Source organism: Leptospira hartskeerlii (genome assembly GCF_002811475.1).
GTDB classification, from domain to species: domain Bacteria; phylum Spirochaetota; class Leptospiria; order Leptospirales; family Leptospiraceae; genus Leptospira_B; species Leptospira_B hartskeerlii.
The window spans coordinates 1-115,343 of sequence record NZ_NPDL01000004.1; the positions used below are offsets into that span (position 1 = coordinate 1).

Genomic DNA, 115,343 nt, shown 5'->3' on the forward strand with positions numbered 1-115,343 from the left:
GTAACCTTCAAGTTTGTTCAAGCAACTCCGCAACAATAATCTGTAGGGTTTCGATCCGAATTAAAAAGGCAGTGTTTTCACACTGCCTTTTTTTATACCTAATTAGGTTTTAGATCTTTCAGATTGGATCAATCCACACTCGGAGAGATCATTTTTTCAGGAAGAACCCATTGGTCGAATTGTTCGGACGTCAATAAACCAAGTTCAATGCCGGATTCTTTCAGACTAGTTCCTTTCTTGTGCGCATTCTTTGCGATCTTAGCCGCGTTATCATAACCGATATGCGGGTTTAACGCAGTCACAAGCATCAAACTATTCTTCAAATGTTCTTTGATATTTTCCTTATTAGGCTCGATCCCTCGCGCACAATGTTCTTCGAAAGAAACTGCAGAGTCCGCTAATAAACGAATAGAGTTCAGAACATTATGAATGATCAGCGGTTTGAAAACGTTCAACTCGAAGTTTCCAGAAGCACCACCAATATTCACTGCAACATCATTCGCGATCACTTGAGAAGCAACCATGGTCATTTGTTCTGACTGAGTAGGATTTACTTTTCCAGGCATGATAGAAGAGCCCGGCTCATTCTCCGGAATAGAGATCTCACCAATTCCGCATCTAGGTCCGGAAGATAACCATCTCACGTCATTTGCGATCTTCATAAAAGAAGCAGCGATTGTTTTCAGAACTCCGTGAGTCTCAACCAAAGAATCGTGAGCAGCCAATGCTTCGAATTTATTCTCCGCAGAAGTAAATGGAAGTCCTGTTTCTTTAGAGATCTGAGCCGCAGCTTTTATAGCAAACTCTGGATGAGTGTTTAATCCAGTTCCTACTGCAGTTCCACCTAACGCTAATCTGTATACGGAAGGAAGAACGGACTTCACTCTTTCAATATTGTATTCTAGCTGTTTTACATAACCGGAGAATTCTTGGCCAAGAGTTAAAGGAGTCGCATCCTGTAAGTGAGTTCTTCCGATCTTGATGATATCTTTAAACTCATCAGACTTCTTCTTTAGAGTATTCTTCAGTTGTTCTAACGCAGGTAGAAGTTTATTCACTAATTGTTCCGCAGCGGCGATATGCATAGCTGTTGGAAAAGTATCATTAGAGGATTGGGCCTTATTCACATCGTCATTCGGATGGATCGGCTTTTTAGAACCTTTTACTCCGCCTGCAATCTCAATCGCACGATTGGAGATCACTTCGTTGGAGTTCATATTGGTTTGGGTTCCGGAACCTGTTTGCCAAACGCTTAGAGGAAAATGTTCGTCCAATTTTCCGGAGATCACTTCGTCTGCCGCTTGAACGATCAGATTTTTTTTCTCATCTGTCAAAAGACCAAGCTGAGCGTTTACGATTGCTGCTGATTTTTTAAGAACTCCAAGAGCACGGATCATTTCCCTTGGGAAACGATCGTTCCCGATATGAAAGTGATGAAGAGATCTTTCGGTTTGAGCACCCCAATATTTGGAATCGTCTACCTGGATTTCTCCCATGGAGTCGGTTTCGATTCTAGTTTTCATGAATCCTCCGTTCAATAGTAATGAATTGATCGGGTTGGATTTTCCGGGATCGGAACGAATGTCCTAATCAGAACTTGGGGTCGATCACTCGTCTCGGAATTTGCGAAGAGTATCCGCTAAGGCTGCAAACTCCGGTTTTTTGGCGGTGACATTCTCCAAATATTCCAAGGTAGAATCCAACCAGGCGGAATCGGATTCCAACTCTTTCCGGATAAATACATGCCGGATAGAATTCATGGAGCGAATCTCGATATATCTCCGCTTCTGGTCATAATACATAAGGTCGGCTACTTTGTCTTTTCCGAATTCCGGAGAAGAAGTAGCATTCACTACTTCATCCAGCCAGATAATTCCGTTATTTTTACGGTCCACGTAATCTATCGCTTTCTGGACCTTTGCAGGGATCAAAGTGGATTTTTCCTTAGGACCAACTAATACTCCCAAAGACTTTTTCTTTTTAGGAGCTTCCTTTTCAGGCTCTGCAGAAGGTCCGTTGCTTGCAGACTTCTTACTTTGTTTGGAAGGCTGGAACTCGTCAGCAGGCTCTATGTCTTTTTTAGGAGAAGGAGAAAGATTTACTCCAAACAAACCAAGTATCCATTCCAAAAGTTTTACCAAGATAGATTTGGAGTCTTGGATCGCTTTCAGTCTTTGTTTTTCGGTCTCTTTTTCCCAGTCTGCTATGGCCTTAGAAAGACGGATCTGCTCGTCTATCACGAGATCGGAGTCCACACCTTCCACAACATCCTTTAGAAAAGCATAAATTCCTTTTAGTTGTCCGTTCTTACGGATCAAAGCATGAATAGAGGTCCTTCTTTCCTTATTATTTAAAAAAGAAGAAACCACATTTTCAAGAGCAAGTGCTACGATCCCTGGACCTGCGCCTGTCACTTTTTCTCTGGTGAGAATATCATTTCTTGTTTTGAATCTCTCTAGCACCTGATCCAAAACTTCAGTTTTAGTAAGACCTGCAGCTTGGATAGATGAGTCTTTGATCTTTAAAGCACCTAAGTCCACAACAAGAGGCTCTTTGGATTCTCTAATCCGAATAACTATATCACTAAAGGCTAAATTGATCAGGGACTCTTTTCTCAAACTAGAAAGAGAATCCATGGAACTTAAGAGCACTTCAAAAGCTTGTAAGAATATATCCGAACCTTCCCAGGTTTTTCCGGAAGTAAATGCAGGGTGTTTGGATAATTCTCTTAGATAATCCGGACCTTGCTCCATGCCGGAAGCTTTGATCCATCCAGATTGTTCACCAGGAAGAAGTGACATTAAGATCTTCCTAGATAAACCGATGAATAGTTCGAAAATGATCTCTAACTCGGTCTCTTCATTTGCATTCGGTTTTTTAGTATCTAAAGATGTTTCACCCACAAGTTCTTCCAAAGAAGGTTGGATGACATGAAATTCTAAATGTAATCTTAATAAAGGAGGACGATTTCCTCTTTTCTCTAAAGCAAGTAACGCGTCCGGGACCGCTTTGATCTGCGATAAGAAGGCAATAATCTCATTCGGCTTTTTACTCAAAAGAGAAATTAAAGAAGTCAGTATATCTTCTCTGATCTTGAAATTCCTTTGTAGAAAAGATTCCACCGAAAGAGTTTTAACATTTCTCATTGAGTAAGGAAGATTTCTAGGATCTTGGAAATCCAAAAGATTTCCTTTTTCATCAGTGTTCAGGTATTGTCGTATAACCCAGTCTCTTAACTCTCCAGCAGACCTTCTATCCGCAAGATTTATATCTCTTCGGATAATGAATTGTAAAAACGCGCTCGTCGATTGAGCCAAACAAGCGGACTTGATCTTTTGGATCTGGTCAGCCTTTCTGGAAGCGGGACGGATGGCAACATTAGCCAATCCTAATTCTTTTGTATCTTCTGAAACGAATAGATATTGGTATAGAACGAATCCGTTTTTATCTTCGAAGTATTTTAGATCTGAAGGTTTTAAAAATTGTAACTGTTCGAATTTTGCGAGAGCAAAGGGAGAATAATTGAATAGAAAGAAGTTCTCCACTCCCTTCTCGATCATATCCAAATCCCTCATCGCTTTAGGAGTTGTTTGGAGAAGAAGGTTACGAAGTTCCTCTTCCGGGATCAGATCGATACGATCTACCGGAATGACGCCATCTTCCGAGAGCGAATTCGAAGCCGGGGGCGTGGAATTACTTTCCATTTCGGGCATAAATTCTTCCCTTTTGCTCCGATCTTGATTTGGCTTTTTGTTAGAGCCGAGCTAGTATTAATATTTTCGGAAACAAATACATGCTTTCTTGAGCAAGTTCTAAGGGTTTAGACGCCAAATTCCAAAGTTTCCGGAAAGAGGTGTTAGGACCTCATCAAACCTTCTAGGAAAGAAATGTAATTTTCTCGCCCAGGATATGGTCTTCTCGCAGTTCCACTTTGGACTGCTGCTTCCGCAACTGCCGGAGCTACATGATACAATACCCTTTGATCAAAAGGTTTCGGGATCAGATAATCAGGACCGAATACGAATTTTTCTCCACCATAAGCAAGGCTGACCGCATCCGGAACTTCCATCCTAGCGAGTTCCGACAAAGCTCTAGCAGCGGCCAATTTCATTTCTAAGGTGATATGTTTTGCTCTTACGTCTAAGGCCCCTCTGAAAATGAATGGGAAACCTAATACGTTATTCACCTGGTTCGGCATATCGCTTCTTCCGGTTCCCATAATGATATCAGGACGAACCTTTTTAGCGACTGAGTATGGAATTTCAGGATCCGGATTTGCCAAAGCAAAGATGACTGCGTTCGGAGACATGGATTTTACCATGTCTTCTGTCACCATATTTGCTGCCGAAACTCCCACAAAAATATCCGCATCCTGCATAACGTCCGCGAGAGTTCGGGCGCTTGTCTTCTGAGCGTATTTTTGTTTGGTAGAATTTAGATCGGTTCTTTCAGTGTGGATCACACCTTTTGTATCCACCAAGAAGATATGTTCTTTTCGAATACCGATATGTTGGACTAATTCAGTGATCGCAATGCCGGCAGCCCCCGCACCACAAACAACCATCTTCACATCGCTCGGACGTTTTTTGTTAATCTCGAACGCATTCAATAATCCGGCAACAGTAATGATCGCAGTTCCATGTTGGTCGTCATGGAAAACAGGGATATTCATTGCTTTGATGAGTTCTTCTTCTATATAAAAACTTTCGGGAGCCTTGATATCTTCTAGGTTGATCCCACCGAAAGTAGGCTCGAGCATTTTGACTGCTTTGATAAAATCATCCGGATTTTTGGCGTCTACTTCTATGTCAAAAACGTCTATCCCTGCGAATTTTTTGAAAAGTACAGCCTTACCTTCCATCACAGGTTTTCCTGCGGAAGGTCCGATATCTCCCAAACCTAAGATTGCGGTTCCGTTAGTGATAATTCCAACCAGATTCCCTTTGTTGGTGTATTCGTACACCAGATCCGGATTTTCTTTAATTTCCAGACAAGGATAAGCAACTCCCGGTGAGTATGCTAAGGATAAGTCGAATGAATCTCTAGTCGGCTTTGTTGGAACAACTTGTATTTTACCCTTTGGATGAAGGGAATGATATTCGAGGGATTTTTCTCTCATAACGATAAAACCAATTTTTCGACAATCGGGCCTAGGTTCTATTATATTTCTGAAAGAGCTTATTTCCCAACGCAGAATTTACTAAAAATTCTTCCTAAAATTTCTTCCGTGTCCACTCTTCCATTTACTTCTCCGATTTGTTCCAATGCGGAATCTATTTCTTTGATGTAAATCTCAGCCGGGGCCCCTTCTTCCATTAAAGTCAGACAGTTTTCCAGGCTTCGAGTGATAGAAGAAAAATGAAATCTGTTCCTTTCTTCCAAAAGGACATAATCTTCTGAACTTTCTAAACCTTGTAGTTTAACAGAAACTTCGGAGACCAGAGTATCCAGACCTTGTCTAGATTTGCAGGAAACTTCGACTAAGACTGTTCCAGGGTAATTTTTCTTTAAGATATATTGAGGATCCCAGCTTGGGTCCCTTATATCCGATTTATTTGCCGCTACTATTGCGCCTTCCAGCTTAGATCTGTTCTCTTCTGCAAATTTGTTCCAATCGTTCTTTTGAGAGACATCTATCACGAAAAGTCTTACGTCTGCTTGGGAGAATTCTTTCTCACTTCTTTCAATTCCCATCTTCTCGATCTTATCTCTAGTTTCTCTGACACCTGCGGTATCTATAAGTCGAATAGGAACTCCAGAAAGTAAAAAGTCCTCACTAATATAATCTCGAGTTGTTCCGGGAATTTCCGAGATAATAGAACGATCTCTTCCTAAGATCAGGTTCATCAAACTAGACTTACCTGTATTCGGTTCTCCATACAATACGACTCTACTTCTTTCCAAAAGAGTTTCAGTCTCGCTGGATCTCTTTAGAAGGTTGGAACAAATATCCGAAATAGAACGAATTCTTTTTTTTCTTTCTTCTAAGGATTCGAAAGTAAGATCTTCTGTAGAGAAATCGATCTCCGCTTCGCATTCCGCTTTGAGTGAGATCAGCTGGCTTCTTAAATTCGAAGCGAGTCTGGAAATTTCTCCGAATGCGTTTTTTTGGGCCAGCTCCAATTCAAATCTGGAACGGGCGCCTATAATTCTTCCGATAGCTTCCGCTTCGTTTAAATCTATTTTACCGTTTATGAATGCTCTTTTAGTAAACTCGCCTTGTTTAGCCGGTCTTGCTCCGGAACGAAACAAACACTCTAAGGCTTCCCTAAGTAAGATCGGATTTCCGTGAGTATGTATCTCACATAGATCTTCTCCAGTAAAAGAATTCGGTCCTGCGAAATAGATAAAAACTACTTGGTCTAATTTTTTCTCCCCATCTACAAAACGACATGTATATGCGTTACGAGGTTTGATAGAAGAAAGAGGAAAGGCTCCCTCAAAAAAAGATAAATGCCTATAGGCGATAGGAAGTGCTTCCGGTCCGGATAACCGAAGAATGCCAATGGCACCCGCCCCGGAAGCTGTGGAGATAGCCGCTATCGTATCAGCCACGACTGATCAGTAGTCGTTTACTTCCTCGAGTAAGTCCCCGTTTGGACTTTTTTCGACGACGTCTTTGTACTTGTGTTTGTCCTTCATCGGAATGATGCGAACTTTTTTATAAGTTCCATTTCCTTCCGATCTGGTGAAAACTTTTTCGTTCTCTTGCAGAGCCATGTGAACAATCCTTCTTTCGAAAGGATTCATTGGCTCAAGTAATTTGGACTTACCAGATTTTGCTACAGAAGAAGCTACTGACTTGCTCAATCTGATCAAGGACAACTCTCTTTTGTCTCTGTAAGATTCGGTATCCAGAACGATCTTACGACCGTGACGGATCTTAGAATCCACCATCAAGTTTACCAAAAATTGAAGAGCATCCAAAGTAGCTCCTCTCTTTCCGATAATCAGTCCGGATTCGCGGCTGGTAAGTTCTATATAGATCTTTCCATCCACGTCTCCCATTCCGACTACTTCCGCTTCTACTCCCATCTTGCGGAGAAGTGTAAGCACTACTCCATGGATGATCTTTTCAGCCGGAATATCAAAGTTCGAAACGAATGCTCGAACTACTGCCGGTTTTTTTTGTGTTAAACCTAAAAATCCAGACTTACCGGATTCGACAGTTTCGAAACGAATGTCTCCGGGTTCTAATCTTAAGGTTTCTAACGCGATCTCTTCAGCCTCGGCTTTTGTTTTTCCTTCGGCTTCGAAAATATAGTTTTCCATATCGTATCCTCGATATATGAATTCACACTTTTACAGGGGTTTCGTCTTTCTTACGAATATTGGTTACCCACTGTTGAGCAATGGAAAGGATGTTAGTCACAGTCCAATACAATGTCAGTCCGGATGGCATACTCCAAAGGAAGAACACCATCATAACAGGCATTAAATACATCATCATTTTTTGGTTCGGGTCGGTCTGCACTGAAGTCAGCTTCATAGAAAGGAACTGAGTTCCGACCATCAATAATACCAATAAGTTAATAGAAAGTCCGGTTGCGGAAAGATAAGGAATTGCCGGAGAAGTCCAGATAAAATCCGGCTCACTCAAATCGGAGATCCAAAGGAATGGAGATTTCCAAAGATCGATCGTATCCGCAAACGCAACATACAATGCGAAGAAGATAGGAAGTTGGATCAGCATCGGAAGACATCCACCCAATTGAGAGAGTGGATTCATGTTATGCTTTTTGTATAACTCCAGCATCTTCTCTTGTTTTTTTGCAGGATCGTTAGCATACTTCTCGTTTAACTTTTTAAGTTCAGGAGAAAGTGCGCTCATCTTCTTCATCGCCTCTGCCTGTTTTTGGTTCAGAGGATAGAAAACTAATTTGAATACCAATGCAAAGAGTAGAATACCGAAACCGTAGCTTGGGATCGTGTATTTATAAGATTGTTGCAAGAACCAAACGATACCGTTTCGGATCGGAGTGAACACACCTTGGTTGAAAGATTTGTTCAGGTCGGCGCTTATTCCTGCGAAAGTAGACTTAGGATTTTTAAACGGATCCAATTTAGGATCTCTAAATAACATCCCATCCCATTCTCTAATTCCAACATAGTTTGCGAAGTCTAGAGTTTCTTCTTTTCCGGGCTCTAAAGAAATATTAGAATATGCTAAGATAGTTCCTGTTTCGTTTTTCTTTCTGTTATCTAAAAGAATTCCTTCTGCAGGATAATTTAAAGTGTCCGTTGCGGCTAAGAAGTAACGGCTACCGGAACCGATATAGTCCACACCTTCTCCGCTGCTCCAAACTTCTTTATAAAATTCGTTTCCGTTCGGATGCCCAAAGATGAAGTTACGAATTCCTTCCCAGAATCCCCAAGCGTCTCCGCCGTCGGCAAAGTCTTTCTCGCTTCCATCCATTCTATACACACGGAAGAATTTGGAAAGTTCCTGAGGATTTGCCTCTCTGTTTAAAGGAATAGGACCCAAACTTCCGAAAGTTCTCAGGTATGCAGGCTTTTCACGATTTCCAAAATAGAGTTTTTCTTTTCCGATGTTGGTGATAGAAATCTCTGTTTTGAAATAATTTTCGTGAGGGAAAAATCTAAATACTTTCTTAAGAAGAACACCTTTCTCTGCAGCAGTGAATGTAATACTTTGATCTTCTTTGTTTTCTTCCGCTTTAAAATTCAGATGATTCCATTCTGAAGTGGCTACATCTTCTTTTTTATGCGAGAAGTTGAAGTCGAAACCTTTTCCTCTGGAAAGTTCGATCGCCTTGATCTTCTCGCCTTCCACTTCAATATCTTCGAAGTCCGCTCTGGTGATATTGATCTCGGTTCCTTCTATATCCTTGTAGTTTCGGATGTAGAATTTTTCGATCCTTCCCCCTAAGCTGGAAAGAACGACTACGTGTGCTTCCGTTTTGAATGTAAAAGTTTTTACATCCTTAGGATTCGTAGCAGTTGCGACAGGTTTAGGTTCGGCCTTAGTTTCCTGTTTTACGTTTTCCTTATTTTCAGAAACAGGAGTTTGTTCTGTCTTCTGTTGCAGTTTCGGTTTTCCTGATTCTGGGTTGAAGTAATAGGTTACTAAAAACCAAACTCCCATGGATAAAATTAACGCGAGAAAAAGTCTGTTTTGTCTATCTTCCATTCCTAATTCCTTCTAGGGTTGGGTGGTAAAGGGTCTTCGCCTGCGGCGAAAAGTGGATTACATTTTAAAATTCGTTTTGTGCTTAAATAAGTCGCCGACAAGAAATCGTATTCTTGGAAAGCCTGCATTGCATATTCGGAACAGCTAGGATGAAATCTGCAGGAAGGCGGAAGAATAGGTGAGATCCAACGTTTATAAATTCGGATCAAAAAGATGGCTAGTCGGTTCATTTTAATCTACGAGCTAATAGACCCAAACAAGCCAGAAGTTCGGTATAATCTTTTTCGAATAGGCTCGGTTTCGCAAGTATCGCGATATCGAAACCCTTTGGAAAAAAGCCTGCCGTTTCGGCCACGGCGGCTCTTAATCTTCTCCGTATCCGGTTTCTACGAACAGCCTTTCCGACCGAACGTTCGGGGCAGTATAAAAACCTGTTTTGTTCCAGGCCATTTCCCCGATAAATCACCGTGAGAGGAGGATTGGTTACCCGTTTTCCGGAAGCAAAAAGTTCCCGGATATCCTTCTTAGATGTAAGTGTCTCTTCTATATGGGTTCGTTAGAATTTTTTACCAGTTCTTTCGTCAGAAACGGTTAACTTGTAACGGCCTTTAGCTCTTCTGCGGGAAAGGGTTTTTCTTCCGCCGGCGGTCGCCATTCTGGCGCGGAATCCGTGGGTACGGGCACGTTTAATCCGGCTGGGTTGGTATGTTCTTCTCATATGGTTCCCTGTATTCTCTAAGATTGCGTTTTAAGACCCTAGCTCGGTCTTACCGGTTTACATTTTTTCCGGAGAACCAAGGGTCAATCCGTTTCTTTTAACGGATTATTACTATTAAATATAATGGAATAAATAATGGCAACCCGGCAACGTCCTACTCTCCCACACAGCGAACCATGCAGTACCATCAGCGATGAGAGGCTTAACTTCCGTGTTCGGGATGGGAACGGGTGTGGCCCTCTCTCTATAATCACCGAGAATCTAAGGACAGTCTGAAAAATTTGCTTGTACTGTCAAGCGCGATTTATTTTAGGTTCAGAGGGTTTTGTTCCAATCTATGAACTGTTCTCCGGGCACTCTCTGGCAATTGGGACAGAAGAAGGAATCGTGACCCAAAACATTCGCTCTGCGGATCGTGGTTCCACAACGTGGACATGGTTCATTCTTCCGATTCCTGACTTTCACATGCTCTCGAACCTTAAAATCCAGAGGAGCCTGTTTTTTGCGGATATAATCTATAGAGTCGTTTAAGACGGATTTGATGCTATGATAGAGTTGGATCTTCTCTTCTTCCGAAAGTTTGTTACAAGGAGTTTTGGGATGGATCTTAGAATTGAAAAGAATCTCGTCTGCGTATGCATTTCCGATAGCACTGAGTTTAGTCTGGTCCATAAGAAAAACACGGGTTTGCTGTCGATTCTTCTCCATTCTTTTTAAAAATTCTTCTTGGGTAAAGTTTTCGGAAAGAAGATCAACTCCTTGATCAGAAAACTTTGGGATTTGGGAGAAGTATTCAGGTTCCGTAAAATATACCTTTCCCATATGAACGTCGTCTGCATAGTTCAGGATCTTATTTTGGAATTTGATCCGAACTGCGAGATCCTTCTTTTTATATTTTGGATCTAAGGAGAAACGACCGGCAAGCATCGGATGGATGATAATATTTCTGGGACCGAATTTAAAATTCAGAAAAGGTCCGGTTCTCTCCAATGTTTCGAAAGTAGAACCAATAAACGAAGTTTCCGATTTTCCGCCGCTTAGGTTACGAACAACAAGAGGATCTAAGATCTCTATCTCTTGGATTATTTCACCTGGAAGTTCTTTTAAAAGACGTTCTCGAATGACTACCAGATCCGGAAGTTCGGGCATAGGATTTTCCTATTTCTTTTTACGGCTAGGAAGATATTTATAATATTCTACTTCTATCGTATTAATTAAGAAAGTATAATATTTAACGAGTTTTTTATCGTATTTTTTCTTTTGGGCTTCGTTCCTTAAGAACTCAGAAATTTGATCTCTGATTAAAGGAGCTTTTAAGTCGGTATGGCTTAGAATGATTGTGCTTGGCATTCCGACCGGAACAATTTCATCCGGTATCGCGATTGTAGCTGAGTTTTGAAGAAGTGCGTATTCAACTGTGGATGCTACTTTATCATCGTCTGATTCAGTTCTAAGATGAGCTACTGATTGGCGGATATTATCTATATTGTCCCAGATCTTTTTGCGCATTGATTTAGAATCGTGGATCTTATCCTGGATCTTAGTGAATCTATTCGGGAATACAAAACGTTCTGCGCCTTTTGCTATCAAACTTACTTTCTTTTCTTTAGGGCTTTCTGCCTTTCCAAAATGTTCGTCTGCATCGTCGTCGTCACTGCTAGGATAATAATCGCTAACCGTTGAAATTCCGGAATAACTCGCAGCAAATCCCCCGCCGCCGGAAGACTTAGGAACTCCACCTGGACCAATATCGGATTTTTCTTTATCTCTAAAGAATACTGCAAGTAGTCCACCGATCACAAGAGCGACAGGAAGTCCGACCAAGATCACGCCTGCTGCATTAAAATGAACACTCGCGATTAGGAAGAAGAGCATTGTCCCTACAAAACCCAATAGCCCCATGGAAAGATTTACCTTCTTAGCGAGTGCCTCGCTCTTCTGGCGATCTTCTACTTCTCTTTCCATGAGAGCGGCGTCTTGTTGCAGTTTTACTATGTAATCCGCTTTGAGCATAGAATTCAAAGCAGGATTCTTGGAACTAACTAAGGATGCATGGATCTCTTTCGCTATCGTAAGTTCTTTTTCGGCAGCTGGGCTTACTTTGGCGTCAGCAGTTAACTTATGCAAAACCGCCGCCATGTATCCTGGGTCGACCACATATACTTCGGTAGTCCCATCTTCTCTTTTGGTTTCTTTCAAACCGAATTTGGTTTTTAGATCTGCAACGATCTCATTCGTATATTTGGAAACAAGTTCAGGATCAGTGATGCCCACTGCATCCAGACGTTTTTCAGGTATGAATCTATAAAGAGTAAGATTGTTTTGAGAATGTTCCTTTGCCTGTATATCCAGACGGTTCTTCAAACTTTTGAATGCGCCTTCAATCTTTCGCTCACTCAATAGAGCTTTTTCTTGAATCAGTTTTCGGATAACTCGAACGGATTGTTGGCAGGTCTCAGCGACTCTTTTTCCTAGATCATCTTTTTCTTTATCGAAAGGAAAATCTTCTACAAGTTGAATGAGTGCTTCTATCTTTTCGCTGTTTTGTTTTTTACCAGGCTCAGCATTTCCATGAAAAGTCTCAAAGTCCTGGATCCGAGCTTTGAACAAATTATATCCTGCTCTTTCTGCAAGTTGCTTGAGATAAGTAAGAGCGAATACCTCTAGAGCATCACTTTGAGCTCTATAATGCGCGATCACTTCCGGTTGGTTTACATAAGTCCCATCCGGATTGAGTTGAAGATCATCCAAGATCAAATGATAATCCGGAAGGATCTCTACTACCGCACCTTTGTTCTTTGCGTAATTTGCAAAGTCGGCAAGGAAATCATTCATCGGAATATAACTATAAGGTTGGAAGCCTCTTCTGAGAAGACTTGCCATCTCCGATTGTAAGGAAGCAAGTTTAGGATATAACCAAATCTGTCCGCTTTTGTTTTTATGAAGAAGCATTGCACCCGGACGATCTTCTTCCAAAGCTCTCGGCTTCTTTGCTCTATTATTTAAGATAAGATCTATCGTTTCTTCCGAAAAAGAAAAACATGCCTTTCTAAAAGGAGTAACGTCGGTCTTAGCTTCTTTTTGTGGAGAAGCGATTGAGATCCGAGCTATAACCTTGTTCCCGTTTCGGACCAAGAATGGGTAGATCAAAGCGGATTTGTTTCTTCCTTTCTTTTCGATATCCATCAATTGGCGAAGAGCCATATCGACGGAAGGTGGGGACTTTGCTTGCTCGCTTAGGTTCCTGTATTTGTTTAGAAGTTCCCCTAGCTTGTCCAGGGTGAGAAGGTACGAAGGATGAACACTTTTAGAGCCGTGTTTTTCGGTCTTTTTATGCCAGTCGCGAAGCTCGTCCAGAATGCAACGAGCGGTAGCAGAAAGTCCAACGGCTCCATCGTTTAAGAAGATGTAATCCGGTGCCAGGGCCTCCAGATCGGGGGCCTTGTTTTGACTGGAAGCTAGCTCCTCAAAGGATATTTCCTGCTCCAAGGTTTCCATGTTTTGCACCGTATCGGAACAACAATCCGAGTAAGGAAATTTTCTATCGTTTCCTTCCAACCAAGATCTATAAAAGAAAGGGAGAATGAAACAATTTTATTCCGCTCAGTATTGGCTGAAATTAGATCGAATTAATCCGTATTAGTACTTAGAATTTCGCCTATTTTTCGTATTCCTTCTTGGATTTCCGAATCTTCTCTGGCAAAACTAATACGGACAGAATCCTCACCGTAATTATCTCCACTTTTAGTAACCGGAAAGAAATATTTACCTGGGACTATAATGACCCCTTTTTCTTTCATTAGGGGATATATTTCAGAAATTTTTTTGCGAAGTCCCGTAAATTTGACCCAAAGAAAGAAGGCTCCTTCGCTTTCATGGATCTTATAATTCAACTTGCCGTTCCATTCTTTACGGATGGATGAAATAGCAAGTTCCCTTTTTTTGAGATAGTAAGGTTTTACTATGTCTCGAGAAAGTTTAAGCCATTCTCCCGATCTTACGAATTCCAAAGCAATGTATTGGCCTAAATTTCCTCCGGCCAAGTTCAGAACTGCATTCGCTTTATTTAATGCTTTTATAATTTCAGGATCTCCTAAAACAAAACCTGTTCTGACACCAGGCAAACCTATTTTAGAAAAACTGAAACTTTGGATCATTCCTTCCGAATGAAATAATTTTTCATCCGAAAAAACGATCCCTGGAAAAGGAAATCCATATGCGTTATCTAATAAGAATGGAATATTTCTACTTCTCGCAAACTTAAGTATCTGTTCTAATTCTTCTTTCTTCGCAACTCTTCCGGTTGGATTTGTAGGTCGGGACAAAACCACACATCCTAGATCTTCTTTTACACTATCAAAAGAAGAAGGATCCAACTCGTAACGAAATCCATCTTCTGAAGTAGCAACTTCTTTGCCTAAAGAATAAGAAAATGAATCCGGATCAATCGGTTGATCCAAGTAGCCAATGTATTCCGGTAAAATCGGTAAGAATATTTTTTTGAAACTTCCGTCTTCAAATCTTCCGGAATAGAAATTTAGTAAAAGATAAAATGCGTTTTGGGAACCGTTAGTGATCGCAATCTGATCTTTGGAAATAGAGTTTCCGGTTTCGGAACTTAATAAAGAAGCAAGTGTTTCTAAAGTTTCCTCTTTGCCTGTGGGAGTTTCATACTTTCCCAATATGGAATCCCATGCACCTGACTCAGAGAATTTGCTTAAGATCTTTCTCCAAACTTCTTCCACTTCCGGGATTAAAGAAGGGCTTCCACCACCCAACATGGAGACCCCGGGAGCAAGATTGCCAAGGTCCTCCATCAATTGGCCGATCCCTGTTTGGTTACGAAATTTGGCTCCGAATTTGGAAAAAATGAAATCTTTACCCATAAGGTTATTCCACTTTTCTTTTTGCAAAACTGCCGAAAAGATAATCTAAGAGAGGTGGGAATTTTTTTCTATTATCCCATCAACCTCTCTGGAGAAGCCGATGCAAACGATTGATCCCATCGATTATACTGACATGTTGGATCCGAATACCTTGGACCTTCAGACCTATTTAGAAAAATTTCCATGGGAGGAAAAATGGACCTCTTTAGGAGAGCCAATTGAAAAACTTTGGAAATTCGATCTAGATGTCTCTCCCCAAGAAGTATGGCCTTGGCTCATAGACACTTCTTCTTTTAATAAAAGGATAGATATTCCTGAGATGAAATTTCAGGAGATCAACGGACGCCTTTTCGGAAAGTCCAAAAATGCAGGCATCCCTTCCGAATGGGAAGAAGTTCCCTGGGAGTGGGAATACTGCAAACAACTCAATAATGCACGTATCTATTCCAAAGGGTTCGCTCACTATGTAAGAGTTAGATATCTTGTTTATCCATTAGGAGAAGATTCCACAAGACTATTCGTTTACTTCGGTTGGATCCCTAAAGGTTGGCTCGGAAAAACTCTCTTAAAGATCGGAATGGTCCAACTTGAAAAAGCATATATTAAAGGCCTAAAAGGCGTAGTAGAAGATGTAATCAAAACGAGATCTTATAGTTGGTTGGGACCAAGCGCGTTAAGCATAATCAAAGAAACAAGATCAGAAAAAAATCCTGTCTTTCCTGCGAGAATGCAACAGATTAGAGTTGGATATATCAGAGAAGGCCAACCCAGAGAACTAGTTGATAAAGTTTTAAATTATATTTTGGACGCAGATGAATCCGATCTTTATCGGATACGTATCAAAGCATTATCCAAGGCTTGGAAAATTTCCGAAAAAGAATTGCTGCTCGTATTTTTACACGGATGCAGATTGGGATTATTCACAATGAGCTGGGATGTGGTATGCCCACATTGTAGAGGAGTCAGAACTGAAGCACAACATTTAGGAGATCTTCCTACAAAAGATACCTGCGAAGTCTGCGAGATACAATTCGAAGCAAATCAGTTAAATTCGATCGAGATCACTTTCCACGTACATCCTTCTATTCGAGAAGTGCAAAAGAGAATGTTCTGCGCTGCAGAGCCTGCAACCAAAAGCCATATCAGATTCCAAAAATATTTGGATTCGGGAGAAACATATAATTCTAAACTTCTACTTTCTCCAGGCGTTTATAGACTCAGAGTAAATGGTGAAAAAAATTATTCTCTATTAGAAATTAAAGAAGAAGTCCCAAATGAGACCTTAGTTTGGAAAACAGGCGAGACCCCGGAGCAGATAGAGATCGCGGATCATCCTAATCTAATTTTAGAAAATCTTTCTTCGTCCAGAAAAGGTTTTGTGATCGAAGAAAGAAAAGAAGACCAAGATTGCCTTAGGCCTACTGACTTATTCAATTTCCAAGACTTCAGGGATCTATTCTCCCAAGAAGCCCTTTCTACAGACCTGCAATTAGATATTGGAATGCAGACGATCTTGTTCACGGACATTGTGGGATCTACAAAATTCTATTACAACAAAGGAGACTCCGGCGCATTCTCGGAAGTCCGATATCATTTCGTTGAAGTTTATAAAGTAGTGAGAGAATTCCAAGGAGCCGTTGTCAAAACGATTGGAGACGCAGTGATGGCTGCCTTCCCTTCTCCAACTGCGGCGGTAGAAGCTTCCGTTAGGCTCCAAGAATTTTTTTCGGAAGAAAATACTGAGACTCCGATCCGAATTCGTATCAGTCTACATACAGGGCCTTGTTTAGCAGTGAACCTGAATAGCAATATAGACTATTTTGGGAATACGGTCAACTTCGCGGCAAAGTTACAAGCAATCGCAGATGGCGGAGAAGTAGTATTCTCGGAAGCAGTCTTTAGAGACAAACAACTCCGTCACTTGATGACAGAAAAAGGTTGGAAAGTAAAAAGAGTAAAATTCAACCAAAGCTGGATCAATGAAGAAACCCTGGCTTATAAATTGGTGTTCAACGGTGCAAAATTATGATCTTCAAAATAATTTCTCTTCTTTTAGCCGCTTATTTCATTTTCGCGGGTGCAGTTCAGTACAACGATCCTGATCCACTTCATTGGATGCTTTTATATTTTACTTCTTCTTTGGCATGTATACTTGCCGCGTTCGATAAGGATAAACTTCCTTTGTTGTATATTATCATCGGTATGGCGGGAATTGAGATCGCAGCTACAGTTGATGGATTTTTTGATTGGTTAAGATCAGGGAACGAAAATCTGATCACTGCAAAGATGACTGACGAAAAACCATATATCGAACTCGGAAGAGAGTTTTTAGGAGCCTTGATCAGTCTCGTAGTGATTGTCTGGCTTTGGTACAGAAAACGTCCTAATAATTCTAAATAACCCAAATGTCATTTTTACCTAAGTTTACAAAAAAGAAAAAAGGAAAAGCGCTCATTATAGAAGGCGGAGGAATGAGAGGTTCCTTCGCAGGCGGAGTACTTTCTTCCATGGCTCCTACTTATCCTCCGAGTAAATTCGATCTGATTGTTGCAGTTTCTTCCGGTTCTTGTTCTTCTGCGTATTATGTTACTGAACCAAATCCTTCTGCTGAAGATATTGAAAGGGCGCTGGATATTTGGAGAAAAGAATTAGCAGGAAATCATCTCATCTCTTTTTGGAATCTGTTTAGAGGAAAAAGAATATTAGATCAAGATTATCTAATAGATCATATATTCCAAGAGAAGGTTCCGATTAAGGCTGAAGTTCTGAAACAAAAGAAGACAGTGCCGTTCTATATTGTTGTTAGTAATTTCAGAACATTGCAACCGGAATATATAAGAGCTACTTATCAAAATCTTTTTCCACTTTTAAAAGCTGCAACCTCTTTGCCGATTGCAACCAAAGGATACGGTTTATTGGAAAATTCAAAGTATACAGACGGCGGAGTTTTAGATCCTATCCCGGTCGAAGCAGTATTATCCGCAGGTTATAAGGATATTACAGTTATTCTCACAAAACCAATGGATTTTAGACTTGCTCCTACAAGTCCGCTGCTGGGAAGTTTGGCGTTTCCTAAATTCCCGGAAATGGGAAAAGCTTTTATAGAACAAAGATACCATCGTTATAACCGAGCCATGGAAATACTGAATGATCCACCTAAAGGGATCCGCTTTGAAATTATAGCCCCTGAAAAAACTCTTCCTGCAGGAAGAATGACCACAAATGCAAATCTACTCCAGGAAAACGTTCGATTAGGGATAGAGCTGGGAAAAAAGGTTTTTCCTAAGTAAAAATCCCAACCCTTTGTCCAATTTCCAAAACCTCGTTTGATATATAAGTAGCAAAAGAGGTTTTATGAAACGTATCTTATTATGGTCTATCTCGATCATTCTTCTACTTGTTCCGATATTTGTGAGTTTTGGGATTTGGTCCGCAAGCAATCAGTTATTATTTCCTGTTTGGAGAGATAATCAGGACTTCTCCGCATGTAATTCGGAAACGGAAAAACATTGGGGACCATTTTGTGGAAATTTAAGAAATTCTAATGAGTTCAAATTCGAAGAACTCAAGATACCTTCTTCAAATGGATTTGATCTTCCAGCTTGGAAAGTAAGCACACTCGAAAATGGAAAAGGAAAATCTAAAGGTGTGATTTTTTTAGTTCACGGCGGAGGAAGTGATAAAAGAGAAATGACAAAACATATCCGATTCTTTCTGAAAAGCGGATTAGATGTTTTTAGTTTCGATTTCGGTTGCCATGGAGAAGCAAGCTGCACAATACCTGGACTGAGTTACGGTTATAGAGAATCCAAAGATGTACTGTCTGTATATCGTTATCTTTCAGAAAGATATGATAAGATCTACGCGTTAGGAAGCTCCGTTGGAGCTTCTTCCATTCTGATCTCTTTGCCCGAGATGCCTAAACTTTCCGGGGTGATTGCAGAGAATCCAATGTATAATTTCGAAAGATTAATTATGGAATTTCCCGGTACAACGAAAGACATTCCTGCTTTGTTTTCTTATATTCTGATTAAACTCACTCAATTCAGAGGAAAGTTCGAAACGATTCCAAGTCCAGCGAGTTCTTTAGCAAACGTTAACTATGTGCCAATCCTATTCATTCATAGTAAAGAAGATCAGGTTGTTTCTTTTCAACAAAGCCAGGACTTAGCGAATCTTTATAAAGGACCAAAGGAAATTTGGTTTCCGGAAAAAGGAGAACATGGTACTGCTCGGGATGTAAACCCAAATGAGTATGAGAAAAGAGTAAGTGCCTTTTTGGATGGATTAAAATAGAGAAGTGGGAGGGGGTTCGGCGTTACGCTTCGAACCCCTTAGATTTTATTTGAAAAATTTCAATGGAGACGCCGGGGTTCGAACCCGGGTCCTATTGTGCCTCAATGGGGCCTCTACATGTTTGTCTTATGTTTTAAATCTCGAAAGGCCTTAGCCCATAAGCAGGCGTGTCCTTCCTATCCGATCCAAATACTCTCTAAATCGTGAACCGAAAACCGATCTAAAAAGTCTCCCGTTTAAGGCAGAAGAAAAACCACCGGGAGAGTAAGCTTTTCTTCCGTAGTAGCGATTAAGCTGCTAGTGCTAATTCGTTGTTAGCGTTTAATGTTTTGAAGGTTTTTAAGAGGCCCCTCACCCCTACATGCCACCACATCTTAACTACAACAGTCGAAACCTAATTCGTCCCCGTAGATTTAATAGTTAGACTAAAAATCCGTTGAGCTAGTCAGGAAATCAAGAAAAAGTAGATCAGTTGGTGCTTCTATTTTGAAAATTTTTATTCTACTTGTCTCCGTTTTATCGGTCTATTGCGGAATATCTTCTTCCCCAAAAATCAAAAATCCAAGTCCCCAAATTTCAGGTTCGGTGTCTCCTACTGAATTGCAGAATGGACTGTATGCGATCCTACTTGGGAAATCATTCTACCCGAATCGACTCACAAATTCAGACAAAGAGGAAGGGGAATCCGAGATCGCATTTTTATTCTATTTGATAAAATTAGAAAAACGTTATATTTTAATCGATACCGGAACTTCTTCAATATCTACTCCCGAGATCACAGTCCATAATTGGATCTCTCCGGATAAAATTTTAGGGTCTGCAGGGATCAAACCTGGAATGATTGGAGAGATAATTCTCACTCATTTTCATTTGGATCATTCTGGGGGAATTGGTCTTTTTCCAAATGCAAAAATTTATGTTACGCCGGAAGATTGGAATTCACTTAAAAAGACAAATCAATACGCAAGTTTAAGGCTATTAGCCAAAGAAAGATCAGGAAAAGTCCAATTTGTAAATTCCAGTCTGGAAGTTTTCCAAAACTTTCGGATCTTATTAACTAGAGGACATACTCAAGGCTCGATTGCCATAGAATGGTTGGCCTCTCCCGGGAAAAAATTTCTAATCACCGGAGATGAATGTTATTGGGTAGAATTTTGCAAACAAGGCCAGGGACTTTCTTCGGAGGGGACCTTCTCCCTTTCCAATAATAAGGAATTTTTAGACTATGTTTCCGTTGTGTCTTCAAGCGGAACTAAAATTTTAACGATGCATGATCCCGCGGTTTTATCTTTAGGTGAAGAGATATTTCCGAGGATTTATAAGTTAGATTAAAAAAAATCCCCCGGAAACAAACCCGAGGGATTTTTTAATACATCGATTAGAATCTAAGTTTTTATTTATAAACTTTATCGATTCTCTTTTGGTACTTTTCAGTAATCACGTGCCTTTTCATTTTGAGTAGGTTTGTTAATTCGTCGCCTATCTCAAAAGGTTTTTGAGCGATCACTATATGTTGGATCAATTCAAAAGATTTGAATCCGTGTTTAGTACTATTGTATTCTCTGATTTCTTTCTTAAAGAAATCGATCACTTTAGGATTGTCGATCAGATCCTTGATGTCCTTAGCTTGGATGCCGTTCTGAGCTAACCAAGGTTGTAGAACTTCCAGATCCGGAACAATAATTGCTCCTAAAACTTTTTGGTCCTGACCGAATACCATGGATTGTTTGATATAAGGAGACTCGTCCATACGGTTTTCTATCGGAACCGGCTCAACGTTTTCCCCACCTAACAATACAACGGTTTCTTTCGCTCTTCCTGTAAGTGTTAGAGTATGTTTGTAGTTAATGAACCCGATATCTCCGGTGTTCAACCATCCATCTACAATGGTCTTTTTAGTAACTTCAGGATTTTTGTAATATCCTTTCATCACTTGAGGCCCTTTGATATGAACGATCCCTTTTACTCCTAACTTACCAGCAAGAAGTTGTCTTTGATCGTTGATATGAGTTAGGACGTTTCCGTGATCGTCTCTCAACTGAAGTTCCGTTTTAGGAACGATATATCCTACGGAACCGATGATCGGATGATCGTAATGACGAACCGAGATCACAGGAGCACTTTCAGTCATTCCGTAACCTTCCAATACTAGGAGCCCAATATCGTTGAAGAAATTATCCACGTGGCGTTGTAAAGCTCCACCTCCGGATAATGTTCCTCTCAAACGTCCACCGGTAGCTTGGCGGATCTTGGAAAGAACGATCGTGTCCAGAGTCTTGAAGTTAAAGATAAGCCCTAAAATCGCGATAGTAAGCAAGACCGGCGCCAAGAACGCTAACTCAGGCTTGTACATCTTGATATAAGAATATCCCACTGCACTGATCAAAGAAACAGTGAATGGCCCAAACAGGATCACTTGACCGATAGCTTTGATCGCAAGCGCAAGAGATTGGAAGATATTTCGGTTTTCGTAATCCACTTCTTTTCCGGTTAAGAAACGGATCCCTGCGTTAAAGTTCTTAGAGAACAGATACGCGGTATTGAAGAGGAATTTACGAACTGGAGGAGTCTGTTTAGGATCGTTGATCTTATTGTAAATCCCGGTATAGATACTTTCCCAAACCCTTGGAGCTGAAGCCATGAAAGAAGGTCTGGCTTTTGCCAGGTCATTTCTTAGATCGGCAACCTTAGTATAGAAAGTGGAAATCCCGAGAGAGATCGCAGAATATTCCACCACTCTTTCGAAGATATGCCATACAGGTAGAATTGACAACATACTATCGTCTTCACGAAGAAGGGATTTTTTCAGAATTAAAGGAACAACATATTCCATTTGGTGGACCATGTTGGAGTGCATGAGCATAACTCCTTTTGGCATTCCTGTTGTTCCAGAAGTATAGATCAGAGTGAATAGATCATCAGGCTTGATACCTTCGATCCTCTTTTCAGTCTTGTGTCCGCCTTTAGCTCTTAACTCTTTTCCAGTTGCGATCAGATCGTAAAGATGCAAAACGCCTTTAGCTTTTGTTTTGCTATCCTTATCCATGATGATGACGGTTTCCACGCCTTTCAGTTTGGATTTATTCTTAATGAACTTCTCATACATCTTATCGTTTTCTAAGAAAACAACAGAAGCTTCGGAGTGAGTTAAGATATATTCCATCTCAGAATCGGTTACGTCAGTTCCTCGAGGAACGTTAGCACAACCTGAGAGTAGAACTCCTGCATCTACGATGATCCATTCCAAACGGTTATCCGCTAACACTCCGATATGCTCGCGGGCCTTCACACCTAAATCTATTAAAGCCTCGGACAAAGAGAGACCTAGATCTACTAATTGTTTAAAGCTGGTCGATTGATATTCTTTATTTTCATCCTTCGACCAAAACGCCGGTCTGTCCCCAAAAGACTCGGCGGCCTTAAGGTACATGTCTGCTAAATTCTTGTACATTGGAGTTATTCCTTTGAAGAAAGGGTATATTACGCTTATAGCAATAAAGCGCGTTTACGTTAATGTGAGAAGACGACCCGTCAACTAAATTTTAGAAGAACTCAAGGCGTAGGTGCAGTGCAAAATCGAAGAGGAAGAGAGTAAAAAGAGAAAACTCCGCTCGATTGAACCTCGAACGGAGTTTGAAAGGAAAAAATATTACTGTTGTTCTTCGCCAGCGCCTTCTTCAGCAGGAGCAGGAGTAGAGTCAGACTTGGTTCCTTCTTCTTTTCCTTTTTTGGCATCCTTCTTATGGTGCTTGTGATGTTTTTTCTTAGCTTTTTTCTTCTTAGCTTTCTTCTCTTTTTTCTCAGCTTTAGGAGCACCAGCATCTTCAGTCTTTGCAGGAGCATCGCCGGTAGTCTCTTGTGCGCTTACTCCGGTGAAACCGAAAAGAGCGATTGCAGACACAAGAAGGGTAACAAGAATTTTTTTGAATAGGTTCATTAGATCTTCCTATAGAAACTTTGATTTGTGTCGTAATTTTATTATTATGCGAGGCAAATCAAATCCATTTTACATAAAAATCAGATTTCATCCACGGGAGGGACCCATTTGTTCGGGATTGCTACAGCGAGTGACAGACGGTCCAAAAATTTATATTTCGGGATCTCATACGCTCCCAGGTTCAAAGTAACCGGATTCATCTGTTGGGTATCGAATAATGTGAAGCCGTCCTTCTTCAACGCTTCAAATAGAAAGTAGAGCCCGATCTTCCCGAAATCAGGTAAAAAGGAGAACATGGACTCTCCGGCAAAAAATTTACCGATGGCCACACCATACACTCCCCCACCTAACCGTCCATTTTCGTCCCAGACTTCGACACTATGAGCATAACCTTCCTTATGAAAGTTGGTAAAACCTTGTAGAAAGTTCTCCGTTATCCAAGTTTGCTCTTCCGTTCTGAATGCACAGCAACGCATAACTTGTTCAAATGCACGGTTAAATGTGACTGTGAATTTTTTTTGGCGAATTCTTCTGTGAACCCTGGAACTAATATGAAGAACATTGAGGTCAAAGATAGCCCTCGGATCCAAAGAAAACCAAAGTAAAGGTTTATCGGCCCAGGGAAAGATCCCTCGGGTATAAGCATATAGAAGGCGATCCGGTTTTAAATCACCGCCGATACCTACTACCTCTTCCGCAGAATGTCTAGGATCCGCAAAAAAATCGGAAAAGTCCCTGATAGGAGAATACTGATTTTGTCTGGGGTTTTCCATTTATTCCAAGAGAAGAGGATATGATTCTTCGACCGAGTATATCTGACCGTTCGCTCCGCTGCGACTAGAAAATAGATGGAATTCCGACACAGGAACTATGTCAGTTTGGAATTGGGAGAATTCATTCAAATAAAGATCCATACGTTTTTCAGGAGTTCTTTTGAATCTTCCTATCGTTATATGAGGTCTATAGTCCCTTTTATCGATGGAAAACCCTTCCCTTCTGAGGGTAGATTCTAAAACTTTTTGAAGTTTTTTGAGTTCTTCCGAAAGTGTAATTCCTACATATAGAATTTCCGGAAATTTATTCCCAAAGAAGCCTACACCCTTAATCTCCAAAGAAAAACTTTTTTCATAAACTTGGCTGCAGATCTCAGAAACCTTTTCTAACTCTTCAGGCTTCAACTCGCCAAGGAATACCAAGGTAGTATGAAAATTTTCGGGAGAAACCCAACGGATCTCCTCCAATCCAAAACAGATTTTTTCCAGATCCGATTTTATAGAATCCGGAAGAGCCAGTCCTAAAAAACTTCTCATTCGAAATCTACCCCGGAAACTTTTCTAACTCCTCTGAGAGAATTTACCAAGATGATCTTAGAAGCAAGGTTCAGATCTTGTTTAGAAATTTTCTTTTCTTTTGCTTTTAGTTTTCGGAGCCATTGTTTACGAGCCACTCCGGGTAAAATTCCTTCTTCTAGAGGAGGTGTGATCCATTCTTTATCTAAAAGAAGAAAGATAGAATGAATGGCTCCTTCTGTCAGATAACCATCCGTGTTTGTATAGATCCTGTCCAAATAACCTTTAGAAACCGCAGATTCATATTCTTCTGAAAAAATTTCTCTGATATTAGTCTTATGATAAAAGAACCGATTTTTTTTATTGGTAGAAGTTCCGCTGAACAGAACCTTCCCTTCTTTAGGGCCCGAATGAAATTCGGAAACTTCCGATTGAAAATCTCCGCTGCGAAGAAGAATAATTTTCACTCTATACTTTTTGTCGGAAGTAATTTTGCCTGCAACTTCACCGACAACGGATTCCCAACCATCTTCTTTCCAAACGAATCCTAGTTCTTTTGCGGATGTTTTCATTCTAGCTTTATGATCTTTCAAAAAATAGATCTTTTTTCTTTTGCAGATCGTAGTTGTGAACAAGTGAAAGTTCTCTTTTATATCATTCAAAAACTTTGCTTTGGACCAACATTCTTCCCATTCTGCATTCGGATCGGAACCGATCGTAATTCCGGAACCGACTCCCATTCTTCCTTTATTTTTGCCGGAAGGATCTTGTGAAAATTCAAGAGTTCGGATCGCGATGGAAGAAATTTCCTTTTGAGGAGACAGATAGAATATTCCCCCCGTATAAACTCCTCTTTTTTTTTCTAAACTATGTATGATCTCTGAGGATCTTTTTTTAGGAGCTCCGGTAATAGAACCTCCAGGGAACAACGCATCTAAAATATCGGTCCATTTTATATCTGAAGAAAGTTCGGAATGCACTTCGCTAGTCATTTGGAAAACTGTTGGATATTCTTCGATGGAGAAAAGTTTAGAAACCCCTACGGAACCAGGCAAAGAGATCCTTCCTAAATCGTTGCGGAGAAGATCGGTAATCATCAAATTTTCTGCTCTATCTTTCTCTGAACCGGAAAGTTCCGATTTATATTTTTGATCTTCTGCAGGATCTTTTCCTCTGGGTCTAGTTCCTTTCATCGGAACAGTTCTGATCTGACTGGATTTTCTTTCCCAAAATAGTTCAGGAGAAAATGAAAGAATGTCTCTTTGTTTCGGGACGGAATTTCCAGTGTGTATCCAGGCTTCGTACGGTACCGGTTGTTTTTTTCTGAGTTCGAAAAACAGCCTCCCAAGAGAACCTTCTAACTCGATTTCCAGTGGGAATGTAAAATTCACCTGGTAAATATCTCCCATGTAGAGAAAATTCCGGATCTTACGAAAGTTCTCTTCATATTCTTTGAGATCCATCCCAGGTCTGATTTCCGCAGAATAACCTTTGTCCTTAAATTTAAATTCCCATTCCGAAATTTCAGTGGGGCTCAACGTCTTTGGCTCAGAAAAAATTCCGAACCAAAAGAGAGGATCTTCCGAAACTTCTTCCATATTGTCAGGGTTTAAAAATAAATCGCCGGCTTCGTAGGAGATCCAACCGGCGGCGTGAAATCCTTGGGAGACCTTGTTCTGAATTTCTAAGAGGAATTTCCTTGCTTCACTTCGTCGGTTAGTAGTAAGAATCTCATTCGGCTCCGTTAAAACTAGGTGCCCCTCAGCAGAAAAACCTTCTCCTAAATAAATAAAGGGTTTTCTGGAGTTTTGAAATAGGTCGGAAATCATCGGAAAAGGTCTTAAAACCTTATTCTCAGCTGCTTCCGAATCCTAAAAGCGAAATGAATAAGATTCTAAGATTAATGTTATCTCAATCCTTAAAATTTCTGCAAACCGCCGCCAAATTTCTTCTGGTAACTTCCGTTTATTTTCTTTTGGGAAAATTCGGAGAATCCTTCGGGTCTTTTTCGGATTATGCCTCTCCTATTTGGCCTGCATCCGGTTGGGGTCTGGTCACTCCTTTATTATTCGGAAGAGTTTCCTATTTCGGAATATTCGCGGGTTCCTTTTTATATAACTGCCAAATCCGACATGAAGATCTTCCAGGACAAGATCTAAGCATTTATTTTGGGGCTGCAATGCTCATCGCTTGCGGAAGTACTTTGCAATCCTTCACAGGAGCTTATTTATACAAAAAGTTTGTCCCTAAATTAGATCTTACCAAAAACACTTCCTTCGTTCTCAGATTTCTTTGGATAGAGACATTAGTTTGTATCATCGCAGCAACGATCGCTTGTTTCGGACTTCTATTCTTAGGGATCTTGGATTTGCGCGCGCTTTTTCCTACTTGGATCATTTGGTGGATGGGAGATTCTTTAGGAGTATTCGTATACTTTCCATTTTTCTTAAGTTGGTTAGGGCCGGGAGTTGCAAGATTCCAAGTTCATTCCTGGAAAGAAAGTGTCGGACTCGTCTCCTTCTTAATTTTATTAGGAGGAGGGATCTTTTACTTCTTTAGCATCAACGAAGTACCCGCATATTTTCCGCTTTCTTATTTACTGATCGCAGTCATTTCACTTGTATCACTCAGATTCGGAGGAAGAGAGTCTTCGTTAGTACTCATCATCGTTTCTATTATTTCAATCTTAGGGGCTGCACAAGGACATGCATATAATTTCCCGGCTTCCAAAGAAGTTTCCCTCCTTCTTTTACAAAGTTTCCTTTCTGCGATCTCGATAGCTTCTCTTCTCGCTTTATCCGTAGTGAAAGAAAGAATGGATGCGGAAGACGAGATCTATCACTCGCATAAAAGATTGGAAAATCTGGTAGCAGAAAGAACTCAAGAACTGGACCGTTCTTATCGTTTTTTAGGAGCAAGTGAAGCGATCTATAAGGGTTTATTCGAGAATGTTCCGATCGCAATTTTAGAATGTGATTACTCGGAAGTAAGAAGAATGTTGGAAGAATTACCTAAGATGTCCAGAAAGGAATTCGCTAAATTCCTGAGGACTAATCCTAAATTCGTTTCCGAATGTTATGAAACAGTAAGTGTAATAGATGCAAACAAAGAATCCGTTCGATTATTCGAAGCAAGTTCAAAGGAAGAAGTCTTATTGCTCGCCAGAAATTTTTTCAGAAAAGGAAACGGCCATTATTTCAAAAAACTTCTGACCCGAATTTATTTTGGCGCAAGAATACTTCATACTGAAGTTACATTATCCACCTGCAACGGAAAACAATTTGAAGCATCCATTCGCTGGTCATTAGCACCGGAATTCGAAGAAACATTTTCTTCTGCAATCGTCACTGTTACGGAGATCACCGATAAAAAACAAGCGGAGAGGCAATTAAAATCTTCCTTAAAAGAAAAGGAAGTAATGCTAAAAGAGATCCATCACAGAGTAAAAAACAATCTACAGGTGATCTCCAGTTTATTCAATCTTCAGTCCGAATACGAAAGCGATCCTAAGATCCATGAGGCATTTACGGAAAGCCAAAACAGGATCCAAACCATGGCTTTGATCCATGACGAGCTGTATCAATCGAACGATTTGGGAAATGTAGAATTTTCAGGTTACTCCAAAAGACTTGCGGAGAAAATCAGGTCCGCTTATAAAATCGGAGCGGAGACAAGAGTGGATGTGATATCAAGTCCTATTCATTTAGAGATCAGTATTGCAATTCCACTCGGACTTGCATTGAACGAACTACTCACAAATTCTTTCAAATACGCATTCCCCCATAATTATTCTCCTTCCGACGAAAGACCAAAGATCCAAGTCAGAATGCAAAAAAAGGAGAAGGTAGTGATTTTAGAAGTTTCAGACAATGGGATCGGCTTGCCTAATGAGTTGAATCCGATAGCAACTCACTCTTTCGGCTTAACCTTGGTCCAAGTACTGACCAAACAGTTGAAAGGAAAATTGGATTTCTCCAGCGTCAAAGATCAAGGGGCCAGTTTCCAAATCCGTTTTGAACTTCCAAATTAGGAAAATTCCTTGCGAACCAGTTCTCCAAATCGGAGTAAGTAGAACATGAGAACTAAGCCTCCTAGTCCGATCGCAAACAGGGCAGAAGCAAGAAGGGAACAAATCCTAGAAGCCGCATTGGATGTATTCTCCGAGAAAGGATACCACGAGGCAGGGATCGCCGACATAGCTGGAAAATTAAATATAGGTCACGGGACCTGTTATCGTTATTTTAAAAATAAATTAGATATTCTACATGCGCTAGTGGACCGCATCCTTCTAGAACTGTTAGAAGTAGTCCGCAAAGAAAGTCCCGAAAAATCAAACACGATAGAAGAATACAGAAACCAGATCAAAAATATAGGCTGGGAACTATTTCAACTTTTCAGCAAAGACCCAAGACAAGCGAAGATCGTTTTTTTTGAAGCAATGGCATTGGATGAAACTGTAAAAAGAAAAGTGCAGTTAGGAATAGATAAAAGCGCCAGGCTCACAGAGTTGTATCTGAAGAATGGTGTGAAAAAAGGATTTTTAAGAAAGGAATTGGATACACGTATCGCATCCCAAGCAGTAAATGCAATGATGTTCGAAGGAATTCGCATCAACCTTTCTTCAAAAGTGGATTCCAAATTTGCAAAACGTTGGCTGGAAGAAATGCCCACCCTTATGTTAGAAGGAATGGGCAAACGTTAATTACACTTTATAAAGTAAGAAACTGCACCAGATCTTTTGCAGTGATATCCGGAATTTCTTCCATCGGAATATGACCCGCTCCTTCGTAAGTGATGAACTTAGAATTCTGAAGATCCTTACTCCAATTCTGAGCGTATTCCAATTTCAACCAATGATCTTCTTTTCCCCACATGACCAATGTAGGAGTTTTTACCAACTTGATCCCTTCTGAAACTTTAGGATCAGTAAACTTTTCCCTGGCTGTCCTGAAAAAATAATTATAAGCCTGTCTGTTTCCTTCTCTTCTAGAAAGATCCACGTATCTTGTTTTGATCTCAGGCGTGACCTTAGAAGGATCTCCATAAACCTCATCTACACTTTTTTCCACCATAAAGCTTGGAAGCATATAACGTGCAAATGGACTTACGATCGGATTACTTCCTAAGGCGATCATAGGAGGCATAGGTTGTGCATACCCCAGCCGCATCTATCAATACCAACTTTTGAACTTTATTTGGATACTTTAATACATAATTCCAAGAGATATAACCGCCCATAGAATTTCCGACCAGATAAAAAGAATCTACTTTTAGATATTCCAGGAATCTATTTAGTACTTCTACACCTTCTTCCAGATTTAACTTCTCTAGATCCTCGGGAGGACCCGTTAAACCGTGACCGGGAAGATCGATACGAATAACTCTATAACGAGATTTTAATAGTTCTGCCCAAGCATCCCAAGTGTGCAAAGAAGAACATACCCCATGCAAAAGTATAATTACAGGTCCTTGGCCCTCGTCTCTGTAATGGATATTAATATCCCCAATCGGAGCAAACTTAGACTCTGAGTTTGCATACTTCGATTTCAAATCTTCTAAGGAATCAGAACCGATCCCTAAAAATCTACAATCAAGTAGAATGATGAGAAGTAACATTAAGCTTATTGTTGTTCTTTTCATAATTTCCCTGTTTAATGAAAATTCCCAACCCAATCGAAATGACATTTATGTCATTTTGATCTTAAAGTAAAACACGTTTTTCTCTGAAATTTTTAGATTCCCCTATTGACAAAAACTGAATGACATGTCATTCTTATACTCAATTAAGGTGAGGAGTTAAAATCCAATGGTTCAAGTGGATGTTTTTTGGGCCTACGGCCTGGGAGCCGGTTACGCAATGGCCGCAGCTCGCCAAATCAAAAAATTGCAGGCAGGAGAGACAACACCTGGTTCTCTTCCTTCCGTCAAAAAAGAAGAGAAGAAGGTCGCATTTTGGAAGAATACCTACTTCATTTCTAACCTTCTTTATTTAGGTTTATTATTCGCTCCATCCGGTCTGTATCTTGTATGGCAGTTTACAAGCTGGGAGACGATGCACGCCGGAGATAAAACTATGCCTGGTTGGCTTGTAGCCTTATTCGGTTTAACGAATATTTCTCAAGGGATCTTGGGCTTCTGGGTTGTGTGGAAATTGATCGAAGCAGGAAAAAATTTCTTAGCGTACCTACAAGTTCCTGCGGGTTATTTCGGAATGTTTTTCATCCTAGTTCATGGATGGGATGGGACCGGTTATAAAAGATTTTTCTCCGAATCTGTGGAGCAATTCCATACATGGACCTGGGGAACTGCAATTAACTGGTTAACCTCTGATGTTGCGATCACGTTGTATGCAATGGGTGTGATCTTAATTCCAGTTCTGATCGTTTCACTTCTAAAGATCGAAAAAGAAGGTTGGGAATTAGGTGGCTCCGGAGAATTTTCCGTCAGAAAATCCCCTTCCGGTTTTGTTTCTACAATTGCATTCTTAGCGACTGTTTTTGTGGGTGCGTTGGGATTTGCAATTATCTCCAGTGTGATCATTCATCAACTGGGTTGGATATTTGGAACGATCGCTTCTGCTTTGGTAATTTATACTTTAGGAATTTCTAAATTTGGATTATTCCGACTATTCTATAAAAGTGTTTTACAATCTGAAACTGAAACTGCCGGCAAGCTGCAAAGCGTTCGTTCTGCAGCTTAAGGCTCGCCTTCTTTAGAACCGTTCAAATTTTTTGCTCTGGTGGGTTAATCTCCCAGAGCTTTTTTGTATTCAGCAATTAGAAGATCCGGATTTTCTCGGCCGATAGAAATTCGGATCAGGCTTGGATCCAATCCTACTTCTTTCAAAAATCCTTTTCCAGCTTCTGTGGATACTAACTCATAGTGAGCCAGATACATATATAACATGTTCAAGGTGAATTCAGTTCCGAAACTCGGGCCCTTTAATAATCTTAAAGAATTATAAAATGGTTCCAAAGGAACTCCAGGCTCGATCGTGATCACTCCACAATGTAGATCCTTATCTCTCGCAATCTTGGAAAAGTTTCCATGATTTTCTTCGGAGCCGCTCCAATAAACTGCTTTGATCTTAGGATGATTTGAGAAAAAGTTTGCTAGTATAGCTGCATTCCTTCCGATCTCTTTGACTCTTTCAGTATAACCTTCTAATTCGAAGGACATACGCTCACAATCTCTGATATAAGGAGTTTCTATAAATTCTAGACAGTCTTTTTTCAACTTCTCAAAGTATGTAGAAGATGGATTCAAAAATAAGGCACCCATCATCACATCTGCATTTCCGGATGCAAACTTGGTCAGACTTTCTACGATCACATCCGCGTAAGAAGAAAGGTCCACCACCGCAGAACCAGCCACTGAAATATCTGCCACCAAAGGAATTCCATATTTTTCCAAAAGTTTTTTGAGTTCAGGATAATCAGGAACTTGGATAAGAGGATTTGTAGGAGATTCTGTTAGAATTGCAGCAACCCTATGACCTTCTTTAGAAAGGAATTCTTCCAGTTCTTTCAGATCGACTACGTCGTGGAATATATGAGAACCTCTAGAATATTTTTCTAATATTCTAATATTATCTACGTAAAGCCATCCTAGTCTGAGCCAGATATCTTTTCCTTCTTCTGCGCGGATTCGATCTAATGCTCTGAAAGCAGCATAGACTGCATTCATTCCAGAAGTAGCCAGATACACTTGTAGATTTTTGCCCGGATATAGAGCGGATAATGCTCCTTCTACCGTTTCATAAGGTTTTTCTTTTCTGGATTCTTCTTTGTATATGGAATCTATAAGTCCTTTTTTGAATAGGTAATCTTCTGCTTTACGAGAAGATAATAAACATCCTGTATGTTGGATGAAGGACAATATTTTGGATTCATTCTCTTTATGAGATGGAATGGTTAGGGTGATGATCCCTTCGTCTTCTATAATTCTTGCGCCTTCTATCTGGAAAAAGGAAACGATATGATCGGCAGCTTTGCGGGAGTTTACGATAAACTGAGGACCATTTACTCCCTTGGTTTCTCTATTATAATCTAAAATTTTTTCTATATAAGCATGAGCTACAAAGCGGGGATACCCTGCTTTTAGTCTGGAAAGAGTTTCCGTTCTTTTCTCTTCATATCCGATTACGTCGGCGACTTCCGGAAGGCTCATGGAAACCGCATGTATATTTTCGAATGGTATTCTTTCCCCGCAAATCCTACGATGCGGTTCTTCTATCTCTAGTATCATACTTTGATTACCATCGCAAAATTTTAGGCAGAAACATCAACTTTATTCGGTTGGACGAACGGAAGTCTAAAACGGTTCTAATTTGCCTGTGAATTTGCGAGGCGTTTGACTCTGTCTTCTTCCGTTAAGGCGTTGATCAGGTCATCCAGATCTCCTTCCATTATAGCAGAAAGATTATGACTAGTAAATCCGATCCTATGATCCGTACATCTTCCTTGTGGAAAATTATAAGTTCGTATTCTCTCGGACCTATCGCCGGAGCCCACCATCTGTTTTTTAAGAGCGTCAGCTGCAGCTTTCTTTTCTTCCGCCTGCTTTTCTAAGATCCTAGCACTTAAGATCCTCATGGCTTTTGCTTTGTTCTTATGTTGGGACTTTTCATCTTGGCAAGCAACTGCGATCCCGGTTGGAATGTGAGTGATACGAACTGCAGAGTCTGTGGTGTTAACGTGCTGACCACCGGATCCGGAAGAACGATACACATCTACTCTCAGATCGTTTTCATTTATATTGATCTCTGATTCTTCTGCTTCCGGTAAAACTGCAACAGTCACGGCACTTGTATGGATCCTTCCTCCGGATTCGGTTGCAGGAATTCTTTGCACTCTATGAGTTCCCGCTTCGAATTTAAAAAGATCGTAAGCTTTATCGTTTTCCATCGCGAAGATAATCTCTTTTAATCCGCCTATCCCGGTGGGAGAAGAATCTATGATCTCATGACGGATGCCCTGCTTGTCCGCATACTTGGTGTACATTCTAAACAGATCGGAAACGAATAGTCCTGCTTCTTCCCCGCCGGTCCCTGCTCTTATCTCGAGTAGTATATTTTTGCCGGAATTAGGATCTGGAGGAAGAAGTAGGATTTCCAACTCCTTCTCCAAACTTTCTATCCTTTCTTCCGCTTCTTTGCGCTCTTCTTCGTACATGGAGCGCATATCCCCGTCTTTTTCGGTTTTTAAAAGTTCTTCGGCGTCTTTTTTGTTCTGAATTAATTTTTGATATTCGGTAATTTTATCGAATAAGGGCGTGAGTCGGGAACGTTCCTTATAAAGTCGTTTTAAATCATCCGGATTGGACGCGGTTGTGAGTTCGTCCGATATTTTGAGGTATTTTTGTTGTATTTTTTCTAGTCTGTCTAACATAGAAACCGTATCCCATTGCCTTGGTACCTTACTCCTCTACATGGAAAACTACAATTCGATTCTCTCCGCAGTTTCCGATCAGATACTGAATCTTTTATCCGGTCTGCATTCCTACCGTAGCCCCTATGCTAAGACCATAGGATCGCCAGATGAGCTCATCCAAGAACTGGCCCAAAAGTCTTCTCTCCAAACCGGAGCGGCAAGTGCAGCTCTTGCCCTTCCCCAAGGACGTTTGGGACTTGTTACATTGGCTCCCGAAATTATTTTAGTCTTAAGGCTCCAAGGTAAATTGGTAAAAGACATCGCCGCTTTATATGGAAAAGAGCAACAGGTGACTTCGGAACTTATGGCTTATTGTTTATTCAATGACAAGACCTCATTCTTCAGGAATGTTCTAAAAGATGCCGGCGCTCGGGTTTTGATCCGACCCATGGCTTGGAACCTTCTGCAAGAAGCGACCTATCAGATCGCAAAAAGTTTGGTCAAAGGAAAGAAGTTCTCAAAACCTAAAAATGGATTTTGGCTCCCGATTTTCGGATCCTTACTTTCCGGAGGATATTCCTTTTTGGAAACTCGTAACGTAGCTTCCAGAGCCCAGAAATTATTTTCCAAAGATATTATCAGCGTCCAATCGGACGAGCCTTGGGCTGAGGAAACTGCCTGAACTCAAAATCTAAGTTCTATCGAATGATCAGAATCTTATCTTTCTTATTACTATTTTTTCTTTCCTGGAATTGTAAAAGTAAACAGGAAAGTTTAATAGAAGAGATCCAAGAATTATTGGAAGAGCAGAATTACGAAAAAGCTTCCGGTATGTTAAAGGATTATCTTGTAAAACCCAAATCCGACGACGAAGTTCTTGCTTCTGAAAAACCGGAAACTCCTAGAATAGTCGAACTTTCTTATGACAGAAAAAGATTAATCTATTTAGAAGATAGCAAACTAATTTGGAGAGATGCAAGCGATGGATCCAATGGTTCCAAAAGTCTGGACGAGGTCCCAGCTTCTCTTGCTGTTTCCTTAAATGCAAACTTTGCTTTGGCTGAATATCCGATGACAAACGGTTGTCGCTTATTTGCTATTTCATTAAAAAATAATGATCTTCTATATGAATCAGGCGCACAGATCTCTTGTAGAAATAGAGGTGGGATCTCAGACGATGGTTCTAAAATTTACTACTTCGTAGACAACCAGCTCTATGAAGAAAAAACAGTAGAGCCTAGAACTCCTAAACTGATCGTCTCAAAAGAAAAGATCACTCCACCTTTTGCAGGACTCAAAGCCAGATTCTTTTTATATCCGATTGGAAAAGATTTTTTACTCTTCTCCGGAAACGCAGGCTCTTACTATTTATACTATTTCCAACCTGAAAAAAAATCAGTAGAAAGAATAGACCAAGAAGTGATTAGTCCATTGATCTATTATGGTACCGGAGATTCCGCATATTATTTAGGCGGCTCCATAGGTAGACTTCATTTAAGAAGGTTACAATTCGGAAAAGGTAAACCTTCCAGCAGTAAACTATTTACGATCAGCAGAAAAGAGATCAATCCTTGGAAACTACCGGGCAAAAACGAATTCGTTTCTAATTATTCAGGCAAAGTACATCTTTGGGGGCCTTCTCGCAAAAGCCAGGTTCTACCATTGCTTTGTGAAAGGATCTGGCTTGTGGATCAAAACAAGGTTCTATGCGAGAATGAAAAAGGTGGATTATATCTTACCAATTTGGATTTTCCGGAAGAAGATTGGAGAATCCTTAAATTGTACGAAGAAGCCAGAGACAAATAATTCTTTAGAAAAAGATATTAATGATCAGGCTTCCCTTTTGACTTTCAATAGGTTCTGGTGAACCATAACGTGTCTTTGCAAAACTTTTCGCCGGAAATTCTTGGCTCCAAACGTTACCGGAAAACTGAACTTGTCCGCTGGATTCAAAAGAAGAATTTTTGATCCATTCTCTGAACTTACCTTCGTCTTCTTGAGAACCTAATCCGATCAATTTACTTGCATAAGTTTTCTTAACGATTTCTTCCATTTGAGAAGATTTTAGATCTTCTGTGAATAAGATCCCCAATCTGCCTGAAGGTAAATTTGCCACCCATACTTCCGGAAGGATTTCTTTTTCGGAACCTGCAACCTGTGTGCCTTCTGATTTTTGAGAAGAAGTCCTGAGCAAAGAACCTTCTACAAATTTTCCGGAAGGATCTAATATATACGCTCTTTCTTGCCATTCACCTGGTTTGATAGAAAGTTTTCCTTCTTTCACTTCAGGAGAGGGTAAACAAATCGATCCTGCTAAAATAGAAACTCCGTATATCTTTGCAAGATCTCCGAAAATCCTTTCGTATCTTTCTTTAGAATCTTGAGCGATCTCGAAAGACACAGCTTCTCCATCAAATATATGGGAGAAGTTTTTAATGGAGATCCTTTGAAAGAATAGAGCCCAGTTCCAGGCAGAGTCAATATTCTCCGAATCCAAAAGTTCCTTTCTGGAATTCATTAAGAAAAAGTAATTTCCTATCTCAGGAGGAAATGCAACGACCGTTGCATTTTGGAGCCAGCCTTTTTCTTTTGCAAGAGCAAGAGGTTCTTCTAACCAGGCTCTGAATCTATCTTCTCTAGTAAAATATTCAGGTTTGAATTCCAACTGAACGATAAGTAAATTTCCGGACCTTCTATCCCAACCTAATGAAACGGATTTGATTTCTTTTTTAGAGATCCTTTTTTGGAATTCTTCTTCGCTTAAAGGAACTCCAGAAAGGAGCCATCCAATACATGCAAAGATGGGAACCAGGAACAAAGATACGATTGCATTTCGTACGAATGGGCTCATACCAACCAACCTTTAGCGTCCAATTTACCGTCCGGAATAAGAGGAACGTACTCTTTTTGGTACAATTGCAGAGCATCTAACATGTATTCGAAAAATAAAGGTTTAGGATCGTAAGTGGCTGCATCCACCCAAGCAATATAATCATGCTCGTCGGAAAGTGCGATCTCTCCTGATACAAATTCCCCATGATAAGCTACAATGACACATGGATGATTTCCATCACTAACTCTATGTTTATGGATTAGGATTGGTCTAGGATGGATCTTGATCTCGCAAGCTTCTCCCATTTCTTCCTTTAACTCTCTGGATAGACTTTCCAGCCAGTCTCCGTAAAATTCGTCTTCGTTCATCCTTCCGCCAGGAAGGTCCCCGAATCCGGATTTGCGGTCTCTAAGAATGAGAAGTTCTTTTCCTTTTCTCAAAAAAACCTTTTGTGTAATTTGAAAAAAACCGTGTTTGCTCAAAGTTTTTGTTCCTTCCGCAGCGACCCATAGAACGAGTCAGTAAATACTCGCTCAGGAAGCTTTATGCCTGACAACCACTTTTATATTCTCCGGTTTTCTTGCGTCTGTATACGCTTCCGGGATAGATCTGGAATCAAATTCTTTACTGATCAAGTTTTCAGAAACTGATTTTAAAAATCCAGGTTCGGATAGTAGAAGTTCACGAGTATGAGCAAAGTCCCCACATCTACTCGTGCTCAAAATGCCACCGCCTACAATCCAATCTAAAAACAAATTGGATTCTTGTTCGGCTGACTTAGGGATCAGAATAAAACCTCTTGGTCGAACCAATGATTTTTCTTCCTTAACATCTGGGCGAATCACTAAGTCCAGTTCGGAAGAAGAATCCACAATTGCAAAATCGAATCTAGGAAGAGTTCCTCCGAATTCTTTAGATCCTAAAAATCTAGTTCCTTCTTCGATTGAACCTGTAAAGATCCGGATTTTATCTTTCTTTTCTAGATCTTCTAATAATTCCCTTTCTTCTTTGTTTAAGGAAACAGAAGAAGAAACGAAAACCCAAGCAGGAGAAGTCACTTCAATTCCCCAAACCAGATCTAGAAAATCAGATCTGAGGTTTGTAACAGAAATCTCATCTACTACTAACTCGGTTAAATGTGCAATTCCAAGAGATGCCTGACCATTTGTAGTCTTTCTATGAATTTCTTTTTGGGTAAGATAAATGCTAGTTCCTAATCCTGAAACAGAACCTGTAGTATCGAATACTAAATCGAAAGAATGTTTGTAATCTAACCAAGACGCGGCTGTTGGAGTTCCTACATTCTTTTGAAACAAAAGGCCTTCACCAACTTTCTCTTCTCCAAGATCCGAAAAATATAAAACCTGGTCTGCACCCATTCTTAAGGATAGATCCGCTAAATTTTGATGCCGGATGAAAGAAACAATTTCGTAGTTCAGATTGTTTCTCTTTCTGTATAGATCCAAGGCTGCGATCACGAGAGAGCCCAAACGTCTAGGGCCGAGAACTGCGATCCTTTTAAGATTTGCTCCGGCACGGCCAAGAGAAACTTCTACACCATGTAAAGAAGCAGCAAATGGTTCTAATAGAACAGCTTCCATATCTTCTAGTTGTTTAGTCTCCACCAAGTTTCCTTTGGGTGCGAGAATATACGGTCCGAATCCTCCAGGCAAACGATCAATTCCCAAGACCATCCTAGTCGGGCTATGTGTTGGAATTCCAACCTTACAAAAAGGATCCGCTTCTTCTCCCTTAGAAACTACTGTATCATTAATTTCTAACACGTATTTTTTGCCGGTGAGATAATCGGATGCAACCACTTCATGCCCTATTATCTGCGGAAGTGCAAAAGGTAAAAACCTCCGATCTAAATCAGTAGAACAGATCCCGCAAAGCTCCGTTTTGAGAAGTCTATAACCTTTTCCCAGCTCTAAATAAGGAGAAGAATTTCGTAATATTTGCCAGCCAGATTCTTCCGAGCCTTTCATTTCATAGACTGAATTAGAGAAAGAATCGTTAGAGTTGTATTCGTAAGCAGTAAAACGAACTTCTATCAATTATCTTGCCCCGACAAAAAATCCCAATATCAAGAGCAAGACCACGAATACTAAATTTAATGCAAATCCTGTATGTAGCTCTCGTTTGATCTTATTATTCAAAAAATATGCAGTGAATACCACAGAAATAAATCCGCCTAAGTGAGCCCAATGTGCCACCTGATCTCTGGAAAATAAATTGGTAATATCGGAATATACCATAAGCCAGGCCACTGCGAAAACAGGAAAAGGGTAACTTCTCTTTCTGACTCGAATGGAAAAAGGAGAAAGTAATGCGGCAACCGCGGATAAACCGGACACTGCGCCGGAAGCTCCGATAGCAGGCTGACTTTCTCCTAAGATCATTCCTCTTACAAAAGAATCCAACCCTCCGGAGACAAGTGCTCCCATAAAAAAGAAGAGCAGCCATTTTGCTTGGCCCACTTTATATTCTACGATCCTTCCTAAAAAAAATAGAAAGATCATATTCCAAAACAAGTGAGTGAAGTCCGCATGTAAGAAGACCATTCCGATCCATTTCCAAGGATAGAATTCTCCAGGACGACTAATGAAGAATGTATTTATAATTTCTTCCGGAACAAATATCGTAAGAAAGATTTGAGAAATACTGATTAACGCCACGAAAAAAGCAGTTAGAGGAAATTCGAATACAAAGGCCTTCATTTAGATCCTCTTTGAATATAATAATTCATATAAGCTTTAAGCATTGTTTTCAGTTCTTGTAAGATCCCATCCGCAAGCGCACTATCTTGTCTCTCTCTGAGCCAACGACTTAGAACGGAATCTGATACTTCTACCATGATCCTGGACATGACCATCATTTCCTCTTTTTTCTTCATCCAAGGAATGACCCCAAAAAATAACTCCGCGATAAAATTTGCGATGGCCCTGTTATTTTCTCTATCTATACTCACAAGCTCAGGATCTAAGTTTTTATTCGACCACATAGGTATAAACCCAGGCTCGGATTTATAAAGTTGTGCAAATGCATCTATGAGTTTATCTACCAGATTTTCCCAATCTGTTTTGCCAGGATGAGTCTCCAGAAAATTCAAGATCATTGAATTCACTCTTTCCAAATGTCGTTGCCCAACAGCTTTTAAGATAGCATGTTTGTTTGGAAAATATTGATATAAGGAACCGATCGGTATCTCGGCTCTTTGAGCGATCAAATTTGTAGTGAGTCCTTCTGTTCCAACCTCGTCCAAAAGATCAGCTACTATATCCAAGATATACTGAACCCTCTCTATAGCTCTTTTTTGAGAAGGTGATTTTCTCAAATTTAACTTAGAGTTTTTCTCTTTTTGTTTAAAGGAGGTTTGCGTTTTCTTTTTCGCGATTTTGGGCAAAGACATTCCCCGGATCTAAGTGGATTCTTACTATAGAACAGAAAACTTGGATTCTATCAAGAAAACTATTTCACGCCATAATAGCGAAGAATGTGCCGAAGGCTAGTCAAGTAGGAAGCACCGAAAAGATTGATATGCACAAGGATTGGATAGAGCTGCCAAAATTGGATCCTATCTTTCAAATTGCCCGGATCATCCAAACCTACTGTAGCCAAGATGTCCTGCATCTCTTCCAGATTTAAGGGACTTCCGAATAATTGCAACATCGCAAGGTCTTGTTCCGGATGAGAATAAGCAACAGATGGATCAATTAAATACGCAAATCCGTTCTTACCTTGTAAAACATTTCCGGACCAAAGATCTCCATGTACCATTCTAGGTTTTACATGATCCAATCCCCAATCTTCTGAAAACTTATCAAAGATACCGCGGATCACTAAAGAATCTTTATCTGTCAGAAGTTTTCGAGCTTGTGCAAGTTCTATCTGAGGTCTTAATCTTCTTTCCCAATAAAACTCTCTGAATGTGGAGAACCAACCGTTGGCTTGGTTAAGAGTCCCTATAAAGTTATCTCTTTTCCAACCCCAGGAACTGAATTCGTTTTTGTATAAATTTTTTAAACTAGCTATCAAATCTTCTCTGAATCCGGCTGAAGAGCCTGTTTGCACAAATTCCATAGCGAGAAGGGAAACTTTTCCTAAATGAACTGTTCCTAGATATTCAGGAACTCGGACCCCAAGTCTGCAAAGTTGTTCCAGACCTTCTGCCTCAGTTTCAGCCATTTCTTTCTTAGGAATGATCTTAATTGCAAGCTGAGAACCGTCAGGCAACCTTGCCTTATATAGCTCGAATAGGCTGGTAGAATGATGGGTGATCTCCGCCTTTTTGGAGGAGGATAAAATACCAAGACGATCTAATCCGTCTCGGATCAAGTCACCCATTCCTGTATTCGTGATTGCCATCATTCGCATCCTACCTAATTCTTCGACCCTGGCTGTGTATTTAAAATCGGAGATCAAACCTTCAGGATTGAAGAAAAATCAAGGATCGGTTTCCTTAATATTACAGGACGGATAAATGAAGATCTTTTCAAGGCTCAGATCCGTATTTACCTGCGTCATTTGTGTTTCCCTATGTCCCTTATCGGCTCAAGAGAACGTTTGGAAGTATACTATAAGCCAGGATCTAAGCTCCAAGCCCTTGGCTTATTGGGAGAAAGTATTCAAACCCGGGACCAGCATTTGTTTTACAGGGACATATATCGGAGCTAATGGAGAAATTTCCGGGACCTCGGTACCTTCTGCCCTTCAAACAATTGGAAAGAAGAATGAGATCCGATGGTTTCCACTCATTACTTTTAAGTCGCAAGCTTCAGGGAAGAAGGTCCTAACTTCTCCAGAACTCAGAAATACGCTTATTCGAAATTTAGAACTCTATTTGGATAATCATTCTTTCTATTCAGGAATTCATTTGGATTTTGAAGGTTTAGGTCCGGAATATTCTATTCATTATAAAGAGCTCTTGTTGGAACTCCAACCAGTCCTAAAGAAGAAAGGTAAACTTCTTACATTGGCGGTTTTTCCAACAGAAGGATTCGATCCTAAACTTTCCGGTTTTCATTCTGCAGTTTATAAAGAGAATCTTGCGGATGAGATCGTGCTAATGGCTTACGATTTGCATTCTCCTAAAACTTCGCCTGGGTCAGTCACCGAAATTCGTTGGGCAAAACGAAATACAGAACATCTTCTTAAAACATATAAACCAGAGCAGATTTGGTTAGGACTTCCTTTATTCGGTTATTATTGGAAGAAGGACCTAAAACGACCTAAGCTCCTAACTCAAAGTTCCGATAAGAATTTTGCAATTCAATATGGAAAAGAAAAAGAAGGGATTTATTTAATCCATACGGAAAAAGGAGAAGGTAGCCTGATCCTGGATCTAAAACTCTGGGAAGAATATGCAAAAAATATAAAGTTAAAGGGTCTAGCATTTTGGAGGCTAGGGTTTTAATACATGATCCGATACTCCAAGCGTTTATCCCAAGAGGAATAAAATACCTTTCCTTTTAGAATTTCTAAAATTTCTGCAAAAATATAAATCTCAGTTTGTTAATTATAATTGGAAATATATTTTATCCGTTCTAAATCTAAATAGATCGGAACTATTTTATTTCAAGGCGGAATAAACAAATGAATCGAAAACTCTTTCTTCTGTTCCTAATTGTAACATTCATCGGATCTTCAAACTTCTGTTCCAAAATTTTTAGCCCTAAATCCAAGCCAGGTTTAGTGGTCATATTCTTAACCGGAAAAGTAGAAGTAGAAAGAAACGGAAAGCTTATCCCTCTTTCTTTAGGAAGTGTCTTACAAAAAGACGACACCATCAAAACAAACAGTGGAAGTTTAGACTTACAAACTGGACTGGGCCATGTAATCCGTTTAAAACCTTATACAAATCTAAGCATTGATTCTCTTCACGGAGATCATTCGGAAGAAACTTCCCTTGCAGTGAAAACGGGACTACTTCTGGTAAAAACAAATAAGTTGAGCCGAAAGGAACAGTTCAAAATTTCCACACCAACTGCAATCGCAGGTGTTCGAGGAACTGCATTCTCCTTCGAAGTAGTACAAGGCACACTTCCGAAGATTAAGGTTTATGAGGGAATGGTTGCCATGACCTTAAAGGCTCCAGTCAGCCAGGAAATCCTCGCAGATAAAATTGCAGAAAATCCAAACTATCAAAAGTTCCAGAAGTTGTTGGAAGAAAACGAGATTGTGATCTCTGAAGAAGAAGAGGCGGAAGTTAAACCTGAATTCGACCAACTCGCACAAACAATCTTGAATCGAATGGATGATGCGGCAATCGCTCAGAGTATCGAAAGTTTTAGAAGCGATTTAATGCGCTCCGTTCAAAAAGGAAAATTCGAAAGAGATCCTAGAGAAAGTGCGGATCTGGAAACCTTAGTAAAAGTAGATGAGGATTTGATCTCCGGCAGTTTAAACAATAAGTCCTTAACGAAAGAAATAGAAAAGGACCAGGGTGAAAAACTGAATATCGCTTTGGACAAAGTGGAATCGGATGCTAGTTCTCGAAAACTAGACTCCGAAGAAGAGATCAAAAAATATTACAGCGTTTTAGAATCCATTCATAAATTGGACAAAACAATTCTATATGGAGCAGTAGTGACTCAAGTAGGAAATACCATGTTGGTACATTCTACCAAAGGTATCTTCCGTTTGAATGTTTCCGAAGTAGAATATATCCAATACAAAAACTTTGACGTGGTCACTAAAAAGAAAAAGTAAACAGCTTAAGGTCCGTTTGTATTCGTTGCAAATGGGCCAAGTATTCATTTTTTCCTTTCCATTCTGCTTCCCATTCTGAAATTCTCTTAGAATAACCTATGAGAAAGAAAATACTTCTGCTTGGCTCAGGTGAGCTTGGAAAAGAATTCGTAATCGCAGCCCAAAGATTAGGCCAATATATAATTACAGTCGATAGTTACGACGGAGCTCCCGCAATGCAGGTCGCTCATGAAAAAGAAGTCATTGATATGTTGGATGGGGACGCATTAGATCGAGTCGTTGCCAAACACAAACCGGATTTGATCGTTCCGGAAATTGAAGCGATCCGAACCGAAAGATTCTACGAGTATGAAAAACAAGGGTACCAAGTAGTTCCCAGCGCAAAGGCTGCTAACTTTACGATGAACCGTAAGGCAATCAGAGATCTTGCTTCCCAAACCTTAGATTTAAAAACTGCAAAGTATAAATACGCTTCGACCTTGGAAGGATTGAAAGAAGCAATTGCAACCATAGGAATCCCTTGTGTCGTAAAACCTTTGATGTCTTCTTCCGGAAAAGGGCAGTCCGTAATCAAAACCGAATCCGATATTGAACCGGCTTGGGTCGCTTCTCAAACCAAAGGAAGAACTGGCGCTTCGGAAATAATAGTAGAAGAATTTATCTCTTTCGAATCTGAGATCACATTGCTAACTGTAACCCAAAAATCAGGAAGAACTCTGTTCTGTCCTCCTATCGGTCATAGACAAGAAAGAGGAGATTATCAAGAAAGTTGGCAACCTGCAGAGATCAGCGATTCTCAGCTTAAATCAGCTCAAGAAATGGCGGAGAAGGTCACGAAAGAACTTGGTGGCGCAGGTATCTGGGGAGTAGAATTTTTCTTAACTAAAGACGATGTTTATTTTTCGGAACTTTCCCCCAGACCTCACGATACTGGAATGGTTACCTTGGCAGGCACACAAAGTTTTAATGAATTCGAATTACATGTTAGAACTGTTTTAGGTCTTCCAATTCCTGAAATTCTTTTGGTAAGAAGAGGAGCAAGCGCCGTCATTCTCGCTCAAACGGAAGGTCAGGTCCCAAATATCCAAGGATTGGATAAGGCCTGTGAAATGCCTGAATCTGATCTTAGAATTTTTGGAAAACCGATCACAAAAAAATATAGAAGAATGGGAGTGGCGCTCACATATTCAGATAAGGATGAATCCATTTCTATGCTTCGTAAAAGAGCGGTATTGATCACATCTAAGATTAAAGTAGATTAAAACAAAATCGGCCCGACTATGTCGGGTCCGGTACCATATTTCCATAATATTGTAGAAGTTCAGGTTCTAATGCCTTGATCTGGCCGTTCTCTTTTTTAATAAACTTTCTAGAATTTAGAACCTTAAGTCCTCGGTCCAAAATTTCCGAAACATCCTTTGTCAGATAATTTCCTTTTCTAGTTAGGATCATTTCTTCTATCATCTTACTAAGATCGGAGATGCTGATCTCTCCACCTGCTTCCATCAAAAGTTTTGCAACTATATGGTTTGGAAGAATTTTATGATGAGCTTGCCAAGACCTGGAGATTTCCATAGAAATAGAAAGAGTAGGATCGTCTTCTTGGATATATCTAGAGACCGGAATTGGTTCGCAGAGATCCATATAGACTTCTGTTCTTTTAAATAAGAAATCTCTAAAGGAAAGATGAGCGTCTTTTCCCGCAAACTCTACGTCTTCCGGAACATTCTCGTAAGAAAGAACGATAGGAACTACGATCACTTCGCTCCCTGTATGTTTAAATGCTTCCACAGATGTAGAAAGAATTCCTGTCTTGATCGGAATGATACCGCCGGTTCTGGATCTTGTTCCTTCCGGATACACCAATGTTGGAATTCCAGCTTCTAACATCATTGTTGAATATTGAGTCAAACATTCTAAATAAAGAAGGTTTCGATTCCTTTTTCGATCCACCATATATGCACCCAAGGATTTTAAAACCCTGGCAAGTCCGGGAGTTCCCATTACTTTTTTATCAGCAGCATATCTCGGAACAGGAAGACCTAACCATCTCAAACCAAAGGCGACTTCGATAGAGTCCAAATGAGATCTATGAGTTGGAGTATATAAGATATCATATCTGGAAGCGAGAGCCTTGATCTCTTTTATATTACCACCGATCTTAGGAAGTCCTCCTCCGGGCTTAAAACCACCTATTGCAAAACGTGCAGGAGCTACTAAATGAATAAGAGATTCTCTGAAAAGCGGGCTGTATTCATCCGCAATCTCGGAAACATAAAACTCCACAAGACGATCCAAGTTCCTACTCTTTCCGTTCTCATACGCGACTTCCGCTTCTTTCCACAGTTCAATCTCTCTTGGAAGAAGCATCAGATCTGTTCCTGCTTCAGTTTCCACTGCCTCAGAATATCTTTTTTCCAAAGATTTGATCTGCAATCCAGACTGCTTGAGGATCCGATCCGACAATCCAGGTTGAGAATGAACATGTCGAAGCACCCTTCTTCTTAGCGCTTGTTGGAATTCCTTCCCGGACGCAAGAGACAATCCGAATCTTTTACGAGCGGTTCTAGAAATATTTCTGATATCGTCGCTAGTAGATTTAGAAACGAATCGGATCATTTCCGTAGGAGAAACTTTTCTTGTAAGAACTTCAAAGAGAGTAGTGAAAAGTGGGAGTTCCACTTTTTTCTCTTCCGCCAGATCCAAAATTGTGGAAAGTGCATAGGCTCCCTCTACATGTGTTTCACTCTGGCTCATTTCTTTTTGGATGAATTCTTTTGGATTTAAGAAGAGTTCTATTCTTTCGAGTAGGTTCGGAGAATCTTCTCCTGAGATCAACTTGCGGATAAATCTTTGTCCATAAGCTCTGTTCCGGCTAGCTCTGGAAGTTGCCGTGGTAATCAGATCTGCAAGCCCGAATTCCATCGCAGGTTTTATGGGAAGTTCCAAAGCATTTAGTAGAGTTATTATTTCGGAAAAACCTAAACTGATCAGTTCACCTTCAAAATTGGATCCACATTCTGGAATTCCGTTTACAAGACCGCAAGCAATCGCGATCGGATTTTTCATCACCCCGAATAACTCTAGGGTTCGAATATCCTCAAAAGTTTTAATATGATTTCTGGGTCCCGAAAAAAGATCTTCCATGATCTCGGAAGCTCTTTCTCCCGTGGACGCAATAGAGAAGAAGCTATGTTTTCCTTTTGCCATCTCGGCAAGAAGGTTCGGCCCTGCCACAGCAACATATTCCATGTTCAGGTTTTCTTTCATCTCTCTAACTCTGATGACATAGTCGGAGAAAGTAATAGCGTTTGTTTTTTTACGAGTAGAAGTGGAGACTAAACCTTTGGTAAAAGAAATAATCGTATGTTCTTCTTGTTCTGAAAGATAAGAAGAGATCCTGTCGATCACACTTTCTTTTTGTCTGGAAGGAACTGCGATAACGATAATCCAAGAACCTTGCGATAAAAAATCAAAATCGTTTGTAACGATAATATTGTCAGCAAGCGGAACAAATTCTTCCAATAATTCGGCAGATCTATCTTTTTGGAGACGATCAGCTTTCTTCTTATCGAAGTACCAAAGAAAAAGTCGATCCGCTCTTTCTGCCAATGATACGGAAAGATGAACTCCCATCGGCCCGCCTCCGAAGACGGCGATGTTTTTATGACGGACTCGAGTTTCTTCCAATTCGCTCATCTATTCATTCCAATTTTAATTTTTATATCGGGATACTTTTCAATAAGACTAGAGGAAGAAAACCAATAAAATTTCTCCACTTTTACGATTGCGTTTCCTGATGAAACCGAGAGCTTAGCGGAAAGCCGATCTTGGCGACTAAAGTCAGACTATTTCCCGAAATGAAAAAAAGACTCATCATACATTTTTTCTGTATTTTTCTTTTGGGCCTTATAGTGATCGATTGTTCAACATACTGGTCTCATCGAAAAAAAGATTTAGGAGACGTTTTCACTGCAGGAGTAGAAACTCCTGGTTACGGGATCGGAGTTAGAATAGGACCTCTTGCAACTGGATTTGTTTTTCAAGGCGGAGAATCTGAACCTGGAAAAAGAGACTTAGGAACCGGATATGGATTAAGAGGCGGGACTTACGGACCTTATAGATCTCAACAATTGATCTTTGGATTTTTAGGAGGGGAGAAGTTTCACTCCATGCCTCCGACGGAAACTTCTCCCAAAAAAGAAGAAACAAAAACAACCGCACCAAATTCCCAAACGAACGATAATTTCCTATTACTTCCCGAAAATCCTGAATCGGAACAAGACCCTAATCCTACTCCGGAACTTTCTGACGAAAGATTAAATTCTAAAAGTTACGAGATTAGATATTTACGTTTTTATAATAATCCAGTCTCCGAAAGAAGAAAGGCCAAGAAGGAAGCTTTCTTTCGAAAATATTTAGAAAGCTTAGATCCGCAAAAAAGGAACGAGGCCATCCAGACATTCTTGGCCCAAAACCCTAAAAATAAAGATGATTATCCTTCCGCATTTTTATTTGAAGTGGAGTTCTATATTTCAATTCGATACGGTATTAGACTAGGATTCAACTTTGGGGAATTTTTAGATTTTCTTTTAGGATTTACTGGGATCGATCTAATGGAAGACGATATCTGAAAATAAAAAAGGCCGCTGAAATCGCGGCCTTTTTCGTAAGCCTAAGTTCGAATTAGAGTTTGTATTCGTACTTTTTGATCACACCTTTTTTATCTACGATGACTTTGATATACTTTGTACTGTCATCTATTCTGGAAGGTTTTTCTGCGAGAGTTTTGTAAGAATTCTTTTGATAAGTAGTAGATTCAAAATACCATTCTAAAACAGATCCGTCTTGGGTGTTTTCTTCAAAAGTAGGAGTTCCTAAAACAGCTTCTGCTTTAATTCTTTTATCTCCTTCTTTAACCATATTGGCTTCTACAACACGAATGTCCGAATTCGGAACGTAAGCATGTTCCGATTTTTTTTGGTCCGAAGAACAAGCTCCGAAAATAAGTACCGCAGCAAATGATATTGCGGATAACTGGCGTTTCATTCTTAACTCCTTAGCGCGAGCGCACTATTTAAAAAAGCGGCTCTATAGTTTTCGATAAAACGGATTTGTCACGCCGAATTTCTTAATTTTTGCTCTAGGATAATAAGAAGGTCGTCCAGATCGCGTTTCAGGCCTTGCACCTTTTCAGCGGTGAGACCTGATTCTTCCAACAATCGTTCCGGAATACAAACCGCTTTTTTTTGCAATTTTTTTCCTTTTGTAGTTAGGCTAACCACAAGAGAACGCTCGTCCTGATCGGATCTATCTCTAGTCAAAAGTCCGGCGAATTCCATTTTTTTGAGAAGAGGAGTTAGGGTCCCTGAATCCAGAAATAATTTTTCCCCTATTTCTTTTAGAGGAATTCTATCCGTTTCCCAAAGGACCAGAAGAACAAGATATTGAGGATAAGTAAGATCGAACTCCTCCAAAAGCGGCCTATATAATGCAGTCACCGCTCTGGAAGAAGCGTAAAGCGGGAAACAGATCTGTTTCTCTAACTTTAAGGATTCGTAATTCACTTGGAAAGAAGTTCCTCGATCTGTTTATCCAGTTTTTCCGGAGGAGTCATCGGAGCGAATCTTTTGATCACATTTCCTTGTTTATCGATCAAGAACTTGGTAAAGTTCCATTTAATTGATTTTCCCAAAAGTCCTGGAGCTTGTTTTTTTAAATATTGATAAACAGGATGAGTTCCGTCCCCGTTTACTTCTATCTTTTTGAAAAGAGGAAAATTCACCCCGAAGTTTACTTGGCAGAAGCTTTGGATCTCAGCGTCACTCCCTGGCTCTTGGTGTCCGAATTGGTCACAAGGGAATCCTAATATTTCCAAACCTTTTCCTTTGTACTTATCGTACATTTCCTGAAGTCCTTTGTATTGAGGCGTAAATCCGCATTGGCTCGCGGTATTAACGATCAATAAGACCTTTCCCTTATAATCTTGTAATTTCTTTTCGGATCCGTTGTTTAAAGTAGCGGTTAGTTCGTATAAATTCTGGGCCACGGGCGGGCACCTCCTAATTACATGTTAAATAGATTGCATACAATTTAATTTTGTTCAATCTTTTTTAGAAAAATTCTAAATTTTAAGAGAAAGGGAGAATATGAACATACGGTCTAGTTTGGAGGTATTATTCTCATGGGGGTAAATGGAATCCATGGATCTTCTATATTGGTAGGTAAATCTCACCAAAATGGCAGGATCCGGATTATAATCTAAAGTAGCCGTCGCACCGCTTGTTTGAAAACCATCTTTGGTATTTGTTACCACGATCATTTGTTCTCGATCTAAGTATCTTTCTAATCGAACACCGATTCTCCAGTCAGGTAGGAATCGATATGCAAGCCATAAGTTTCCAACATAGATTTGTCTAAATGCAGTACCATCTCGACGAATGTAGATGGGACCTTCAGAAGTATAAACTAGATCCTCCCTGCTTGCTCTTTCCTGATATGCCACGTCAAAAGAAGACGCTAATGTAAGTCGTTGGAATGGTTTCCATTCAGCGATAAAATTATTATAATATCTGGTTTCTTTCGGAGTAGTAGTCGGTTGTTCATTTCCTATAAAAGTATTCCAACGAAACATCAAGTTTCCCAAGGGGTTCCATTCCAATCGGAAACCTCCAGAAATATCTTTATTATTGTCTGTAACTACTTGGTATCCATTATTCAAATGAAGCTGGTAAGAAACTTTATCACTGATCTTTCCACTCAACCTTGCACCAGAAACATAATATGGAACGTAGTCCAGGGAGAATGCACGAGTATAAACAAAATTCTCATGGGAGATCCAAGATTCGTATCCTAGATGCCCGAAATAAATTCCCGCATCCAGCCAGGTGGATTTTCCTAATCGAACACCTCCATAAGCTTCTTGCATGTTCCGAATAGATGTTTCGTTAGAAGTTTTGCCTGTGGTCCCTTCTCCAGAATAATTCGCGACAACAGATGTACCGAATTGGACTGCGAATCTGCCTCTATATTTATCAGTCTCTACTTTTGCGTCCAAATAGGCCAGGTTGATATTGTATTCGTTCGTACGTGTTGCTTGGGTCGTATATAAGAGTTCTTTGGAGGCAGGTCGGTTTAAGCTTGCATTATAATAACCATCGATAAAGAAACCGAACTGGATCGGGATCACCAGATCATCTTTCTTTTTAGGATTCAGTTCCTCTTTTTTAGATCCTTCTTCCTCTTCTTCTTTTGTTTCAGAAGAAGTTTGAACATCTGTTTTGAGATTTTCTTCCTTACTTTGAACGGCCTTGCCTTTAGGTTTGCCGGACGTCTCTTGAGTCTTTACATCTTGAGAGAAAAGTGTACCGGAAAACAAATAAACACAAAGTAAAAAAAAGAATTTGGGCAATCTTGATTTGCAGATCATAAATTTTTGATTTTTTGTGAATTGATTATCATCCACTCATTTTTGCCCGATAGATATTTCTTAACGCGAATCTAATGAAGAAACCAATTTTTCCTCATATTATTCCTAAATAATTATAGCGTTTTCCAGTTTGAGAAGAAGAATCATACGCAGGAAAAGTGGTTTTATTACCTATCCGTAAAATGTCTAATGAAAATTAACCCAAATCAAAAGGAAGAGCATTGATGGAAGAGAAAAGTCTACTCGTTACTGCCATTATTCTACTTAGCACGGCCGTTCTTTGTGTTCCTATTTTCAAAAAATTGGGAATAGGGTCGATTATTGGTTATGTCGTAGGGGGAATTTTGATCGGACCTCATGGGATCCGACTCGTGACCGGCGGGAGTGAAATTTTGCATTTCGCTGAATTCGGAGTGGTCCTTCTTCTTTTTCTGATCGGGTTGGAGCTCCGACCTCAGACTCTTTGGGTGCTTAGAAAACCCGTTTTCGGAATGGGATTTTTCCAAGTTGCGGTCTCTTCAATTTTCTTAGGCGGATTGATCGGTTATCTATTTCAGTTAGGATTTGTTTCTTCGATTATTTTAGGAGTGAGTTTATCACTTTCTTCCACTGCATTTGCTCTTCAATCTTTAGCGGAAAAAAACCAACTCAACACTTCTTACGGAAGATCCGCATTTGCGATCCTTCTCTTCCAAGATTTAGCAGTGATCCCTGTAATGGCAATTCTTCCGTTAGCAGCTTTGGAACCGGGACAAACCGCACATAGTGGATTAAATTTTTATAAATTAGGAACTGCTATTACGGCCATTCTTTTAGTTATTTTGAGCGGTCGCTTTTTGATGAGACCTCTTTTTAGAATGATCGCAGCTACGGGAAATCATGAAATTTTCGTAGCTCTTTCTTTGGTATTGGTCCTTGGAGTTTCTTTTGCAATGGAAAAGGTAGGGCTTTCGATGGCACTCGGTTCTTTCTTAGGAGGTGTACTGCTTGCCGATTCCGAATACAGACATGAGTTAGAAGCAAACTTAGAACCTTTTAAAGGATTACTATTAGGCCTATTCTTCCTTGCAGTTGGAATGTCCATGAATTTGGAAATTCTGATCAATCATCCATTTTTGATTTTCGGCCTTGCATTCGGGCTAATGTCCATCAAAGGGCTTGTTCTTTTTGTTTTAGGAAAGATTGCAAAACTTACTTCTGATTCTTCTTCCAATCTTGCAGTCAGTATTTCTCAAGGTGGAGAATTTGCATTCGTGATCTTGAATGTGGCAGCCCAGCTTAGTCTTCTTTCCAAAGAAACTACAGATTATTCTATCGTAATCGTTACTGCTTCTATGATACTCACTCCTTTTGCAGGGATCATTAAAGAAAAAGTAATAGATCCTTATTTGCATGAAGAGGAAGAAAGACCGGCAGATCCTATTTATGAAAAAAATCGCGTAATCATCGCCGGTTTTGGAAGGGTCGGACAGATCATTTCCAGGATGTTATATCTGCATAAAATTAGGTTCACTGCATTAGAGCATAACGCAGACCAAGTCAATGCCGCCAGAAAATTCGGTCATAAGATCTATTATGGAGATGCAAGCAGACTAGATCTATTAACTGCAGCAGGAGCTGCCCACGCGGAGATACTTGTACTCGCGATCCAAGATGCAGAGTTATCCGTAAAAATTGCCAAGATGGCTAAGGAAAATTTCCCGAACTTAAGGATTATCGCAAGAGCAAGAAATAGATCCCACTATTTTGATCTGATGGAACTTGGCATTGAAACGATACGAAGAGATACGTTTGCTTCTTCCTTAGAACTTGCTGAAGAAACTTTAAAAGATCTGGGATTCTTACCTTCGGAAGTAAAATACTTCATCCAAAAGTTCAGGGATTATGATGAGAAAATGGTCAAGGATCAATTCAAGCTTAGACATAACGAAAAAGAACTGATCGCATATTCCAAAAATGCTGTCCGTCAATTGGAAGAAGCTTTTGCTGCGGACATGTTGCAGAAAGAAGCTTCTTGAAGAACATGGAAATTTCGTTTTGAATTAAAGGGGGAATTTTGCGGGCAGAGGGACTCGAACCCTCACTAGAAGCTTGGAAGGCTACGGTGCTAGCCATTACACCATGCCCGCGATAGACAAAAGTCAGTTTTTGGTTGGTGAGCGAGATGTCAATCGAAAAGAATGTTTTTTAAGTATGTGGGAATCCGAGCTTCAAAATTGGGAAAATATCCTTCCGGCTTTCAAGGCCTATCGGGATGAATTCCGTAATATCTATCATCTAAGAAACATTGGAAGTGTATTGCATTGGGACATGGAAATCGGCATCCCAAGCGACGGTTTAAGTGAAAGAGGAGACCAACTTAGTTTTCTCTCTGGACTCGCTCATAAATCTTTTATCGGAGATTCATTTCGAAGTTTGGCCGAGAAAGCCAGGGAAGAAAACTCCCGTACCGATGCTCCCGGTAAATCTCTTAGAGAAAGAGAACTGAATTTATTATTCAAAGATCTAGATCGTTCTTCTTGTCTGCCAATCTCTTGGGTAGAAGAATTTTCTAAGCTCACAAGCCAGGCACATTCTATCTGGGTGGATGCAAGAAAGAAGAATGATGCGTCTTCTTTTCTTCCAATCTTGCAAAAGATCGTGGACCTTGTTTTTCAGAAGGCTGATTATTTCGGTTATTCTACGGAAGCGTATGACGCTCTTTTAGATGAATATGAACCTGAAGCAAAAGCAGCAGAACTAGAAGTTTTATTTGCAGATCTTAGAAAATCTTTAGTGCCCTTGATCGCAAAAGCAAAGGACGCAACATTTCCTTTTGAGGGAAATTTTCCAATCGATTCTCAAATTCCTTTTAATACAAGTCTTCCTGTTCTTTTGGGGTTACCCGAGAATGGATTTCGCTTGGATTCAAGTGCTCATCCATTCTCCACTTCTTTAGGTTCTTTTGATAAGAGGATCACCACACGTTACGAAGAATCGGATCCACTTTCTTCTGTATATTCTGTCCTACATGAGACAGGTCACGCTTTATATGAAGCGGGGATTTCCTTGATTGTAGGAGGTCCTTCTCCTTTAAAAGATTCTGTTTCTTTAGGTGTTCACGAATCCCAAAGTCGTCTATGGGAAAACCAAGTGGGAAGGTCTAGGGAATTTTGGGAAGGGATCTATCCATTATTTCTGAAGAACTTAGGTATCTCAGAATCCTCTCTTCCTTTTTCTAAATTGTATTCTTTTGTGAATAAATCTAAACCTTCTTTAATTCGTGTAGAAGCAGACCAGATTACTTATAATCTACATGTGATCTTACGATTTCAAATTGAGAGAGCGATCTTCAAAAAAGAACTCGCGTTAAAAGATCTTTCGGGAGCTTGGAAAGATGGAATGAAGTCTTTGCTTGGCGTAGAAGTTCCGGATGATTCTAAAGGATTTTTACAAGATGTGCATTGGAGCGGCGGGGCCTTCGGTTATTTTCCTACATACTCTTTAGGAAATATTTACGCCGCCCAACTTTATTCCGCCTTCGTCCAACAAAATCCTAAGTTTAAGGATGAATTGAAAAACAGAGAAACTTCTTCTCTCCTTGATTGGCTCAGAAAACATGTTCACAGTAAGGGTCGAAGTTTGGATGCAAAGGAACTGATCCGACAAGCAACCGGAGAAGAACCAAATTCCAAATACTTGGTTGAATATTTGGATTCTAAGATCAAAGAACAGGAGTCAGTATGAGCGGAGAAGATAAGGAAGAGTTAACTCTAAAGTCCTTCGAAGAATTGTCCTTCTTTGATAATCTTGCATTGTTTTATTTATGCAACGAGACTCCTCCTCAAACCTTGGCACTTGCATTCTTGGTAGGAGATAAAAAAGTTTGCGGCTCCATGTTAGGAGTGATGGATGCAAAACGTAGAGCATTTGTTCATGAACTGATGTCCAAACAAAACGATGTTCCGGATGAAAAGAAACATGCTGCGGCCCAAGGTCTACTCATCATTGCAGACGGATTGATCCAAAGAAATCTAATCCGCAAACAGGGAAAATTTTATTTCGGAACGGAAAGAGCTTAGTCTTTATTTAGAACTAGTCTTTTTAACAAGACCTATACTTTCTATGATCATTTCTTTTTCTTTTTTACCTTTTGGCAATCCCAAGCTTTGCTCCAGAAAGTTTCTGATAGAATTTATATCTATTTCTTTGCTAGAAGAATATTCCAAATAACGGATCTGTTTTGTATCTCCTAATAATATACTATCAGGATCTTTGAGTAAAATTCCCCATTCAAAGATCAAACGTACGTTTTCTGAAAATGGAAAGATACCGCAAACATAGCCAGAGTTTTTATCTCTAAAGCCGATTGCCTTCCAAACCGGATAACCTCTTTCTCCAAACTCAGGAAATTCCTTTTTGATCTTGTTCCTTAGTGAGTTCACGATCTCTAAAACCTTTTTTGTATGAGGTTTTAAAATCTCCGAAATGATCTCGGAACTATCTTTAGTTTGTTTGGGTTTTTTAGAAACCATGGAATTCCTTAGATCAAAGGACGACCAAACATTGCATTTACAAAAACTGCTCCTACCAAGATTGCATAACCTATAGAAACAATTTTAACACTTAAAATGTTCCAACTTTGTTTGATAGCAAAGAAGGCAAATAACGGAAGAACTTGCAAAGCATGTATCCCGACAAAATGAGCGATACGAATATCTCCACCATTAACACTCCAATTCACAAGAGGCAATCCAGGACCCCCGTCAAGAACTCCTACAGCATGGGCCAATCTTTGAGATATAAAAAACCCAATGATAGAAGCGATTGCTAAGATCCAAAGAGAAAATCGAATCGAGATTAAGATCCTAGTATCCAATTTTGAACTTAGAAGTTTGAATTTTCGATCCATTAAGATCGGCACTACCATCATAGGAAAGATAAAAAGTCCCATGATCCCATATATAATCGAATCTAAAATAGTAGAATTATTAAAGTGAGATTGAACACCTCTCCCCGCCTGCAAAGTGATCAGTATTAACTCCACCGAGAGAGCAATTACGAAATACTTCTCCATTCTATCTCTAAAAACAGGAAAATCTTTAAGCTGTTCCAAAAACCAAGCCATTGTCCAAAGAAAGATCCAGATCGAAACCGCAAACTTGATCGGCTTGATCCAAGTATTGATTCCCATAACAGTTCTTGGATCTAGTTGGGAAAGAAGAAGATAAACTGGTATTAAAATTAAAGATACCAACCCAGTATAAAAACTTAAACTTCTATTCTTTCTTAAATTACTGAAAAACCCTTCCGACTGAGAATGATTCGGATATAAAACGTTAGATGCTTGCATGGCTTCCTCCTTTTCTCCAACGAACGATTTGAAATAATAAATAACCGATTGGCCCGAACATCAGTGTGAAAAACAAACAAGGAATGAGGATCCATCGGGAGATCCCTAATGACTCAGCTTCCTTAGTTTCCCAAATTCCGATGAATAAGTCGAATGCAAGATAGTGAACCCAACCCGCGAGCAATATCCAAGGATTAGCAAAGAGTTTAGTCACGCCTTCTAAGGATCCGAAATCGAATCCTCCTCTTGCATGAAATGCAAGTATCAGCAAATACAATCCGGAAAGGATCAAAGGCCAAACCCCGTTCCTTACCAATAATTTGGTTACCTTAGCATTTGACAGACCTGCAAGTAATAACCAGCCTATAATTGCAAAATTGCTGGCTAGTTTGAATGTTAGTTCTGGAGTCATAAAACCTCTTAATTTCCCGTTTTGTTTCAGGATTTACTTGAAAAATCTATTGTCGGTCCGAGAATGTTACTACCGGTAACACCAAATGTTACCAACGTCAACATATTTTAGGAAATTTCTTATGCCCGCGAAGAAAAAAATGAAAAAGCCGGAGGGTTCCTATCATCATGGGAATCTGGCAGAAACCCTAAAAGCACTGGCCCTAAAACGTTTAGAGATCAGTAAAGATTCCGCATTTACCATCAGAGAGATCGCAAGAGAAGCAGGAGTTAGTCATGCCGCAGCCTATAGACATTTCCCTTCTCATAGAGATCTTCTAGCCCAAATTTCCAAAGATGGATTTATAAAAATTACGGAAGAGTTTACAAAAGCGGAGAATGCTTCTTCTCCTTCCGATCCGTTTGATCGATTGAGACGACTAGGTATTGCTTATATTTCTTTTTGTTTAGAAAATGTCGGCTATTATAGAGCAATGTGGCATATAGATCTTGGGCCTGTTGGCGATTTAGAAGATCTAATGGAGGCAGGTAAAAATTCTTTTTTAAAACTTTGGGAAACTATACTGCTCTGTGAATCTCAGAAGGTGAATAAATTCGAAGCAAGAGACATGGCAACTGCTGCTTGGTCCTTGGTTCACGGATATTCAGTTCTTCTGAATGAATGCCAACTGAATAATCCTTTATTACAAATTGATAAGAATAATGCTCTACAAGAAGCAGAAAAGATATTACAAATTTTGGATTCAGGTTTGAAGAATAAATCTTACAAGTAAAACTTTTACTCTATATAAAAGAAACCCTTAAGATACAGTTTGCAGTTTCCTCCTATGCGAACTCTTTCTCCTCTTTTTTCACAGATCAAATGTCCCCCTCTTGCAGAAGCTTGGTACGCATTCAATTGCTTCTTCCCGAATCTATCCGACCAAAACGGAATCAATGTACAATGAGATGAACCGGTGACAGGATCTTCCGGAACTCCTTTAGCGGGAGCAAAAAATCTGGAAACAAAGTCATAGGGCTTCCCACTATCTGCCGGCGCGGTAACAATTGCGGCAAAGAATGGAAGTTTCTTCAATGCTTCATGATTTGGAATTAGATCTCGAATATCTGATTCTTTTTCAAAAACGAATAAGATATCTCGTGCCTTCAAAATCTCTTTTGCTTTTATATTAAAACAAGAAGCCACATCATCGGGAGAATATTCCGTTTTAATCGGAGGCCTCGCAGGAAAATCTAAATAATATTTCTCATTCTCTCTAAGCACTTCCAAAATACCGCTCTTTGTATGGAACTTTAAGGTAGAAATATCGGATCTATTTTCGACAGCTTCATAAATTGCAAAAGCAGTCGCAAGAGTCGCATGCCCGCAAAGATCCACTTCCACACCTGGAGTGAACCATCTTAGATCATATTCTCCTCTTTCTTTCCTGGGACGAAAGAATGCAGTCTCCGATAAATTATTCTCCGCCGCTAGATCGATTAGTTTAGAATCTGGTAACCATTCTCCTTCCCAAGGAACAACTGCTGCGGGATTTCCTTTGAATAAGGAATCAGTAAATGCATCTATCTGGAAAATCGTATATTCGGTATTCATATTCATTCGTATCATTCCCTATTCTTAAAAGAGAATACAGTGACAGTTTTATTTCTTTTTTCCAATACAGAAAGAACAATACATTGGATCTTTTGTCTAAGAACAGTTAAACTGATCCGGTTTAACGATTTTGAGATCAATACCTTCGGAGAAATAAATGAAGATCGGAGTTTTAGGGACCGGAATGGTAGGAGAAACCATCGGCAGTAAACTAATCGAAAAAGGACACGAGGTAAAAATGGGATCTCGTTCTGCCACAAATGAAAAAGCGGCGGGGTGGGTTTCTAGATCTGGGAGTAAAGCTTCTCAAGGGACCTTTAAGGATGCTGCCTCTTTTGGAGACATTTTATTTAATTGTACCAAAGGAGAGATCAGCGTAGAAGTTTTAAAGTCCGCTGGCGAAGAAACTCTTAAAGGAAAAGTTTTAGTGGATCTTGCTAACGCACTCGATTTTTCAAAAGGAAGACCGCCCGGTTTAATCTTCGGAACCAATGACTCATTGGGTGAAACGATCCAAAAATCTTTTCCGGACCTGAAAGTGGTCAAAACATTGAACACAATGAATTGTACGATTATGGTAAATGCTTCCGGAGTCCCGGGGGAACATGATGTGTTTATTTGTGGAAACGATCCGGATGCTAAAAAGAAAGTTTCAGATCTTTTAGCAAAAGATTTCGGTTGGAAGAATATTATCGACCTAGGAGATATTACCGGCGCGAGAGCAACGGAAATGTTACTCCCGATTTGGTTAAGATTGTACGGAACTTTCGGTAATACGGATTTTAATTTCCATATTACTAGATAGAGAATTTATTCTTTATCTGAAAAAGCAGAATAAGCGATAGAAGCCCAGCCGGACAAAAATGCTAATCCTCCAAAAGGAGTAATTGCACCTAAAACTCTGATCCCGGTTAAAGAAAGTGCATATAATGAACCAGAGAAGATCAAGATCCCGCTAAAGATCAGCCAAAAACCGATCCTTCTAAACTTAGATTCCGAAAGTTTTCCATTTACTGCTAGCACGAGCAAAACTACCGCATGGATGAGGTGATATCTTGCTCCTGTTTCGTAGATAGCCAGTAAGTCTGGAGTTAATATTGATTTTAATCCGTGTGCTCCGAATGCACCTAGAGCTACTGCTAAAAAACCTAATATCGAAGATAAGAATAATGGAATAGAGTTAGAATTTTTGGATGCCATAACTTTGAAACCTCAGACATTTTCTTCTGAATAATCCGAAGATATAGGCGGTGTACTCCACGTCCAGCCTACTATCGAATAAGGCTTCAATAGAATTCAACTTCATCTGCTCGCCCAATTCTTGGTAAAAACTTTTGTTCCCGAAGGTAAAGTGGATCGGAATGAATGCATCGTTAGACCCTCGTTTAATTGGAAGAAACAAACGTACACCGAATTGGCAACCTTTGCTTTCTCCTTCGAATTTTACGATCCTATGCTCGGACCAATCCCAACCATCTAACGACGCATGGAACATATCCTTATGGGGAAGAGAAGTTGTAGTTCGAATATAACCGTCAAAACCGCCGGTCCTCAATTTAGTGGAAGATTCTCCATAATGAATAGAAGGATCTCTGAAATTTGCTCCATTCAAATGAACATCATTGTCGGGAGGAATTCCAAGACCGGTAGGAAATGGTTCCGGGTTTCTCCGGACCAAGGCCTTGTTTGCACCGCCCATCTGAATACAACCGACCAACTCTAAGAAGATCAGAATTAGAAAAAAGATCCGTTTGTAAGAAATGAGTTTCATTCTTTTTTCAAAAGTCTTTGAGGAAGTTTTACTCCAATCCCGGTTACGCGGGTACATTTTTCAAAATAAAGAGCAAATATAAAAGATTTGTAACTATAATCCGTTTGAACATCGAAAAGAAGATCTGCTTTGTCCTTGATCGCGTTTTGCACAGCGGCCTCGTAACTCTCGTCTCCTGTATAAACCATCCAAAGCCAGCTAGTTCCGCAGGATGTACCTTCTAATTTTCCTACCGGTTCCATTCCTCTTACATCCGAATAACTTTGAGAATAGTACCAACCTGGAGATTTGATATTCGTATAAAGACAGTTCGTAAGGAACATAATCGCAAAAACGATCGGTAAAGATGCGGATATTTTCGGAAAAGAGAATTGCATGTAATAAATTTCAACAAGTTGAAACACAAAAGTCAAGGTAAAATACCGAAATCTCCTTGTGTGACTCTTGAACCGGTTAGAATCGAGTACGATGCACACGCAAACTTCCCAATTTTACTTCGATACTGAAAAAGAGTACGGAGCATTTAACTACGAACCTCTTCCCGTTGTATTGGAGAGAGGAAAAGGTATCTTTCTTTGGGATATGGATGGAAAAAAATACTTCGATTTTTTATCAGCATACAGTGCCGTGAACCAAGGGCATTGCCATCCTAAAATTATAGAAACATTAAAGGCTCAATCCGAAAAACTAACTCTTACTTCTAGAGCATTCTATAATGATCAACTCGGTCCTATGGAAAAATTTTTATGTGATACATTCGGATTCGATAGAATGATCCCAATGAATACAGGAGTAGAAGCAGCAGAAACTTCCGTCAAACTCGCAAGAAGATGGGGATACCAAGTTAAAAAAATCCCCACTGACAAAGCTAAGATCGTTTTTGCTTCCGGAAATTTTTGGGGAAGAAGTATAGGTGCAATTTCTGCATCCACAGATCCTACTAGCAGAGGAGATTTTGGACCTTTTGTTCCCGGATTTTCGATCATTCCGTTTAATGATACGGAAGCTTTAAAAAAAGAATTAGAAGATCCTAATGTAGCAGCATTCATGGTGGAACCAATTCAGGGGGAAGCAGGTGTAATCGTTCCGAGAGAAGGTTATCTAAAAGAAGTCCGTAAACTTTGTTCTGAACGCAATGTACTTTTGATCTTGGATGAGGTGCAAACAGGTCTCGGAAGGACAGGAAAACTTTTGGCTGCAGACCATGAGAATGTAAAGCCGGATCTACTCGTATTAGGCAAAGCATTGTCCGGAGGGACTCTTCCTGTTTCTGCCGTTTTGGGTTCTGATGAAATAATTCTTACCTTAAAACCTGGAACCCATGGCTCCACATTCGGTGGAAATCCATTAGCTGCTGCGGTAGCCAAAACCGCCATCCAAGTTTTATTAGATGAGAATCTCTCCGAGAACTCGGATATAAGAGGAGCAGAATTTCGTTCTTCCCTGCAAGCTCTAAGATCAGAATATCCTAACAAGGTAAAAGAGATTCGAGGAAAGGGATTATTAAACGCAGTGGAATTTTTCCCGGATGAGACAGGACCAAGAGCAAAAAAGATCTGCTACAAATTATTAGAGTCAGGAATTCTCGCAAAACAAACTCATGATCATACGATCCGATTTGCTCCTCCTCTTTGTATTTCCAAAGCTGAATTGGAAGAGGCGACTTCTCTCATTCTTCAGACAATCCGTAAAACCCTTGACTAATCTTTCGAATTCATTTTTTTAAAAGTATGTCGGCTGAAGACAAAAAGTACATCCGGGTCTGGCAAAAACTGAGCGTAAGCGAAGTTTCTTCTCAACTGATGATCATAGACGATCTGTACGGAACTTGTGGAAAATGTAAACATCTGGGACTGAACTACACTAAAGACAAGTCTTGTCCTGAGTGCGGGACCAAATTCAAATATATTGCAACTAACTTAAAGTCTCCCGCGGACATCGCCAAAGTGCTGGCAAGAATCGAAAAAGAGAATCTAGATTTTGTACTGATCGACAGAGAAGATTATACTTTATCCAAAGCAAAAGATGCAGTGAAAGACTTATTCAAGTCTAACGACTGAACTCCCTCTCAAGTATTAGCTCCCTCATTCTCTGGATACGAAATTCATATTAAAAAGTGAATGGACTATATTCATTTAATAATTTCTTTTTGTAATATCCTTCCAATAAAACTAATCTAAGGGGACTTCATACCGACAAGATGGAACATCATTCACTTACTCTATTAGTTGATATCGCTCTTAGTATTATTTTCGCGACCCTCTTCGCAATCATAGCAAAAGCATTCAAACAACCTCTGGTCTTGGGCTATGTGGTCGCAGGGTTAATCATTGGTCCGTTATTCGGGCCTTATGTAGGCGGAAAGCTAACCATCGGTTATGTTAAAAGCGAAGAAAGTATAGAACTGATCTCAGAGATCGGTTTGATCCTTTTATTGTTCATCATCGGTTTAGAGATCGATCTGAAAGAATTGGCCAGAATGGGACGATCCATGTTCGCCCTAGGAGTTTTACAATTCTTCTTGGGTGTTGCGGCAGCCTGGTTTGCATTCCGCACATTCTTCCCTCCTACTCCTGGCAATTTTGATCTTCTTTACTTTGCAATAGCACTCTCTCTCAGTTCCACAATGATAGTGGTCAAACTTCTTCATGATAAGTTTGAGATCAGTACCGTTGCAGGACGACTTACGATTGGGGTCTTGGTCTTACAAGATATTTGGGCCATTCTTTTTATGGGGATCCAACCTGATCTGCAAGATCCTCAAGTCCTAAATGTGCTAACATCGTTGGTTAAAGGTATCGCTCTTGTTGCATTCTCCTTCCTAATCAGTCGTTTTATTCTATCTAAACTTTTCTTATTTGCGGCTTCTAAACCTGAATTGGTTTTAATCACCTCTATCGCTTGGTGTTTCTTCTTATGCGGTGTTGCAGAAAAACTTCAACTTTCTAAAGAGATGGGAGCATTGATCGCTGGTGTGAGTATTGCGGCTTTCCCTTATGGCGCGGATGTAATCAGCAAACTTTCCGGGATCAGGGACTTCTTCATTACATTATTCTTCGTAGCTCTTGGAATGAAGATCCAAGCTCCGAGTGCAAGCGACTTAGGTCTCGCATTCTTGGCAGTAGGATTCGTTTTAGTGAGCAGAGTTTTGATTGTTGCTCCAACCGTATTTTTCTCCGGCAAAGGTTTAAGAGCGGGTATTGTTGCAGGTCTGAACTTGGCACAAATTTCTGAATTCTCTTTAGTGATCTTAGCACTTGGAGTACAAAAGGAACATATAGGAAAAGATCTACAAGCAATCGTTCTTACTTCCATGATCATCGCTTCTATTATCTCTACTTATGTGATCTTGTTTAATGATAAGATCGCAAGAGGGATTATCGCATTCTTATCTCTATTCGGAGTAAAAGAAAACAAAGAACCTTTAGAATCTCAAGTCACCGGAGAGACAAAAAGAGATATCGTAGTATTAGGATATTTCAGGATCGCACAAGGTTTAATCGACGGTATAGAAGAAAGTAAACCATCTTGGCTCAAAAGAATGTTAGTAGTGGATTTTAATCCGATCTATAGACAAACTTTGGAATCTAAAGGAATTCGCTGGGCATACGGAGATCTAGCAAATCCGGAAAGCCTTCATCATTTAGGAATAGAAGAAGCAAGATATATTGTCTGCACTGTTTCGGATATGATCTTAAAAGGAACTACAAACCGAAGATTATTAGAGTCCTTAAAAAGTATCTGTAGACATCACCAACCTAAGATCATCCTAACTACGGATGATCCTAAAGAAGCGGAAGTTCTTAGAAACAATGGAGCGGCCCACGTGATCGTTCCGGGTAAAATTTCAGGACTTTCTTTATTTACCGAATTATCTCAAATGGTGGATGTAAACGGAAGCGGTCCGGTTGCAAAATCCACAAAAGTAAAACCGAAAAAAACAACGTCAAATAAGAAGAAGGTTCAAAAGACCAAGTAGTTCCTAGGATGATTGTTCGTTCTCCATGTATCAAAATTTGCAATATGGACTATGACACCGGTCTCTGCGAAGGTTGTTATCGCACCTTAGAAGAGATCGGTAGATGGACCATGTATACGGAAGACGAAAGAAAATCGATCCGACTCAAAATAGAAGAAAGAAAAATTTCCCTCGGAAAACCTTCCTTCAAAAATCCTTAAATCAATTCTTCACTAACTGTAAATATACTTCCACAACCTCAGTTGCAGATTTTTTCCAATTAAACCTCTTGGAATTTTTTAAACCTGCTTTGGTTTTAGAACTTAGAAGTTTGGGAGAATCTAATAATTTAACTAAACCTGTTTCGAAAGAATTAGAATCTTTAGGGTCAAAAAAGAATGCAGTATCCTCCAGGATTTCAGGAAGAACACTCGAGTTAGAAGAATATACTGGGCAACCGCAAGACTGAGCTTCCACAGGAGGAAATCCAAATCCTTCGTATAAAGAAGGATAAACAAGCAATCCGGCTGCAGAGTATAGTGTAACCAATTCTTGTTCCGATAAATAAGGAACTAATTTAATTCTGTCTTCCCAACCTTTTGCATCTTCTATCAAATACTCAGGAAGTTTTCCGCCGGAGCCTGCGATCACCCAATCGACTTTGATCTTTTTTTCGGACCAAAGTTTTTTGAGAGATTGAAGAACAAATCCTAAATTCTTATGCTCCTTTCCAATGCCAACGCTGAGCAAGTATCCAGGTTTCAACTTATATTGTTTCCGAAACTTCTTCTTTTCTAAATCACTTTTAGGAGAAAATATCTTTGGGTCTAGACCATTATGGATGGTTCGCATTTGCGATGCGGAAAATGAAAAAACTTCGGTAATATCTTTTGCAGTAAAATCGGAAACCGTAATGATCTTTTTGGCCTTCTTCCTTATGAGCAAGAAAACAAACTTCATATAGACTTGTTTCAAAAAAGAAGAATGGAACTGTTTCATTCTAAATGGAATAATATCGTGAATGGTGACAACACAACGATCTAAGAATTTTATAGGAGCGTTAAAATGTGGGATATCCAACAGATCGAAATTTTTCATCTCAGGGATACCGAACCATTCTTTGATAGAATAGATCCCTGCATTATACTCCAAGATTTCGTAAGAAGATAAAACCTTAGGAGATAGATTCTTTTTTATAAGATCAGGATTTCCTAAAAGAACGATCTGGATACCTTCTTTAGAGGCGATATCTCCTAGCCAATTCAGAAGTCCTTTGATCCTGGAACCGATCCCTGAGTGGGCAATCATCCTTGCATCGAATCCGATTTTAATCGTTCTGGGCTTCATAGAAAATTAAACCATCGTATAAGATGAAGTCGGAATGGCAAGCCAATCGCTTTTCCCCTTGAAAAGAGAAGTAAATTACCAAGACTTGTCCAGACGAGTCTAACTACATACATTTTCGAAGCGAAGAACGGAGAGACCACCTTGGAAAACGAAGTAACGAGTATATTAAAAGCAATCGGAGAAGATCCGAATAGAGAAGGACTTTTAAACACTCCTAAAAGAGTTCGGAAAGCTTATGAATTCCTGACCTCCGGCTATAGGGCAGACATAGATACGATTGTGAACGGGGCGATCTTCGAAGAGGATAGCCAAGGTATGGTCCTTGTTCGGGATATAGAAATGTATTCTCTCTGCGAACATCATCTTCTTCCATTTTTTGGAAAGGCTCACGTAGGTTATATTCCTAATAAAAAGATCATAGGGATTTCCAAGATCCCACGTATCGTGGATGTATTTGCAAGAAGGCTACAGGTTCAAGAAAGAATGACCGAGCAGATCGCATACGCCCTCATGGAAGTTTTGGATCCTTTGGGCGTTGCGGTTGTCATCAAAGCAAAACATCTATGTATGATGATGAGGGGAGTGGAAAAACAAAACTCCGAACTTTTCACTTCTTGTATGCTCGGAGAATTTAAAACGAATATGGTTACTAGGAGCGAGTTTCTAGATCTAATTCGGACTGGTTCGACCTAGAGGAAGATTTAACTCTAAGTTCTTCCGCTTTTTGCTCTGCTCGATTTTTATTTTCGAGCATTGCTTTTTCTACTCTCAATCTTTCTCTTTCGAAACCTGCCTCGTCTAGATCTCTAGGGATCATGATCGGTTCACCGTAAGAGATCACAAAGGTTGTGAAAGGTTTCGGGATCCTGTGTTTGTCCCAGGACTTCTCCGCTATCCATTGTTTTGTACATTCATAGTGAAATGGTAAGATCGGGACTTGAGAGACTTGGGCAGCTGCAATGACTCCCGGCTGAACGATCAAAGCAGGACCTCTAGGACCATCAGGAGTAAACGCAGCGGGAAGATTTTTTCTCAAGTGAACTATCATCGCCTTGAGAGCTTTTGATCCTCCTTTAGAGGAACTCCCACGAATACTACCGTTACCGAATCTGTGCACCACTCCGGTAATAAAATCTCCGTCCTTTGATTCGGAGATTAAAACGGCTAACTTACGATTTCTATTCAAGTAGGGCGAATATAGAACGTTCGTATGCCAAATACATAGGATAAACGGCTTCTTCAAAGGATAAAGAGAATTAAAATGCTCCTTACCTAATTCCACCTTTCTTGAGGTGAGTCCGATGATCCTTTGTAAAAAAACTACAATTGTAGGCACTAACCAAACTAGAAACCTACGCTTAAAACTTTCCCGGGCATCCAATTTTTCTGACATTGAGGCGAGCCTGGTTAGATGCGGTCGGGGAGCATTCTTTTTTTACATAACAGGCGAGATTTTATATAAAAAACTCTCTGAAAAGTTGGTCCGAGAATGAGTGGACAATACGGAAATTAAAAAGTTTCGTATTCGATTGCGAAGGAAGAAGCCATGTCGAAAGAAAGAATCGTCCCGCCGTTCGCTCATTTCAAAAAAACGGCAAATATTACCCTCAAAGATTATAAGGAATTATACAAAGAATCGATAGAAAACCCTAAAAAGTTCTGGGCTAGAGAAGCTTCCGCCCGACTTACCTGGTTCAAAAAATGGAACAAGGTTTTAGAGCACGATTTTAAGAATGCAAAAGTAAAATGGTTCGAGGGAGGCAAGATCAACGTCTCTTATAATTGTTTGGATCGTTATATAGATTCTCCCTTAAAAAATAAGGCAGCAATCATTTGGGAAGGTGATAATCCTCAAGAATCCAAAACTTATACCTATTACGATCTTTATCGTGAAGTAAACAAGTTTGCAAACGTTCTAAAAAGTTCAGGGATCAGAAAAGGCGATGTGGTCATGGTCTATTTGCCTATGATCCCAGAGTTAGCCATTACGATTCTTGCATGTACGAGAATAGGCGCCATCCATTCGGTAGTGTTCGGAGGTTTTTCTCCAGAGGCTCTGCAAAGTAGGATAGAAGATTGTAAACCAAGACTGATCATAACTTCCGACGGAGGTTATAGAGGTGGTAAAAGTCTGGATCTCAAAAAGGCAGTTGATACTGCTTTGGACCAATCTTCAGAAAAAGTAAATAGTGTCATCGTGGTCAGAAGGACCGGCCAAGAAACGGAACTGAATTGGAAAGAAGGTAGAGATCATTGGTGGCATTATCTGATGAACGATCCGAATCTTCCTGCATATTGTAAGCCGGAACAAATGGATTCGGAAGATCCTTTGTTCATTCTATACACTTCGGGCTCGACTGGAAAACCAAAAGGGGTTCTCCATACAACGGGAGGATATCTTCTCGGTGTCAATATGACCTTCCATTATGTTTTTGATATTAAGCCTACGGACACTTACTGGTGTACTGCCGATATCGGTTGGGTAACAGGTCATAGTTATTTAGTGTATGGTCCACTTTCTAACGGAGCTACTTCTATCATGTTTGAAGGAGTTCCTACATATCCTGACGCTGGAAGATTCTGGGATGTGATCGATAAACACGGAGTCACAGTATTCTATACTGCGCCTACCGCGATCCGTTCCTTAATGAGAGAAGGAACGGATCCTATCGAAAAAAGAAACCTAAGCTCACTCAGACTGATCGGATCTGTAGGAGAACCTATCAACCCGGAAGCATGGGAATGGTATTTTAAACATGTTGGAAAATCCAAATGTCCTATCGTAGACACTTGGTGGCAGACGGAAACTGGAGCGATCATGATCTCTCCTTTACCTGGGGCTATCGCTCAAAAGCCCGGATCTGCTACTCTTCCATTCTTCGGAGTACAGCCTGTTCTTTTAGATGATGAAGGAAAAGAGATCAACTCTAAGGGAGAAGTTTCCGGCAATCTAGCAATCAAATCTCCTTGGCCTTCCATGATGAGAGGAGTGTTTAAGGACCCAAAAAGATTTTTCGATACCTACTTCTCCATATATAAAGGGTATTATTTTACAGGAGACGGAGCAAGAAGGGATAAAGACGGATATTATTGGATCACAGGTCGCGTTGACGATGTGATTAACGTATCAGGTCATAGGATCGGCTCCGCAGAAGTGGAAAGCGCACTTGTAGAAAATCTTTCTGTGGCTGAGGCAGCGGTCGTAGGATTTCCACATGATATCAAAGGCCAGGGAATTTATGCCTACGTCACGGTAAAAGAAGGCGTGACCACAAACGATTCTCTTAAAAAAGAACTGATCACAACTGTGGAAAAAATGATCGGAAAGATCGCAAGACCGGATGTGATCCATTGGGCGCCTGGACTTCCTAAAACTAGATCCGGAAAAATTATGAGAAGGATTTTACGTAAAATCGCCTCAAGTGAGTTCGAAGGTTTGGGAGATATCTCCACGTTAGCTGATCCAAGCGTGGTAGAAAAATTAATAGAAGATAAGAAGAAGTATCACAGTTGAGTAGAATCGGTCCGCAGAGAATCGTATGTCTAACTGAAGAAACTACTGAACTTCTCTACTTATTAGGAGAAGAAGATCGTATCGTGGGCATCTCTGCATACACAGAGAGGCCTGCGAAAGCAAAGGAAGAAAAGCCGAGGGTCTCCGCTTTTATTAATGGAAACATAAAGCGGATCAAGGAATTAGATCCGGACCTAGTCATCGGTTTCTCGGACATTCAGGCCCAACTTTCGCATGATCTTGTAAAAGAAGGTCTGAATGTCCTGATCACCAATCAAAGAAGTTTGGAGGAAATTTTCCAAACAATACTTATGGTGGGATCACTGATCGGAAAATCGGAACAAGTTTCTACACTCGTAGGATCGTATAAGAAAAAATTAAACGAGATAAAAAAACGTTCTTCTTCTAAACCAAAACTTAAAGTGTTTTTTCAAGAGTGGGATCATCCGATTATCACAGGGATCAGATGGGTTTCCGAATTATTGGAGATCGTCGGAGCAGTAGATTGTTTCGGCCAGTTAAAGGAAAAATCCTTGGCCAAAGACAGGATCATAAGTCTGCATGAAGTGGCAGATGCGAAACCGGATCTGATCATCGGAAGTTGGTGTGGAAAACCTATGGACTTTGAATGGGTCCGCACCAGAGAAGAATGGAAAAATATTCCAGCAATCAAAAACGATAAAATTTTTGAAATGGACCCTGCGATCATTTTGCAGCCAGGGCCGGCCTTATTCGAAGAAGGTATCCTGGAAATGGATCGGATCTTGGAAGAAGTGAGAACTTCTCTTTCTTAAGGTCCGAATTAAAAGTATTAAGCGGACATTCTTCCGAATAAAAGAACTCCAACGTTAGTCTGATTAGGGAAATTCCGTCTATTGATGAATGGAAACTTCCCATCTAAAAACCGAATCCACGATCCTACAAATCTGGAAGAACGGGGCAATCGTAATCAACCATATACGTTTAGGCCTGGTTTTACTTTTTATCATTTCTTTAGCAGGCGCTTATAAAAGTTTTCAACCCTTACAATTTATGGTCCATGCAGGAGGTACGGCCTTTATGGGACTCTATTGTATTTTCAATTTTATAGCGAATCGTAAAAGGAATATGTCCATCGGATCCCATAAACTTTTCGTGCTATTCGATGTGAACGTTCTAAGCGCTACATTGATCTTGGATACTTTTGTTTCTCCCGATGTGGCGGCTGGGACTTTAAAGAACGTCGTATTATTCTTCATTTATTTTTATATCATGATCTACTCCTGCCTTTTGGGAGAAAGGGTCTTTGTTTTGATCGTTGGAGCATTCTCCACTGCGGGTGCGATAGTTGCCCTAGTATGTGCACTTCAAAACGGAGTTGGATTTGTAATGGATGTGGAAGCAGCGAAACTTCCTTATAATGTAAGCGGTTCAACTGAGATCATAAAAATTGCGTTCATATTCGTTGCAAGTGTGATACTTGCTCAATTGATGAGATTGTTCTTAAGATTAACGGTAGAAGGAAACCGCCTCTATACCGATTCCAAAGACTTACTCGAAAAACTAAGCGAGAATCAGATAATCATTAAAGACTCTGCAATTAGCTTGGAGGACTCTATCGTTAAATTTGCACATTTCATCAATCGTACCGGAGAAAAGATGGAATCCCAGGCAGCCGCTCTGGAAGAAGTGAATGCAGTATTGGAAGAACTTTCCGCTGCTTCTACAAATACTTCTAGATCCATTGAGTCCCAAAATGCAAGTTTGAGCGAACTTGCAGATGATTCTAAAAAGTTGGGAGATATAGTTTCTAATATCACAGGTTACAGCGAGGCACTTTCTACATTCGCAAATGATAATAAAGTAGACATGGAGAATGTAACCATCGCAGCCGAAAAGACAAAATCTTATCTGGCAGATATTGCCGGTTCATTTGACAAAGTGGATCAGATTAATCAGATCATGGGAGAGATTGCGGATAAAACGAACCTTCTCGCATTAAATGCATCTATCGAAGCCGCAAGAGCTGGAGAAGCAGGAAGAGGATTTGCAGTAGTAGCGAACGAGGTCAGTAAACTTGCAGACTTCACTTCCGAAAACGCTAAGTCCATCTCTGCAATCGTAAGACAATCCCAGAGCTTTATCCAAGAAGCAAAAATCGCTTCCGCAGAAACTGGAGATCTGACTGAAAAACAAAAATTTAAGATCCTGGAAACTTCCGACAGAATTGTCCAGATGAACAAACTTTATCTGGAACAGAGAAACATCATCCGTAAGTTCTTAAGTGAATTGGAAAGTATCAAATCGGTTTCCAACGAGATCCATGAATCCGAAAAAGAACAATCCATGGGTCAAAAAGAAATGATCCGAACCATGTCCCAATTAGAAAAAGATATCAATGAGATTAACGAAGATTCAGCCAACTTAAACTCAGAGATTGATCGGATCAAAACAAAGGCTTCCGAGCTAAAATTACTGAGCGATAATTCCTAAAACCTTTTCGTTTCCTTCTTCTTTACAATCGGACCCATATTTCGATATATGGAATTTATTCCGATTCAAAGGAGAAGGATATGGGGACTAAAGTAAAAGCTGCAGTTATCGGAGGTACAGGTCTCTATAGTCTGGACGGAATGGAACTAGTAGAAGAAATTCTTCCGGAAACTCCTTGGGGAAAACCTTCCGACACGATCAAGATCGGAAAGATACAGGACAAACTAATCGCATTCTTACCTCGCCATGGTGTGGGACATTTTATCATGCCTCACGAAGTTCCGATGAAGGCGAATATCTGCGCACTTAAAATTTTAGGCGTGGAAGAAATCGTAGCATTCAGCTCAGTAGGAAGTCTGAGAGAAGAGATAAAACCTTTGGATTTCGTTCTGCCAAACCAGATCATAGATAGAACTCGAGGAAGAGAGTCCACATTTTTCGGAAAAGGTGTGGTAGCTCATGCTCCTTTCGCAGATCCTTTTTCTAAAAATCTAAGCGATAGGATCAATAAAGCCGCCGCAAAGATCAATCTTCAGATCCACCAAAACAAAACTTTAGTTTGTATGGAAGGTCCTCTATTCTCTACGAGAGCAGAATCCCATATGTATCGTTCTTGGGGTGGAGATATCATCAATATGAGTGTACTTCCGGAAGCTAAACTTGCGAGAGAAGCAGAGATAGCTTACCAAATGATCTGTATGTCTACAGATTACGATTGCTGGAGAGAGAATGAAGAAGCGGTCACTGCAGAAATGGTGATGGCAAACTTGGGAAAAAACGCAGACAATGCTAAAAGACTTTTGAGTGCTTTGATCCCTGACCTCGGGAATGGGGATGATCTAAGTCTGAAGAATAGCACAAAGTATTCTATCATTACTGCTCCGGAGCGCAGAAATCCGGACACTGTTGCAAAACTAAAAGTGTTATTCCCAGATTATCTTTGAGAGTTTGATTTTTTTCGGTTTAGATGGACCGATTCTAAAATATTTACCAATCCTTTTTGGTATTCCGGAAAGAAGGAGAGATTATTATGATTTCCTCCTTCTATTTCCAGAAATTCTATCTTTACTCCTGATTCCAAAGCAATCTTAAACAATTTCTTTCCTTGTCGGAAAGGAATAATCTCATCTTCGTTTCCATGTATAATTGCTACGGAAGAATGTAATTTTCCGATCTTATTCTCAGACTTAAAAGAATAAGCCAAAAACCATTCGGGCACGAATGGATAATATTCTTTAGCCAGATCCGCCAAAGAAGCATAAGGAGTTTCTAATATAATATAGCCCGGGTTTGTTTTGGTTCCTAAATCCACCACAACCCCCGTTCCGATGGACCTTCCGTATAGAATGATCTCATTCTCTTTTTTTAATTTATCCGTTTTCAAATATTTGTACCAATGCTCCGCGTCCTGGTACATTCCCTTCTCGCTTAACTTACCCCTACTTTTACCATAACCTCTATAATCGGTCATAAGAAGATCCCAGCCTCTAGGAACAAAATCCTCGGCGATACCTCCCCAACTTCTTAAACTTCCCGCATTTCCATGAAAATACAAAACCGTACCTTTAGAAGGACCTTGGGCGGGGAAAAATAATGCGTATATCTTCTCTCCATTTTCTAGTTCCAAAGAAACTTCCTGGAACGTGTAAGGAAAAGAGAAATGAAAGTTCTCAGGTAAAATTTCAGGAAAGAAGATCAACTTGTCCTGGTTGGAATACAATAATCCGAAGAGTCCCAGAAAAACGATGAATATGACCAGTAGAAGATATAACATAAACTTTTGGATCTTCATTTGGCCTTAATATCCCTGGACCAAAGTTCTTTTCCAGAGGAATCAAAAACTCTAAAAACCAAGCTCCTTTGTTTTAAAGGACCGGTAATTTCGATTGTTCCAAAATTTCTTTTATCATCCACAAGAGTGCCTTCAATCCTCAACGGATTTTTTTCGGTAATCGGTGCGTGAGTAGAAGATGTTAAAGGTGAAACCGTAAAATCATATACTGGATATTCAAATCCTTCCTGGATGTATGCTAATTCCGTAAAGTGTCGATCCCCGGTCAAAAATATCAGGTTTTTTATCTTCAATTTTGAGATTTTGGAAAGAAGTTTTTCCCTTTCTTCAGCATAAGTGGAATAATTTTCAAACACGGATAACGGATTTAGGACCTGACCACCTACTACAACAAACTTGAACGTTGCTTTGGAGAATGCTAATCCGTTCACCAGCCAATCCAACTGTTCTTCTCCAAAAAATGATCTGGAACCTGTTTTATTGTCGTTTGCCGTTCTAAAGCTACGATCATCCATTAAAAAGAATTGCGCATCCCCCCAAGTGAAAGAACCGTATATTCCTTTTTTTGAATAATTCGGATTTGCCCAAAAAAGTTTGAAAATTTCCTCTGCTGTAGCTCCCATCCAAAAGGAAGCGTCCCCGTCATTCGGACCCCAATCATGATCGTCCCAGACTGCATAGTGGTGTACATTCGCAAGTAAAGGTTGGAGTTCCGCCAAGGATCTTTGTTCTGTATAACGATAAATAAATCCTGTTCTGGATTCCCAATCAGGTTCTCTTAGATAAATATTATCTCCCATCCAAAGCATGAAGTCCGGCTTTTGATCAGAAATGGATCTATAAATAAAATATTCTCCTCCGTACGGTTTTGCTTGTGTATCATATTTAGGATCGTATACGAATGCACAACTTCCCAAAGCAAATTTGATATCCGGAGGTCCGCTTGGCTTTCCGATCCATATAGGTTGTGTCCTAAATTTTTGTTCCGACTTAGGTTCTTGCTGTTTTCCGTTTACATAAATTATATATTCGTATGTTTTTCCGGGTTCTAATACGTCGGCGATCAGATGAGCAACATTTCCCTTGTGATGTTCAGTATTTACTTCCCGAGTTATGTGGCTTTGCTCAGAATTTCCGGAAATAAAATATTTCGCGAATACTTTAGAAGGATTCTTAGTCTGAACCCAAATTTTCACTTCTTTATGAGTCGAGTAACCTAACATAGGCCCCGACTGTAAGGTAGAAGGCGAAGCTGTGTCGGTTGACTGACTTTTTCCATAAATTGCAAAATCGATGTAAAAGAATCCAAACAGTAAAATCAACAAAGAGGTGGATGATAAAAGCAATCTGCGTCTCATTGTCATGAAATATCTTGAAGCCTAAGGCTTCTTTCAAATCAAAAAAAGGGAAAGAACGGAAATGACAAGGGGAGAATCTAGAAAACTTAGATGGAAACTGACCTTAGGCCTGGAGCTATTAACTTCCGTTCTTGCCGTCCCTTTGGCGGTTCTATTCATTATCGCAGCCGGAGCGTATGACTTCAATAAGGCGATTGCACTGATCGGGTCCTCTACGGTCGTATTAACCTCTTCTTATTTTTTCCCCACACTTCGATTTTTGTATTTAGGAAGGCTCTTGTCCAAGTTGGAGCCCAATAATTGGGAAAAGTTGAACACAAAAGGAAAAGTAGAAGTTAAGAAAAAACTTCTGAACTTTCCTCTTCTCAATACCGGATTTTATATCGTTCAGTGGAGTTACGGAATTCCTGCCGCTTGGAAAATGATGCATTTCTTCTTTATCCCGGAATTTTTCGAGTCAGCTCCGTTTTTACTCTTACCTTTGATCATTTATCCTACTTTAGGAATTTCTCATTTCTTTTTAACCGAGTCCGTGCTCTCGGAAGTATTAGAATCGGATAAATTAAACGGACTTCCTTTAGAAGAAAAAGATATTCGTAAGGTATCTATTTTTGTTAGAATCATTTCAACAATTGCGTCCATCGCTTTATTACCTGTTGTTATTTTCGGTTATCTTTTAGTAGAAGAGACTTCCGGTTGGTTGAAACTAGGAGATGTTACTTTAGCACTTTCTCTTACCATACTATTTATGGTGATCACTCTTACTATTTCTTCCTATCTATTGGCTGCCAGCATTCGTAGAAATTCCAAAAATATGATGAACGCGTTTGTGGAAATGTCCCAAGGTGAGTTGGAGATCCAACTTCCTATGGTGTCTACGGATGAATTGGGAAGAAGTAGCAAGATGCTGAACGATTTTGTGAAACGACTTCGGATCGTTGTGAAAACAGTAATCAAAGAATCGGAAAAGCTTTCCCAAAGTTCTAAGATCTTAGAAGGAAAAACAAAAGATCTCTCTATAAAAATGCAAGAGCAAGCTGCCTCTACAGAACAAATGAGTTCAGGGGTGGAAGAAATTGCCGCATCCATTCAATCTACTTCTTCCAGAGCGGAAAGTCAGTCCAGTACGGTAGAACAAGCGACTGCGTCCCTTGCAGAACTAGAAGATAGAATTCGGAATGTTCATACTTCTCTTATGGATACAAAAAACGACGCAGAGAGAATGAGATTAGAAACTTCCAATGGAGAATCCGCATTGCAATCTACTCGAAATGCAATGGCTGAGATAGAGTCCAATACAGCCAAAATGGAAGCGAGCGTAAATGTAATCCATGAGATTACGGATAGAATCGGACTTCTTTCCTTAAACGCAGCCATTGAAGCCGCGAGAGCTGGAGAAGCAGGAAAAGGTTTTGCCGTAGTAGCTCAAGAGATCTCTAAACTGGGAGAACAAACCCAGGAGAACGCAAAAAGGATCCGTACAACATTGGCAGAAGCTGTAAAGGCGACCAATTCAGGAAGAGAAGTTTTAGGAAATACTGAAGTCGCTTTCAGAAGAATAGGAGACACTGCTCAAAACACCTCGCAAAGAATTTTACAAGTTTCTTCCTTATCCGAATCGCAGTTGGTTGCAAGTGCGCAGGTAAAAAATGCGTTTTCTGAACTGATCCGATCCGCAGAAGAGATCCGAAATCATACAAAGGAACAATCTCAAACTTCTTTAGAATTTTCTAAAACGATTGGTAGCATTTCGGAAGCTACTGAGTTTTTGAATGGAATCGTAAACGACATTGATTCACTCGCTGAGAAACTTGCCAACCAAGCAAGTTCTTTGAAAAAAGAAGTGGAATTCTTTAAGACCTAATTCAAGTTTTAGGAAGGATCACCTTAAATACTGTCTTTCCTGGCTTGGAGTTGAATTCTATTCTTCCTCCATGTTTTAAAACGATCCTTCTGGAAATATCAAGACCAAGACCGCTTCCTTCTCCCGGGGCCTTGGTGGTATAAAAAGGATCGAATATTTTATACTTAATATCTTCCGGAATACCTGGACCGTTATCCGAAATCAAAACGGAAACATCGGAGTCAGAATCTAAAATAGAAATTTTAATCTTTCCTTTGAATTGCATAGCTTGCAGAGAATTATAGATCAAGTTTGTCCAAACCTGTATCAAATCATCCGGATACGCATATATGATCGGTCTTGCTTGAAAGTCCAATTCAACTTCTACGCCATTCTTGATCTGGTTATGATAGATGGTAAGAACAGTTTCTATATTCTCTGCAAGATCCGTTTCGATCTTACCATCTCCAGAATCGATATGTGCAAAACTTTTGAGAGCGTAAACAATCTTAGAAGTTCTATCAACTGCTAAACGAATAGAAGCTGCGTTCTTATAAGTTTGGATCTCTTCGATCGCAAAATCTAGAAGCGCAAGATTTTTTTTAGATTCGAAAATTTCCGGGAATTCTTCCGCAGAATGATATAACCCTACGTCCATCAATCTATCCGCAAGATCATAAGCATTTTCGAAACCAAGTTCGCTTAGTGAATTTTTTAATTTTTTAAGGACGTACCTTCTTTCTTCCCTTGAAACCTGAACTTCCTTATTGGAAATTCCTGCACGGATAAACTCTGATAATCGTTTGATATAACTCGGTTCTGCTTCGGCAAAGAATGGGCCTAACTTTTCTAAACGTTCAGGAGAAGAATCTAAATAAGCTCTCAACTCACCACTCAAAGCTGAGATGGCTCCTAACGGGTTATTGATCTCATGCGCTATACCCGCAACCAACTGTCCGAGCGCTGCCATCTTTTCGGAAAGGATGAGTTGGTCCTGGGTTTTTTTCAGATTATCCAAAGCGGACGCTAATTCTGAAGTTCGAATACGAACTGCATTTTCCAATTCTTCCTTAGCCTCTCTTCTTTCAGAATTTAATAATAACTGAGTAACTTGTTCTGCAACCGTAACTACGAATTGTTGTTCATATCCTTTCCATCTACGCAGAGCACCTCTATGTTCTAAACAGATGACTCCGTAAATTCCGCCTCTTAAGAAGATGGGAGCGTCCAGCAAGGATTGGATCCCAAGAGGAATACTATAAGATTCTGCAAACTCGGAAGTTCTTGGATCGTTGATCACATCGTATGCGTCCACAAATCTTTCCGTCTTCAGAGAAGCAAAATATTTAGGATACTGTTTTAGATCCATTGTAGTCGGATCCATATAAGTTTGGAACTTCTGGTCCCAGCCTGAAACTAAAGACCAAACAGTTTTTTCCTTATCTGAAAAGAGCCAAATGGAAGCACGATCACAGCCTAAAGTTTTTGTGCACATCTTAACTATATTATTCAAACCGGAAGAAATATTTCCCGAAGCAAAATCCGAATCAGTCGCCATGTTCAAAAGAACTCTTGCCTGTTCGGAAAGTCTGGAGTTTTCTTCTTCTTTTTCTCTGGCGGCAGCTTTTGCGGCGGTATTGTCCTTTGTGATGGCAACTAAAGCAGGTCTTCCCATTAGATTTACAATACGGCCTGAAACGATTGAATCTATATGAGTTCCGTCTTTTCGAACAAAAGATATATCAACATCCTTTAATATTCCTTTTTCTTTCATCTTCTCGATAAACAGACGTCTGACGTTGGGGTCGGGCAATATTCCGAGATCCGATGAGCTTTTTCCGATCGCTTCTTCTTTTGTGAATCCGAACAGATCATAGAACATGGAGTTCACATTAAGATACTTACCTGTTTCTACATCGGAAATACAGATGGTATCCGGATTCAGCTCGAACACCTTTTCGAATAGATTTTTACTTTCTTCCAATTGAGCGAGATACTTGTCTCTCTCGGATTCCGCTCTTTTTCTATCCGTAATATCAATTACCATCGATAAGAGGACCATTCGATCCCCCATTTTAAAAATTCTATTTCCGCAAAGCCCATAACGTTCCGATCCGTCCGCATGACCTATGGCTAATTCTACATTCTTAGTCCATCCAGTACTTTCAAGTTCCGCTTTGATCTTTGCCCGGTCCTCTTTACTCTTTAATACGCCTAATTCTATGGAAGTTTTTCCGATGATCTGCTCTCTCGTATATCCGATCAGATCACAATACGCTTTATTGATCTCTTTATAAGTTCCGGTTTCCAAATCTGAAAGAGAAACTGCGGCTGGATTCATCTGGAAAATTTTTTCAAAGAGTTCCTTATTGTGCCGAACTTCTGCGTTCAATCTTCTAGTCTGCTCTTCCGCTTCTAAACGGTCTCTAATATCCGTTGCGAGAGAAATTACATGAGGTCTTCCATTTAATTTTACGATTCGTCCGGAATACAAAACAGGCATTGCGGTTCCATCGGAAGCTCTAAAAACAGTCTCTATATTACTGACTTCTCCCTTTTCATCCAACTGCTTATAAATTTCAGCCCTTCTATCCGGATCATAATCCCAAATCTTGATAGCGGGAGAGAGCTTTCCGATCACGTCCGATCTTTTAAATTTTATGAATTCCAAAAACCTTTCGTTTACATCTATGATCTTTTTAGAAACCAAATCCGTAAGAACTACCGCAGAAGGAATCAATTGGAATAATCTTTGAAAAAGTTCCTTACTCTTTTCAAGTTCGGAGGCAAGACTTTCCAAGTCTACTTGTGCCTCCTTGATATGAGTGATATCATGGCCAACTGCTAGGATCTTTTTTTCTCCTGCTGCTTCTATTACTCTAGCGGAAAATAGAATAGACCGGACCTTTCCGTCTGCGGTGCCCATCTTCACTTCTAGATTATCTACAGCGCCTTTTTGGAGTAGAAGTCCTCGAATGATTTCTCTATCGCTTAGATCGTAATAAACCCCAAGATCTGCAGGTGACCTACCCAAGATCTCTTCGTTTGTTTTTCCGATTAGACTTAAGAATACGTCGTTTGCATCTAGATACGTGCCATCCAATTTGGAAAGAGTGATCGCAGTTGGATTTAATCGAATGATCTGATTTAGGATTTCTTGGTTTTCCTTTAGTTCGTCTAAAAGTTTTTGTTTTTCTACTTCTTCTCTTACTCGATCCGTAATGGGTACCGTGATCGTAAGTAGTTTTAAAGAACCTGCATATTCGATCGGGTGAGCTGAGAAGAGTCCCCAAAATTCTTCTCCTAGTTTATTCGCAAAACGCAACTCTATATCTCTAACGAAACCTTCCCTTTTAATGGCCTCAACTATATCAGCTCTCGTTTCTGCAGAACTCCAGAAACCTAACTCTAGAGCACTTTTACCTACAATTTCATTTTCGGAATATTTTACCTGAATACAAAACTGTCTGTTTACCTTAAGATATTTACCTGTTTCTATCTCCGTGATTGCCATCGGTAAAGGGTTCATATCGAAAAATTTTTCGAGAGCCCTCCATCCTATCTCCGGATGAGTTATATCTTCTTTAGAAAGTTCACTTTGTTGTTTGGGAGAACGAATATGGATCCAAGTCGTAGTTTCCGAGTCGGACTCACCTTGGATCTTAAAACCTTGGCAATAGAATGTCCTGATCTCTTTGTTTTTAAGTAAAAAGTAACCCAGGTACCAATTGGTTTTTTCTTCTTTTTTAAGACTGTTAAAAATCCCGTTTCGGATATCGGAGATAAGGCTGAAATCTATCTCTTTCAATTCTATCAAAGAGTAACCCAAGATCTGCAATGCGGCAGGATTTCCATCGATCAGATTTCCGGAAGATGAAAATACAAGAACTCCATCCCCGATCCTTTCGAAAAACTGCTTGAGGATATTAAGCTGTGAAATTGAAGATTCCAAACTTTTATCACCGAGAGAATAAACCCTCAAATACTAATGGACTAAATAACGCTAGAAACTACTTTTCTAAAACTTTCATTTTTTTTCCAAAATTTAAGAAAGTTGCAATCCTAAAGGACACGTTACTCGAAAAGGCCTACCTACTATGTATTTTTTAATCGGTTTGTTAGCATTCTTCGCCGGCATATTCTACCTTATTATTCCTTTTGTTTTATTATCCAAGATCAACGGACTTTTGGAAAGGATCCAAGATCTGGAGAATCAATTAAAGGGGACTCTTCCGGAAACTCAGACTGAAAAGAAAAAGTCTCCAATTAAAGAAGAAAAACCTATCTTGGTAAAAGAAACAACTCCGGAAGCCAAGAAGGAAGTCCCTTCTTCCAAGCCTCCTGCAAAAGTTCCAAAACCTGAAGCAGTTGCACCTCCAACTATTATAAAACAAGAACCTGTACCTATAGCTAAAAAATCTGAGACTTGGGAAAAATTCGAGAAGCAGATCGCCAACAATTGGACCGGGATCTTAGGAACAATCATACTCGTAATGGGTGTCGGGTTCTTAGGGATTTATGCGGCCCTAAGCATGTCCCCATTCTTCAGATTCTTAATGGTACTAGGGATCGGTGTCGGTTTATTCATAATCTCCATTCTTCTAATCAAAAAAGAATTCTGGGAGCAGATAGGATATTGGATCCGAAGCGGCGCCGGTGCAGTTATATTATTCTCTTGTATCGCTGCAGTTTCCGTTCCAGGAATGAAATGGATAGAGTCCGAATTTTATGCGCTCATCTTAGTGATTGTTGGGATTTTAGTGAACTTAGGACTTGCTTGGCAAACTTCTCAGCAAAAGTTTGCTAGTCTTCATATCGTATTAAGTTTAATTTCTTTAGCAATTCTTCCTTTGAGCACTTTGATCTTCTTCTTAGCGGTTGGAGTTTCTGCTTTCAGTGTGGCTCTATCTTATAGAAGCAAATGGGAATTTCATTTAATACAAACTGCAATTTCCTTTTTAATTTTAAATTTTCTTTATAAAGGACATTTCTCGGAACAATTACATGTATTAAGTTCTCCTCATTCCAAAACCTGGGGAATTTTAGGAACTCTTGTTGTCGGAATTCCATCTATCTTAGCTCATTATAGAAAAGTATATTCATCAGCAAATATTCAACGTCTTCCTTTTATCACTCACCTAATTATATGGGCAGGAATTGGTTTAGGTTTATCGGTGTATTCCACTGGATCTAAATGGAATCCTCCTGTGCTAATTTCAGTCTCGATCGGATTATTTTTCTGGGCCAGAACCGCTCGAGAAAAGCTAAATATTCGCTGGCTCTATCTCACTGATACTTTGGTGTCCTTGGCCCTTGCTTCTATTGGGATCATATTACTCACTCGATGGGAAGTGGATCTATTCCTTATCAATGTATATGTTTCTCTATTATTCTCCATCTTCTTTGTTGTGAGCTCCGAAGAAAAAGAAAATCTACTTAAGAATATAGGAGCGGCACTTCTTCATATTTCTTGGGTTTGGTACATTCTTCTTTTGATCGTGAAATACTTCAGTGGATTGAATCTAGGAGCTTGGCCAATCATTATCACTACGATCGTGATGATCATTCTTACATTCTTGATCCAATTCTATGATGAAATTAGAAATAAGGAAACTTCTACTGCAGCCGACGATATTTACGGAGTAGGTGGAGATGATAGAATATCTCCCGCAGGGATTTTTTCCGGCCTTTTAGCATCGGCTATTTGTTTCCAATTATTCGATTGGAAACATTCGGAACTGTATCTTCCTGCATTCGGAGTCATTTTGTTAGTGATCCGACAAAACAGGAATTGGAACGGTTTAGGAGTTGGGATCTTCTTCTTTGTTGCAGCATTACATTTCGAAGTGATCTATAGAATTTATTCTTTGGAAAGGTGGGAGGTACTACTAAGAGATCTTCCTACTATCATATTCTGTTTCTTAATGATCCCTCTTTCTAAAGTGCAAATAGGATCGGACAAGCTCAGATATTTTTCTTCACCTGGAGCGATACTTTTATCTTTACATATCGTATTCTTAGCATACTGGACTACTCAAAGTCTTTCTCCGTTCTTACCCGGAATACTTTGGCTTCTTCTTTCATTGGTATACTTGGAAACTAAAAACTTTTTCTCAGAAAGAGAAAAAGAATGGGAGAATACTTGGAAGTCCTCTATCAATTCCGCAGGACCGGTCTGGCAATTTTTTGCGCTAATATTTGTGGGATTGTTCTTAGGAGCTCATATTCTGGTCCATCTTCAATCGGAATTATATGTAGGCATCTTCAAGATCAGATTTCTGATCCAAGCTCTTGCAATAGGAGTATTTTTATATTGGGCAAACAGTCCGAATCTTAAAAAAGAAACTCCAAATTACTGGAATTCTCTTTTGCCATTGTTCTGGGAGCTGACAGGGATCTTTATCACTGCGATCATTGCATTAGAAATTCCGAATACATGGTTGCCTGTCGCCTGGATCGTTTGGGCATTCTTCCTGAACCAGATCAGTTTGAAAACTTCTTGGGAAATTTCCAGATTTAGATTTTATTCTACCTGTTTTTATTGGTATTCCTGTATTCATGTGGCTTTCATTTCTAGTTCCGCTCTGACTCCTTCAGAATACTGGGCCAATCAAGAATGGCTGGGTGGACTCGTCGGGATCATACTACAAATCGCTTACTTAGCAAGGATCCAACTTCTTCCTCCGTTCCAAGGAATAGAAGTAGATGGTTATCCCGGTAAGATCAGAAAACTTTCCGAAAGACTTGATCGAAGATCTGACTACATCATATTCTATCCTTTGTTTGCAGCGGGAGCATTCTTCCTATTCTGGAGTTTTGATTCCTCTTTATTGACTTTATTATGGATGGTAGAAGTGTTCATCGTCTTCTTAATGGGACTCATTCTGAAAAAAGAACATTTCCGTTACGTGTCCTTAGTAGCAATGATCATATGTTTACTTAGATTGATCTTCTGGGATCTTTCTCAGTCTTCTACAATCACCCGTGCACTGGTATTCTTAGGAGTGGGAGGAATACTTATCTTGATGAACACTCTTTACGGCAAATTTGGAAATAAGGAGAAAACAGATGCTCCGTAATCGATTATTATTCTTTGTTATACTTTTAACGTTTGGGGCAATCATTTCATTTTTGGCGGTAAAGAGTAAGGCCAACGTGGAAATGCCCGCCACTCTTTCTCCTGCATTCCAGTTACTGGGAAAACCGATCAAAACCTTGGATCGTTCTCTTACTAAACTTATGCCTATCAGCGATCTGGACGAGAAGAAGTTGGGAGATTCCGTAGCATTACGTTATGGATCTTACGCAGATGAAAAAGATCCGGATCTGATCTATTTAAAAAGTTTGGTCACCAACCTTACGGTCGGAAAAGACAAAAGATTCGAATATAGAGTTTTTATAATGGACTCTTCCGTTCCGAATGCTTATGCAATGCCGGGAGGGGTTTTATTCGTGACTAAAGGACTTCTTTCTATGGTAAGTTCAGAAGCAGAATTGGTCGCAGTGATCGGACATGAGATTGGTCACGTAGAACTTTCTCACTGCATGGATATGGTCAGAGGCGAATTATTAGCGAAAAAGATCGGTGCCTCCACACTAGGAGAGCTGGCAGATCTAACCGCAGCTTTACTTCTAAAACCTTCTTTCGGAAAAAACCAAGAAGATGAAGCTGATTCTTACGGTTACGATCTATTACTCAGAGAAAGTTACGATCCATTCGCGATGGGAAGGACTTTCCTCAAACTACAGGAAGAAAGCGGTGGAAAGGAAAATGCGGCTTCTCCCATCCAAGAATATTTTATGACACATCCTTATCTTTCTCATCGTTCCGAAAAATTTACGGAGAAGGCGAAACGAGAAGAGGAAGGAAAATATTATGTAGGAAAGAAAAACCTAAAAAAACGGGTCAGCCGTTACCAAGACGAACTTGATAAAGAATTCGTAAAGTACTGAGAGATCCTTCTTACAAATTTCAATTTTTATAACTAGAATAAAATCTAAAAATCCGAACCGTTCGGGAATTTTTCCGGACAGACATAGGTCCTACCCTCGGAGTTTTTATGAAAAAGATATTATTCGGGTGCATATTATTATTCGCTAGTTTAGGCTCCGCATTTGCAGAACAGGAAAAAGTCCTGATCGTTAGCGGTTTCTCCAAAGTTGCAGTTCCTGCAGAACTTGTGGAAATACGAATAGGAGTAGAAACAGAATCCAAAACTGCAGAAGAAGCTCATGAGAAAACCTCTTCAAAGACCGATTCTCTAGTAAAATATCTCAAAAAACAGTCCTTACTTTCGTTACAAACGGAAGCAATCCGTTTGCAAACAATATACGAATATCCTAAATCCGGAGCGAGACAGATCAAAGGTTATGTAGCGTCCAATACAATTTTAGTAAGAGCTAAAGTAGAATCTGCAGGCAAACTCATAGATGAATCTATTCAAAATGGAGCGAATCAAATTATTGGGATCCGATTGCAGGCAACGGATGCAAATTTAGAAAAAGCTTCCCAAGAAGCTTTACAGTTAGCGGCGAAGGATGCTCGCAAAAAAGCTGATATTATTCTCTCAGCATTAGGTTTGAAATTTAAGGATTTTGTAGAGATAAGAGCGGACTTCCAAGAAATTTCCGAACCACTTCCTGTCATGGATGGTTTTCAAACTATGAGCGCAAAATCTGCGACTCCAATCGAGGCTGGAAATTTATTTCGCGAAGCAAAGATCTTATTGAAAGTTTCTTATTAAAAAATCGGCAAATAAGTGAAAAAAATCTGTCTTTTCAATAGGTTATATGGGTATGGTATTTATGGATTGTTACCTAAGTACCAATAACCCGGTAAATAGTTAACATATATCCAATTCTCTTCACTATTCTCACTACGTGAGCGGCCCTTTCGGGGGCCGCTCCGGTCTTTTGTTTTTTTCCTTGCTCTCTTCCTGAATAATTGGTGTTTTGGGAAAAAAATTATTACTCTGGCACCTCATGAAAAAAAAGATTCTAGCTTTATTGGCAACTTATCTAGTTTGCTTTTCCTTATTCGGACAAACACTTCCGAATAACCAAAGGCAGCCTAAAAATCAACCTACCAACAATAACCAACAGCAACCACCTCAAGACCAAGCTCCTATCGGCGGTAACGATTCTTATAACTCTTCCTCAAGTAATGGAAGTACATACGGAAATGGTTTATTACATATTTTGGAATTAGATGGAGTCGCAGGAAGTCTGAACCAAGGCGGCCCTCAATCTATTAACGGAATTTTAAATAGTGTAAGGATTGCAGGAAGTGCATTAGGTGGGACCCCTGAATTCTTCAAAGAAGATAGTAAAACTACTCCAAGCGGCGGATTTCCTAAGATCAGATATTCTCACCAGTTATCTGATAATACATTCATCGGTATCGTCGCTTCTTTGGGAGAAAAATCTACAACAGAAACTACTACTACTAGTACTTCTAACAGATACACTACCGACAAAATTACGACAACTACCAACGAGTGGAAAGTGAAGTACGGTTGGGGACCTTTAAACTTAAACACTTCGAATAACATAAGTTACGAATTTTCAATTGGCTATGGCCAAGGAAAAACGACTGGAGACTATTCCAATTTCGGGATCAAACTCCCGGGTTTCAGCTCAGGAAGTTCGGATGGAATTTCAGGATTCGCGATCGGATTCGGAGACCTTAGATATAATATCACTACGCTTTCTTTAGACTACGGCGTTGCAGTTCCTATGTGGAGTTGGATGAATTGGTACTTTAGAGGTGATACAAGCTTCTTCTGGGGGACTTTATCTTTGAGTTCCGCTCAGCTTGGTGTGGACACAGGAGCTACTGCTGGAGCGTATAACGGTCTAGACTTCAACGCATTCAAATCCAAAGACGGATTCTTTGCGGGAGCTTCCGGATTTACTATGACTTTCGAAACAGGTTTCGTAATTAAACCGTTTGAAACATTCGGTATCAGATTCGGTGGATTCTACCAGCTTACCTATTTCAGTGTAGGTGAAGTAAAAGGACCGTCCATTTCCGGAGGGCAAGTAGTAGAAGCAGGAGCAGTTCCTAATTTAAGCTCTACTACTGACAACGAACAATTTGGAAACTACGGGGGAACCGTAGGATTAGTTAAGAATCTATAGTCGGTAATGCCGGCTTCAAGAGCCTGGACCTTTTGGGACAGGCTCTTATAATATTCTTCGTATTAAACCCCGGAGATAGAAAAGTTTTCGGGGTTTAATATAATCCGCGTGTACGTGCTTAGGAGTAACGCAACTAGAGTTCTTTAATAATTTCTGCCTTCTTCTTTTCGTATTCTTGTTTAGAGATCAATCCCTTATCCAAAAGTTCCTGCAAAGTTCTCAAACGATCTTCTATCGTTTTAGGGATTTTTTTGGTAGGAGTTACTACTTTCTTCTTAGAAGGATTCGCAGTCCAAAAACCATTTTTCACAAGGATGCGATTTTTCACTTCTTCTCCTTCTGTCGCAAATGTAAGATAATCTAAACCTTCGGGGCGGATCTCTGGAAGATAAATGGAATTACGAGAAGAAGGTTCCGGCTTTGAAATAGGGGCCAAAGTCCAATCTCTAAAAGAATATGTGGTCTGAAAATCAAGTACCTGTCCTATTTCAGAGAATTCTAATATGATCCCTTCCGGACTTTTTCTTATATAAAAAATAGTTCTTCTGATCCTAAGCCCAGGGCGAATTGGATCTTCTCTTTTGATTATTACTTGGTAGGCTTGAGGAAGTCCGTCCGGAATTTCTGCTTCTGCCCTAAATAATAATTCTCCCAAACGAGAGGCTTCCTCTTCCGTAAATAATCGGATCGGTTCCGAATTTAAAACTCCAGTATCCGCAACTCCCGTGAATTTAAAAAGTTTTTCCCATCTGGAAATAAATTCAGTCTTATCCAATTGGTCAGGCCCTGCACCTGTCAAAACTCCGGAGGCAGTGGGCAGCCAAGTCTCCGCTTGTAAGAAGAGTGGAGTTTCTGAACTCTTTTTAAGATAATATAATACGATCGAATCTGAAGAGGAAGCCATCCCCTTTCTTTGGGAAGACAAACAAGAGATCGTAAATAGAAGGGTAAGAAAGAAACTTAGAAGTTTAAGATTTTTCTTTTTTGCCCGAATCGGTTTTTTTAAGCATGCTGCCAATTTTTCCCAATTCCTCCGGCTTAATTTTCGCACCGGCGGCTTTCTTATTCTCAGCCTGGATTTCACGGTACACTTCCGCTCTGTGAACGGAAACTTCTTTTGGAGCCTTGACTCCGATCTTTACTTGATCCCCTTTGATATCCACGATAACGATCTCGATATCGTCACCTATAATAATGGATTCATTAGTACGCCTAGCTAGTACGAGCACTTAGGACATCTCCACAGTGGCGCTTTCCAAAATTCTTTCACGAACGGAATGGATCTCGTTGCGTGATACGAATTGGCGACCAGTCAAATCCGTCTTATTAATTAAAATAGGGCCTTGTAGATTTGCTGTCATAGATGCCGGATCATCGTTCGGAATCGTCACAATGACTAAGGTCAAAGCTTCCGAAACATCCTGCAACCCGATTTGAGAAAGTTCTTCTTGGCTCAAAATCGGTTTGTATTCTTTTTTAAATAAAGAAGGGGGAATTACTACAAAAGCAAGGTCCACTTCATCGACGGACTGCAACCATTTGAATACTGATTCTTCGTCTTCTTCGATTAGGGCAAAACTTTTGTATCCCCCGAAACCTAGAAGTCCTTCCGGAAATTTGATAAGTTGTCGCTCAGAAACTTTTATTTTTCCGAAAGGTTTGCTATGGATCTCAATCATCGACCGACCTATTTTTCAGAGCTTGGCTCTAAGTTTATACTTTTTTCAAATCACTATCCCCGACTGAATTTCGGAGAATCTTACTTTTATCTTAGAAAGTCCATCAAAGTGGATTTGATCACCTTGGATCCTACGTTAAGTGCATATTGATGGATAGTTTCCAGCCACTTCATATTCATGATAGTTTCCGGGAAATCGATTCCTTCGTTTTTAGCAAGCAACTCGGTCATATAAGATTTATCGAAAGAAACTCTTTGAGAATGCTCTTCCATACGATTCATCCTTGCGCCTACAATGGATCTATAACGAAGAATATTCTCCAATGCGAGATCCAAGTCTTGGATATCACGACCTGAAATTCTCTCTTGGTCTTTTTGGATCAAATCGTTCCTGAATTGGATCAAAACATCGAATACGGAAAGACCGGTAACAGTTGCAGATTTGCTATAATTATTAGGAGGCTCAGAATTTCCAGAATCGATCAAACCGATATCTCTTAGAACTGTTCCCCCATCTACATCCTCTAACCAAACTTGGTGAGGTGCAGTAGAACTAAGACTGATATTATCCTGAGCGAGTTTATTAGCCTTCGCTTCTATCGGAGAATTATTGATCTTGTCTATGATATCGTCGATTGTATCACCGGCAGAAACTTGGACTTCTACTCCATCGATCTTGAACTTTTGATCAGAAACCGCAACGTAACCTGAGTTATCCACGCGACTGGTAACACTCATGTTCGTTCCCCAGAACACTTTGTTTCCGGGAATAGTAACAGGGATATATTCTCCCTTCTCGATCTCTCTGATCTGTTCTCCGATATCTCCTCTGTATTCTACTCCGATGTATTGGTTTTTTAATTCTAATCCTTGGAGTCCTTTGATCTTTGATTCAATCGGCTCAAAAGGAGGTCTTTCGATCACATGTCCACCAAAAAGAGGTCTTCCTGTGGCATCTCTTGTGTTTGCTATATCGACTAACGCTCTTAGTAATTCATCTATCTCTTTACCAACGGCGACTTCTAATTCGAAACCTTTATCACCTTGGTAGATACCGTTGGAAGCTTGGACTGCAAGAACTCTTGCTCTTTGGAATAGGTTACCTATTCTATCCAATTCTCCGTCGATCTGTTGTAATCTTCCGAAACCATCATCAATGTTTGCTTGGAAAGTATCCAACTCGTTCATCCTAGATCGGAAGAACATCTGGTTAGTCGCTCTTCCAGGATCATCGGAAGGAGTCCTAATTCTTTGTCCTGTGCCCAACTGGTTTTGGGTTTCGTCCAAAGACAACTGGTGACGATTCAAAGTCCTCACCAGACTGTTATTTTGCATCATGTTAGTGATCCGCATCATGGCTTCGCCTCCTTGCTATTCCGGCGGAATTACGCGCCCAAACGATTGATGATGGTATCTAGAATTTCATTCATAGTATTGATCATCTTCGCAGACGCGTTATACGAGTGCTGGAACTGGACCATATTGGCCATTTCCTCGTCCAAACTTACACCCATCACCGATTGTCTCATGTTCTCGAGCTCGGTCATAAGGTCCGATTGGATCCCAAATTCTTGTTTTGATTCTCTCGCTTCTGTTGCGAGTTTAGAGATCAGACTATTATAAAAATCATCCGTGCTTTTGGAGTAATCCACCATCACAGGATTGTTTCTAAGAGAAGAAGCTACTAAAAGAGCGTTCCTTCCATCCTTATGACCTCCAGGAGAATTATAATCTCCTGTTCCACCGACATCCTTTCCTCTTGCTGCCGCGATATTTGCTACGTTATTCGCAATATGCTCGTTTACTTTAAAATGAGAAGAAGGATGAAAATGAGGAGTTAAAGTAATGTCTTCCGGCTTTGATTGAAGTTTTGTAATCTCACCCAAACGTTTATAATCATAAGCTCCAGAAGATCCGGAAGCCATCAGCATTCCAGTGAGACCGACTAATAATTCTCCAGAATCTTCGATATGCCTAATAATGAAGTTTTTCTTAGGAGTATCATCTGCAACAGTCGCTTTGAAAGCCAACTGGTTGTCATGGTTCATATAAGCCACAACGCCTACTTTAGAAGCGTTGATGCGTTTGATAATACCGTTCAATGTATCATTTGCAGAATAAGGAATTAAAACCTGAGTTTCTTTTTCATCAGGTTTTAAGAATGTCATGGTTCCGCTAATCCCGATTGGGCGATCCGGATCTAGAGTATTCTTACCTGTTACTCTGAAGATCGCAGAAATATCATTCTGCCCATCCCCATCTGAATCATATTCACCGAAAGTATTCAGCGCCAAAGAACGAATATCGAAGAAGTTCTGATTTGTATTTCCATTCAAACCAAAACCGTCTTTATGGATTTCGTTAATCACATCCATAACGTTGATCGCAAGAGCATCCACCTGATCGATCTTCTCGCCCAGGATCTTATCTCTAACTTCGATCAAACCCTGTAATCTCCCTTTGCGAAGAAGGACCGGATCTCCAGTTACCTTCCAATAAAGATCTAATAGACCATCTTTAGAAGGATTTCCTAATATATCGACTTTATTGAGTTTGCCACCTTGAACAAGGATCTGCTGGCCAATAAATACCATCAGCTCATCTTCATCGCTTCTTCCGATTGTGATATCGGTTAAACCGGAAAGCTCTTGAAGAAGAGCATCTCTTTTGTCATAAAGATCATTCGGTCTATCACCCAATGCTTCCGACTTAGCAATCCTCTCGTTTAAGGTACGGATATTCTCACCAATCGTATTCAAATGAAGTGCATGAGCTTCAATTTCACGATTCGATTGATCTCTCAATTGAGAAAGTTTACGATACACATCTTCAATTCTACTTCCGAGGCCTTGCGCTTTTTCTAAAACTACGGAACGATGTGCGTTGTCTTCAGGATAGTTAGCAAGTTCTTCCCAAGAAGACCAAAATTTATCCATCAAGGTTCTAAGAGTAGTACCGTTAGGTTCGTTGAAAATATTCTCTGCTTGGTAGAGATATTCGTTCTTTGCTGCCCAATAATCCTTCACACCTGAGGTTTCGATAATTCTATCATCGATAAAATTATCTCTAACACGTTCGATGGAAGCAATTTCAACGCCCTGACCGATCTGCCCAGGAACATGAGCGCGGTTCAAAGAAGGTTCGTACAGAGGATCCGTTGCTTGTAAAACAACTCTTTGGCGAGAATAATGTTTATTATCCGCGTTTGAAATATTATGGCCGGTAGTTTGTAAGGCTTGCTGGTGAGCCGCAAGACCTCTTTTACCAATTTCTAATCCGGAGAATGTGGATCCCATACTTCTTCCCTCCTATCCAATCCTTACGCTGAAGCGTTTACGAGCACCGAGGAACGTTTCTTCTTGTTCCTGACTGTGCTTGGATTTTCATCCTCGTAAACTGCGACTTCTCCGCTATTTGCGTTAGTTCGCATCGCGTCGATGGTGGCCTTCAAAAATTCCTGTCTGGTTCGGATCAATTTATCATTGGCTTTGATCTTGTCTTTAAGCCTGTGAACCGTATCCTTTAATCTAGTTCCGAGTTGTTTCAACTTGTGCTCGGAATCACGGTCTATCTTATTTAAAAAATCAGTAAGAGTAAGTTCGCCTTCTTTAGGAATTCCTAAATTACCAGAAGTATAAACGTCATGGATAGCGGACATACGAACTCTTTCCAGTTCGCTTGCATGAACGATCAATTCATAAGTCTTTTTAGAAATCGTTTCCAAAGATCTTCCGTCCGCTTTCGTGATCGATTCAGTCTTTTCTTTCTCTAACTCCAGGATTTCGGAGTACAGTCGGATTTCTTCCTCGAAAAGAGAAGACACCCGATCCAACCATTCCTCTTTATTTAATATCATTGTCCGGTCCCTGTTCTTTGTTTCGGCGGAATCCAGAATTTTATGAGGCGTTTTTTTGGAAATTCGGCGGTTCAAAAGCCGAGAAGGAGAACTAGGAAGAATTTTCTCAAGAGAAGAAGGAGATTTGCCGAGATAAGAATCTCAATTAAGAGACATAATATTTCTACTTGGTTTTATGGTAATTTAGAAAAAGGATGACTTAGTTCTACACCAATACAGATTTCTTATTCGAAAAACCGAATATGGCAAATAAAACGTATATTGTCCGAAAGATTATTAGAATGCAACACTGTGATCCTGGTGGCGTGGTATTCACTCCTCAATATTTCAATCTATTCGTAGAAGCGATCGAAGATTGGTTTAGAGAAGGGATTGGATTCGGATTCTCCCATATGGTAAGCGATAATAAGCAGGGCATTCCTGCAATGAAGATCATCGCAAAATTTTATAAACCTTCCGTCTTAGGAGAAGTGTTGGAATTTAGAGTAAAAGTAAAAAGACTCAGGCGTCAGAATATACTAATCCATGTAGAAGCAAGTCACGGAGAAGAGAGAAGGTGTTCCGGAGATTTTCTGCACGGATTTGCTTCGCTTAGCAGCCTAAGCCTAACAGATTGGCCTCAGGATATTTATCGTAAATTAGAAGAATATTTATAGTCCAATATACGTCTTATCCGATTATGAGAATGTCCATATCTCGGACTCTTTTTCCAATGCGTAATTCTTTTAAAAATATTTTCCTATTTGTTTCCTTAGTTCTTTTTTCTAGCTCTTTGAATTTTGCAAAAGAACCCAAAAAGGCTTCTGTCCTTCCTAAACTGAACCAAGTAGCTTTAAATTCTAAACCAGAAAAGAAGAAGGAAGAGAAAAAACCTAAGACGGTTGTCTCTGAACAAAAAACATCAAAACGATTAAAAGGTGAGATCGTAGAAAAGCAAGAGGAACTGTTTTCATTTTCTCTTGCAGGAAGAAAGTTCGCACAAGGGGAACTTCTATTCTTAAAAATAAAACCTTTGCCCAAAATTTTAGACAAACTTGGAAATTTTACGATCAATTGGGACGGGCAAGAGATCCCTTTCACTCAAAGGGAAGGGTATATTCTCACCTTTCTTCCGATCTCTCCTGAATTTTCCAAATCTTATGGAGTTTTGGAATTAACAGAAAAGCATCTTTTTACTAAAAACGATTCCAAGACGTACGAGATCCCAATCCAAAAAACATCATTTGCTACTTCCAAAGTTTCTCATCTTACAATGGATAAACAGTATACAACTGACGAACTTTCAGAAGAGACAAAAGCATTTATCAAAGAATGTTCCGAAGCGAAAGCGAAGGCATTTCAATCCAAGTCTGATCTTCAGGTGGAAACCGATTTCGAATATCCTGTTCACAATCCTATTTTAAATAGTCCTTTTTATAAGCGTAGGATCTACAATAAAGAGAAAGGTCGTCCTCATGGAGGTTCTGACTTTAAAGGTGGTGTAGGAGATCCAATTTATGCGATCAACGACGGCACTGTGATCTTAGCAAGATCTATGTACTATGAAGGAAATTTCACTGTGATAGATCATGGTTTGGAATTATATTCCTTATACATGCACCAATCCGAAATTTTAGTAAAGCCTGGGGATAAAGTGAAAAAGGGAGATTTGATCGGAAAGATCGGATCAACGGGGATGTCAACCGGACCTCATTTACATTTAGGATTTAGAGTTTTAGGAACGATGATCGATCCTCTTTCTGTTGTTCAAACAGATCTAATCGAAGCTCGTAAGAAAACTTCCAAAAAATAATCGGATCGGGAGAGAAGATTATATCTCTCCCGATAATAGTCTTCTTTCAATTCCAAAGTTTTCCGTCCTCTCCCGTATAGATTGCATCCGGTCTCAAGATCCTTTCTTGCATTTGTTCAAAACAATGTGCTATCCAACCTGCTGCCCTTCCCATTGCAAATACAGGAGTAAAGATTTCAGTCGGAAATCCTAATCCATGAAGAAGTAACGCTGTATAAAATTCCACATTTGTTTGCAGAATTCTGTCCGGTTTATATTCTTTCAGCAATTCTAATGCAGTTTTTTCCACGAACATCGCAAGATCATAGAACTCTCTTTTTTCATCCGTGTCGTATAGAATTTTCGCCGCTTTTGCAAGGACATCCGCACGAGGGTCTCTGACTTTGTAGATCCTATGCCCAAATCCCATTAGCCTTTCGTTATGTTTTAATTTTTCTCTTAGAACCTTCTCCGCATTTTCCTTAGTCCCTATTTCAAAAACAGTGTCTAATGCAGGCCCTGGTGCACCTCCATGCAAAGGTCCTTTTAAGGCACCAAGTCCTCCGGTTACTGCTGAGATCATATCAGACTGAGTAGAAATAATCACTCTCGCTGCAAACGTAGAAGCATTCAATCCATGATCGCAAACAGTATTCAAATAGGTATTCAATGCACGAACACTTCTTGGATCAGGATCATTTCCATTCAACATATACAGAAAGTTAGCCGCAATGTCCAAGTCCTGTCTAGGAAGAACGGGAGCTTTCCCCTTCAACAAACGGTATGCCCAAGCAACGATCAAAGGAAATGTAGAAAGAACAGCCATCGCATCCTTTTTGGGATCTTCTTTTTGAGAACCTAAAGAAAGAGCAGCAGATCCTATCCGAAGTATATCGATCAAAGGAAGATTTGCATACACTGCTTCTTCAATGATGGTTCGTATTACTTTAGAAAATCTTCTGGAAGACCTAAGTTCCTCTGAGAACAAACTTGTTTCGGTAGGTTTTGGCCTCCTATCATTCCAAAGTGTGAAGATGGTTTCTTCGAAGACTGCCTTGCCGGCAAATTCTTCCACAGGATAACCTGCAATGATCAACCTTCCTCCTTTTCCATCTACTTGGGAAAGTTTGGTCCTTGCTGCAGGGATCCCTTCTAAGCCCGGGCTGTAAATTTTCTCTTTTTCCTGTTCAGAGATTAGCATGGTATTTCTCCTTTGTTTCTATTTGAGTTTAGCGGGTTGACAATGTATAGTCAATGTTGATTATACTATCAATATATGGCTTTTTCTTCAAAAAAACCGTTCTTGAATGCGGATGAAGCAGCCTCTGCTTTAGGAGTAGAAATCCAGACCGTATACGCATACGTTAGTCGCGGCTTATTACACTCGGAATCCGGGGGCAATAAAGATAGAAGTAAACGATATAGAAGAGAAGATATCGAACAATTATTGCTCAGAAGGGAAGAAAGGAGCCAACCTGGAAAAACAGCCAAAGCCGCCTTATCTTTAGGACAACCTGTTTTAGAATCTTCCATTACGTTACTCGGAGAAGACTCTCTATTTTACAGAGGAAAAGATGTCTTAGAACTTTCTGAGAATGGAAGTTTTGAAGATATTGCCTGCTTACTTTGGGAAGCAGAAGAGACAAATCCATTCGAATCCGATTGGCCAATATTATCCGAAGAATGTAATAAAATCCTAAAATTATTAGAAAGTCGGCCAGTCTTAGATATTTCCAGGATCCTACTTCCTTTTTTGGAATATGAAGATGCGAAAGCGTTTCGAAAAGATCCTAAAACTTTCAGAAAAACTTCTTCTTCTATCTTAAGATATCTAACTCTATTCTCTTCGGGCAAAACAAGATCAGAAGGAAAAATTTCCGAAACTCTTTTAAGTAGTTGGAATCCGTCTCGAAAAAAAGAAGATCCTAACTATTCATCAAAACTCAGACTCTTAGAAGCAGCCTTAATTCTTTCTGCCGATCATGAGTTGAATGTTTCTTCTTTTACTGCAAGATGCGTTGCCTCTAGCGAGGCTTCTCTTTATCAAGTTGTTCTTGCAGGACTTGCTGCTTTGTCAGGCCCTAAACATGGATTACTTACGGAGAAAGCGATACTTCTTCTTTCCCAAGCTAGCGGAAACAAAAAGAAAGATAAGCAACTCTTGGAAGAAAAATTAAGAAATGGAGAAAATATCCCCGGTTTCGGTCATCCTCTCTATAAGAAAGGAGATCCACGAGGTAGAAAATTAATTCAGATGGTTGAAAAATTTTTCTCGGAAGATTCGGATGTGCAACTATATCTACAATTCTTAATACAGATAGAAGAACTTCTGGAAGATTATGCAACCATTGATGCCGGACTTGCTCTTGTTTCTAAAGCACTCAAATTACCGAAGGGGGCAGGTATCGGAATTTTTGCGATCGGTAGAACGGCTGGTTGGTTAGCTCATGCCATGGAACAATATGATTCCGGAAGCTTGATCCGACCTAGAGCAAAGTATATCGGAAACCTTCCCAAAGAATAATCAAATTCTTGACTCTTTCCATCCTTTAGATTAGTTATAGGAAAACAGAAATGTAAGAACTGCGGAGTACTTCATGTCGGATCCTAATTTTTCCAGAAAAAAATTTATTCAAAAAGCTGTCGCTGTTGGAATTCTCACAAGCTCTGCATCTGTATTAAGATCCTGTTCGAATGCCCCGGCGGGTGTAAAAGAAAGAGGACTTCAATTTTCTAATTTTTCAGAAGTAAATACGGAGTTAGAAAAAATACTTAACTCTAAAACAATCGTTCCATATGGAGAATGGAGTCCGAGCCAAATCCTCCTACATTGCGCTCAAAGTATTTATTATTCTATTAAAGGTTATCCTGAAAATAAATCCGAAGTTTTCCAAAACACTTTAGGGAAGATCGCATTCTGGAATTTTTCCAGAAAAGGAAAAATGTCTCACGACTTGAACGCTCCTATCCCTGGCGCAGATATTTTACAATCAGGCGTTTCTCTTTCAGACAGTATTCTTGAATTGAAAAAGGCGATCTCGGCATTCTCTAATTATACTGGAGAATTTGCTCCTCACTTTGCTTACGGAAAATTGACTAAGCAAGAATATGAGCTCGCTCATGCAATGCATATCGCAAATCATTTAGATTACATAAACTTAGGTTAAGATCTTACTCTTCTATCTTTACGCTGCTCAGGATTTTTTCAACGGACTCTTCGTGCCTTCTTCCTTTGATCAGACTTTCGTCTATGATAAAGACCAAACTATAAGGTTGTTTGTGTTTTGCTAAGAAAAACATTCCTGTTTTTGCATATCTTGGTCTTAGAACATCGTAGAATGTCCAGAAGGTTCCGTAATATCTGTCTTCGAAAACTTCTCTTTCTAATTCGTTCAATTCCTGAATATCTCCTCTTTGCAATTGGAGATCCAAAAACTTTTTAAATTCGGAAAGTAGTTCAGATTCGTCATCGAATCTGAATGGAACGAAAAAGATCCTGATAGCTGGATAACGATTCGGATCCGAATCGCTAGAAGAAATAATCCCAGCAATTTGTCCGATTCCAGTTTTATCTTCCAGATTCAAATTTTGAGGATTATGAAAATAAAACTCTTCGGGCAAAAGAATGCTCAACTTCAGATCTTCGTTATGTAAGGTTCGATTCTCTTCGTTGTAATTCCAACGAGTTAAATCCTTTTGTTCGAAATCAGGTTTAAACATGGAATAAGCAACGAATATCTCGGCCTTCTGCAAACTTTTAAAACTAATAAGCCCAGAAGCTAGGACAACTAAGCCCAATAATCCGATTTTATAATATGTTTTGTTGTCTATGAGCCTTGCACTTAAAACTCCGGCTGCATAAACCAAAAGAAAAATAATGCCTGATCTGTTCTCAAAAAACCCTGTGAGCCAACATGCAAGAACTGAAAAAGCGAAGAAGGAAACTTCGACCCAAGGAACCAATTTGATAGTCGGTCTTTCTATCCCCACTTCTGCAAAAATCGCAGGTAAAACGATCTTAGTTTCCAATTTTCGGAATGCGAATACGATCCCCCAAAAAAGTATACCTGATACGAGGTAACCGATCAAAGCTAAACCGACCATCCAAATCAAAGGAAGATGGGCCTCGTGATAAAATAAAAAATATAACGCAAAAACGGAATATACCAGGAAGAGCTTTTGAGTTAAGGAAAGTTCTTGCAGCTTTCGAGACAGGGCTGTTCTCTTTTCCCATCCTGGAATTTTAGGGAACGAATTAATGAACCAGATCACCCAGTTTTTCTCCAATCTAAAGGCAGACTTTGACAGGTTAAACCAATCCTTGGACGACCTGGTGAAAACCTATAAGGCCATCGTTCATTTTCTGGATTTGATTTCAAATCTCTTTCCTATCGATTTGGTTTTGGTTTTATTACTTTCCCTGCCTTTATTATATGTTATCAATACCTTATCTCCTTCTTCACCCAGAGTAAACTATACGATCTCTGTGGTTTTTATTTCAGGACTTAGATCCTTTTTAAGTCATACTATTTCCGAGTCTTGGGAAATTTTTGCAGTCACAAAGACGGCACTCATCCTTCTTCTTCCTGCTTATATTTTAGTAGTTCTTAAGTTTGGATTTTCTTTATTCCGCAAGTATAAGATAAAGAAAAAGGCACTATATCCCGGACATTTAGAATCTTCTTTTATCAGCCTGCAAAATGCTTATCATAATTTGAGTGCTGAGATCTATTCCGAGCTTGGGAAGAATGAAGGCAAAAGTTTTGTAGATGGGCAGAAGTTTTTGCCTAAGATCCAAGATCTGGAGACAAGTATTACTGGGTTAAAAACTTTGATCAAAAAACCGGAAGATGCTCCTCATTCTTCCGAATAGAGAAATACTCCAGGTAGATTTCTGAATTTGCCGTCGTAATCCAGGCCATATCCGATCACGAATTCTTTACCGATCTTCCAGCCAATGTATTTAATTGGATATCCAACAGCCTCTCCACCTTCTTTGAATAATAGGGCAGCTACTTCAAGAGATTTGGGCTTTTTCGATAGAATATGAGAGATCAAAAATTTCAGTGTGCGGCCGGTATCCACGATATCTTCTACAATTAAGACATCTCTGCCAGAGATGTCTGAATCCAAGTCTTTGATCAATTCTATGTTTCCGGAAGATTCTGTTCCTACATATGATTTTGCCTGCATAAAATCCAATTCGATAGGGATTGGAACCGCTTTGGTTAAATCAGAGAAAAAGTAAATTCCACCTCTTAAGATACATACGAAAATTGGATTTCTTTCTACGTAGTCGTTTGCGATCTGTAGGCCAAGTTCCTTGACTCTCGCGGAGATCATTTCCTCACTGAACAAGGTCTTAAAACGTATATTATGAAAATTTGAAGTATTATTCTTCATGGGATCCAAAACCTTTTGAGCCTACAACTTTGCCTTCCCAGATCCGCCCAATCTTTTTGATCTGTTATTAAACTTATAAAAGAAGAAGTGGGAAATTTTTCGAAAATAGAATCAGGATTATTTCCCATTAGTAAATAATTTGCAAGGTCTTCCATTCCGGGATTATGACCTATTAAAACTACATTACTAATTTTAGAAGATAGACCTCTTAAGATCCTAAGTAAGTCGGAATATTCCGCCTCATATATTTCACTTATAATCTTAGTGTCCTTTGTAATATTCTGAAAACTTTGTAATATTTTCCAAGTTTCAGAAGTTCGGAGCGATGGCGAAACAAGGGCGACATCCGTAACAAAGGAAACCTTCTTCACATATTTTCCTAAAAATCGTGCGTTTTTGCGACCTCTCTTAGATAAAGGACGTTCCTTATCCTTTAAATGAGTATCGCTCCAATCGGATTTAGAATGTCTGATGAGATGAATCTCTTTCAATATCCTCTCCTTCGCGATAAAGCTTCAAATTTAGAATTTCATTGACAAGGATCTTTCGTGACGATAAAACTCATGAGCTATGTCAAAGATGTATATTATCGGAGTGGTCCTATTAATATCCTTTGCCACAAACCTTTCTTCACAAATTGCAGGGACTCCTGACGAGGAAAAGGCTAAAAAAGAATTACAAAATCAATGGTCTAAAAAATTCCCAGGAGACAGAATACTTTCCGTCCAAACCGCAGGAAGACCTAAGCTGATCGAGAAAGAAGCTCCGGAAGAGAATGCTCCAACCGATCTAAGATACAAATTTTCCTTCTTCGTTACTAGCCGAAAAAAAGAAGGCCAAACAACTAAAACTCCTGTTGGAGTGATCTATCAATTCGTGAGAGAAAAAGGTTGGGTTTTTGCGGATATCGGAATGGCTAGATCGGTAGTAGTCACCGAACCAGGAAAAGAACCTCCATCAAAAGACGAAGTCTACCAAATTGTAGAAGAAGCTATCTTAGAAGAAAAGGGAAAGTCTAAATCGGTAGATTTAATTCGTTTAACAGAACCTGAATTCGGACAGAATCTAACTCCTAACAAAGAGCAATTTTGGTTTCGTTATGAAGGGGATTTCGAAGTTTCAGAAAACGGATCCAAAACGGTTTGTTCAGATATAGTAATTCGTTTAGTGAAGGAACAAAACTCCGCCGTCTGGAAAGCGGAATGGGACGAAAAAGGAAAATGTAAAGTATCGGAAGAATGAGATCAGATCTTATCCTTTCCTACTAAATCGCCAATAGATCTCGCTCCTGTTTGCTTCAGAACTCCATCTAAATATTCTAATATTCTAACTGGCAAGAATGGTCCATTGTATACATAACCTGTATATAATTGCACTAGGTCCGCGCCTGCTAATATTTTTTCCAAGGCGGCTTCTCCCGAATTGATCCCGCCAACTCCTATGATAGGAAGACTTCCTTTTAAGATAGAGTAAGCATATCTTACAAACTCGGTAGATCTTTGGCGGAGTGGTTTTCCGGAAACTCCACCTTCCTTTTCTACATTTGGATATCTGGATAAGACTGATTTATCTATAGTAGTGTTGGTTAGAATAACACCTGATAATTTAGAATCCGGTAAGAGCTCCAACAGACCTTTTAATTCTTCTTTTTCCATGTCCGGGGCAAACTTTACAAAAGTAGGGATTGCAAATTTTCCACCTAAGCCACCTCTAATCCCATCCATCAGTTTAATAAAATTTTCCTTCTTTTGGAAATTTCTAAGACCAGGAGTATTTGGAGAAGATATATTAATCACCGCATAATCCGCATGGGGTGTAAGTTTTTTTAAAGAATATACATAATCATCTACTGCATTCTCTTCGGAGACAATTTTTGTTTTGCCTACGTTAATCCCTCTTACACAGTTCTTTTTCTGCTTTCGAATTGTTTCCTCTGCAGCATCCGCTCCAGGATTATTAAATCCCATTCGATTGATCAAAGCTTCGTCTTCCGAATATCTGAAAATTCTCGGCTTTGGATTTCCTGGTTGGGCTTGACCGGTGATCGTTCCGATCTCAATCGAACCGAAACCCAATCGAGAAAGAAACGGATACAATTCTCCAGTCTTATCAAAACCGGCGCCTAATCCGACTGGATTTGTGAATTCAATTCCTGCGACCTTTGTTTTCAAACGATCACTGGAATAAGTCATGAGTGATTCCAAAACAGGAAACACAAACGGAAGTTTCTTAGAAAGCCCAAGTAAATTTTGGGCCAAGTAGTGAGCGGATTCCGGATGAATGCTTAAGAAGAAAGGTTTTGCGGTTTTTTCATAAACCCATTGTTTCCATTCTGAATTCATCCGGGCCCCTTACAGATAGATATGTTAAGACCAGCGAAATATACGAAGCCCAACACCCAAGAAGAAAAATCCGATCCCGACCATAAACACGCAAGGGTAAACTATTTCCGCAAGCCCGGCTCCTTCTATAAATACAGCTCGTAAAGAATCAGCCACCAAAGTTAAAGGTAGATGTTTTATAAAAGGAAGCACTATATCGGGAAAGTTTTTATAACTGAAGAAGATCCCGGATAAAACCATCATCGGGAATGTGAATGCGTTCACGAGCCCGTTCCCGACTTGAGCGCTTTGAGCTCTAGAGCCCACAAAGATCCCAATACATGCAAATACGAAATTTCCGGTCAGAAAGATCAAAAGTGCCGCAGGAATAGAACCGAAAAACGCATTTTCAAAAACGGTAAATGTAAATGTTAAGAAGATGATCGATTCTACAGTAGTGACAAAGATACGAGTGAAGAAGAAAGACATTACGAACGCCAACTTGTTCATTGGAGTCGCAGACATTCTTCTTAAAAGTTTTTTCATCCTCATCTCAATTAGATTCCAACCGACTCCCCAAAGACAAGAGTTCATCACTCCCATGGCAAGCATTCCAGGAACGAGATAGTCAATGTATCTTGTACCTTTTGAATCTAGTTTTCGGATGCTGGAACTAACCTGCTCTTTTCCTTGCATGGTCAAAAGAGCATTTGAAAGCAAAAGATAATCTCTCTGCGCGTTTGCGTTACTCGGATCAAAAGAAAATTCTAAATTTCCTTTTTCATCTTCTCTTACTAAAAGATTGATCTCTCCTCTTTTGAGAGCTTTGATCGCATCTTCTTCCGTAAGTAGCTGAGGAATAATCACCCCTAATCCGCTCGAATTACCATCGGAAGAATTAGAAAATGCTTTTTCAATCTTTGCAGAAAGTCCACTTGCATCATATGAAGAAGAAATGATTGCAACTCGGGTTTGAGGTACTCCCTTAGTAGTGAATGCAATTCCTAATACACCTGCGATCGCAATCGGAAATATGAATGCCCAGAACAAAATTCCGGGTTCTCTATAAAATTCTTTTAATTGAATCGTAACTAAATGATAGATTTGTTTCATTCTTCCAACCCTCTTCCGGTCATGGAAAGGAATAAGTCGTCTAACGTCTTTTTATGACATTCCAGTTCTTTTAAAATGATCCCCGCTTTAGAAAAAGAATCCAACATGGAAGGAAGATAATCCGTAATTCTTTCCACATAGATCCTTCCTTCTTTTGTGTCGGAATTCCAACTGAATTTGAATTTTCCTTTTTCAGGAAGATAGCCACTTGGATCTGTTCCATTTTCTAAAGAGAAACGAACAATTTCTCCACCGCCAAGTTTTCCTAAAAGGTGAGATAAAGTCCCTTGGTCTAAAATCCTCCCCTTATCCATCACGATAATCCTTTCACATAAAACTTCTGCTTCTTCCATATAATGTGTAGTGAGGATCATTGTAGTTCCGTAAGCTCTTAGATCCTCTAGAATTTTCCAGATATCTCTTCTGGCACCCGGATCTAAGCCAGTAGTTGGCTCATCTAAAAAAAGAATTTCCGGTTTATTCATGATAGAAACACCTAATGCCAATCTTTGTCTTTGGCCGCCAGATAAACTGTTTACGAAGGATTTATTCTTTTCAGTAAGTCTGGTGAGTTCTAAAATTTCATGAAGTCTGGATTCAGGCGCTTTATAAAAACTTCCGAATAATTTCAGAGTTTCCCAAACTGTAGCTCTATCCATAAATCTGGTTTCTTGCAGAGCGAGACCAATATTACTTCTTAAAAAAGTTTCACTCTCTTTCCAACTTGTGCCTAAAATTTGGATCTTTCCTGAATCAGGAAATTGGATCCCTTCCAACATTTCGATCAGTGTTGTTTTACCCGCTCCGTTTGGCCCAAGCAGACCTACAAACTCTCCCTTTTTAATTTCAAGAGAGAGATCGCTAACGGCGGTTACATCTTTGAATTTTTTTGTTACATTAGATACCGATATGATCGGGTTTTGAATTTTATCCACAGTACAACCTGAAGATCATGATTTAAAAAGAATTCGGGGACTTCGACACTTTTTGGAATTGGTCAAAAAAATATTGGTGATCGATTTGTAAAAAATTCAGAACGAACTTAATTCTTACGCAGCTTTTCCGCTTTTTTCACCCAATCTTTCTTGAGATATTCTAAGATCAGATCCTTCTTCTTTAAGGCGTCCGATTTTCCCATCTCATAAGCTTCTCTCACTCCTTTTGCATTCGTGTAATCGAAAGAAGTGATAGGCAAAGGTTTAGAAGGAGTTACCAAAAAACAACGATCTAATAAATGAGGATCTTTTCCGACGATCGTAGTCGGTTCATAATGTATTCCTATAATTTTTGCATTTGGAGGAAATGCTTCCAAAAGTAAGTTATTGGTAAGACCTCCATCCAAATAATATTCTTTTCCGTGGTTCTGAAAAGAAACAATAGGAGGAATAGAAGAAGAATTCATAATGATCTGTTCGATTACACTAGGATCTCTGAAATCCGCTTCCGTAAAAAGGACTTCTTTCATATTCCAATTTCTTAAAACACGAAATGTTCTTTCCGTATAAAGTCCTTTGTTACGATCTCTTTCGTCTTCTAAAAATGCTTTTCCTGTTTCTGCGATCAGTCTTGCAAGTCTGAATGTGTTCTTATTGGAATCGTCTTTTGGGAACGCTTTGATCGTATGAATAAAAACTTTTGCACCGGAACGAATGACCTTTTCGAAGTCCATTCCGAATCGAATTGTTCTACGATACATATCCTCATGAGGGAACGCCTTTTCTCCGTTGAATAAACGAGTGAAATAAAAATTGCGAGGATTCTTTCGTACTATTCTTTCAAAAAAGGAAACTGATTCTTCTTCCGTTTCACAAAGTAAAGAAAGCACCATCGCAGCACCCGCGGAAACTCCTGAAACTTGTCTGAGTTTTAACCCCCATGTTTTTAATTCATGGCCGAAGCCCAAACCGTAAAATGCCTTACAACCGCCACCTGCAATCGCAAAACAAATCTCGTCTTCTAACCAAATTCCTTGCAGGACCTCGTTAAATTTAGATCCAGGGTCGGACTTTTTAGAAGGAAGTTCATATTCGTCTATGATAGGCATTTTAGTCTCTCCGGAGTCCTGACTCCATTATGACCATTTTCCAATTTCGGATCGGAATTCTAAAAGTAAAAAATCAAAGATCTAAAAGAACCAGGACCTCGAAATGTTTGGTTCTTGGAAAAAAATCAGTAAGAACAATTTCCTTCGGTTTATATCCAGAATTTTTTAAGGTCCCAAGATCTCTTGCCAAGGTGCTCGGGTTACAGCTAGAATAAATAACGCGAGAAGGCCTAGATCCATCCAAAAAATCTAATAAGGAAGAAGACGCCCCGGCTCTCGGTGGATTTAGAATACATAGTTTTGCGCCGAAAGAATCCAATTTTTTAGGCAAAGAAGAATTCAGATCCAATGTGTGGAACTCTAAGTGAGAATATCCCACGTTCTTCGCATTTTTCTCTGCTGCTTTTACGGAAGAATTGGACAATTCGTAACCGGAAAGACGACTTACCAAATGACCGATCGCCAAACTGATCAGCCCGGCTCCAGAATAAAATTCTAATACAGGTCCGCAATCTTTAGGGATCCAAGTACGGATCTTTAGCATCCATTCTTCCAAAAGAAAACGGTTCACTTGCGTAAAACCCTCAGCTGGAATGGACCATTCTATTTTTTCAGGAAGATAAGGACCTATCTTTACTTCTTTTTTATCATATTCCAAAATTTCTCCGGAAGAATATCGAAGCCTCCAATCTCCCTTTCTAGAAAATGTTTTCTTATTTCCTAAATTCTTTCGAACATACTCGTTCATCTCAGAAGGAAGATGTTTACAACCTTCTTTAGGAAACAAAACCAAGGAGTTTGAATTTTCCTTATAAAATCCTGCGTTCGTTTTTCCCTTTTTGAATTCAATTTTGATCTGCGCGGTGTTGCGATAACCGTTAGAAGGTCCGCTTAAAATTTTGATTTCAGGAATTTGAGAAGGATCCAATTTAGAAACATATAAAAATGAATCCTGTAAAAGAGATTTTTTGATCTGAAGTTCTTCCTGATACGGAATATGACGATAAGAACAGCCTCCACATTCGGGAAATGCAGAACAATCAGACTCAATTCGAAGGGTAGAATTTTTTTCAGTAGATACAACAGTCCCCCAAATCAGTTTAGAATTTTCTTTATCAGTTCTGATCAGAACTGTTTCTCCCGGAATAGCACCTTTTACGAAAACGGTTTTATTCTCCGCATGAGAAATACAAGTTCCAAGATTCGCCCATTTCTCAGCGACCAATCCTGAAATTTCTCTACGGTTCTTTTCCGTACTCATAAGTAAATCACCTTGACAGGGTCCCCCATCTTGTCAGTAAAGTAATCCTTAACCGGAGAAGTGGCCGAGTGGTTTAAGGCAGCGGTCTTGAAAACCGTCGTGGGTAACTCCCACCGTGGGTTCGAATCCTACCTTCTCCGATGGAACAATACTGGAGATGTGCCTGAGCGGTCGAAAGGAGCAGTTTGCTAAACTGTCGTATGGGGTAACCTGTACCCAGGGTTCGAATCCCTGCGTCTCCGAAAGTTCCAAACTCTCACGCTGACCCCGGGAAATAAGAAGATGTCCGACCAGAGATTCAACACCCGGGAATTCTTGGAAGAGACCAAGCGATTGTTAGAAGGGGAAGAATATCCCAATCTATTCGCTGCCATTTCTTATATTCCTTTTTTAGGATGGGTCATTCCTTGGTTTTTTAGAAAAAAACAGGAAATTTGCAAGTTTCATGCGCTCCAAGCAATCAAGTTAAATCTAGGATTCGTATTTTTATACTTGGTAGTTTGGTTCTTAAGAGAGTTCCCTATTTTAAGCACTATTTTAAAATGGATTCATGCGAATCCGGTCGTAACCGACTTTATCAGCTATGTCGCATGGTTGGCTTTACTCGGTTACGGAATTTTAGGAGCCTTGCAAGCTTACCAAGGCAAACTGTTCGTATTACCATTATTCCCGGAAATAGAGAATGAAGTTCGAAAAATACTCAGCAAAATTAGAGGAACTCAAGGCTAAAGCCCTCGATTTTCTCTCTCCATACTGGAACCAAGCCAAGAGTTTTATTAACACCGAAAGATTTCGTATCTACTTGGTGACTCTTCCTTTATTTGGAAATTGGCTCATCGGATTTTCTTTCTACTCAAACGAATCAGAAGTTTACAGACATTCCAAACTTTCCTTTATAGGTGTTCTGTACTTTATCGCATTCTTAGTACTATCTTGGTTCTTCTCTTTTATTCCTGTTGCAGGACCTTGGTTAGCTAATCTTGCTCATTTAGCTGGAGTAATTATCTATCTTGGCTTGTCCGGTTTACTGCTATACAATTACACTAAGGGAAAAAAACTGGTCCCGAAACTTCCCCAAGAGCACTTAGAGCTTTTGGAAAAGAAATTCTTTTAATCACCCGCGCCCATAGCTCAGCTGAATAGAGCGTCTGACTACGGATCAGAAGGTCGGAGGTTTGAATCCTTCTGGGCGCACCAACTTCTCCTTTCCCCATAAATTCTGACATTATGTCCCATATAGTTTAGAAAATATTCTCAAATTTCTACCAGAAAACTTGACTTTAATAATGAGTCTCAACAACGATAGTCATAGAGAAAGAGATCGGGAACCAGAATGGAAAAGTGCCATTGCGCTCAAATCACGTTTGAAAAAATCGTAGAGACTGCTAAACAACAAGGGCAAGACTATCGTGAAGTGGTAAAAGCTTGCGGAGCTGCGGATACTTGCACAGCCTGCACTGATTACCTAATCGCGTATTGCGAGCAGCATCTACAACTTGTCACGGCCGGATAAATTACTCATCGATCAGGAGTTATTCGATAAACTCCTTCCAGTTGCTTTCTCTTCCGCTAGAGGAAGAACCAATCACAACTTCCACGAACTAATAGAACCGTACCAAAGGTTTCTGAACGTACTTACCAAAGACACTTACGTCCAAGCTCATCGTCACAAAAATCCTCCTAAACCTGAGACCTTTCTAGTAATAAAAGGAAAACTAGGCTTCATACTATTCGAAGAAGATGGTAAAGTAACCGACAAACATATCCTAAGCTCGGACGGACCGATCTATGGGATAGATATTCTTCCGGGAGTCTATCATACATTAGTCTGTCTTTCGGAAAGCTGTATCTGCTTCGAAGGAAAATCAGGACCTTACGATCCGGCGACAGACAAAGAGTTCGCCACTTGGGCTCCACCGGAGAACAGTGAAGGCAAAACTCAATATCTGGATTTTCTCAGATCTCTTTTCTAAAATCAGAAACGATATTCATCAAGGTTTCTGATCGAAAATATCCTCGTACAATTCCCGGATCTTTTTCAAATTTCTTCCTGGCGGGGAAGGAAATGGAATGATCCTACCTAGATTTTTCGCCGTACCGGTTTCTTTTATATCTTCCGATTCTTTATGATTATGTCTGTTTAAAGGGGGGAGATTTTCTCTCTCCATAACTTATTCCTTCGGAAAATCGAAGTCCTAAATTCAGTGACATTCGCTAGATTTTTTAAAAACGAAATCAGAAAATCCGGTTTGAAATTTACGAAAACTGTTGCCATAGTATTTTCCCAGGCAAACATGCGAATGGTTTGAAAAGATTTCGCTTTTAGGCGATTCTGATCAGATCCTATTCGAACTTCCCCTTAACGGAAAGGAAAAGTATGCCTGAATTCGATCAAATCGATCTGTTCAACTATGCCGCTTATGGCAATGAAGACGATCCTCAATGGGACGATATACGTAATTATATTCGCTCTAATGCCAACGCTTCGAAGGAATATGAGGAGATCAAAAAAAATCTCTCCAATGTTCAGCCGAAACGAAAACAAAAAGATTTCGGAAGACTCCGATCGGAGATGAAATCCTCTGATGGAGATCCGAATTCAAATAAGCCTGCTGGGCAGGATAAAAAATGGTGGAGTGTTTTCTTAGGAGAATAGTCGCTTAGGAAGGTTGCCGTGGAGAAAGAAGCAAAAGCATATCTTCGGATCAAAAATTTCGTGGCTCCTTTTATAGGTTTGGCCGTGAATATCAGCGCGTACGGAACCGAAAATATAGTAACTAACGGTAAAATCATTCTTACCTGCAATCATAGATCCGATATGGATCCATTTATCCTTTCTTACACTTTTCCAAGATTCATTTCTTGGATCGCTGCGGAATACACTTTTAGAATTCCAATCTTCAGAGACTTAGCAAAGATCGCCGGTGGGATCCCGATGTCTATCGATGGAAATATTTCCTTAGGTTCTATCAAGATGATCCAACAGGTTTTCAAAAAGGGAGAGACTTTAGGAATTTTTCCGGAAGGCCATGACTATATGGTCAAAAACGATTTTAAATCCGGAATGGTAGACTTTCATTCAGGTTTCGCTGCATTCTCCATTCGTAACAAAGTGGATATTCTTCCTTCTGTAATCATACCCGTCGAAGAATCTTACTCTGATATTCCAATACCACCTATCGTTCGCAGTTTTATGGGAATGCCTAAAGAAGTCTGTGATATCAAAAAACGTGCAATCTACAAAAAGGTAAAAGTGATCTACGGAGAAAAAGTAGATCATAGAGAATTTCTTTCCGGGTCCTTAGAGGAGAATATGAAACAACTCTCCGATGTAGTTAGAACTAGAATGATCGCATTGCAAGAAGGTCAGTACGCGGAAGCTTAAACTTCCACGACTCCACTGAATACTTCTGTGGCGGGACCTGTCATTAGTACATGGCCGGATTCCAGCAATTGCACTCTTAAGGTTCCGCCTCTTAGATCGATACGAACATCTTTGCCTGTTTTACCGTTTAGGTGAGAAGCAGTCATTACAGCGCAGGCGCCCGTTCCGCAGGCCAATGTTTCTCCTGCACCTCTTTCCCAAGTCCTTTGGTAAAGATGATCTTTTCCTCTTAAGGATGCAAATTCCACATTCACTCTTCGTGGAAATAATTCAGTATGATTTTCGATCAGAGGACCAATCTCTCGGACTGGAAACTTATCCGGATCTTCTACATAAATAATACAGTGTGGGTTTCCCATACTTACGGCGCTAAATTTCAAGTTGTAGGAAGAATAACCCGGCAATCCACTCAAGAAAGAAAGAGGTTGTTCCAAAATTGGATTTTCATTTTCCCATTTAACAGGGATTAAAGAAGGAACTAAGATCGGTTTTCCCATATCTACGGAAACCTGTTCCACTTTGCCGCTTCCGTTTACTTTCAGATCGAGTTCTAAAATTCCAGCTCCGGTTTCTATCTGAGGCTGTTTTTTATTCGTAAGACCATGATCGTACACGAATTTTCCTACGCATCGGATCCCGTTCCCACACATTTCGGAAGAAGAGCCATCCGCATTGTACATATCCATTTGGAAATCGCCTTTATTAGATGCACGGATGAAGATCACACCGTCACTTCCGATCCCAAAATTACGATCGGAAAGTTTTTGGATCTGCTCCGGACTCAGACGTAAATCGTCCTTAGTTGCATCCACATATACATAATCGTTTCCGATCCCTTCCATCTTGGTAAAATGTACTTTAGCCAAAAGAATCTCCTAATCAAACCTGTGAGGTTGTTTCCATGCTTCCAATGGGACCCTATCCGGAAAATCGAAAAAGCCCCGGAGAAGTTTGGTTTTTTACTGGAATTTAAAGACTCGCGTCGAAGGATACACTATCACCTAAACGGAACTTCCTTTGAACCAAACCTGTTATCTTTGCGGAAGCCAGAAAAACAAAACCTTATTCGTCGAAAACGGAATCCAAATAGTGCGCTGTTTGAATTGCAGTCACGCATTCTCCACTTATGAACAAGACGAACATTACGAAGGATACTGGGACGACGAAACCGGTTATGATTTAGACTGGTGGGATGTGGCTCATAGAGACATCTACAAAGACTTCGTAGGCAAATTTCTTTCGGCTCCTAAGGGAAAAATTTTGGACGTTGGTTGTGGACTTGGCTTCTTCGTAAAAACGATCGGAACTACAAGGCCAGGTTGGGAAGCCGTAGGCTACGAGATCTCCGAAAAAGCGGTTAAATTCGCGAGAGAAAAGAACGGCCTCAAACAAGTTTTCCCGGGAATCGTTCAGGACAGCGGACTTCCAAAAGAAAGTTTTGATATCATTACTCTTTGGGACGTGATTGAACATATCCCTAAACCTCATAGCCTAATCCAATATCTATTCGGACTTTTAAAACCAGGTGGATTTTTATTCGTTCAAACTCCTAATTTCCCGGTCCAGTTATTCAAAGCAAAATTGAAAGTCGCATTGAAAGGCATGCAAGAAGGCGGGCATTATCTAGAGGCAAAAGATCATATTAACGATTATACTGAAAAGACCCTAGGGCTTCTAGCAGAACAATGCGGATTCTCTTCTGTGGAATTTTCTATCTTAAAGCCGATCGCTTCCGTATCCGGAGTTTCCGGTCCTAAAGCAAAATTAGGGGTCTTCCTAAAAAAGGCATTCTATTACGGGACCTTAATGCTTTGGTATCTAACATTCAAACAAGTGAACCTAAATCTGACCTTGTTTGCTTTGCTCAGAAAGAAGTAATTAGAGTACGATCCCTTTCTCCAAGCTCAAAATATAATTTAATGCAGTAGACAGATCTGGAGATTCCCAATATTCTTTTCCTTCTAGACTTTTCTTTTCCAAAACCGATTTAGTTTTGGCGGAAGAAATAGGACTTTTTAGATAAAAGGCTTCTAATCCGAAAGAAAGTCCTCCGCCGACATCGTCTTTCAAAGAATCTCCGATAATATATGATTTTTTAGGATCAACACCTAATAGCGCTTTATTAAAGATCAGAGCGGAAGGTTTTTCTGCTCCGCATTCTTCTGAAGTTACTAATTTGTATTGGATATCTTTTGGGAATAGAACGGATAATTTCAGTAATTGAGTTCTAAGAGATTCGTTTGTGATAATGACCAGATCTTGGACTTCTTGTAATGCTCTGAGCAAAGAAAGGATCTTTTTGAACTCAGTGGCATTCTTTTTCTTCCAATCCTTGATACCTTGCAGAAAAAATCCGAAGTACTGGGAATCCAATTTTAGAACGAAAGAAGGATCTAATTTTCCAAAAAGAAGTTCCGACATCTTCTTAAAGTAAAGAATACGCAAGCGATTGACCGGATTGTTCGGAAGTTCTTTTTTCACTTCTACCCGAACAGCATCATATGCCTTTTTAAATTCTTTGGAAGAGGAGAAGCCTAATCCCTTTGCCTTTTTTTCCATTTCACGGATCGTAAACTCATAGATCCCTATAGAATCGAAGACCGTATTATCCAAATCCAAAAGAACTGCCATAACTCTAAAATTCTCGGACCGATCGGAAAGCCAAGGAGAGTTTTGGAAAATGCTCAGGAAATTTCTTTTTCCTTGCTTCTTCTTCCCGCAAAACTAATCTGCAATCCGTTCGTTTATGTCCGAAGATCGTTTTTCCAGAAAAGTATTCCTTTCCACCTTAGCATTTTGCGCAGCCCTTTTAGGGATTGGTTCCTTTTTCAGAATCAGAAAAAGAAAGATCCAAGGAAGTATCTTAGGACCGGACAAAGAAACAGGTCATAGACTCAGACAAGTTAGAACGGACTTTTCACCAACAAGTACGATCCAAACAAAAGTACTTATCGCAGGAGGAGGGATCTCAGGACTTTCTTCCGGATATTATTTATCCCAATTCGGGATCTCAGACTATTTGATCTTGGATCTGGAGAAAGAGGCGGGAGGCAATTCTAGATACTCTGAAACAAATTCCTTAAAATATCCTTGGGGCGCACATTATCTTCCTCAGCCTGGACCTGAATCGGTATTGGTCCGTAAATTTTTAGAAGAGAACGGACTCGTCCAAGGTAAAGACTCGAATGGAAATCCAATCTACCCAGAAAAGTATCTATGTTTCGATCCGGAGGAAAGGCTTTTCTACCAGGGAAGATGGCAAGCAGGTTTAGTTCCGAGAAGAAGTGGAGAACCTGACTCACAAGAATTATTATTTCGTAAAATTATAAGCTCTTGGCAAAACAAGAGAGGAAGAGACGGACAAAAAGCATTCTGCATTCCAATTGATCGCTCTTCTAAAGATCCTGAAATTTTAAAATTAGATAGGATCACTTTTGCAGATTATCTAAAATCATTAGGGATACAATCACCAGAAATCTTATGGTATGCTGATTATTGCACTCGAGATGATTACGGTGGGAATTCCGACAATATCTCCGCTTGGGCTGGACTTCACTATTTCTGTTCTCGACTGAGAGAAGAGGAAGATTCTCCGCCAGTGCTAACATGGCCAGAAGGGAATGGATTCCTGTTGGAACTCCTACAAAAACCTTCTAAAGATAAGATCAGGACTTCTACACTTGTAGAAAGAATTCGTAAGAATTCAGGAACCTGGGAAATCAATGCTTACGATGTAAAAGATAAGAAAGATATTCTTATTAAAGCGGAACAAGTGATCTACGCTTTACCTTCTTTCACTAGAAAGTATATCTTAGGTGAGAAGGATACATTCTTACAAAATCTGCAATATTCTCCTTGGTTAGTTGCAAATCTATTCGTAGACGAACTTCCTCAAGGAAAAGGACATCCTCCTGCTTGGGAAAATGTAATTTATAAGAGTAAATCTCTCGGCTATGTTGTATCCACTCACCAAGATTTAAGAGCGCTCAGACCACAATCTGTTCTTACGTATTATCTTGCTTTTGGAGAAAAAGACACTCTTACTTCAAGAAGGTCCATTCTTCCTAAAACCTGGGACAGTTGGAAAGAAGAGATACTCTCCGATCTAAAAAGACCTCATCCGAATATAGAAAGTTTAGTTTCTCGAATCGATATCATGACTCATGCACACGCAATGATCCGCCCTGTTCCAGGTTTTCTTTGGGGAGGAGAAAGAGAGAAACTGGCAAAATCAGAATCTGGAATTCATTTCGCACATTGTGACTTAAGCGGCATTTCTATTTTTGAAGAAGCATTATATAGAGGGTTCGAAGCTTCTAAAAAAGTACAAACCTTTGCCAAGAGAAGTTGATGGAAGTGAAGAATCAGTTCAGTCCTTGGATTATTTCTAAAAGATTCGACCTTGGCTGGTTTATTGCGCCCGGATTGATTTCAGTAATTATCGTCCTAGCAGCGTACTCCCTTGGATTTCCGGGACCTTCTCCCCTTGGTTCTTCCAGAACAAATGGTAGTGCATTGCCGCCTTGGCTTTGGTTACTTCTTATCCCTGGTGTAGATGTTTCTCATGTGTATTCTACTTTGTTTAGGGCTTACTTCGATAAGGAAGTTTGGAATAGAAAAAAAGTCCTTCTGACCTTAGTTCCCTTTCTATGTTTTATGACAGCGCTGATCCTTTACTCTTTCGGAAAATTGTTTTTCTGGGGAGCAATGGCATATCTTGCGGTCTTCCATTTCATTAGGCAGCAATACGGTTTTTTAAGTTTGTATACGAGAACAGAACCTAAAACCGAAAGCAAACTACCTTTTCTATTAGATAAGATCTGTTTATATGTAGTTACCGGATTGCCTGTTCTATATTGGCATCTGGTTCCGGGCGGGAGGCATTTTGAATGGTTTATGGAAGGTGATTTTTATCAATATCCAAATCGTTCACTTTCAGACTTCATTCATATATTTTTTTGGGTTTGGGTGATAGTATATTTATTGAGCCAAGTCTACCTTCTTCAAAAAGGTCGTAGGATTAGTACCGGAAAACTCCTACTTTTATTCAACACTGCATCCGTTTGGTATGTAGGCATCGTATTATTAAACGATGATTTTGCATTTACGCTCACTAACGTGATCAACCATGGAATTCCTTACATGGCTTTGATATTCGCATATTCTAATTTCCGAAAGAAACATCTTCCTTCCTTCTTCTATAATAGCTTTCGTAACGGCGCCTTGGCAATTCTTAGCTTCTCATTGATATTATTGGCATTTGCTCTTTCGGAAGAATGGCTTTGGGATAGTTTTATATGGAGAGAACATCCATATCTATTTGGAAACTCTTCCGTAATAAAAGCAGAACTAGGACTGGGCTTCGAGGGAATCCTAGTGCCTATCTTCTTTCTTCCCCAATTCACTCATTATATCTTGGATGGATTCCTTTGGAAGGGTGGAAAAGACAACTCAGAGCTGGAAGGCTTTATAGGCCTCCGAAATTTAGGCTCATAAAGCCTTCCGACTTGAAAAACGAGTATCTTACGGTTTTCCGATAGACAAGCCCGGTTTTCATCTCATAATGACGAAAAAGGAAAACAGGATCTACCTCAATGATCATCGTAGAAGGAATCGATTATATTGTAATACCTACCGGGGACATAGAAGCCTCTGTAAAATTCTATTCCGAACTATTTGATTTCGAGACGATCGAGGAAAAAGGAAACGAATTCGCAATCATCGGTTTGGATTCTGTGAACATTAAACTCCTCAATACCAACGGAGTTAAAAGTTCTTTAACCGAAGTTAAATCCCCTGTCCTAAGTTTCGTATTGGATGTGGATGATTTTACCGAAGCAATCGTAGAACTCGAGTCTAAGTCAGTTCAAATCGTAAGAGGACCGGAAGCCAGAGACGGTGGAGAGTTCCTTCATTTCTTAGATCCGTCCGGTAATATTTTAGAGATCAATTACAAAGAAGATTAAGCCTTCGATATTGGTTCTGATAAAGAAAAGCCCTCAAATTGAGGGCTTTTTTATTGTGTTTAGACAATCGGGCCAAAAAGAAGTTAGGAGATCTTGTCTACAAATGCTCCCTTAGTTTTATAAATATCGCCCGCATAACTAGGATTCATTGCTTTTTGGTCGAAAACATCCGCTTGTTTGTTTTCGTAAGGCTTATTTGGAATTCCTTCCACTTTAGGCATTTTGCGCGGATCGGAAGATGCCTTTTCGGCGAGTCCGAGATATATAGAGGTTATTGTTGACATTCAGTAATCCCTCCATTCCGATCCTAATCCAAATCGGAGAATAAACCAAGTATTTTTTTGCCTTAAAGATTAGGGAAAAGATACGGTACAGTCTCCCTTTCCGGCAGT

The 115,343-nt window shown here is 39.8% G+C and carries 113 protein-coding genes, 4 tRNA genes, 1 rRNA gene and 1 other RNA gene (1 of these 119 running past the window's edge); 52 read left to right on the plus strand and 67 right to left on the minus strand.

Annotated elements, in window-relative coordinates; translation table 11 throughout:
• Positions 1-128 precede the first annotated feature (128 nt).
• From fumC to CH352_RS07800, 13 genes are all read right to left on the minus strand, one after another.
• Positions 129-1,523: a class II fumarate hydratase gene (gene fumC / locus CH352_RS07740; RefSeq protein WP_100705259.1), complete on the minus strand. Its 1,395-nt coding sequence runs from the start codon at positions 1,521-1,523 to the stop codon at positions 129-131.
• Between the two features lie 84 nt (positions 1,524-1,607).
• On the minus strand, positions 1,608-3,713 hold the full coding sequence (locus tag CH352_RS07745) for a hypothetical protein (protein WP_100704749.1): 2,106 nt from the start codon (positions 3,711-3,713) through the stop codon (positions 1,608-1,610).
• 143 nt (positions 3,714-3,856) lie between these two features.
• The gene (locus CH352_RS07750) at positions 3,857-5,119 is read right to left on the minus strand and encodes a malic enzyme-like NAD(P)-binding protein (protein ID WP_100704750.1); all 1,263 of its coding nucleotides are present in this window, start codon (positions 5,117-5,119) and stop codon (positions 3,857-3,859) included.
• A 59-nt stretch (positions 5,120-5,178) separates the two neighbouring features.
• Positions 5,179-6,555 (minus strand): tRNA uridine-5-carboxymethylaminomethyl(34) synthesis GTPase MnmE, encoded by a 1,377-nt coding sequence (mnmE, locus tag CH352_RS07755; RefSeq protein WP_100704751.1) that lies wholly within the window; start codon positions 6,553-6,555, stop codon positions 5,179-5,181.
• Between the two features lie 6 nt (positions 6,556-6,561).
• Positions 6,562-7,272 (minus strand): RNA-binding cell elongation regulator Jag/EloR, encoded by a 711-nt coding sequence (gene jag, locus CH352_RS07760; RefSeq protein ID WP_100704752.1) that lies wholly within the window; start codon positions 7,270-7,272, stop codon positions 6,562-6,564.
• A gap of 22 nt (positions 7,273-7,294) precedes the next feature.
• Positions 7,295-9,151, minus strand: a complete 1,857-nt coding sequence (gene yidC / locus CH352_RS07765; protein ID WP_100704753.1) for a membrane protein insertase YidC — start codon at positions 9,149-9,151, stop codon at positions 7,295-7,297.
• A gap of 2 nt (positions 9,152-9,153) precedes the next feature.
• Positions 9,154-9,381, minus strand: coding sequence for a membrane protein insertion efficiency factor YidD (gene yidD, locus CH352_RS07770; RefSeq protein WP_100704754.1), 228 nt, complete (start codon positions 9,379-9,381; stop codon positions 9,154-9,156).
• A complete protein-coding gene (gene rnpA / locus CH352_RS07775) occupies positions 9,378-9,698 on the minus strand; it encodes a ribonuclease P protein component (protein WP_100704755.1) in 321 nt (106 codons plus the stop codon). The genes yidD and rnpA overlap by 4 nt, the downstream gene beginning before the upstream one ends.
• A gap of 9 nt (positions 9,699-9,707) precedes the next feature.
• On the minus strand, positions 9,708-9,869 hold the full coding sequence (gene rpmH / locus CH352_RS07780) for a 50S ribosomal protein L34 (protein WP_100704756.1): 162 nt from the start codon (positions 9,867-9,869) through the stop codon (positions 9,708-9,710).
• A 141-nt stretch (positions 9,870-10,010) separates the two neighbouring features.
• A 5S ribosomal RNA gene (rrf, locus tag CH352_RS07785) occupies positions 10,011-10,127 on the minus strand.
• Positions 10,128-10,184: 57 nt separating this feature from the next.
• Entirely contained in the window at positions 10,185-11,018 is an 834-nt protein-coding gene (locus CH352_RS07790) for an Fpg/Nei family DNA glycosylase (protein WP_100704757.1), read from the minus strand.
• Positions 11,019-11,027: 9 nt separating this feature from the next.
• On the minus strand, positions 11,028-13,367 hold the full coding sequence (locus tag CH352_RS07795; RefSeq protein ID WP_100705260.1) for a hypothetical protein: 2,340 nt from the start codon (positions 13,365-13,367) through the stop codon (positions 11,028-11,030).
• 131 nt (positions 13,368-13,498) lie between these two features.
• Positions 13,499-14,755, minus strand: coding sequence for a pyridoxal phosphate-dependent aminotransferase (locus CH352_RS07800; protein WP_100704758.1), 1,257 nt, complete (start codon positions 14,753-14,755; stop codon positions 13,499-13,501).
• A 100-nt stretch (positions 14,756-14,855) separates the two neighbouring features.
• On the opposite strand from CH352_RS07800, the gene CH352_RS07805 reads away from it, so the two are divergent.
• The 4 genes from CH352_RS07805 to CH352_RS07820 all read left to right on the plus strand — a co-directional run bounded on the left by CH352_RS07805 (position 14,856) and on the right by CH352_RS07820 (position 19,051).
• Complete coding sequence (locus CH352_RS07805; RefSeq protein WP_100704759.1) at positions 14,856-16,784, plus strand: adenylate/guanylate cyclase domain-containing protein; 1,929 nt, start codon at positions 14,856-14,858, stop codon at positions 16,782-16,784.
• The gene (locus tag CH352_RS07810; protein ID WP_100704760.1) at positions 16,781-17,155 is read left to right on the plus strand and encodes a transmembrane 220 family protein; all 375 of its coding nucleotides are present in this window, start codon (positions 16,781-16,783) and stop codon (positions 17,153-17,155) included. Before CH352_RS07805 ends, CH352_RS07810 begins: the two co-directional genes overlap by 4 nt.
• Before the next feature lie 5 nt (positions 17,156-17,160).
• Positions 17,161-18,045 (plus strand): patatin-like phospholipase family protein, encoded by an 885-nt coding sequence (locus CH352_RS07815; RefSeq protein WP_100704761.1) that lies wholly within the window; start codon positions 17,161-17,163, stop codon positions 18,043-18,045.
• Positions 18,046-18,109: 64 nt separating this feature from the next.
• Positions 18,110-19,051, plus strand: coding sequence for an alpha/beta hydrolase (locus tag CH352_RS07820; protein ID WP_100704762.1), 942 nt, complete (start codon positions 18,110-18,112; stop codon positions 19,049-19,051).
• Between the two features lie 60 nt (positions 19,052-19,111).
• On the opposite strand, the gene ssrA is transcribed toward CH352_RS07820, so the two are convergent.
• Positions 19,112-19,458: a transfer-messenger RNA gene (gene ssrA, locus CH352_RS07825) on the minus strand.
• Between the two features lie 79 nt (positions 19,459-19,537).
• Between ssrA and CH352_RS07830 the strand changes: the two genes are divergently transcribed.
• Positions 19,538-20,383 (plus strand): MBL fold metallo-hydrolase, encoded by an 846-nt coding sequence (locus tag CH352_RS07830; RefSeq protein ID WP_100704763.1) that lies wholly within the window; start codon positions 19,538-19,540, stop codon positions 20,381-20,383.
• A 61-nt stretch (positions 20,384-20,444) separates the two neighbouring features.
• Here CH352_RS07830 and CH352_RS07835 read toward each other — a convergent pair whose 3' ends face one another.
• The 5 genes from CH352_RS07835 to pabB form a co-directional block, all read right to left on the minus strand.
• Positions 20,445-22,502 carry an AMP-dependent synthetase/ligase gene (locus tag CH352_RS07835; RefSeq protein WP_100704764.1) on the minus strand — a complete coding sequence of 686 codons (2,058 nt, stop codon included), beginning with the start codon at positions 22,500-22,502 and terminating at the stop codon, positions 20,445-20,447.
• A gap of 198 nt (positions 22,503-22,700) precedes the next feature.
• Entirely contained in the window at positions 22,701-22,988 is a 288-nt protein-coding gene (locus tag CH352_RS07840) for a hypothetical protein (RefSeq protein ID WP_100704765.1), read from the minus strand.
• An 80-nt stretch (positions 22,989-23,068) separates the two neighbouring features.
• Positions 23,069-23,728 carry a leucyl/phenylalanyl-tRNA--protein transferase gene (gene aat / locus CH352_RS07845; protein ID WP_165780136.1) on the minus strand — a complete coding sequence of 220 codons (660 nt, stop codon included), beginning with the start codon at positions 23,726-23,728 and terminating at the stop codon, positions 23,069-23,071.
• A gap of 33 nt (positions 23,729-23,761) precedes the next feature.
• On the minus strand, positions 23,762-24,298 hold the full coding sequence (thpR, locus tag CH352_RS07850) for an RNA 2',3'-cyclic phosphodiesterase (RefSeq protein ID WP_100704767.1): 537 nt from the start codon (positions 24,296-24,298) through the stop codon (positions 23,762-23,764).
• The gene (pabB, locus tag CH352_RS07855; protein WP_100704768.1) at positions 24,295-26,106 is read right to left on the minus strand and encodes an aminodeoxychorismate synthase component I; all 1,812 of its coding nucleotides are present in this window, start codon (positions 26,104-26,106) and stop codon (positions 24,295-24,297) included. Before pabB ends, thpR begins: the two co-directional genes overlap by 4 nt.
• A 53-nt stretch (positions 26,107-26,159) precedes the next feature.
• Here pabB and CH352_RS07860 point away from each other — a divergent pair, with 53 nt between their 5' ends.
• The gene (locus tag CH352_RS07860; RefSeq protein WP_100704769.1) at positions 26,160-28,307 is read left to right on the plus strand and encodes a histidine kinase dimerization/phosphoacceptor domain -containing protein; all 2,148 of its coding nucleotides are present in this window, start codon (positions 26,160-26,162) and stop codon (positions 28,305-28,307) included.
• 45 nt (positions 28,308-28,352) lie between these two features.
• Positions 28,353-28,979, plus strand: a complete 627-nt coding sequence (locus CH352_RS07865) for a TetR/AcrR family transcriptional regulator (protein ID WP_100704770.1) — start codon at positions 28,353-28,355, stop codon at positions 28,977-28,979.
• Between the two features lie 7 nt (positions 28,980-28,986).
• Here CH352_RS07865 and CH352_RS19140 read toward each other — a convergent pair whose 3' ends face one another.
• Positions 28,987-29,421 (minus strand): alpha/beta fold hydrolase, encoded by a 435-nt coding sequence (locus tag CH352_RS19140; RefSeq protein WP_243396174.1) that lies wholly within the window; start codon positions 29,419-29,421, stop codon positions 28,987-28,989.
• Positions 29,393-29,917 carry an alpha/beta fold hydrolase gene (locus CH352_RS19145; protein WP_243396175.1) on the minus strand — a complete coding sequence of 175 codons (525 nt, stop codon included), beginning with the start codon at positions 29,915-29,917 and terminating at the stop codon, positions 29,393-29,395. Before CH352_RS19145 ends, CH352_RS19140 begins: the two co-directional genes overlap by 29 nt.
• A gap of 166 nt (positions 29,918-30,083) precedes the next feature.
• Between CH352_RS19145 and CH352_RS07875 the strand changes: the two genes are divergently transcribed.
• Entirely contained in the window at positions 30,084-30,977 is an 894-nt protein-coding gene (locus tag CH352_RS07875; protein WP_100704771.1) for a hypothetical protein, read from the plus strand.
• Between the two features lie 44 nt (positions 30,978-31,021).
• On the opposite strand, the gene CH352_RS07880 is transcribed toward CH352_RS07875, so the two are convergent.
• Both CH352_RS07880 and prfA read right to left on the minus strand, forming a co-directional pair.
• On the minus strand, positions 31,022-32,524 hold the full coding sequence (locus CH352_RS07880; protein WP_100704772.1) for a PLP-dependent transferase: 1,503 nt from the start codon (positions 32,522-32,524) through the stop codon (positions 31,022-31,024).
• 77 nt (positions 32,525-32,601) lie between these two features.
• Positions 32,602-33,666, minus strand: coding sequence for a peptide chain release factor 1 (prfA, locus tag CH352_RS07885; RefSeq protein WP_100704773.1), 1,065 nt, complete (start codon positions 33,664-33,666; stop codon positions 32,602-32,604).
• A 40-nt stretch (positions 33,667-33,706) separates the two neighbouring features.
• On the opposite strand from prfA, the gene CH352_RS07890 reads away from it, so the two are divergent.
• The gene (locus CH352_RS07890) at positions 33,707-34,330 is read left to right on the plus strand and encodes a hypothetical protein (RefSeq protein ID WP_100704774.1); all 624 of its coding nucleotides are present in this window, start codon (positions 33,707-33,709) and stop codon (positions 34,328-34,330) included.
• Positions 34,331-34,353: 23 nt separating this feature from the next.
• Entirely contained in the window at positions 34,354-35,454 is a 1,101-nt protein-coding gene (locus tag CH352_RS07895) for a hypothetical protein (protein WP_100704775.1), read from the plus strand.
• Between the two features lie 4 nt (positions 35,455-35,458).
• Here the strand turns inward: CH352_RS07895 and CH352_RS07900 are convergent, their stop codons facing one another.
• The 6 genes from CH352_RS07900 to CH352_RS07925 all read right to left on the minus strand — a co-directional run bounded on the left by CH352_RS07900 (position 35,459) and on the right by CH352_RS07925 (position 40,849).
• The gene (locus CH352_RS07900) at positions 35,459-36,499 is read right to left on the minus strand and encodes a hypothetical protein (protein WP_100704776.1); all 1,041 of its coding nucleotides are present in this window, start codon (positions 36,497-36,499) and stop codon (positions 35,459-35,461) included.
• On the minus strand, positions 36,496-36,963 hold the full coding sequence (locus CH352_RS07905; RefSeq protein WP_100704777.1) for an NUDIX hydrolase: 468 nt from the start codon (positions 36,961-36,963) through the stop codon (positions 36,496-36,498). Before CH352_RS07905 ends, CH352_RS07900 begins: the two co-directional genes overlap by 4 nt.
• 51 nt (positions 36,964-37,014) lie before the next feature.
• Positions 37,015-38,538, minus strand: a complete 1,524-nt coding sequence (locus CH352_RS07910; protein WP_100704778.1) for an MDR/zinc-dependent alcohol dehydrogenase-like family protein — start codon at positions 38,536-38,538, stop codon at positions 37,015-37,017.
• Entirely contained in the window at positions 38,539-39,201 is a 663-nt protein-coding gene (locus CH352_RS07915) for a rhomboid family intramembrane serine protease (protein WP_100704779.1), read from the minus strand. It lies immediately after the preceding gene.
• The gene (locus tag CH352_RS07920) at positions 39,198-39,887 is read right to left on the minus strand and encodes a TetR/AcrR family transcriptional regulator (protein WP_100705261.1); all 690 of its coding nucleotides are present in this window, start codon (positions 39,885-39,887) and stop codon (positions 39,198-39,200) included. The genes CH352_RS07915 and CH352_RS07920 overlap by 4 nt, the downstream gene beginning before the upstream one ends.
• Before the next feature lie 65 nt (positions 39,888-39,952).
• On the minus strand, positions 39,953-40,849 hold the full coding sequence (locus tag CH352_RS07925; RefSeq protein WP_100705262.1) for a fructosamine kinase family protein: 897 nt from the start codon (positions 40,847-40,849) through the stop codon (positions 39,953-39,955).
• A gap of 115 nt (positions 40,850-40,964) precedes the next feature.
• Here CH352_RS07925 and CH352_RS07930 point away from each other — a divergent pair, with 115 nt between their 5' ends.
• From CH352_RS07930 to purT, 3 genes are all read left to right on the plus strand, one after another.
• Positions 40,965-41,897, plus strand: a complete 933-nt coding sequence (locus tag CH352_RS07930; RefSeq protein ID WP_100704780.1) for a glycosyl hydrolase family 18 protein — start codon at positions 40,965-40,967, stop codon at positions 41,895-41,897.
• 179 nt (positions 41,898-42,076) lie between these two features.
• Positions 42,077-43,192: a FecR family protein gene (locus CH352_RS07935; protein WP_100704781.1), complete on the plus strand. Its 1,116-nt coding sequence runs from the start codon at positions 42,077-42,079 to the stop codon at positions 43,190-43,192.
• Positions 43,193-43,290: 98 nt separating this feature from the next.
• Positions 43,291-44,454: a formate-dependent phosphoribosylglycinamide formyltransferase gene (gene purT / locus CH352_RS07940; protein ID WP_100704782.1), complete on the plus strand. Its 1,164-nt coding sequence runs from the start codon at positions 43,291-43,293 to the stop codon at positions 44,452-44,454.
• 16 nt (positions 44,455-44,470) lie between these two features.
• On the opposite strand, the gene CH352_RS07945 is transcribed toward purT, so the two are convergent.
• Entirely contained in the window at positions 44,471-46,891 is a 2,421-nt protein-coding gene (locus CH352_RS07945) for a 1-acyl-sn-glycerol-3-phosphate acyltransferase (protein ID WP_100704783.1), read from the minus strand.
• 131 nt (positions 46,892-47,022) lie between these two features.
• Between CH352_RS07945 and CH352_RS07950 the strand changes: the two genes are divergently transcribed.
• A complete protein-coding gene (locus CH352_RS07950) occupies positions 47,023-47,826 on the plus strand; it encodes an LIC13411 family adhesin (protein WP_100704784.1) in 804 nt (267 codons plus the stop codon).
• Between the two features lie 52 nt (positions 47,827-47,878).
• Here the strand turns inward: CH352_RS07950 and CH352_RS07955 are convergent, their stop codons facing one another.
• From CH352_RS07955 to CH352_RS07970, 4 genes are all read right to left on the minus strand, one after another.
• Positions 47,879-48,241, minus strand: a complete 363-nt coding sequence (locus CH352_RS07955; protein WP_100704785.1) for an LIC13410 family lipoprotein — start codon at positions 48,239-48,241, stop codon at positions 47,879-47,881.
• A gap of 68 nt (positions 48,242-48,309) precedes the next feature.
• Positions 48,310-48,759: a MarR family winged helix-turn-helix transcriptional regulator gene (locus CH352_RS07960; protein WP_100704786.1), complete on the minus strand. Its 450-nt coding sequence runs from the start codon at positions 48,757-48,759 to the stop codon at positions 48,310-48,312.
• Positions 48,756-49,241 (minus strand): glutathione peroxidase, encoded by a 486-nt coding sequence (locus CH352_RS07965; RefSeq protein ID WP_086447482.1) that lies wholly within the window; start codon positions 49,239-49,241, stop codon positions 48,756-48,758. Before CH352_RS07965 ends, CH352_RS07960 begins: the two co-directional genes overlap by 4 nt.
• A gap of 75 nt (positions 49,242-49,316) precedes the next feature.
• The gene (locus tag CH352_RS07970) at positions 49,317-50,603 is read right to left on the minus strand and encodes a porin (RefSeq protein WP_244283358.1); all 1,287 of its coding nucleotides are present in this window, start codon (positions 50,601-50,603) and stop codon (positions 49,317-49,319) included.
• Positions 50,604-50,845: 242 nt separating this feature from the next.
• On the opposite strand from CH352_RS07970, the gene CH352_RS07975 reads away from it, so the two are divergent.
• Entirely contained in the window at positions 50,846-52,639 is a 1,794-nt protein-coding gene (locus CH352_RS07975; protein WP_100704787.1) for a monovalent cation:proton antiporter-2 (CPA2) family protein, read from the plus strand.
• A 39-nt stretch (positions 52,640-52,678) separates the two neighbouring features.
• Here CH352_RS07975 and CH352_RS07980 read toward each other — a convergent pair.
• A tRNA-Gly gene (locus tag CH352_RS07980) sits at positions 52,679-52,750 on the minus strand.
• Positions 52,751-52,814: 64 nt separating this feature from the next.
• On the opposite strand from CH352_RS07980, the gene CH352_RS07985 reads away from it, so the two are divergent.
• Together CH352_RS07985 and CH352_RS19015 are read left to right on the plus strand one after the other, a co-directional pair.
• Entirely contained in the window at positions 52,815-54,347 is a 1,533-nt protein-coding gene (locus CH352_RS07985; RefSeq protein ID WP_165780137.1) for a carboxypeptidase M32, read from the plus strand.
• Positions 54,344-54,682 carry a hypothetical protein gene (locus CH352_RS19015; RefSeq protein WP_165780121.1) on the plus strand — a complete coding sequence of 113 codons (339 nt, stop codon included), beginning with the start codon at positions 54,344-54,346 and terminating at the stop codon, positions 54,680-54,682. The genes CH352_RS07985 and CH352_RS19015 overlap by 4 nt, the downstream gene beginning before the upstream one ends.
• A gap of 3 nt (positions 54,683-54,685) precedes the next feature.
• On the opposite strand, the gene CH352_RS07990 is transcribed toward CH352_RS19015, so the two are convergent.
• The 3 genes from CH352_RS07990 to CH352_RS08000 are packed head-to-tail and all read right to left on the minus strand — an operon-like array spanning position 54,686 to position 56,365.
• Positions 54,686-55,135 carry a DUF1801 domain-containing protein gene (locus CH352_RS07990; protein ID WP_100704788.1) on the minus strand — a complete coding sequence of 150 codons (450 nt, stop codon included), beginning with the start codon at positions 55,133-55,135 and terminating at the stop codon, positions 54,686-54,688.
• A gap of 8 nt (positions 55,136-55,143) precedes the next feature.
• Positions 55,144-55,953 (minus strand): hypothetical protein, encoded by an 810-nt coding sequence (locus CH352_RS07995; protein ID WP_100704789.1) that lies wholly within the window; start codon positions 55,951-55,953, stop codon positions 55,144-55,146.
• Entirely contained in the window at positions 55,940-56,365 is a 426-nt protein-coding gene (locus tag CH352_RS08000) for an ABA4-like family protein (protein ID WP_100704790.1), read from the minus strand. Before CH352_RS08000 ends, CH352_RS07995 begins: the two co-directional genes overlap by 14 nt.
• Positions 56,366-56,504: 139 nt before the next feature.
• Here CH352_RS08000 and CH352_RS08005 point away from each other — a divergent pair, with 139 nt between their 5' ends.
• A complete protein-coding gene (locus tag CH352_RS08005) occupies positions 56,505-57,137 on the plus strand; it encodes a TetR/AcrR family transcriptional regulator (protein WP_243396177.1) in 633 nt (210 codons plus the stop codon).
• Positions 57,138-57,142: 5 nt separating this feature from the next.
• Here CH352_RS08005 and CH352_RS08010 read toward each other — a convergent pair whose 3' ends face one another.
• Positions 57,143-57,964 (minus strand): PhzF family phenazine biosynthesis protein, encoded by an 822-nt coding sequence (locus tag CH352_RS08010; RefSeq protein WP_100704792.1) that lies wholly within the window; start codon positions 57,962-57,964, stop codon positions 57,143-57,145.
• Positions 57,965-58,115: 151 nt separating this feature from the next.
• On the opposite strand from CH352_RS08010, the gene CH352_RS08015 reads away from it, so the two are divergent.
• Positions 58,116-58,763 carry an NADPH-dependent F420 reductase gene (locus CH352_RS08015; RefSeq protein ID WP_100704793.1) on the plus strand — a complete coding sequence of 216 codons (648 nt, stop codon included), beginning with the start codon at positions 58,116-58,118 and terminating at the stop codon, positions 58,761-58,763.
• A gap of 5 nt (positions 58,764-58,768) precedes the next feature.
• Here CH352_RS08015 and CH352_RS08020 read toward each other — a convergent pair whose 3' ends face one another.
• The 3 genes from CH352_RS08020 to CH352_RS08030 are packed head-to-tail and all read right to left on the minus strand — an operon-like array spanning position 58,769 to position 60,052.
• Complete coding sequence (locus tag CH352_RS08020; protein WP_100704794.1) at positions 58,769-59,158, minus strand: DUF423 domain-containing protein; 390 nt, start codon at positions 59,156-59,158, stop codon at positions 58,769-58,771.
• Positions 59,139-59,729: a hypothetical protein gene (locus tag CH352_RS08025; RefSeq protein WP_100704795.1), complete on the minus strand. Its 591-nt coding sequence runs from the start codon at positions 59,727-59,729 to the stop codon at positions 59,139-59,141. Before CH352_RS08025 ends, CH352_RS08020 begins: the two co-directional genes overlap by 20 nt.
• Positions 59,726-60,052 carry a TRL-like family protein gene (locus tag CH352_RS08030; protein WP_175284896.1) on the minus strand — a complete coding sequence of 109 codons (327 nt, stop codon included), beginning with the start codon at positions 60,050-60,052 and terminating at the stop codon, positions 59,726-59,728. Before CH352_RS08030 ends, CH352_RS08025 begins: the two co-directional genes overlap by 4 nt.
• A 145-nt stretch (positions 60,053-60,197) precedes the next feature.
• Between CH352_RS08030 and rocD the strand changes: the two genes are divergently transcribed.
• From rocD to CH352_RS08050, 4 genes are all read left to right on the plus strand, one after another.
• On the plus strand, positions 60,198-61,433 hold the full coding sequence (gene rocD, locus CH352_RS08035; protein WP_100704796.1) for an ornithine--oxo-acid transaminase: 1,236 nt from the start codon (positions 60,198-60,200) through the stop codon (positions 61,431-61,433).
• Between the two features lie 26 nt (positions 61,434-61,459).
• On the plus strand, positions 61,460-61,789 hold the full coding sequence (locus CH352_RS08040; protein WP_100704797.1) for a hypothetical protein: 330 nt from the start codon (positions 61,460-61,462) through the stop codon (positions 61,787-61,789).
• A 140-nt stretch (positions 61,790-61,929) separates the two neighbouring features.
• A complete protein-coding gene (locus CH352_RS08045) occupies positions 61,930-63,708 on the plus strand; it encodes a cation:proton antiporter (protein WP_100704798.1) in 1,779 nt (592 codons plus the stop codon).
• Positions 63,709-63,716: 8 nt separating this feature from the next.
• Positions 63,717-63,908, plus strand: coding sequence for a DUF1289 domain-containing protein (locus CH352_RS08050; RefSeq protein WP_100704799.1), 192 nt, complete (start codon positions 63,717-63,719; stop codon positions 63,906-63,908).
• A gap of 1 nt (position 63,909) precedes the next feature.
• Here the strand turns inward: CH352_RS08050 and CH352_RS08055 are convergent, their stop codons facing one another.
• The gene (locus CH352_RS08055; protein WP_100704800.1) at positions 63,910-65,034 is read right to left on the minus strand and encodes a glycosyltransferase family 4 protein; all 1,125 of its coding nucleotides are present in this window, start codon (positions 65,032-65,034) and stop codon (positions 63,910-63,912) included.
• 141 nt (positions 65,035-65,175) lie between these two features.
• On the opposite strand from CH352_RS08055, the gene folE reads away from it, so the two are divergent.
• Positions 65,176-65,727 carry a GTP cyclohydrolase I FolE gene (folE, locus tag CH352_RS08060; RefSeq protein ID WP_207766621.1) on the plus strand — a complete coding sequence of 184 codons (552 nt, stop codon included), beginning with the start codon at positions 65,176-65,178 and terminating at the stop codon, positions 65,725-65,727.
• Here folE and CH352_RS08065 read toward each other — a convergent pair.
• A complete protein-coding gene (locus CH352_RS08065; RefSeq protein WP_100704802.1) occupies positions 65,684-66,427 on the minus strand; it encodes a lysophospholipid acyltransferase family protein in 744 nt (247 codons plus the stop codon). The genes folE and CH352_RS08065 overlap by 44 nt on opposite strands.
• Before the next feature lie 153 nt (positions 66,428-66,580).
• Between CH352_RS08065 and acs the strand changes: the two genes are divergently transcribed.
• The 4 genes from acs (at position 66,581) to mtnP (ending at position 71,964) form a co-directional block, all read left to right on the plus strand.
• On the plus strand, positions 66,581-68,548 hold the full coding sequence (gene acs, locus CH352_RS08070; protein ID WP_100704803.1) for an acetate--CoA ligase: 1,968 nt from the start codon (positions 66,581-66,583) through the stop codon (positions 68,546-68,548).
• Positions 68,545-69,342, plus strand: a complete 798-nt coding sequence (locus tag CH352_RS08075; RefSeq protein ID WP_100704804.1) for a cobalamin-binding protein — start codon at positions 68,545-68,547, stop codon at positions 69,340-69,342. Before acs ends, CH352_RS08075 begins: the two co-directional genes overlap by 4 nt.
• A gap of 88 nt (positions 69,343-69,430) precedes the next feature.
• Positions 69,431-71,020: a methyl-accepting chemotaxis protein gene (locus tag CH352_RS08080; RefSeq protein ID WP_100704805.1), complete on the plus strand. Its 1,590-nt coding sequence runs from the start codon at positions 69,431-69,433 to the stop codon at positions 71,018-71,020.
• 80 nt (positions 71,021-71,100) lie between these two features.
• Positions 71,101-71,964, plus strand: a complete 864-nt coding sequence (gene mtnP, locus CH352_RS08085) for an S-methyl-5'-thioadenosine phosphorylase (RefSeq protein ID WP_100704806.1) — start codon at positions 71,101-71,103, stop codon at positions 71,962-71,964.
• Here the strand turns inward: mtnP and CH352_RS08090 are convergent.
• Together CH352_RS08090 and CH352_RS08095 are read right to left on the minus strand one after the other, a co-directional pair.
• A complete protein-coding gene (locus tag CH352_RS08090) occupies positions 71,955-72,812 on the minus strand; it encodes an alpha/beta hydrolase (protein WP_100704807.1) in 858 nt (285 codons plus the stop codon). The two genes, mtnP and CH352_RS08090, sit on opposite strands and share 10 nt — an antisense overlap.
• Complete coding sequence (locus CH352_RS08095) at positions 72,809-74,170, minus strand: alkaline phosphatase D family protein (protein ID WP_423789671.1); 1,362 nt, start codon at positions 74,168-74,170, stop codon at positions 72,809-72,811. The genes CH352_RS08090 and CH352_RS08095 overlap by 4 nt, the downstream gene beginning before the upstream one ends.
• A 61-nt stretch (positions 74,171-74,231) precedes the next feature.
• Between CH352_RS08095 and CH352_RS08100 the strand changes: the two genes are divergently transcribed.
• A complete protein-coding gene (locus CH352_RS08100; RefSeq protein ID WP_100704809.1) occupies positions 74,232-76,034 on the plus strand; it encodes a methyl-accepting chemotaxis protein in 1,803 nt (600 codons plus the stop codon).
• Between the two features lies 1 nt (position 76,035).
• Here CH352_RS08100 and CH352_RS08105 read toward each other — a convergent pair whose 3' ends face one another.
• Entirely contained in the window at positions 76,036-79,965 is a 3,930-nt protein-coding gene (locus CH352_RS08105; protein WP_100705265.1) for a PAS domain S-box protein, read from the minus strand.
• Positions 79,966-80,110: 145 nt separating this feature from the next.
• Here CH352_RS08105 and CH352_RS08110 point away from each other — a divergent pair, with 145 nt between their 5' ends.
• The 4 genes from CH352_RS08110 (at position 80,111) to CH352_RS08125 (ending at position 86,153) form a co-directional block, all read left to right on the plus strand.
• Positions 80,111-83,092 (plus strand): DUF2339 domain-containing protein, encoded by a 2,982-nt coding sequence (locus CH352_RS08110; protein WP_100704810.1) that lies wholly within the window; start codon positions 80,111-80,113, stop codon positions 83,090-83,092.
• The gene (locus CH352_RS08115; RefSeq protein ID WP_100704811.1) at positions 83,082-83,966 is read left to right on the plus strand and encodes a M48 family metallopeptidase; all 885 of its coding nucleotides are present in this window, start codon (positions 83,082-83,084) and stop codon (positions 83,964-83,966) included. The genes CH352_RS08110 and CH352_RS08115 overlap by 11 nt, the downstream gene beginning before the upstream one ends.
• A gap of 107 nt (positions 83,967-84,073) precedes the next feature.
• Entirely contained in the window at positions 84,074-84,757 is a 684-nt protein-coding gene (locus CH352_RS08120) for an SIMPL domain-containing protein (protein WP_100704812.1), read from the plus strand.
• Between the two features lie 238 nt (positions 84,758-84,995).
• Positions 84,996-86,153 carry a hypothetical protein gene (locus tag CH352_RS08125; protein ID WP_165780122.1) on the plus strand — a complete coding sequence of 386 codons (1,158 nt, stop codon included), beginning with the start codon at positions 84,996-84,998 and terminating at the stop codon, positions 86,151-86,153.
• Positions 86,154-86,286: 133 nt separating this feature from the next.
• Here CH352_RS08125 and CH352_RS08130 read toward each other — a convergent pair whose 3' ends face one another.
• The 6 genes from CH352_RS08130 to CH352_RS08155 form a co-directional block, all read right to left on the minus strand.
• The gene (locus tag CH352_RS08130) at positions 86,287-87,204 is read right to left on the minus strand and encodes an SHOCT domain-containing protein (protein ID WP_423789673.1); all 918 of its coding nucleotides are present in this window, start codon (positions 87,202-87,204) and stop codon (positions 86,287-86,289) included.
• Positions 87,122-87,382, minus strand: a complete 261-nt coding sequence (gene csrA / locus CH352_RS08135; RefSeq protein ID WP_020769544.1) for a carbon storage regulator CsrA — start codon at positions 87,380-87,382, stop codon at positions 87,122-87,124. Before csrA ends, CH352_RS08130 begins: the two co-directional genes overlap by 83 nt.
• Complete coding sequence (gene fliW, locus CH352_RS08140) at positions 87,383-87,832, minus strand: flagellar assembly protein FliW (RefSeq protein ID WP_100704815.1); 450 nt, start codon at positions 87,830-87,832, stop codon at positions 87,383-87,385.
• Positions 87,833-87,918: 86 nt separating this feature from the next.
• A complete protein-coding gene (locus tag CH352_RS08145) occupies positions 87,919-89,184 on the minus strand; it encodes a flagellar hook-associated protein 3 (RefSeq protein WP_100704816.1) in 1,266 nt (421 codons plus the stop codon).
• A 32-nt stretch (positions 89,185-89,216) separates the two neighbouring features.
• Positions 89,217-91,127, minus strand: coding sequence for a flagellar hook-associated protein FlgK (gene flgK, locus CH352_RS08150; protein WP_100704817.1), 1,911 nt, complete (start codon positions 91,125-91,127; stop codon positions 89,217-89,219).
• A 23-nt stretch (positions 91,128-91,150) separates the two neighbouring features.
• The gene (locus CH352_RS08155) at positions 91,151-91,687 is read right to left on the minus strand and encodes a flagellar protein FlgN (RefSeq protein ID WP_165780123.1); all 537 of its coding nucleotides are present in this window, start codon (positions 91,685-91,687) and stop codon (positions 91,151-91,153) included.
• Positions 91,688-91,929: 242 nt separating this feature from the next.
• Here CH352_RS08155 and CH352_RS08160 point away from each other — a divergent pair, with 242 nt between their 5' ends.
• Positions 91,930-92,343 carry an acyl-CoA thioesterase gene (locus CH352_RS08160; RefSeq protein WP_243396179.1) on the plus strand — a complete coding sequence of 138 codons (414 nt, stop codon included), beginning with the start codon at positions 91,930-91,932 and terminating at the stop codon, positions 92,341-92,343.
• A gap of 56 nt (positions 92,344-92,399) precedes the next feature.
• Complete coding sequence (locus CH352_RS08165) at positions 92,400-93,479, plus strand: M23 family metallopeptidase (protein ID WP_100705266.1); 1,080 nt, start codon at positions 92,400-92,402, stop codon at positions 93,477-93,479.
• 46 nt (positions 93,480-93,525) lie between these two features.
• On the opposite strand, the gene CH352_RS08170 is transcribed toward CH352_RS08165, so the two are convergent.
• Positions 93,526-94,659: a citrate synthase/methylcitrate synthase gene (locus CH352_RS08170; protein ID WP_100704819.1), complete on the minus strand. Its 1,134-nt coding sequence runs from the start codon at positions 94,657-94,659 to the stop codon at positions 93,526-93,528.
• A gap of 75 nt (positions 94,660-94,734) precedes the next feature.
• Here CH352_RS08170 and CH352_RS08175 point away from each other — a divergent pair, with 75 nt between their 5' ends.
• Entirely contained in the window at positions 94,735-95,982 is a 1,248-nt protein-coding gene (locus CH352_RS08175) for a citrate synthase family protein (protein ID WP_100704820.1), read from the plus strand.
• Between the two features lie 73 nt (positions 95,983-96,055).
• Entirely contained in the window at positions 96,056-96,625 is a 570-nt protein-coding gene (locus CH352_RS08180) for a DUF1569 domain-containing protein (protein ID WP_100704821.1), read from the plus strand.
• A gap of 4 nt (positions 96,626-96,629) precedes the next feature.
• Here the strand turns inward: CH352_RS08180 and CH352_RS08185 are convergent, their stop codons facing one another.
• The gene (locus tag CH352_RS08185) at positions 96,630-97,730 is read right to left on the minus strand and encodes a hypothetical protein (protein WP_100704822.1); all 1,101 of its coding nucleotides are present in this window, start codon (positions 97,728-97,730) and stop codon (positions 96,630-96,632) included.
• Between CH352_RS08185 and CH352_RS08190 the strand changes: the two genes are divergently transcribed.
• The gene (locus tag CH352_RS08190) at positions 97,717-98,331 is read left to right on the plus strand and encodes a hypothetical protein (RefSeq protein WP_100705267.1); all 615 of its coding nucleotides are present in this window, start codon (positions 97,717-97,719) and stop codon (positions 98,329-98,331) included. The two genes, CH352_RS08185 and CH352_RS08190, sit on opposite strands and share 14 nt — an antisense overlap.
• Here CH352_RS08190 and hpt read toward each other — a convergent pair.
• Positions 98,316-98,861 (minus strand): hypoxanthine phosphoribosyltransferase, encoded by a 546-nt coding sequence (hpt, locus tag CH352_RS08195; protein WP_100704823.1) that lies wholly within the window; start codon positions 98,859-98,861, stop codon positions 98,316-98,318. The two genes, CH352_RS08190 and hpt, sit on opposite strands and share 16 nt — an antisense overlap.
• The gene (locus CH352_RS08200) at positions 98,858-99,352 is read right to left on the minus strand and encodes a SixA phosphatase family protein (RefSeq protein WP_100704824.1); all 495 of its coding nucleotides are present in this window, start codon (positions 99,350-99,352) and stop codon (positions 98,858-98,860) included. The genes hpt and CH352_RS08200 overlap by 4 nt, the downstream gene beginning before the upstream one ends.
• Positions 99,353-99,440: 88 nt before the next feature.
• On the opposite strand from CH352_RS08200, the gene CH352_RS08205 reads away from it, so the two are divergent.
• Positions 99,441-100,103, plus strand: a complete 663-nt coding sequence (locus CH352_RS08205) for a hypothetical protein (RefSeq protein WP_100704825.1) — start codon at positions 99,441-99,443, stop codon at positions 100,101-100,103.
• Positions 100,104-100,105: 2 nt separating this feature from the next.
• On the opposite strand, the gene CH352_RS08210 is transcribed toward CH352_RS08205, so the two are convergent.
• The 5 genes from CH352_RS08210 to CH352_RS08230 all read right to left on the minus strand — a co-directional run bounded on the left by CH352_RS08210 (position 100,106) and on the right by CH352_RS08230 (position 105,600).
• Positions 100,106-101,203 (minus strand): quinone-dependent dihydroorotate dehydrogenase, encoded by a 1,098-nt coding sequence (locus CH352_RS08210; protein WP_100704826.1) that lies wholly within the window; start codon positions 101,201-101,203, stop codon positions 100,106-100,108.
• A gap of 24 nt (positions 101,204-101,227) precedes the next feature.
• Positions 101,228-102,295, minus strand: coding sequence for an ABC transporter permease (locus tag CH352_RS08215; protein WP_100704827.1), 1,068 nt, complete (start codon positions 102,293-102,295; stop codon positions 101,228-101,230).
• Positions 102,292-103,230, minus strand: coding sequence for an ABC transporter ATP-binding protein (locus CH352_RS08220; protein WP_100704828.1), 939 nt, complete (start codon positions 103,228-103,230; stop codon positions 102,292-102,294). The genes CH352_RS08215 and CH352_RS08220 overlap by 4 nt, the downstream gene beginning before the upstream one ends.
• Before the next feature lie 107 nt (positions 103,231-103,337).
• The gene (locus CH352_RS08225; RefSeq protein WP_100704829.1) at positions 103,338-104,339 is read right to left on the minus strand and encodes a patatin-like phospholipase family protein; all 1,002 of its coding nucleotides are present in this window, start codon (positions 104,337-104,339) and stop codon (positions 103,338-103,340) included.
• A gap of 73 nt (positions 104,340-104,412) precedes the next feature.
• The gene (locus CH352_RS08230; protein WP_100704830.1) at positions 104,413-105,600 is read right to left on the minus strand and encodes a class I SAM-dependent RNA methyltransferase; all 1,188 of its coding nucleotides are present in this window, start codon (positions 105,598-105,600) and stop codon (positions 104,413-104,415) included.
• A 54-nt stretch (positions 105,601-105,654) separates the two neighbouring features.
• Here CH352_RS08230 and CH352_RS08235 point away from each other — a divergent pair.
• From CH352_RS08235 to CH352_RS08265, 7 genes are all read left to right on the plus strand, one after another.
• A tRNA-Ser gene (locus tag CH352_RS08235) sits at positions 105,655-105,740 on the plus strand.
• 13 nt (positions 105,741-105,753) lie between these two features.
• A tRNA-Ser gene (locus CH352_RS08240) sits at positions 105,754-105,842 on the plus strand.
• Between the two features lie 40 nt (positions 105,843-105,882).
• Positions 105,883-106,329 carry a magnetosome magnetite crystal formation protein family gene (locus CH352_RS08245; RefSeq protein WP_100704831.1) on the plus strand — a complete coding sequence of 149 codons (447 nt, stop codon included), beginning with the start codon at positions 105,883-105,885 and terminating at the stop codon, positions 106,327-106,329.
• Positions 106,283-106,714, plus strand: a complete 432-nt coding sequence (locus CH352_RS08250) for a hypothetical protein (RefSeq protein ID WP_100704832.1) — start codon at positions 106,283-106,285, stop codon at positions 106,712-106,714. Before CH352_RS08245 ends, CH352_RS08250 begins: the two co-directional genes overlap by 47 nt.
• Positions 106,715-106,720: 6 nt before the next feature.
• Positions 106,721-106,797 (plus strand) — tRNA-Arg (locus tag CH352_RS08255).
• Positions 106,798-106,933: 136 nt separating this feature from the next.
• Positions 106,934-107,113, plus strand: a complete 180-nt coding sequence (locus CH352_RS08260) for a hypothetical protein (RefSeq protein ID WP_100704833.1) — start codon at positions 106,934-106,936, stop codon at positions 107,111-107,113.
• Entirely contained in the window at positions 107,097-107,573 is a 477-nt protein-coding gene (locus tag CH352_RS08265; RefSeq protein WP_100704834.1) for a WbuC family cupin fold metalloprotein, read from the plus strand. The genes CH352_RS08260 and CH352_RS08265 overlap by 17 nt, the downstream gene beginning before the upstream one ends.
• An 18-nt stretch (positions 107,574-107,591) precedes the next feature.
• On the opposite strand, the gene CH352_RS19020 is transcribed toward CH352_RS08265, so the two are convergent.
• A complete protein-coding gene (locus CH352_RS19020; RefSeq protein WP_008591083.1) occupies positions 107,592-107,768 on the minus strand; it encodes a hypothetical protein in 177 nt (58 codons plus the stop codon).
• Positions 107,769-107,977: 209 nt separating this feature from the next.
• Here CH352_RS19020 and CH352_RS08270 point away from each other — a divergent pair, with 209 nt between their 5' ends.
• Positions 107,978-108,256 carry a hypothetical protein gene (locus CH352_RS08270; protein ID WP_100704835.1) on the plus strand — a complete coding sequence of 93 codons (279 nt, stop codon included), beginning with the start codon at positions 107,978-107,980 and terminating at the stop codon, positions 108,254-108,256.
• 18 nt (positions 108,257-108,274) lie between these two features.
• Positions 108,275-108,985 carry a lysophospholipid acyltransferase family protein gene (locus tag CH352_RS08275; protein ID WP_100704836.1) on the plus strand — a complete coding sequence of 237 codons (711 nt, stop codon included), beginning with the start codon at positions 108,275-108,277 and terminating at the stop codon, positions 108,983-108,985.
• Here the strand turns inward: CH352_RS08275 and dapF are convergent.
• On the minus strand, positions 108,982-109,851 hold the full coding sequence (gene dapF, locus CH352_RS08280; protein WP_100704837.1) for a diaminopimelate epimerase: 870 nt from the start codon (positions 109,849-109,851) through the stop codon (positions 108,982-108,984). The two genes, CH352_RS08275 and dapF, sit on opposite strands and share 4 nt — an antisense overlap.
• 151 nt (positions 109,852-110,002) lie before the next feature.
• Between dapF and CH352_RS08285 the strand changes: the two genes are divergently transcribed.
• A complete protein-coding gene (locus tag CH352_RS08285) occupies positions 110,003-110,863 on the plus strand; it encodes a class I SAM-dependent methyltransferase (RefSeq protein WP_100704838.1) in 861 nt (286 codons plus the stop codon).
• Here CH352_RS08285 and CH352_RS08290 read toward each other — a convergent pair whose 3' ends face one another.
• On the minus strand, positions 110,864-111,616 hold the full coding sequence (locus tag CH352_RS08290) for an HAD family hydrolase (RefSeq protein ID WP_100704839.1): 753 nt from the start codon (positions 111,614-111,616) through the stop codon (positions 110,864-110,866).
• Between the two features lie 115 nt (positions 111,617-111,731).
• Between CH352_RS08290 and CH352_RS08295 the strand changes: the two genes are divergently transcribed.
• The 3 genes from CH352_RS08295 to CH352_RS08305 all read left to right on the plus strand — a co-directional run bounded on the left by CH352_RS08295 (position 111,732) and on the right by CH352_RS08305 (position 114,951).
• A complete protein-coding gene (locus CH352_RS08295; RefSeq protein ID WP_100704840.1) occupies positions 111,732-113,336 on the plus strand; it encodes an NAD(P)-binding protein in 1,605 nt (534 codons plus the stop codon).
• Positions 113,336-114,481: a hypothetical protein gene (locus CH352_RS08300; protein WP_100704841.1), complete on the plus strand. Its 1,146-nt coding sequence runs from the start codon at positions 113,336-113,338 to the stop codon at positions 114,479-114,481. The genes CH352_RS08295 and CH352_RS08300 overlap by 1 nt, the downstream gene beginning before the upstream one ends.
• A 98-nt stretch (positions 114,482-114,579) precedes the next feature.
• Positions 114,580-114,951 carry a VOC family protein gene (locus tag CH352_RS08305; protein ID WP_008589759.1) on the plus strand — a complete coding sequence of 124 codons (372 nt, stop codon included), beginning with the start codon at positions 114,580-114,582 and terminating at the stop codon, positions 114,949-114,951.
• A gap of 83 nt (positions 114,952-115,034) precedes the next feature.
• On the opposite strand, the gene CH352_RS08310 is transcribed toward CH352_RS08305, so the two are convergent.
• Together CH352_RS08310 and CH352_RS08315 are read right to left on the minus strand one after the other, a co-directional pair.
• Positions 115,035-115,235, minus strand: a complete 201-nt coding sequence (locus tag CH352_RS08310) for a hypothetical protein (RefSeq protein WP_100704842.1) — start codon at positions 115,233-115,235, stop codon at positions 115,035-115,037.
• 69 nt (positions 115,236-115,304) lie between these two features.
• Positions 115,305-115,343, minus strand: the end of a protein-coding gene (locus tag CH352_RS08315) for an LIC10067 family putative lipoprotein (RefSeq protein ID WP_100704843.1). Its footprint extends 690 nt past the window's final position; only the last 39 of its 729 coding nucleotides appear in the window; the start codon falls outside the window, past its right edge; it ends in the stop codon at positions 115,305-115,307.

What these genes read in the sequence shown, in the direction of transcription:
- fumC (WP_100705259.1), bottom strand. Translation starts at nt 1,523, where the DNA reads ATGAAAACTAGAATCGAAACCGACTCCATGGGAGAAATCCAGGTAGAC.
- CH352_RS07745 (WP_100704749.1), bottom strand. Translation starts at nt 3,713, where the DNA reads ATGCCCGAAATGGAAAGTAATTCCACGCCCCCGGCTTCGAATTCGCTC.
- CH352_RS07750 (WP_100704750.1), bottom strand. Translation starts at nt 5,119, where the DNA reads ATGAGAGAAAAATCCCTCGAATATCATTCCCTTCATCCAAAGGGTAAA.
- jag (WP_100704752.1), bottom strand. Translation starts at nt 7,272, where the DNA reads ATGGAAAACTATATTTTCGAAGCCGAAGGAAAAACAAAAGCCGAGGCT.
- yidC (WP_100704753.1), bottom strand. Translation starts at nt 9,151, where the DNA reads ATGGAAGATAGACAAAACAGACTTTTTCTCGCGTTAATTTTATCCATG.
- yidD (WP_100704754.1), bottom strand. Translation starts at nt 9,381, where the DNA reads ATGAACCGACTAGCCATCTTTTTGATCCGAATTTATAAACGTTGGATC.
- rpmH (WP_100704756.1), bottom strand. Translation starts at nt 9,869, where the DNA reads ATGAGAAGAACATACCAACCCAGCCGGATTAAACGTGCCCGTACCCAC.
- CH352_RS07790 (WP_100704757.1), bottom strand. Translation starts at nt 11,018, where the DNA reads ATGCCCGAACTTCCGGATCTGGTAGTCATTCGAGAACGTCTTTTAAAA.
- CH352_RS07795 (WP_100705260.1), bottom strand. Translation starts at nt 13,367, where the DNA reads ATGGAAACCTTGGAGCAGGAAATATCCTTTGAGGAGCTAGCTTCCAGT.
- CH352_RS07800 (WP_100704758.1), bottom strand. Translation starts at nt 14,755, where the DNA reads ATGGGTAAAGATTTCATTTTTTCCAAATTCGGAGCCAAATTTCGTAAC.
- CH352_RS07805 (WP_100704759.1), top strand. Translation starts at nt 14,856, where the DNA reads ATGCAAACGATTGATCCCATCGATTATACTGACATGTTGGATCCGAAT.
- CH352_RS07810 (WP_100704760.1), top strand. Translation starts at nt 16,781, where the DNA reads ATGATCTTCAAAATAATTTCTCTTCTTTTAGCCGCTTATTTCATTTTC.
- CH352_RS07815 (WP_100704761.1), top strand. Translation starts at nt 17,161, where the DNA reads ATGTCATTTTTACCTAAGTTTACAAAAAAGAAAAAAGGAAAAGCGCTC.
- CH352_RS07820 (WP_100704762.1), top strand. Translation starts at nt 18,110, where the DNA reads ATGAAACGTATCTTATTATGGTCTATCTCGATCATTCTTCTACTTGTT.
- CH352_RS07835 (WP_100704764.1), bottom strand. Translation starts at nt 22,502, where the DNA reads ATGTACAAGAATTTAGCAGACATGTACCTTAAGGCCGCCGAGTCTTTT.
- CH352_RS07840 (WP_100704765.1), bottom strand. Translation starts at nt 22,988, where the DNA reads ATGAACCTATTCAAAAAAATTCTTGTTACCCTTCTTGTGTCTGCAATC.
- thpR (WP_100704767.1), bottom strand. Translation starts at nt 24,298, where the DNA reads ATGAGAAGTTTTTTAGGACTGGCTCTTCCGGATTCTATAAAATCGGAT.
- pabB (WP_100704768.1), bottom strand. Translation starts at nt 26,106, where the DNA reads ATGATTTCCGACCTATTTCAAAACTCCAGAAAACCCTTTATTTATTTA.
- CH352_RS07860 (WP_100704769.1), top strand. Translation starts at nt 26,160, where the DNA reads ATGAATAAGATTCTAAGATTAATGTTATCTCAATCCTTAAAATTTCTG.
- CH352_RS07865 (WP_100704770.1), top strand. Translation starts at nt 28,353, where the DNA reads ATGAGAACTAAGCCTCCTAGTCCGATCGCAAACAGGGCAGAAGCAAGA.
- CH352_RS19140 (WP_243396174.1), bottom strand. Translation starts at nt 29,421, where the DNA reads ATGCCTCCTATGATCGCCTTAGGAAGTAATCCGATCGTAAGTCCATTT.
- CH352_RS19145 (WP_243396175.1), bottom strand. Translation starts at nt 29,917, where the DNA reads ATGAAAAGAACAACAATAAGCTTAATGTTACTTCTCATCATTCTACTT.
- CH352_RS07875 (WP_100704771.1), top strand. Translation starts at nt 30,084, where the DNA reads ATGGTTCAAGTGGATGTTTTTTGGGCCTACGGCCTGGGAGCCGGTTAC.
- CH352_RS07880 (WP_100704772.1), bottom strand. Translation starts at nt 32,524, where the DNA reads ATGATACTAGAGATAGAAGAACCGCATCGTAGGATTTGCGGGGAAAGA.
- prfA (WP_100704773.1), bottom strand. Translation starts at nt 33,666, where the DNA reads ATGTTAGACAGACTAGAAAAAATACAACAAAAATACCTCAAAATATCG.
- CH352_RS07890 (WP_100704774.1), top strand. Translation starts at nt 33,707, where the DNA reads ATGGAAAACTACAATTCGATTCTCTCCGCAGTTTCCGATCAGATACTG.
- CH352_RS07895 (WP_100704775.1), top strand. Translation starts at nt 34,354, where the DNA reads ATGATCAGAATCTTATCTTTCTTATTACTATTTTTTCTTTCCTGGAAT.
- CH352_RS07900 (WP_100704776.1), bottom strand. Translation starts at nt 36,499, where the DNA reads ATGAGCCCATTCGTACGAAATGCAATCGTATCTTTGTTCCTGGTTCCC.
- CH352_RS07915 (WP_100704779.1), bottom strand. Translation starts at nt 39,201, where the DNA reads ATGAAGGCCTTTGTATTCGAATTTCCTCTAACTGCTTTTTTCGTGGCG.
- CH352_RS07925 (WP_100705262.1), bottom strand. Translation starts at nt 40,849, where the DNA reads ATGGCAATCACGAATACAGGAATGGGTGACTTGATCCGAGACGGATTA.
- CH352_RS07930 (WP_100704780.1), top strand. Translation starts at nt 40,965, where the DNA reads ATGAAGATCTTTTCAAGGCTCAGATCCGTATTTACCTGCGTCATTTGT.
- CH352_RS07935 (WP_100704781.1), top strand. Translation starts at nt 42,077, where the DNA reads ATGAATCGAAAACTCTTTCTTCTGTTCCTAATTGTAACATTCATCGGA.
- purT (WP_100704782.1), top strand. Translation starts at nt 43,291, where the DNA reads ATGAGAAAGAAAATACTTCTGCTTGGCTCAGGTGAGCTTGGAAAAGAA.
- CH352_RS07945 (WP_100704783.1), bottom strand. Translation starts at nt 46,891, where the DNA reads ATGAGCGAATTGGAAGAAACTCGAGTCCGTCATAAAAACATCGCCGTC.
- CH352_RS07955 (WP_100704785.1), bottom strand. Translation starts at nt 48,241, where the DNA reads ATGAAACGCCAGTTATCCGCAATATCATTTGCTGCGGTACTTATTTTC.
- CH352_RS07975 (WP_100704787.1), top strand. Translation starts at nt 50,846, where the DNA reads ATGGAAGAGAAAAGTCTACTCGTTACTGCCATTATTCTACTTAGCACG.
- CH352_RS07985 (WP_165780137.1), top strand. Translation starts at nt 52,815, where the DNA reads ATGTGGGAATCCGAGCTTCAAAATTGGGAAAATATCCTTCCGGCTTTC.
- CH352_RS19015 (WP_165780121.1), top strand. Translation starts at nt 54,344, where the DNA reads ATGAGCGGAGAAGATAAGGAAGAGTTAACTCTAAAGTCCTTCGAAGAA.
- CH352_RS07990 (WP_100704788.1), bottom strand. Translation starts at nt 55,135, where the DNA reads ATGGTTTCTAAAAAACCCAAACAAACTAAAGATAGTTCCGAGATCATT.
- CH352_RS07995 (WP_100704789.1), bottom strand. Translation starts at nt 55,953, where the DNA reads ATGCAAGCATCTAACGTTTTATATCCGAATCATTCTCAGTCGGAAGGG.
- CH352_RS08000 (WP_100704790.1), bottom strand. Translation starts at nt 56,365, where the DNA reads ATGACTCCAGAACTAACATTCAAACTAGCCAGCAATTTTGCAATTATA.
- CH352_RS08005 (WP_243396177.1), top strand. Translation starts at nt 56,505, where the DNA reads ATGAAAAAGCCGGAGGGTTCCTATCATCATGGGAATCTGGCAGAAACC.
- CH352_RS08010 (WP_100704792.1), bottom strand. Translation starts at nt 57,964, where the DNA reads ATGAATATGAATACCGAATATACGATTTTCCAGATAGATGCATTTACT.
- CH352_RS08015 (WP_100704793.1), top strand. Translation starts at nt 58,116, where the DNA reads ATGAAGATCGGAGTTTTAGGGACCGGAATGGTAGGAGAAACCATCGGC.
- CH352_RS08020 (WP_100704794.1), bottom strand. Translation starts at nt 59,158, where the DNA reads ATGGCATCCAAAAATTCTAACTCTATTCCATTATTCTTATCTTCGATA.
- CH352_RS08025 (WP_100704795.1), bottom strand. Translation starts at nt 59,729, where the DNA reads ATGAAACTCATTTCTTACAAACGGATCTTTTTTCTAATTCTGATCTTC.
- CH352_RS08030 (WP_175284896.1), bottom strand. Translation starts at nt 60,052, where the DNA reads ATGTTCCTTACGAACTGTCTTTATACGAATATCAAATCTCCAGGTTGG.
- rocD (WP_100704796.1), top strand. Translation starts at nt 60,198, where the DNA reads ATGCACACGCAAACTTCCCAATTTTACTTCGATACTGAAAAAGAGTAC.
- CH352_RS08040 (WP_100704797.1), top strand. Translation starts at nt 61,460, where the DNA reads ATGTCGGCTGAAGACAAAAAGTACATCCGGGTCTGGCAAAAACTGAGC.
- CH352_RS08045 (WP_100704798.1), top strand. Translation starts at nt 61,930, where the DNA reads ATGGAACATCATTCACTTACTCTATTAGTTGATATCGCTCTTAGTATT.
- CH352_RS08050 (WP_100704799.1), top strand. Translation starts at nt 63,717, where the DNA reads ATGATTGTTCGTTCTCCATGTATCAAAATTTGCAATATGGACTATGAC.
- CH352_RS08055 (WP_100704800.1), bottom strand. Translation starts at nt 65,034, where the DNA reads ATGAAGCCCAGAACGATTAAAATCGGATTCGATGCAAGGATGATTGCC.
- CH352_RS08065 (WP_100704802.1), bottom strand. Translation starts at nt 66,427, where the DNA reads ATGTCAGAAAAATTGGATGCCCGGGAAAGTTTTAAGCGTAGGTTTCTA.
- acs (WP_100704803.1), top strand. Translation starts at nt 66,581, where the DNA reads ATGTCGAAAGAAAGAATCGTCCCGCCGTTCGCTCATTTCAAAAAAACG.
- CH352_RS08080 (WP_100704805.1), top strand. Translation starts at nt 69,431, where the DNA reads ATGGAAACTTCCCATCTAAAAACCGAATCCACGATCCTACAAATCTGG.
- mtnP (WP_100704806.1), top strand. Translation starts at nt 71,101, where the DNA reads ATGGGGACTAAAGTAAAAGCTGCAGTTATCGGAGGTACAGGTCTCTAT.
- CH352_RS08090 (WP_100704807.1), bottom strand. Translation starts at nt 72,812, where the DNA reads ATGAAGATCCAAAAGTTTATGTTATATCTTCTACTGGTCATATTCATC.
- CH352_RS08095 (WP_423789671.1), bottom strand. Translation starts at nt 74,170, where the DNA reads ATGAGACGCAGATTGCTTTTATCATCCACCTCTTTGTTGATTTTACTG.
- CH352_RS08100 (WP_100704809.1), top strand. Translation starts at nt 74,232, where the DNA reads ATGACAAGGGGAGAATCTAGAAAACTTAGATGGAAACTGACCTTAGGC.
- CH352_RS08110 (WP_100704810.1), top strand. Translation starts at nt 80,111, where the DNA reads ATGTATTTTTTAATCGGTTTGTTAGCATTCTTCGCCGGCATATTCTAC.
- CH352_RS08115 (WP_100704811.1), top strand. Translation starts at nt 83,082, where the DNA reads ATGCTCCGTAATCGATTATTATTCTTTGTTATACTTTTAACGTTTGGG.
- CH352_RS08120 (WP_100704812.1), top strand. Translation starts at nt 84,074, where the DNA reads ATGAAAAAGATATTATTCGGGTGCATATTATTATTCGCTAGTTTAGGC.
- CH352_RS08125 (WP_165780122.1), top strand. Translation starts at nt 84,996, where the DNA reads ATGAAAAAAAAGATTCTAGCTTTATTGGCAACTTATCTAGTTTGCTTT.
- fliW (WP_100704815.1), bottom strand. Translation starts at nt 87,832, where the DNA reads ATGATTGAGATCCATAGCAAACCTTTCGGAAAAATAAAAGTTTCTGAG.
- CH352_RS08145 (WP_100704816.1), bottom strand. Translation starts at nt 89,184, where the DNA reads ATGCGGATCACTAACATGATGCAAAATAACAGTCTGGTGAGGACTTTG.
- flgK (WP_100704817.1), bottom strand. Translation starts at nt 91,127, where the DNA reads ATGGGATCCACATTCTCCGGATTAGAAATTGGTAAAAGAGGTCTTGCG.
- CH352_RS08155 (WP_165780123.1), bottom strand. Translation starts at nt 91,687, where the DNA reads ATGATATTAAATAAAGAGGAATGGTTGGATCGGGTGTCTTCTCTTTTC.
- CH352_RS08160 (WP_243396179.1), top strand. Translation starts at nt 91,930, where the DNA reads ATGGCAAATAAAACGTATATTGTCCGAAAGATTATTAGAATGCAACAC.
- CH352_RS08165 (WP_100705266.1), top strand. Translation starts at nt 92,400, where the DNA reads ATGCGTAATTCTTTTAAAAATATTTTCCTATTTGTTTCCTTAGTTCTT.
- CH352_RS08170 (WP_100704819.1), bottom strand. Translation starts at nt 94,659, where the DNA reads ATGCTAATCTCTGAACAGGAAAAAGAGAAAATTTACAGCCCGGGCTTA.
- CH352_RS08175 (WP_100704820.1), top strand. Translation starts at nt 94,735, where the DNA reads ATGGCTTTTTCTTCAAAAAAACCGTTCTTGAATGCGGATGAAGCAGCC.
- CH352_RS08180 (WP_100704821.1), top strand. Translation starts at nt 96,056, where the DNA reads ATGTCGGATCCTAATTTTTCCAGAAAAAAATTTATTCAAAAAGCTGTC.
- CH352_RS08190 (WP_100705267.1), top strand. Translation starts at nt 97,717, where the DNA reads ATGAACCAGATCACCCAGTTTTTCTCCAATCTAAAGGCAGACTTTGAC.
- hpt (WP_100704823.1), bottom strand. Translation starts at nt 98,861, where the DNA reads ATGAAGAATAATACTTCAAATTTTCATAATATACGTTTTAAGACCTTG.
- CH352_RS08205 (WP_100704825.1), top strand. Translation starts at nt 99,441, where the DNA reads ATGTATATTATCGGAGTGGTCCTATTAATATCCTTTGCCACAAACCTT.
- CH352_RS08210 (WP_100704826.1), bottom strand. Translation starts at nt 101,203, where the DNA reads ATGAATTCAGAATGGAAACAATGGGTTTATGAAAAAACCGCAAAACCT.
- CH352_RS08215 (WP_100704827.1), bottom strand. Translation starts at nt 102,295, where the DNA reads ATGAAACAAATCTATCATTTAGTTACGATTCAATTAAAAGAATTTTAT.
- CH352_RS08225 (WP_100704829.1), bottom strand. Translation starts at nt 104,339, where the DNA reads ATGCCTATCATAGACGAATATGAACTTCCTTCTAAAAAGTCCGACCCT.
- CH352_RS08230 (WP_100704830.1), bottom strand. Translation starts at nt 105,600, where the DNA reads ATGAGTACGGAAAAGAACCGTAGAGAAATTTCAGGATTGGTCGCTGAG.
- CH352_RS08245 (WP_100704831.1), top strand. Translation starts at nt 105,883, where the DNA reads ATGTCCGACCAGAGATTCAACACCCGGGAATTCTTGGAAGAGACCAAG.
- CH352_RS08250 (WP_100704832.1), top strand. Translation starts at nt 106,283, where the DNA reads ATGAAGTTCGAAAAATACTCAGCAAAATTAGAGGAACTCAAGGCTAAA.
- CH352_RS08260 (WP_100704833.1), top strand. Translation starts at nt 106,934, where the DNA reads ATGGAAAAGTGCCATTGCGCTCAAATCACGTTTGAAAAAATCGTAGAG.
- CH352_RS19020 (WP_008591083.1), bottom strand. Translation starts at nt 107,768, where the DNA reads ATGGAGAGAGAAAATCTCCCCCCTTTAAACAGACATAATCATAAAGAA.
- CH352_RS08270 (WP_100704835.1), top strand. Translation starts at nt 107,978, where the DNA reads ATGCCTGAATTCGATCAAATCGATCTGTTCAACTATGCCGCTTATGGC.
- CH352_RS08290 (WP_100704839.1), bottom strand. Translation starts at nt 111,616, where the DNA reads ATGGCAGTTCTTTTGGATTTGGATAATACGGTCTTCGATTCTATAGGG.
- CH352_RS08295 (WP_100704840.1), top strand. Translation starts at nt 111,732, where the DNA reads ATGTCCGAAGATCGTTTTTCCAGAAAAGTATTCCTTTCCACCTTAGCA.
- CH352_RS08300 (WP_100704841.1), top strand. Translation starts at nt 113,336, where the DNA reads ATGGAAGTGAAGAATCAGTTCAGTCCTTGGATTATTTCTAAAAGATTC.
- CH352_RS08305 (WP_008589759.1), top strand. Translation starts at nt 114,580, where the DNA reads ATGATCATCGTAGAAGGAATCGATTATATTGTAATACCTACCGGGGAC.
- CH352_RS08310 (WP_100704842.1), bottom strand. Translation starts at nt 115,235, where the DNA reads ATGTCAACAATAACCTCTATATATCTCGGACTCGCCGAAAAGGCATCT.